Genomic DNA, 115,343 nt, shown 5'->3' on the forward strand with positions numbered 1-115,343 from the left:
CCTTAACTACCCTATACAGAAAGATTACCGAATACGGTTTAGAATAAACTACCCTTTCAAAACGCTATGCTGCACCCTGTCGAAACGATAGGGTTTTTTAATTTAAATTTTATTGTAAAAACTTCAAACCCACGCTAAGTAAGGGTTTTGGCGGATGTGCATTTTGCGGAACAAGAATTGAAACATCTGTTTCGAAATCAAAATATTTTTTATGGATATGTTGTTTTTTATTGGATTGGGCATATTGATTTATGCCGTTTTCTACAAATTTATTAATTGGTTCGAAAAAATTTGATGTTATGATCATATTATTAATTATTGCGATTTGCGTATTTGGATATATGTGCTATGTGCTTATTAAACCTGAAAAATTTTAATGCTATGAACTCTGAACTTATAGGCGTAATTAGTATGTATGGTATTGCCATTATTTTGGCGATACTGCTAGGAAAATATATCGGCAAGATTTTCAACTATGAAAAAACTTGGTTGGATAAACTGTTTAATCCACTTGATAAATTGTTTTTCAAACTCAGTGGCATTGATCCATTAAATCCAATGAACTGGAAGCAACACCTTTCAGCATTACTTACAATCAACCTGATTTGGTTTATTATATGTATGCTCGTTTTAACCAATATGCATTGGTTGCCACTAAATCCGGATCAAAATCCAAGTATGAAAGCTGATTTGGCGTTTAACACTGCTGTCAGTTTTGTTACAAATACAAATCTTCAACATTATTCCGGAGAAACCGGCTTGTCGTATTTCGGCCAATTAATTTTAATGTTATGGCAATTTATCAGCGCTGCAACGGGAATTGCAATTTGTGCAGTTGTTTTTCATGCCATGAAAGAAAGAACCGCCGCTAACCTCGGCAACTTTTATTCTTTTTTTGTAAGGAGTGCTACGCGTATTTTATTTCCTATTGCATTTGTAGTAGCTGTTTTATTAATATTAAACGGCACACCAATGACCTTTAACGGAAAGGATACAATTACCACTGTGGAAGGCAACGAGCAACAAATTAGTCAGGGACCTGTTGCTGCTTTTGTTGCTATAAAACAAATAGGAACAAATGGAGGAGGTTTTTATGGACCAAATTCTGCAAACCCGATGGAGAACCCGAATTACCTGACCAATTTCATCGAAAATGTGTCAATTATTTTAATTCCGATAGCTATGATATTTGCTATGGGCCATGTTTTACGCAGGAAAAAATTGGCATGGACAATTATGGGTGTAATGACATTCGGATTTTTAATGCTGGCAATACCTACAATCAATTTTGAAATGCATGGTAACCCGGAAATAACAGAAATGGGAATAAATCAGTCGTTGGGTAGTATGGAGGGAAAAGAAGTGCGATTTGGTTCGGCGGCTTCTGCTTTTTGGGCAACAAGTACCACCGCAACCAGTAATGGATCAGTAAATTCGATGCACGATAGTATGACACCACTAACCGGATTAACCACTTTATTAGGTATGATGATTAATTGTTTTTATGGTGGGGTAGGCGTTGGGTTTTTAAACTTTTACATTTTTATAATTCTTGCAGTATTTATCAGTGGTTTAATGGTTGGCAGAACACCCGAATTTTTAGGTAAAAAAATCGAAGCGCGGGAAATGAAAATAGCAATGATAATTGCGCTGTTACATCCGTTTTTAATATTGGTTGCAACTGCAATTTCAAGCTTTTTATATATGTCGGATCCCGTTGCATATGCCGGATGGTTAAACAACCCCGGATTTCACGGGTTTAGCGAAATGTTGTATGAATTTACATCCTCAAGCGCTAATAATGGCAGTGGTTTTGAAGGCTTGGGCGACAACACACCGTTTTGGAATATTGCCTGTGGAATTGTCATGTTACTGGCAAGGTATTTACCTATTATCGGACCTGTAGCCATTGCAGGAATTTTGTATCAAAAAAAATATATCCCGGAAAGCAACGGTACCTTAAAAACCGATACCACTACATTCGGTCTTTTAGTTTTTGCTATTATTTCAATAGTTGCAGCACTTGCATTTTTTCCGGTGCTCACACTTGGACCAATAGCAGAATATTTTTCAATGATTAAATAATTATAGATATGAAAAAGAATAATTCATTATTTCAAAAAGAAATTATTGCATCTGCTTTTAAACAGGCATTTGTAAAATTGAATCCCAAGATGATGTTGCGAAATCCTGTAATGTTTACTGTAGAAATAGGAACAGCAATCATGTTTGGTGTTTGTTTGTGGATTATTTCAGGCGAACAATCACAGGGAAGTTTAATATATAATTGCATTGTATTTTTAGTATTATTCTTAACCTTATTGTTTGCCAATTTTGCAGAAGCAATTGCAGAAGCAAGAGGCAAAGCCCAAGCAGACAGTTTGAGGAAAACACGCGAAGAAACACCCGCACGAAAAATGCCCGGTATTGGTAAAATATTTTCTGATGAAGTGGAAATTATTCCCTCTTCTCAATTAAAAAAGGTGATTTGTTTTATTGTGAAGCCGGAGATATTATCCAATAGACGGTGAAATTGTTGTGGGTCTCGCTACAATAGATGAAAGTGCTATTACAGGTGAAAGTGCTCCTGTTATTCGTGAAGCCGGTGGTGATAAAAGTTCTGTTACCGGCGGAACTAAAGTTTTATCTGACAGTATTCAGGTTCGTGTTACAACGGATCCGGGTGAAAGTTTTTTAGATAAAATGATTGCCCTCGTTGAAGGTGCCAGCCGCCAGAAAACACCAAACGAAATTGCATTAACTATTTTACTAGCCGGATTTACATTAGTATTTATTATAGTAACAGTAACATTAAAACCTTTTGCCGATTACGCAAACACACCAATTACTATTGCTGCATTTATTTCATTGTTTGTCTGCCTTATTCCAACTACCATAGGAGGTTTACTTTCAGCCATTGGTATTGCAGGAATGGACCGTGCATTGCGGGCTAACGTAATTACAAAAAGCGGAAAAGCTGTTGAAACTGCAGGTGATATTGATGTGTTATTGCTGGATAAAACCGGAACAATAACCATTGGTAACCGAAAAGCTACACATTTATATCCGGCAAAAGGTATAGATGAAAAACACTTTATTAAATCGGTTGTGCTCAGTTCGTTAAGTGATGATACACCTGAAGGTAAATCAATAATTGAGTTGGCTGGATTAAAAACAACTGATTTAAATCCGGAAAATCCGCGATTTATAAAATTTACGGCAGAAACAAGAAGTTCAGGAGTTGATTTTGGAAATACCAGAATCAGAAAAGGTGCATTTGATGCAATTAAAAAATTAACTGAAAGTGCAGGCAATATTTTTCCTGAAGATATTCATGCTATCGTTACTACAATTTCCAGTAATGGCGGCACACCATTAGTTGTTGCAGAAAATGAAAAAATTATTGGTGTAATAGAATTACAGGATATCATTAAAACAGGTATTAAAGAACGTTTTGAGCGCCTGCATAAAATGGGTATCAAAACTGTAATGGTAACAGGCGACAATCCCTTAACCGCAAAGTACATTGCTGAAAAAGCCGGTGTTGATGATTTTATTGCAGAGGCAAAACCTGAAGATAAAATGAATTACATTCGCGCCGAACAGGCAAATGGCCGTTTGGTTGCCATGATGGGCGATGGTACAAATGATGCACCCGCTTTAGCACAGGCCGATGTTGGTGTTGCCATGAACAGCGGAACACAAGCCGCAAAGAAGCAGGCAATATGGTTGATTTGGATAATGATCCAACCAAATTAATTGAGGTTGTAGAAATTGGAAAACAATTGTTAATGACCAGAGTACTCACTACATTTAGTATTGCAAACGATGTGGCAAAATATTTTGCAATTATTCCGGCTTTATTTATTGTGGCTATACCTTCTTTGCAAAGCCTAAATATCATGCAATTATATAGCCCCGAAAGTGCAATTTTATCAGCAATAATATTTAATGCAATTATTATCCCATTACTTATTCCGTTGGCACTAAAAGGCGTTGCATATAAACCGATTGGCGCAAGTGCACTACTGCGTAGAAATTTATTAATATATGGATTAGGAGGAGTGTTGGTGCCTTTTATCGGTATTAAATTAATTGATATGGTAGTTGCTTTAATCATATAAAATAAAAAAAATGAAAAATAATTTAATTCCTGCTATTCGATTAACACTTGTTTGTCTGGTGTTTTTCTGCGGCTTTTATACACTTTCTTTATTGGGAATTGCAAAAATTGCTCCCGACAATTTAACCTTTTCGAAAAATGAAAACGGTTATTATCAAAACGTAGGACAAAGTTTTACGGATGATAAATATTTTTATTCACGCCCATCAGCTGTAAATTATAATGCTGCCGGTTCCGGTGGTAGTAATAAAGGCCAACCAATCCTGATTATTTGGCTTTGGTTGAAGCCAGAATAGACATTTTTTTAGTGCATAATCCGGATGTAAAAAAAGAAGACATACCTGCTGACCTAGTAACTGCAAGTGGAAGCGGAATTGATCCGCATATTTCGGTACAAGCAGCACAAGTCCAAATAAAAAGAATTGCTAAGATTCGAAATGTAGATGAGGCAACTTTACATACTTTAGTAAACGATGCTATTGAACGCCCTTTATTAGGGTTATTTGGCCCGGAGAAAATTAATGTGACTAAATTAAATTTAACATTAGATAATTTAAAATAATTAATATGAAACGATTAGTAACTTTAAAAGTTGTGTTTATAAGTTGTTTAATAATATGTAATTTTTACTGAAGTGCACAGGACCAGGGCGCGGAATTAGTTTCAAATAATTTTAATCAACAACCGGACAGTCTCAACGTTGATTCTATAAATGCTATTCAAACAGAGGTTATTCCAAATAAAGGTAATTTATCGGGCTATTTGGAGGTTTATTATGGTTATGACTTTAGTAACCCTGAGAATCATACAAGGCCTTCTTTTGTTTATTCTCATAACAGACATAATGAAGTAAATTTGAATTTGGGATTAATTAAATATAATTACACGAGTAATTTAGTTCGGTCAAATTTTGCCCTGATGGCTGGGACATATGCTAATGCAAACCTTGCAGCGGAACCTGGTGTACTCAAAAATATTTATGAAGCTAATGTGGGTGTAAAAATTAGTAAAAAAAATGAAATTTGGGTTGATGCCGGTATTATGCCTTCACATATTGGGTTTGAAAGTGCCATAAGTAAAGATTGTTGGAATCTTACCCGTAGTTTACTGGCAGAAAATTCTCCATATTATGAAAGTGGTGTAAAAATTTCTTACACGAACAAAAGCCAAAAATTGTTCTTAAGTGGATTATTGCTTAACGGATGGCAACGTATGCAACGTGTTAATGGTTACAATGTACCTGCGTTTGGTCATCAGTTAACCTATAAACCTAATGATAAAATAACATTAAACAGCAGTTCATTTATTGGCAGTGATTTGCCCGACAGTTTAAAAACAATACGTTATTTTCATAATTTTTACGGATGGTTTAAGTTGAATCCTAAATTGGAGCTTATGGTGGGTTTCGACATTGGTGCAAATCACAAAAATTCGGACACTATGTTTACTCAAATTTGGTATTCACCGGTGCTGATTGCTAAAATTCCGGTTACAAAAAATATGACTATAGCAGCAAGAGCTGAATATTATAGTGATAAAAACGAAGTGATTATTGCAACAGGAACAGCAAATGGATTTCAAACATTTGGGTATTCGGTAAATTTGGATTACCTTATTGCAGACTTAATGTTATGGCGAATGGAAGTAAGAGGTTTGCAAAGTAAGGACAGTATATTTTATGCAGAAGATAAATTGGTAAATACTAATTATTTTATAACAAGCTCACTGGCTATTTCATTTTAAATGGCAGATAAAGAAAACACCGTTCAGCATTTTCTCGACCTGATTAAAAAATCGAGGCGCGGGAAATTTAAAATCTATATCGGCATGAGCGCCGGTGTAGGTAAAACATATCGTATGTTGCAGGAGGCGCATACTTTACTGAAAAGTGGTATCGATGTAAAAATCGGTTACATTGAAACACATTCCAGAAAAGAAACACACGACTTATTGCTCGGACTGCCCTTAGTGCCCAGAAGAAAAATATTTTACAAGGGTAAAGAACTCGAAGAAATGGATGTGCAGGCAATTATTAATCTGCGACCTGAAGTTGTTATTGTTGATGAACTGGCGCATACCAATGTAGAAGGCAGTAAAAATGAAAAACGCTGGCAAGATGTAATGGATATTCTTGCAGCTGGAATAAACGTAATTTCGGCCTTAAATATTCAGCATATAGAAAGTTTGAATGAAGAAGTTAAAGGCATTACCGGTATTGAGATAAAAGAAAGAGTCCCTGATAGTGTTTTGGCTCAGGCCGATGAAGTGGTTAACATTGATTTAACTGCCGACGAATTAATTACAAGACTTAAAGAAGGAAAAATTTACCAGGCGGAAAAAATTGAACTGGCCTTACAAAATTTTTTTAAAAGTGACCATATCCTTCAATTAAGAGAATTAGCTTTGAAAGAGGTTGCCTCGCAGGTTGAACGCAAAGTGGAAACCGAAGTAACCCGATCAAATGTATTAAAACATGAACGGTTTATGGCTTGTATCAGCAGTAATGAACTCACAGCAAAAACGGTAATTCGGAAAACAGCAAGGCTGGCGAATTATTATAATAGTAAATGGTATACGCTATATGTTCAAACGCCTAAGGAAAAAGCGGATAAAATTCCACTCGACAAACAGCGACACCTGATTAATAATTTTAAATTAGCTACAGAACTGGGGGCGGAAATTATTAAAGTGGAAAATATTTCCATATCGAGAGCCATTATAGAACAGGCTGTAGAACGAAATATCACCACAATTTGTATCGGGAAACCACATTTAAATTTGTTAAAAATAATTTTGGCGACAAATGTGTTTAATGAACTTATTAAGAAGTTGTCGTCTAATGATATTGATATTGTAATTCTTTCATAACATGAAAATTAAAACTAAATTAAATTTAGGAGTCGGTGCCTTGTTTATGCTCATTTTATTATTGGGTATAGTTGGCGCTTTTAATATCAACGCTTTAAAAAATGATACTGAAAAAATATTAACTGCTAATTATAACAGTTTGCAATATTGTCGAAACATGCTTGATTTGCTGGATGAACAAACTGATGCAGGTTTTATGCTTTTTGAGTTTAATTTAAATAACCAGGAAGCGAATATTACTGAAACTGGTGAAGCAGAAGTAACCAAAAAATTGCGGACTGAATTTGAAAAACTGAAATCGAATCATACAGACAGTATTTCTGTATTGTTAATCCGGCAAAGTTTGTTTGAGATTATGGATATGAATATGCATGCCATTCAGTATAAAAGTGAAGTGGCAGCTAATACTGCCGGCAATGCGGTGCTGTGGATTGCAATTAGTGGCACATTGTGTTTTATTATTAGTTTTATTTTGCTGATTAACCTGCCTTCAAATATTGCTAATCCAATTCGGGAACTTACTGATAGTATAAAACAAATTGCCTCGGAAAATTATAAAGAACGTGTTCATTTTGAAAGTCATAACGAATTTGGGCAGTTGGCCAAATCGTTTAATACTATGGCTATGAAGCTGGAAGAATACAACAATAGTAATCTGGCTAAATTAATGATGGAAAAAACGCGTATTGAAACACTCATTAACAATATGCATGACCCTGTTATTGGTTTGGATGAAAATTTGGTGATTCTGTTTGCAAATGAAGAAGCCATAAAAATTTCAGGATTAAGTTCAAACGATTTACTCGGTAAACGAAGAGTTGACCTGGCCGTTAAAAACGACCTTATAAGAACCCTGATTCAGGATTTAATGCAGGAAGACACACTTCGAAAAATCGAAACAAGCACCTATAAAAATTTATGCTCAAAACAAAGAAAGTTATTTTGAAAAAGAAAACCTTGCATATTAACATAACGCCAACAGGTGAGCAAGTTCCGCGGTTGGTTGGGCATGTAATATTTTAAGAAACGTGACCAATTATAAGGAAATGGATTATGCGAAAACCAATTTTATTGCCACTGTTTCACATGAATTTAAAACACCGATTTCATCAATAAAAATGAGTTTACAATTATTGGAAAACGAAAAAACCGGTAAACTCAATGATGACCAGATTAATTTGCTCGACAGTATCAGAGATGATGCCGACAGATTATTAAAATTACAGGTGAACTACTAAATATGTCGCAGGTTGAAAGTGGAAATATACAATTAGCAATAATTCCGGCCGGCCCGAAAGAAATTTTGATGTATGCAATTAATGCAACTAAAATACAGGCAGATCAAAAACATATTACCATTAAAATTGATTGTGATGAAGTGATAGATAAAGTGCAGGCAGATCAGGATAAAACTGCCTGGGTATTAACCAATTTAATTTCCAATGCCATACGTTATTCGTATGAGCAATCAAGCATTTTTTATTTATTAAACAAACACAATCGCATATTATTTTTACGGTAAAAGATACAGGCCAGGAATTGCCCTCAATATTTAAATAAAATATTTGATCGCTACTTCCGTGTTCCGGAACAAAAAAAGGGCACCGGCCTAGGTTTAGCAATCAGCAAAGAATTTATAGAAGCCCAAGGGGGTGGGATTTCGGTTGAAAGTGATTTTGGTTCTGGGAGCACTTTTACAGTGGTATTGAATAAAGCAAATTAATGTGCTGATGTGCTAATGTGCGGATGTACTAATTGCACTGCGGTTCGGTATGATTCTCATTCAGAGCTCCGTTGGTAACAAATTATGTGCTTATGTGCTATGTTGGTGCTGATTAGCTGCAGATAGTTGCTTTTCAGTGAAGCCCTTAGGAAGTTAAAGACAGTTGGTGATGGTGGTTATAAATGCTAACATTTTTCGAGTCGATTAAAAATCAATAATGTTAAAATAGTTCATCAGATGTTGCCTAATCATGCCTGATATTGTAGAATAAGCCCAATGCTTATTTCCTGTTTGGTTAACTGTTTTTTGTATTATTCTCACTAATAAATCACATATCAAAGTTGCCCATATTTGTATTTCTATTGCATTGGGATTATCGCCTAAAAAATATTTTAATGGATAACGTTGTTTTATGCGCTTGAATAATGTTTCAATTTGCCATCTGCGCTTATACAAGTCTGCAATGACTTCCGGATCGCTAGTAATCATTACAAACAAATTGAAACATGCGTTGCTTTTCCTCATCCCAAAATTCAACTACTCGGGCTTTAATTAAGGATTTTTTCGATTACTTGGCCGACCTAATTCCACATAATTATCAGAGCGGACACCTGAGTCATAGGCTGCTTCCGACACAGGGCGGCACCAGCACTTTTACAGAAGCATCCTTTTAAGTCGGCTTACCCATCTAATACCGTGATTACCCCATTCAGCGAACTGCTTGTAATTGGTGTAGGCTTTATCAAACAACACAGTAGAGTTATCAGGCACTTTAAGTTGGTGTAAGAAAGTTAAATCATGTTCTTTGGCTTCACTAAAAAACAAATGCAGGTAAATCATGTTTGGCATTTATCATCACAGTGCGCTTTAACACCACCTCTTTTTCCATTTTTGTTTAGCGGACGGCACCGCGCATCACTGAATTAAAGAGACTAAATGTTGTTGAATCGATGAAAATAAGTCATCATCGATATTTAATGGACGGCGGCTGTCCGGTAAACCGAAATAGGTATCATAAAGCATGTGATACACACTTTCGAAGAATTTGGCAGGACGGCGTTGATTTGCTTCTGATAACGCAATTTTTGTGTATCAGCAACCCTAAATGATTGGAGTTTATTTAGGCCGTAACCCCATTCCTGTAGTGATTTCACGCAAATTGGTGGCATTGAAAAAGCCATAACATCGTGATCAAATGGTCATATGCCATAAATTTCTTGCAATATCGATTTGCATTATGCTAGACAAACGCTCGATTTGTGCCCGGGTATTAGAAGTAGTTGATTGAATACCGGCTGTCCGGTAAAAAAAGTACCTTTGCGCATAAGTTTAGTTTTTGGTCGCAAATCAAAACTAACACTTATTGGGAGTTCTTCGGAGCTCCCTTTTTATTTATTATTATTTTTTACCGGACAACAGTGATGTACCAATGTGCAAATGGAACAGCCGGATTTAGAGTAAGATTTTCATACGAAGCTCCGTTGGGAGCTATAAAAAATTAATTGCTGCTGTGCAAATTGAGCAGCCGGAGAATGCCCAATGTGCGGATACCAATGGAACAGCCGATTTTGAGTAATCATTTCATACGAAGCTCCGTAGGGGCTGACCCATGTGTCTGCCCAATGTGCTTCAAACCTGATAATTTGCTAATGTGGCAACCTCGTTGACTGCTGTTCGAACAGCCGATTTTGAGCACGATTGTCCTCTAACCTCCGAACCCCATCAGCTAATTTGCTAATCGGCTAATTTGCTAATTAACTAATGTGTCTCCACGTCAACTAATTGGCAAGCAGCCAATTATAAGCATGATTGTCCTCTAACCTCTGAACCCCATCAGCTAATTTGCTAATCAACTAATTTGCTAATTAAAAGTATTAATCTTTCTTCTTGATCTCAATCTCAGTAGTCCCGTCTTTAATCTCGATGCTGGTTTTGTTGTCACCATTTTTGTTTCCACTTTCGCACCTTTTTCGCCAATAATGATTTCGGTAGATTTTTTGAGGGTCTTTTGTTTCTACTTCAACTGTTTTAGTTTCTGTAGTTGTTGTGGTTTCAGGCAGGGTTTCGGTTTCATCTACTTTCTTTTCAGAGCAAGACGCTAACACACCGGTAATTATTACTATAATGAATATTTTGATTTTTCTCATTTACCAAAGTTACTCTATTTAAGGCAGCATTTGCGTTTTGCGGTGCATTGTTTGATTATTTATTAGAAAGTAACCATTGAGGGATGTCTTATAAGTGGTTTTGTTGCAAAAATTTATTATACTTCACAAAACTTGGCGAAAAATGAGATTCGAATTTTATTTGTTAAGCAACGGTAGTCTTATTTCTAGCCACATACAAAAGCATCTTCTTTTATATGCATTTTTGCATTGTATTTGTAGGTTTGAAATCTAAGATTAATCCGATTATTTAATGCATATGATGATGCTTTAGTTGGCAATATACTTCAATAACATAATATGGAACAACATATAATAAATGGTCTTCATAATGATGTGGCATTAATTCATCACTTCCAATACCAACATCCTTTGTTAAATCAATCCCTAATTCTTTATCAAGTCCTTTAAATTCATTTATGATGCTTTTTTAGTTGACCTAAATAATTTTGACAATCATTACAATTACATATAAAAGCCGGCTTATCCATATAATAATCTACTGTGGATTGACATCAACATTTAAAATTATATTTCCGATTGCGATTTGTGTCATGGTTATTGGTTATGACGGTTTCGGGCTTTGCTATGGTCGACTTTTGAAACCAAAAACTGTCTCCCAGCACCATCATTAATTAATTAATCAAATTTTTTTTTTATACTGCCTGCTAACAAAGGCAAACCAATATTAGCAGGCATTATTTCTATCCTTTTATAAATTTGTCGATTTTTCTTTTGTAAACATACCGATTGTTGTAAAACCTTTGCATTTTCTTCAATATCTCCGTTTTCTTGTCAAAGTGTGCATGCGCATTTGGTCATTTACAAAAATATTTATTTCGTCTATGCTGTCTGAAACATAAAAGTCAAATATGTTTCTGTTACCACCAAAAGGATAAAGCGATAGATGCTTACTAGTCAATTCGTTTTTTGGGATTTTTTACAAATCCAATTAAAAAGTCCGCATGGTAAATATTTTATTACTGATTGTGTCCTGAAACCGTATACTGAACCATTCTTGCTGTTCACCCCTCCAGTCAAACCATTTGATATAAAGTGTGTCACTGTGACCTGTTGAAGAAATTGTCTCAACACGGTTGTGATTATTAGTTGTGTCGAAAGTCAAAAAATATTTTTGATTTGTTTCAGTAAATACACCTTCTCCATACCAATATTGCATATCATCAGTACCACTATATTGTATGAAAGTCCCAAAGTTGTCAGATTTGTTTTTTTAAATAAAAATATAATTGTTTGAAAACATTGATGCGTTCTCCTGTAGGTAAATAGTTGTGTCTTGCGCGAATAATTGCCCAATGACAGCCATGAATAATATTGTAAATATGATATTAAGTCGTTTCATTTATTAATGACTGCTGACGGTTTAACACTTTGCGTTTTGAAAGCACTTCACTATCTTCCTCACAAACTTAATAAAAATTTCTACACTTGCTGTGCGGTTAGAATTTTTATCACTTCCATATTTTTTAATGAGTTTTAATAATGGAAATACTTTTCTCTCAATTGGTTTATCCAACGTTTTTCTTTATTGTCAGACTGCGCATTTGCGATATCATTTTGATCGTCTGCATGATTATTCAATTCTAAATCAAAACTTTCGTTTTCGTCTGGTGGTTGTTTCAAGTCTGCACCACCTTTGTGTGCAAATTGAATATAGTTTTTTGGTGGTGTAGGTAATTTACTTTCACATTCTTTGAACAGAGATTTACCAGTAGAGGTAGAATGTCAGTACTACTGTTAACGAAATCCAAAGTTGATTTGTTTGCTCATAAGTCATGGACTTGTCACAAACACAACATTTTACAGTGTCGCTAAAATACCTAACTGGATTGTCTTTTAATGAGGGAAATTCCATTCTGTTTTCCAATTACCAACCAAAGCTCTAGTGCTTACTCTGCTGTGTTTAAGATTTTTACACCTTGTAATTTCATAAGGAAACCAATTTTAATTCATATGAAGTATATGGATCGAAATATTCAAGTAATTCCATTTCACCAATTTCCGGTGGAATACGTTTTAACTTACTGCCATAAAGCCAAACCTTTTTAACTTTTTTTAGTTTTGATATTGTCTCCGGTAATATGTTTATTTGGGCAAACAATTTTTCTCCAGGCTCTTCTACGGGGAAAATTCGTCACTGTTTTCTGCCGCAACCTTTTCAACATAATCGCAAAGTTTTTTCCAGGCAACAGAATTTCTGTCTTGAATATCATGCTCTATTTTGGACATATTTTTAACCATTGTTTGTTTTTGCTTGGCAATGCGTCTATCCTTGTTACTAAAGTTTTGGCGCTTGGCGAAGAATCGTATTTCAAAGCTATAATTCGTTTGCTTTTTTTTATTGTTACCTGTCAATTATTTTTATGTCCATTGATTCACAATAACTTCGAATATATTCTTCTGTCCATCTATTTCCGTATTTTTGTCCAAGGCTTTGTGACACTTTTATATTATTGTCTTCAATTTCTTTTGTCATATTACAACCCACACATTCTATTTTAAAACCATATTTTGTCTCAGGATGGTCAAGATTACAAAATGGACAACCGTCGCCCACATAAAATATATCAATGCAATATTTTCGAGCGAATCCTTATTGTTTTATGCACTGTACTATCCGTCTGCCCATAACTACTTTGGCTAAGTGACAGCAATGTTGCGGTCAAGAATATTGTTGTCCACTTTGTCATTGTCGTTTTTGAATTGGTGCTAACGGTTTCAGGCTTAGCGTTCGTGTGCTTTTAAAAGCGAAAATTTTCTGAATTACCAAAGTTAATTAATTGCACAAATGTTTCTATGTGCACTGTTTACCCAATAACGCAAACCCCATATTAGGCGCAGTTAATTCCTTTTGTCTCCGCATGCAGCACAGAATGTCGCTTGTTTTGTCCTATATGGTTTGCCACAGCTTTCGCATGGTGGTCCATACTTTTCTATTCTGTGGTGCATTATTGCATTTGGCTCAGTTTCCTGAAAACCTGTTACTTCAAAATAGTATTTCAAAAGTTCTTTAAATCGTTCTGGTTTATTGCTTAGACTGACCCCACTATTATTCATTCCTTTTCTATAAAGTAGATAGGCCTTTTGAAATTCATCTTCGTCAAGCATAGGAATTTCCATTTTACAACGCCAACACCAAAGTTTTTCATTCTTCAATTTCCATTTTAGGTGCAGTAATTCTCATATTTCAAGTATTATATCCAACACACCCTGTAAGGCGAAGTTAATGTCTTTCCCAGTTTTTTATGTTGGCTACTAAAATTTCAAATTCGATAATTTTCGTATGGTCTACTGAATAGTCTTTTTGGAAAATTATTTTGCCATTAGCGAACAATATTGGATTTACAAAACCTTTTCTGCAATAGATATTTTGCATGTTTCCTGTTTATTAAATGAACTAAAGTCAGTGCAGTCTTTGTTCAGCGCCTTCGCTAAGGTATTTGTCGAAGTCAACCTTTTTCCAAAGGTCATTTTCGGAGATAAAGAATTCTAATTTCTCTGCTTCTTGCTTTTTGACAAGCTCAAAGTCTTTAATTTCTTCGCTTGTTGACGAGCCTTTCGCAAGGTAGTTGGTGATTGTTTGGATAGTTGCTCCAAACCTAACTTCGCCCTTTCCTGAAAAGAGATTTTGTAAATCATTTTTGATGCTTTTATGCAAGACTCAAAGTAAGCACATTTTTTAATAAGTGCAAATGCCGATAGGTGGCGGTGAAATAACCGGTAACGTATTGCAGCTACAAGTTGTGCCGCCATCCGTGAAGTTAAATGGTATAAGTCCACCAAAACTTACAATACCGAAATGCGCGGCATAACTTGTCGGTGCTGTTAGGCGTAGTTTATTTAAATACGGGTTCAATGTCGTCGATCGTCCAATGTTGTCCGAGCTTACTTAATTGATATTTGTAATGATAGTCCGAAGGGAAATTAACTAATATTTCAGCAGAATTGGCGTCCTTTTTAAGAACGTCAAAATTAATTTTGTCCAACTCAGAAAGTCCGGGGTCTTCTTGACTGAATAAGATAAAATCGTATTCGAATCCTTCAGGCGGTCCGTCATTTGCTGGATGATCTTTAAACTGCTTGTCACACTTTTTAAAGTAGTCACGCCATTTGTCCGAATATTTATTTGAAAGCATGCCTGTCTCGGTTAGCGTCTTAAGATATTTTCTGTTGCAGGAAAGTTTAGCGTAAAATTTAGTTGAGTCCCATTCAGCGCCTGAATTACCGAAACTAAGTCACTGGCTAAATTAGTCCCATTGTCCTTGTACCATTTGAGGAAATTTAAAATTGTAGTCTCAGGGCTTGATTCGGCCTCAGATGTCACAAGTCGTCGACGCAGAATTTGTATTGTCTGCAGTCCTTGAACAAGAAAAAAATGTCCAGATTAATAATATGAAAATTGATGTCCTCTTAATTACGCCTAACGTTATGCAGATTTGCGACGGCGGGTCAGGCAACCGAAAATCTTTAATAAAATACGAAGTTTTAGGTTATCGAAAATTAATCTGAGGATGGCGTCGCCCCGCTGGCGCAAATGTGCTTGTTAGCGGTTGTTTTTCTTGATTAAAATTCTTGCAAAATGCACCGCCATTATTATTAAGATTTGTATAGGTAAAGCAATAAAAAACACAGGCCCAGCAAATATAAAGGGAGAATTTTCATTATCAAAAATAAAGAGAGCCAAAGGATAACCAATATTCCAAACAAAATGATTTGGATCAGAGCCTGTATACCTAAATTGCGGCACATTAAATTCAGGATAAAAGTCTATAATCGCAAAAAATAATTGCAAAAATGATTAACCATTTTAACCAGGGCTTCCTTTTGCTTTTCACTATCATATTTTTAATTCTGCTTCTCTATACAAAATTGGATTTAATTTATGTTTATTTGGTTAATAAAATAAATCTCCAATCGTCTCATTCGATTTGCCGTATTAGTTGAAGGATTCATTTCATAGTACCCATATTGTTCTGAATTACCGCTAACGTTTTGCAGCTACAAGAAGTTGGCGATTTCGGAGACGAAAACTGTCTGCCAGCACTGAACTTGATACGAAGCACAAAGCTTCATTTAACCACTGAACCGCCAATTTCTTGTAGGTGCTGTTACAGGCTGGCGTTTTTTCTGTCGTGGTTTTTCTGTCCATTGTTATTGTCGTTTTTTGTGCGTTGGTTAGAAAGCTCTTTTGCAATTTTAGGTTTGCGAGTCGCTTGTGCGAATTGCAAATGTGCTTTTGGAGCGAAGGACCTTCCAAAATATAATGGTTAGTTAATTTCTTTTGCAATATCATTCAGCCAACCAGAAGAAATGGCATAGCGTCTAAGGCCAAGAATTCAATTTCAGAATTTTTAGAGTCAATTACAAAATTTCTTATTGTCGTTTCAATAGCTATTTTTTTATCTTGGTCATTGTCATAAGAAAGAGCAACGTCTCTTAAATGTTCTCTAAATCTATCTAAAAGACTCCGTCTATTGTCGTTTAAGTCCTTTCTATCAATTTTGCACTTTTCGATTGTATAAGCAAATCTCACATTATCAGATTCAATAATTCCATTAACTTGAAATCTAATTTCACCAGAAGAATCGGTTATTTCAGGATTCACCATTTTTGGCAACTCAACTAAATCATAACTAGCAGAACTATTATTAATACTTCGCAAATTAGCTTCAGTGTTATTAAAAGTAACTGCGGTACCTTCTAATTCAAAATTCACACCTTTGTTTTGGTTACATGTCGGACAAGATAACATTAAGTTGTCCCAAGAGAATGCAAGCCAATAGTAAGTAGCTTTAGGTCTATAATGTTCAACGTGATATTGCTCAACTTTTTGCTCACAAAAAGCACATGTACCTTTATAGATTGAAGTTAATCCGCTGCGGATTTCGGCCAACTTATATCTATCATTAAAAGGGGAAGTATCATTGTATGCTCCCGCATTAATAACAGACATCCTTTTTTCATGGGTTGTTCTGGATTTTATTGGGACTCTTACTTGTCCTGGAAATAGATCAATAAACGCAGGTATTAGAGAAGCGGGAATTGCTGTCAGGTCTTTTTCTAGCTTGATCATTTTTTTCCTAATTCATCATTAATAATTCGTTGAATTAATTCATCTATTTCATCGTCTTTGATGAATCCCTTGCCAGCCGCTTTTTGCTTTTCAAGTTCAACTTCCAGTTTTTTATTAATCCTGTATAACAAATAAGTTTCACTTGTATCAGAATTATTATCCTCAGTATTCATTCTAGAATCATCTAATCCAAATAGCGGAGATGTTAGAAGTGAGTTAATCATCAAATGATCTAAATTTTTGCGTAAATAAGGATCACTCACTCTCGTTTTACCGTCTTCTTTGTTTCGATAAACTCTAAACATAATTGCATCTTCAGATGCTCCTTGAATGATTGTTGGGCTATGAGTAGTGAAAATAAACTGAACATTTGGAAATAGTTTTCTCAATTTGCCAATTATTACTCTTTGCCATTTTGGATGTAAGTGTAAATCAATTTCGTCTAATAAAACTATACCCTTTAAATCTGTAGGCGTATTTCCTTCGCCAGCATTTTTATTCAATCTATATAACAAGTCAGACACAAAAATTAAGATACTTTTGTAACCTTCCGATAGTTGATCAAATGTCAGAATCGTTCCTTTCTCCTTAAAAGTTACACCGCTTCCTTCGATCTTTATTTCAACATTTTTTTCCAATAAATCGAAAAACATTTTTTCAAGTAGTTCGACAGGGAATGAATTTGGTAGTTCTTTAATTTCACCAATTGAATTATTTGCATCAAGATTTTTTTCTAGTTCTAATAATTTTTGGTCTTTTAACCATGAAACGGGATTCACTAGTGTTTGCTCGCTATCGAAAAGCGACATAAAACCATATTCTTCTGGTTTATCAGTAGAATATCTTCCCGATGAGTTCCATAAGCAAAGAAATTATTCAAAATATTCCCTTTTTTGGGATTGTATTCTTGGCCTTTATCATCAACACCAGACAGTCTGATGTTTTTATTATTTCTTATAATATCTGCGGCTTTTCCCGTTCCTTCAAGATCTGTCTTTTCGGTGATAGAGTTTCCGTTAAAGGCAAGATAAATTCCCATCAGTATTAAAGATTTCCCATCTCCATTTTCTCCTAAGAAATAAATCTCCTTTGCTTTGTTGAAATTCAGATTTGTTTCTTCAACCGAAAAGAAGTCAGCAATCTCGACTTTTTCTATATAATTACTTTCATTGTCAATTACACCCTCCAGCCAAGACCTAAATTGATCTTCAGAAATACTTAGGGCTTTATGGAAATTATTTGAAAAACATATTCTATAAAAATCATCGTCTCCGATTGCAACATTTGTAAACCTTGAGATGCGCTCAAGTAAAACTTGTTTAAAAAGTTTACCGACATTCGTGTTCTGTAATATTGGAGTAAAATCGTATGGAACATCTTGTGTACGCCTGTAAATAGGTTTAGCTGCCCCAGATTCTATTAATGCACTTCTAATATTTGTATATTGTTTCCCTGACTCGATTTTAAAAACACCTTTCATATCCCCAGTAGAATACTTCGAGGCGAATTCATCAACGATTTCCCCATGTGTAAAAAGTGTTGCGAATAAAGCAAAGAGTTTTTTTTCGTTAGGGTAATTCTGAATTTCAATCCAATAGCTTGGAATAGGATCTTCAAGTGAATTAATTCCAAGAAAAGATTTAAGAATAGCTTCGTTAATAATAGCTTTTTTGCTTTTGAAATCTTCTATTATTTGCAAGCTTTCTATCACTTCCATAACTTGGACAATATCATACTTTGTCCAAGATGTTCTTTGTCTTTTGAAATCAACTTCAATACTCATGACTTATTTGCGTTTTGCGATTATAAGATACTCTTGAACACTTCTACTTTTATCATCTTTTCTACCCATTATGTGTGTTTATATGCAACTTCTTTATAGTCTACATCATAATTATTACCCAGATTCTTTTTAGCAATATCAATAATTTCATCTAAACTAATCATCCCCGTATTGCTATAGCTTAAAATTAAACTTGAGTTCTTAATTTTAATTTTTGCAAACATTTTTGCAAAAGCAGGTTTCACTTCTGTTCTCTTGCAGAAAGGGGATTGATGTCGATCTGATACCGACCTTTAAAATCAACTTCTGGATAATCATATTTTACTAATGTTTCCAACGCATGATAAAATCTTGAATAGTGGACGAAAGCATATGGCGGATCAGCATATACCAAAGAATTGGGTTCAATTTGGTCGAGACATTCAAGATAATCTAACGATGTAACCTTATGATTTAAATTGTTCTTATCAAGATAGCCATGCAATATTTTGAACTTATTTATGAAATAAGGCAACATTTCCTTTTGTCTATAAATTAGAATGTCTGTCTTTGATGACAAGTTTGTCGCATCACGATATTGTGCATAATGACCCGTACTTTGAGAATTATATGACATCGCAAACATTAGACTAGAGGATAACATAATGTAAAGGTGTATTTTTATATTCGTCAGCGACTTTACGAAGTGCATCTATCCATAAGCATTGCTGATACGACCAGTAAGTTCCAGAATAATATTTAATGAAAAGATGGTGTGATAAATTACCAAAATTAAATTCCATTAAATCTTGCTGTTGTTTTTCCAGTTCTACAAATTCTTTTATCGTTTTCTTTTCTGAATAGGAAAAAACAAAATCGGGATATTTTTTTTTGACGGATTTTACATATTTAGTAGCCTTTTCAACAATTTCATCTAATATATTTGATGGATATTTATCCCACTCGTAATTCGATAAATATGTATTTGCAGTATTGCCGAATATTCTTGAATGTCGTTGGAATGAATAGGAATTAACTTTCCTAATGCCCCTGATAAAATACTTGTTCCACCAAATAAGTCACACAACTTACCTTCTCGATATGTATCATTAATTGATTCTATAACAAAATCTAAGATATTTCTTTTTGATCCCATATATTTTATAATATGAGGAACACTCCTGTCGTATTTAGAAAGTAAATCAGGTTTCAAATTTCCTTCTAGAATTATAATGTCTAATGTTGCTGCTCTGCTCATTGTTTTTATTGAGTGTATTCTAATCTTTGTAGGAAAAGTGGTTCCCTCACATCAACATCTAGAACTTCTGCGATTTCAAAAAGTGTTTCCATTGTCGGTTGCATTTGGTTTGTACACCACTTAGAAACTGTAGTCCTGTTTTTGCCTAATTCTTCAGCAAGCCAGTTATTGGTTTTTCCCTGTTCCGCTAAAACAGCTTTAATCCGATTACACGCCTTTTTCTTCATAAAAGAAGTCTTTTACATTAATTATTCTGCAAAATAAGCAGAATCTGACAACTCTATTTTGTTCACATTCAGTCTAAAAGCTAAATAATATGCTTAATTAGTATCATAATTCGTCTATTGAGCATAAAATGAATATTTTGAAAAAAATAAAGACTTGTTTAAAAGTCTATCGCAACAAAAAAATGCTCTTTATGAAAGCTAAGAACAAGAAAAAACTTATTCTATCTCTGATCAAAGATGATTTAATAAATGCCAAGCTAGTAAATGGTTTGAATGAGATCGGTCTGAATGCAGATAATTATTCTCTGCACCTGAGCGATACAATTTTTAACCTCATGAGATTTGAGGATAACGAGGAAACGGAAACAACTTTCGAACGATATATGGAGTTGGCTAAAGAGATCAATGTTCATAGATATTTCACAGTCTCATAAGCCTATGGATGATTTAGCTTTACAAATTTATACTGAAATATTGTCTCGAAAGCCCAATGATTAATATTATTGCGGGTGGGTGATTTGGCTCTTTTGATTTTGCCTTTTGTGTCGGCTCGTGCGTTGGGGGCAAAAGCAAATGTGCCAAATGTGTGTCGGCAAAGTCGAAATGTGTCGGGTTGCAATAAATTGTCTACGGAGATAAAATAAACATTTTTGTCGGAATGTAAGTCGCCCGATTTTTAGTAGGAATTGTCAAGGTTGCACTGTCGTCCGACGCTTGCCCTATAACTTGATTATTTGAGAAGTGTTCCCCAAAAAACCTCTCCAAATCCTACTTCAGTGCTTGAATCAGTAGGTTTAACTTTTTAAAACTACCTCTTATTTTTTTATTCAACCATTTAATAGCTACAAATTAATTTGACCTTAATCCGAAATGTTTTACCACCTCAACGCATTCAACCCTACCACATCTTTCAATCTCTAATCCTGGAGCTAAATGCTTTATCAGTATTTTAAAAAATTACCGCTCCAAATTCACGGAAAACCGTTAATCTTAAAATGTCACATTTTTAAAATTACGAACGCAATAAAATCAATACTTTTGGGCAAATGGGATTCATTTTCGCCACTTTACCATGTCACACTGAAGTAGAAGCTGTTTTTTGCACCGCAAAAAATCCACTTCACTTAAAATAGAACATTTATCCTTCCAACTTTACTTAAGTGGCAGCAAAAAACAGCTTCACTTTAGTGCAAGCACTCAACCCTTTTCATTCCAATAATATTCCCGATTTCTATTTATTTCCATGCATCTTCATCTTTCTTTATATTTTAAAGAAACTTTCGAAGACTCCGTCGAAGTTTATGGGTTCAAGATGCTCATCATTAAACTCGGTAATGTCATCAATTTTATTTGTCGTGTTAAATAATACAATGTCCCAGCTCATATTACTGTAATTTTTGAATTTGTTAAAAATGGCACAGTCGTTTTTTTATTTGTCACTTGAAATTTCTTCTCTATCTATTAATCCTTCTTTATTCGTTGGCTCTTCTTCGTTAGCAGATCTATCAAATAAATTTCTTAGTCTTCTAATTTGCCTTTGCCTATTAAAAGTTTCATCACAGCTAAGTTGGTAAAAAAGCTAATATCCAAATTCCGATTGTTGATAAAGTTGACAAGCCATAAGCTGCAGAAATCATGCTAATCAACATAAATGAAATAAATCCGAGCCATGAATAATAACTTGCTTGTTTAGATTTTAAAACATAACCGTCATCTCTAAAATTTTGCCTTACAGCAAAGGAAACCAAATAAAAAAGAATAGATTTTTTTGAAGGAAATTCAAGTCATCAACAATGTTATATCTAATGCGTTTGACTGCTTTCTCAATTTGGTCGTTTTTATAATTTTTAATATCGTCCTCTGAAACATTTCTTTTTGATATTTCTTCTAAAGCAACAGTTACTGCTGTTTCGGTATAGCTAAATTTTTCATCAAGAATTTCTAATAACTCTTGAGTTGAAAGTTTTGAATAAGTTTCTTGTAATTCTTCTCGTGTCATAATAAAATGGTTAACTTTTGGAGCTAAAGAAAGTGCATAATAAAAACTTCCTAACTGTCTAATTGAACTAAAGGTATAAAATGTTCCAAGTTCATCGCAAGTGCAAACAGTGTCTTACCGCTGAAAATTTGCGCATGCAATTTACACTTACCTCCGCATTTTTTTAGCCTGCGTTACCAGCTAACGTTTATTTTTTCTAGCGTCTGCTCGCATTCCTAATTCCATTTCAAGTTGTGCTTGCCAAAATCCGTCTTCGGATGTTGTTCGGTTGTCAGCAAGTTTCAACCTTTGTTTTAGTGTTTCAAATTGTTCGTCAGTAAAGTTGGAGTTTATGAAAGCGTCTTCGCCATTTTCTTTTTGAACAGTTAAAACAAAGTCTCGGTAAATTATTAAACAATTTGTCAACGTCTTGATAGAACAATTAAAAAACCGAGATGAAAAATAATCTTCGTGGTCAAGCCATTCTATTTCGTCATTTTGTCTGTATTAATAACTATCGCGTCACCGTCAGCGCATGAACCAATTACTACATACTTTTCGTATTCAGATTCAAGAAAGTCGTATTGGGTAGTCAGTTTATTTATACCTTCATAAAGATCATTGGTGTTTTTGCAAACGATAAAAACGGTGCTGCCTCAACCGGTAGTCCAATGTTGGTTAAAAAGTCTATTGTGTCAGGCTTGAGATTTAAGTTTCTAAGACTGTCTTTGTCGATTGGAGAAAGCTTGTCGCCTGTTGATGTCCAAATATTTTTAAATTGGTCTGAAGTCATTTTACGCTTGCTGTTAACGTTTGCGTTTCTGCAGCGGTGACTTTCGAAGCCGCGGCCTGTCCCACGAAACAAAAGTGTTGAACGAAGATAAAACTTTAAATCAACAGGTCACAGCACCAATGCAGAAACATACTGTTATACGCAGTTAATTTATACGTCCCACTTGTTTTGAAACTTGTATATACTTGTCAGACATTATAAAATCTACACAGTCGTTAATCATTTGTCTTAGAGTCCTTTTTCATTTTCAATTATTTTTGTCCCCAGTCCGCACCATTTATTGCAGAAATAATTTTTGATTCTAACGCTGACCGAATTCCTATTTCTTTTTTTGTCTAGTAGCAAACTTCAGGGTAAGGCAAATTGTCGCGTTTCTCTAAGTATGCTTTTTGCACAAATTCTATTTCAAAAATTTTAGATTCTTTGTCCATCATTAACAATGTCACTGAACCACCGTCCATCCAAGCATGAACCTCCTCAATAGTCAATTGTCCTGTAGGGTTGAATAATCTATCCATATATTAATCAAGCACGACGTTTTGGCGCTTGACGAAAAAGCGGATTTCGAATCACTAAATTGTCTGGCAGCCCTATTTGATACGAAGCACAAAGCTACATTTAAGTAAAGAACCCACTTTTTTGCCAAATGCAGGATATGTGCCTCTATTCGTTGCATATGTCAATTATTTTATGACTTTTTTGTTTCCAAGTATTTGTCCTTATGTTAAGTTGGTAAATGTGTTCACCTAAACCACAAACGCCTGCAGGCACGTACGTAATCAAAGTGTTGCTCTTATTTTTTATTTTTGACGGAAAATAAGTCATTGAGTCCGTCAAGAATTTATTTAAAGTGAATTTATTGTCTATGCCTTGCAAGTAATAGCTATAAAATGTCCCACCATTTCCACCAGAATCATTGATTACTGCTATGTCGTCTTTATTATCAAAGTTTAGGTCAGCAACTATTAGGTCGCCATAATAATTATCAACTACTTCTTTGTCGAGATTAATTTTGGTAGAGTATGAAATAACATTTTTACAGTTCATAAAAACGTCCCTGAAATAAAAGTGCGAGCTTACTGATATATTATCAATCACTTTCTTTGTGGTCTTGTCTGTAAGGAACAATTTAACAATACAGGAGTCATGATGCTCTTTGGAATTTGTGTGTCGCTCAAAATTAACTTTAATGTCAAACTGTTCAGATAGGTTCAAGTGCTCACACGCTGTACTTGTAAAGGAATCGTATATTGACATAGGTTTAGTCATAGAAATTATTGAATCAGTATTTTCAAACTGTTTAGATTGTTTTGTTGAACAACTGTAAATTAATATTGTTAATATGAATAGTGTTTGTTTCATTTTAGTGGCACATAACGTTTTGGCACTTAGCACAAAAGCGGATTTAGAAGCACTGAATAGTCTGCCGGCACTTACCTTACTAACAAGCACAAAGCTTCATTTAACCGCTGATCCCGCTTTTTGCTAAGCGCCTGTTAGGGTAGGTTTTATAAATACAAAATTTATATTAGAAAATAAGGCTGGGTCTTGAATTGCAATCATTACAACTCAGATTTTTCCCAGAAAATTTCTAATTCATTATTAGCGCAAAATGCTCTTTCAAGTATGTTCACCAACTCATTATCTGCTCCGTTCTCACGGAATGTTCAATATGCTTAGGTCTAACCAATATTCCTGATCATCTTTACTTTCTTCCTCAAGTTGATCAATTAGAAATTGTAACTGCATTTCATTAATTAAGCCAATTTCCTGGTTTGTCTCTTTGTTTTTTAATTTGTACATCATTAAATTAGATTTTAAAATTATTGTTTGTTTCGTTTTTTAGAGTGGTCTCTGGACTCCACTATTATTGTTTGTGGAAAATTAAATTCATGAATTGTCGATCTGAATTGTTAGTCGAATATTTCTTGCCTCAATATGTCTTTTAAATTTGCACTTAACGTTTGTGTTTATGACGGCAGGTTTTCGAAGAGCGTCACTGCCCCATTTTGCTGAACGAAATTAAGAAAACAAAACTTAAAACCTACACATCACCCCAAGCTGGCATAAACATTTTGTTACCTGCTGTTTCTAGCACTACCAAAATTTCCAAAAAGGTCTTTTGTCGTCCTTTATTTCCGATAATATTTGAACAACTCTTTCTTCCCCCCAATCCTGGTCATCAGGTATCTTCTTCCAGTCAATATCTTTTATTTCTATCCGTTCATCGGCTGACCCCGACCAATCAACTTTGAATCCATTCTTCCTTAGTTTTCAATAATTTTTTGCTATCAGAATCGCTTCATTGTTCTCCTCAGCTGTTAAAGCCAAGATACAAGCTCCTTGATTCTGGATCAACCGCTCTTCCCAAATCTTGAGAATGATAATAGCAAAAACCTACTGCTTTAATTCCAAGCTCATCAAGTCTCTCTATTGTCTCCATACAATCTTCCTCACCGTCTGATCTTGTAAAACCCCACATTGTGCAAACAAACAATTCTTTCAGATATAAGCTCATCGAATATTTTAGCAAGCCGTTCGAAGTCGGTAGGATGTGTCCAGTGAAGACTTTCACTTTGATGTTTTGAATACCTATCCGATATTTTATCTTAAACCAAACCCTCGTCAAAATCACTTTCGTCATAAAACATTTCTCGAATACTTTCAAAAGTTCGTCTTCATTCTCAAAGCCAAACTTTATGTCGAGCTCTAATTGGTCAATGGCTTCTTTCTTTATTTCACTCTGTCATATCTAGTGGCTAATCAATGAAATAGCTGGTAACGTTATAGATTTGCGATAGACGGGCGGTTTTCCATTACAAATGTTCATTCTAAGATACAAACTTTCTGTAACCACAAAACCGTTCAGGAGCGGTAAGCCCCGCCTACGTTAAAATGTGCTGTTATGCGTAGTAGTCCTCAGTCCCGATTGGCGTCAATTATTTTTTTAACGAATTCTCTTCCATTAGTCAAACTTTCATCACCTCGAAATTCACTTGTTTCGATTGTTCCGTCATTAAAGACTTCTATTTCGAGTCTTGCCCCAACAATTGTTACACAAATCATTACGGAATTGTCTCTGGTACGTTCTAATTGATAGTAAATTTTGGCGCTGTCAAGTTCTTCCAATATCTAATAGAGTGGGTGATTGCTTTTGATGGTTTTCAGTTTCTTTATTATAAAACCAATCACATAGTCTGGCTGAGTAGTAATGGAAAGGTCTTTGTTTTTGACAAGCTCTTTCAAAGCCTTCTCAACAGTTTTCCACTCTTTCAAAGATTTATATTCAACGTATGGTGACTTCATGATTTACAATTTATTCGGATACGGATGGTCTTCCTTTACGCGCTAACGGTTTGCGGCTACCCGAAGGGCGGGACATTTACCACAAAACTTGATTTTGAAAACTAATGTTTGATTAACCACAAAACTGTCCTTGGAACACAAAACCCCGCCTTTTGGGTAGGTGCTGTTATGCGTATGGCGTTTCTGTTCTGTCATAGTAAGTTTGTTCTATCATTGCTGTCCTTAATTTCTCATATTTTTCTTTAAGTTCTTTTGGTGGTTCTTGACCACAACAATATCTCATTTTTCTTGTCGTAATTTGTCAAACTCTACTTTTAGGTCGCTACGTTGTGGAAATAAATAATTCTTGAATTTGTATTAATGTGTCCGCCAAATTCTGTGCAGAGTAATAAACTGTCACGTTAGCTAAACTGTATTCTTTTGCTTTTCAAGTTCTTGCAACTGAATTTTTAATTGTCCGATTATATTATAGAAGTCGTAAATTAAGTTTATTGAGTCAGAGGAAAGGTAAAGCATATTGTCTGCAATGTCTGTGTGGCATTTGCTTACAGAATTGTCAAACTTTTTCAATGCGTCATTTATACAAGAAGTGTCAACACACGTTCCTGATAATGAAACGTGCAATTGTTGAACATCAAAAAGTATTTTGGATAAAGAAGCATAAACTTTTTTCTCCTGTTCACGAATATCGTCTTTGGATTTATACTGCAAATCGAGATTTTTTTCGATTCTCTTTAATTGTCGGTTATTGCGATTTGTTAACCACAATATTCCCAATGGCAGAAATACGCCAGTCAAAATAATATTTACAAGGCCAGGGTTATTGTCAAGAATGTGTTTGAGTGTTTCGTTCATTGGTTTAAATATTTTTTCTGCGAATTACTGACCACCTCGGTTCAGGCACCATTTCAAAATCTTTGCTATGCGTTAAAAAGTAAAATGTCATTTCCGTTGAGCCAATATTTGTTATTCGTATTAAAGTCATTCCGTTTAATAAATGGTCGTGACAATTTTGACTTGATACTTTTAATTTATTCCAAGAAATACTATTGTCGGCTGTACCTTTTATTTCATAATTCTCAACAACACCATTTATTGAAGTTGAAAGGTCAATTCCGTTTCGATTTGTAATAAAAGTGGTCGTGCCATTTATTGAAAAGAAATACAACTTTGCTATTTCAACTGCCAATTTACCAACGCCGCTTTTTTTTTCCAGTGTTTGATAAAGTGTCACAAGCCGTTAAGTTGGTCTTGAGTTATTGAAAAAATTATGTGTCGTCATTTTGTTCTGTTGTCTTTACGCTTACGCATAACAATATATTTGCGAATATACAAAATTCCAAAATACGAATCTGAAATACAACTCATTGATTATCAATAATAAAAATTGTAGTTTTTTGGATATACAAATTGAAGTAAGTTGCGCAAAGCCGTTTTGGCAAGTTGTAATAGGGCCTCAAAAGTTTAACCTAGCCGGGCCGCAAAAGAAAAGCCCGCAGACCTGAGGAACGAAGGGACGAGGACTTGGAGCGGAGGGCCGGCAGCGATGTTGTGGGTGTGGGGGATGTTGATGCTTCAAATTCAGGATATTACCATATTGTCGAGCAGTCGCACGCCGTCTACTATTACGGCGGTTATGATGACAATTCGGTTTGTTGGGGTTTCGGGGTTATGGGTTTTAGGTTGTCGGCGTTGAGTAATAAAAAATAATCGACGTTGAAGCCTTCGAGTGTGTTGAGGGCTGCTGTTGCAGCGTGTTGAATTTCGTGCGGGGTAAGTATGTTGACCATGGTAGCTGCATATTGTAAGCTGGCGTAAATGGCACCTGCTTTTTGGAGAATTTTGGGGTTGAGGCGGACATTGCGGGAACTCATTGCCAAGCCGTGGGGCTCGCGGTAAATGGGGCACATGACCAATTCTACCGGCATTTTGAGGCTATTGATGAGTTGCGTTAGGATGAGGCATTGCTGAAAATCTTTTTGTCCGAGAAACAAAATATCGGGACGGGTTATCTCCAGTAATATCTTAACCACCTGGGCTACACCGGCGAAATGCCCCGGCCGGCTTGCACCTTCCAGCTCCAGGTCGAGGCCGGCGAGATCAAATTTATCGGTCACTTGGGTAACCGGACCATAAATATCACTCGCTTCGGGCAGATATAAGATGTCGCAACCCGCAGCTTCCAGCATTTGGATATCCTGCTCGATTGGACGCGGATACTTTTCTAAATCTTTGGGGTCGTTGAACTGTGTCGGGTTCACAAATATGCTTACAATGGTGATATTGGAGCGTTTTTTGCTTGTTTCCACCAGCGAAATATGCCCCTGATGCAGGGCTCCCATAGTGGGGAACGAAGCCTATTTTGGCCCCTTCAGCCTTTAATCGGGTGCTCAAAGGGGTGAGTTGGTCGCGTTGTTTGATTATCTGCATGCTTAGTGGTTTAAGGGTTTTAGGCGAATTTACCGTGGTTTTAACAAAGTTTGACTTTGGGTTGCATAAGTAAATTCTAAACTATATTTTGTAATTTTGCAGCTTCAAAATTAAACTTCTGAGCAGACTTAAGAAGTAAACACTTCGCAAAATAACCTAACAGTCAAGTAACTAGTTATATATGGACAAGAAAAGAGTGTTGATCATCACCCAGGAAATGCAGCCTTACTTAAATGGGACCGATATCGGGAATATAGCAAGGGAATTACCACAATACGTTCAGGATAAAGGAAATGAAATCAGGGTTTTGATGCCGCGTTACGGTGTAATCAACGAACGCCGTCACCGCCTGCACGAGGTTGTGCGCCTGAGTGGAATGAATATTATTTTGAATGATGATGATTATCCGCTGATCATTAAAGTTGCTTCTGTGCCCGGCGCCAGAATGCAGGTTTATTTTTTAGATAACGATGACCTGTTTAAGCCAAAATACGTTTTTCACGATGACAATGAAAAATCTTATGAAGATAACGCCGAACGTATGGTGTTTTTCTGCAAAGCAGCGCTTGAAACGGTAAAAAAATTCCAGTGGGCACCGGATATTATTCACTGCCACGGCTGGATGACCAGTTTGATTCCGCTATACATTAAAACAGCTTATAAAAATGAGCCGGTATTCCAAAATTCAAAAGTGGTTTACTCGATGTATAAAGGTGCATTTGAAGGTCATTTAGATAAAGCGAAATTTTTAGAAAAAGCACCTATTAATACCATGGTTGAACCTGAACACTTAAATGCGTTTAAAGATTACGACCATCTTGGATTAAGCAAAGGTGCTGCCGCATATGCCGATGGTGTTATTATTGGTAGTGCAGTTATTGAAAAAGAAATCAGCAAATATCTTAAAGCGCAAGGTAAACCGTGCTGAATTTACTGAAGAAGAATACCTCGATAAATACGCTGAATTTTATGACAATTTAGCTCCAATAATTTCAAAATAAATCCGTTATAGGCAGGATGAACAAGGTTGTGTATTTATTGATTGGCGGTTTGATTGTGTTAGCAGCATCGTGCCGAAAAGATAATTTTATTGGTGAAGAATTACTACCCGAAGAAGACTTCTTAAATTCAACAAGGGTTGATACGTTTAAAATGATAACGTATACCGATTATGATGATTCGGTAGTTACCAGTCAAAATCCGTTTTATGCACTCGGCAGTATGACCAGCGAATTTTATGGTAAAGCAACTGCAGGCATTTTTGCACAGGTGGTTTTACCGGCCAACAATTTATTTTTTGGTGATAATCCGCATGTTGACTCTGTAGTGCTAACTTTAGATTATGCTAGCTATTACGGCGATACCACTGCCACACATTGTGTTTCTGTTTATCGTTTAACAGAACCGATGCGCAATAACAGAAATTATTATTCGAATCAGCAATTTCATCACCTCAATATTCCTGTCGGCAAAAAAAATGAATTCTTGGCAAAAACACGCGATAGCGTAACACTTGCTGATGGTTCACTTTGGGAGCCACATTTACGTATTAATTTATTTGATGCGTTCGGACAAAATATTGCTGATTTAGATTCCAGTGTGTTGGAAAATGACACTACCTTTTTACAATATTTACAAGGTTTATATATTGCAGCAGATACACTTACCGATGGTTATTCACGTGGTATGATGTATTTTGATATGTCGTCTGTAATTTCCGGTGTGCGTGTTTATTACAGCAATTCGGAAGCGGATTCATTAAGTGTATTATTTCCGTTTGCAGGTGTAAAAACAAATTATTTTACCAATAATTTTCCGGTTGAAACACCGGCTTATCAGGCGCTTGCAAATCAGGATACCACCAATGGCAATGCTGCAACTTATGTAAAAGGATTTACCGGTTTGCGTACCATAATAAAATTACCTACGCTTACCGATTTACAGGATGTTTCGATTAATAAAGCAGAATTAACTTTTACTGCAGTGTATGATGATGGCAGATTATTTAATCCGCCACCGAAATTATTATTAATTCCGCAAGATTCACTTGGTCATAATACTTACATTGTTGCATTTTACAGTGAAGAATATTTTTCTACGATAATTGATGATAATTTAGGTCAAACCAGTATTGGTGGTACTTTATTAAAATCGATATCACCGGAAACAGGAAGAACAATTTATCAATATAAATTTATCATAACACGTCACGTTCAGGAAATTTTGGAAGGTTCGCTCGATAATAATGGATTTGCATTATCGGTTGTTCCCGGAAACAGAATTCCGAATGCAGTAACTTTAGGTGGAGTGAATTCACTTAGAGATACTTTTAAACCTTATCTCACAATTACATACACTACGATAAACAAATAACATCATGTGTGGTATAGTTGGTTACATCGGGCATCGTCAGGCTTATCCGGTAATTATCAAGGGTTTGCACAGACTGGAATATCGCGGTTACGACAGTGCCGGGGTAGCATTAATTAACGGTGATTTACGCGTTTATAAAATCGCGGGAAAAGTTACCGAACTCGAAAAAGAAACGGCAGGTAAAAATGTGGAAGGCACCTGCGGAATCGGACATACACGATGGGCAACACATGGTGAGCCAAATACAAAAAATGCGCACCCGCATGTTAGTGAAAGTAAAAATCTCGCCATTATTCACAATGGTATTATCGAAAATTATGCTTCACTAAAAACGGAATTGATAAAACGTGGTCACCAGTTTTTATCGGATACCGATACAGAAGTTTTAATACATTTAATAGAAGATATTCAGCTCAACGAAAAAACAGATTTAGTTGAAGCGGTTCGTATTGCATTAAATCAGGTAATTGGTGCTTATGCAATTGTTATTGCATCGAAAGATGAACCGGATATGCTGATTGCTGCACGCAAATCGTCACCAATGGTAGTTGGTATTGGTGAAGGTGAATTTTTTCTTGCTTCAGATGCTACTCCATTAATTGAATACACCAGAAATGTGGTTTATTTAAATGATGAAGAAATTGCAGTTGTTCGTCGCAATGAAGAACTGGTAATTAAAACAATTCATAATGAAGCTATAACACCTTACATGCAAAAATTGCAAATGCAATTAGACATGATTGAAAAAGGTGGTTACGATCATTATATGCTCAAAGAAATTTATGAGCAGCCTAATTCAATAATGGATAGTATGCGCGGCCGTTTAATTGGCAGTAAAAATGCCATTGTTTTGGGGGGGATAAAAGAATACGAAAAAAAATTAATTAATGCCAAACGCATCATCATTGTTGGTTGCGGAACTTCATGGCATGCCGGATTGGTTGGCGAATATTTATTTGAAGATTTAGCGCGTATACCAACTGAAGTTGAATATGCAAGTGAATTCAGATATCGCAATCCTGTTATTAATGAAGATGATATTATAATTGCCATTTCACAAAGTGGTGAAACTGCAGATACTTTAGCAGCAGTTGAATTAGCAAAAGCAAAAGGTGCAACCATATTTGGAATTTGTAATGTGGTTGGTTCATCCATTGCACGTGCATCGCATGCAGGTTCATATACACATGCGGGACCGGAAATTGGTGTTGCTTCTACTAAAGCATTTACTGCTCAGGTTACGGTATTAACGATGATGGCTTTAAGTATTGCACGCAAACGTGGTGTATTACCGGAAAGTAAATATCAGAGTATTGCAATTGAGTTAAGTAAAATTCCTGAAAAAGTTGCGCAGGTATTAAAATCGAACGACCATATTAAAGAAATTGCGGAAGAGTACATGGATGTAAAAAACTTTTTATATCTGGGTCGCGGATTTAATTTTCCGGTTGCTTTGGAAGGTGCACTAAAATTAAAAGAGATTTCTTACATACATGCTGAGGGTTATCCTGCAGCAGAAATGAAACATGGTCCTATTGCATTGATAGATGAAAATATGCCTGTTGTTGTTGTTGCAAATAATATGAGTGCGCACGATAAAATTGTGAGCAATATCCAGGAAATAAAAGCGCGCAAGGGTCGTATTATTTCTATCATCTCTGAACACGATACGGTAATAGAAGGTATGTCGGAACACGTAATTCGTATACCCGAAACCGAAGAAGTTTTAACGCCGTTATTAAGTGTAATTCCACTCCAATTATTAGCCTACCACATTGCAGTCCTCCTAAACCGCAACGTTGACCAACCGCGGAATTTAGCGAAAAGTGTTACTGTAGAGTAAATTGCTAATTGAACAGCCGATTGATGTACCAATGTACCGATGTGCGAATGTACCAATGGAACAGCCGGGTTTTGAGTGAGAATTTAATTCGGAGCTCCCGTTGGGGTCAATCAATATTGACCCGTGATGAAGTATAATTGGAACGACCCAATTTTGAGTAAGATTTTAATTCGTAGCTCCCGTTGGGGTCAATCAATATTGACCCATGATGAAGTATAATTGGAACAACCCAATTTTGGGCAAGATTTTAATTCGTAGCTCCCGTTGGGGTCAATCAATATTGACCCGTGATGAAGTATAATTTGAACAGCCGGATTTTGAGCGAGATTTTAATTCGTAGCTCACGTTGGGGTCAATCAATATTGACCCATGATGAAGTATAATTGGAACAGCCGGATTTTGAGCAAGATTTTCATTCGGAGCTCCTGTTGGGGTTAATCAAAATTAATTTATTCTCGTTATGGGAACCACAAAGGACACAGAGAAACAGCACACGGAGTTCACAGAGAATTATTCGTTAATTTAAATTTTACACATAAAAATTAAATTAATTACTATAAATAAAATTTTTGTTCAAAATCCTCCGTGCCCTTTGTGTGCTGTTTCTCTGTGTCCTTTGTGGTTAAAAATAACGAACAAGTAAAATTTTACTCATCATTTCCCTTCAATCGAAAAACCCCATCAGCTAATTTGCTAATCGGCTAATTTGCTAATTAAGAGCGAGATTTTTATTTAGAGCTCCGGTTGGGGTTAATCAAAATTAATTTATACTCGTTAGGGGAACCACAAAGGACACGGAGAAACAGCACACGGAGGTCGCAGAGAATGATTCGTTAATTTAAATTTTACACATAAAAATTAAATTAATTACTATAAATAAAATTTTTGTTCAAAATCCTCCGTGCCCTTTGTGTGCTGTTTCTCTGTGTCCTTTGTGGTTAAAAAAATAACGAACAAGTAAAATTTTACTCATCATTTCCCTTCAATCGAAAAACCCCATCAGCTAATTTGCTAATCAGCTAATTAGCTAATTAAAAAGTCTCACTTCGCAGCAGCAAATTTCCCTGCTACCACATCCCAGTTAATTACATTAAAAAATGCAGCTATATAATCGGGGCGACGATTTTGGTAGTGGAGGTAGTAGGCGTGTTCCCATACATCCATTCCTAAAATTGGTGTGCCTTTTACTTCTGATACATCCATCAAGGTATTATCCTGATTTGGTGAAGAGGTTACTGCTAATTTTTTTTCAGGTGTAACAATGAGCCAAGCCCAACCGGAACCAAAACGTGTTGCTCCTGCAGCGGCGAATAATTCTTTGAATTTATCGAAACCACCTAAATCGCGGTCGATGGCTGCTGCTAAATCACCTGTTGGTGTTCCACCTGCATTTGGGCCCATTACTTCCCAAAATAAGTTGTGATTATAAAATCCGCCACCATTGTTGCGAACAGCAGGAGATATTTTAGAAACATTAGCAAGAATTTCTTCTATACTTTTATTTTCCCATTCAGTACCGGCAATCGCATTATTCAGATTAGTTGTATAAGCTGCATGGTGTTTGTCGTGATGAATTTCCATTGTTCTCGCATCGATATGCGGTTCCAGCGCGTCGAAAGCGTATGGAAGAGGTTGTAATTGAAATGCCATAGTTTATTGAGTTTTAGAATTTAGAAATTTGTTAATCTTCGTTGCATTTACAACAGAAGCGATAAAGATAAAACAGCAATTAAAAAATCAGGTTCGTTTAAAGAAAAATTAATTTACTTCAGCGTTTGCCAATAAAAAATTTCTTGAGCAAACTTTGTGCATGTTCGGCCCCAATACCTTGTTGCACTATTGTTTTGGGGTGAAGAATATGTTCATGTCGCGTAAAACCCATTTTCGGGTCGGAGGCGCCATAAACGATGCGACCTACCTGAGCCCAATAACTGGCTGCAGCGCACATGGGGCAAGGCTCCAGCGTTACATAAAGGGTGCAGTCGGGTAGGTATTTTGCGTTAAAATGGTTACAAGCGGAGGTTATTGCCTGCATTTCAGCATGTGCAGTGGGATCTGACAGCCTTTCCACTAAATTGTGGGCTTTGGCAATTATCTGATGCCCCGCCACTATAACTGCCCCAATCGGCACCTCGTCTTCCTGCAGGGCCTTTTCCGCCATTTTTAGGGCCTCTTCCATAAAAAATGCATCCGGATCCTTAATTATTCCCATGGCATAAAGGTAAGGGCTTGTGCTAAAACAGCCATAATTTTCGTTAACTTTTCATTTTTATCGCTAAATCGATATCTAAACCCAATTTTCATAAACCCTAAACGTCCTGTAACTTTTAACTCATTTCCTTCATTCATCCTTAAAAAGTCTTAATTTATCTAAAACTTTAAAAGGCTCGTCTTTTTTGAATTAATTTTAACCCGTCATGAGAAAATTTTCCATCATTGCCATTTTAGTTGCAGTTTCAACCGGTGTTTTTGCTCAAACTACCATTTCGCTACAGGACGCTATCAACAGGGCAACCGACTATAACCTTCAACTCAAACAAGGTGCTGCCGGTGTTGAATTTTCTGAAAAAGCTGCCAATCAAAGTCGTTTGTTATTGTTGCCTAATCTTAACCTCGGAAGTTCGTATTTCTGGAATTTTGGATATACGGTTGATCCGGTAACCAACTTACCGCTTGCCAACAGTTTTCAGAACAATGGTTTTCAGGCTTCGTCATCAATGAATTTATTCAGCGGCGGCAGCATCAGCAATACCATTAAAAAAAGTAAAACCGATTTACAGGTTGCAGGAATGAATTATAAAGAAGCTGTAGAAAATGTGCAGTTTCAGGTAATTGTTGCTTACCTCGCAGTAATGTTTGCAGAAGAACAATTAAAAATTGCAGACCAAAAAATAAGTACTACACAACTGCAATTAAACAATTCAAAAAAACTTGCTCAGGCAGGCAGTATTCCCGAAGGCAATTTACTTACTATTGAAGCACAATTAGCGCAGGATGAATTAAATCAGATTCAAGCGCAAAATCAGGTGGATAAAACTTATCTCGATTTAAAATTATTGTTGCAGATGGATGTAACTGAAAATATCCGCATCGCTTATCCTGATGTTGCTAAACTGGAATATATTTTAAATGCTCCGGTGCCTGATGCATTAACCGTTGCTAATTATGCTATTGCAAATAAAGCAAGTATAAAAAAATATGAGTATCAGTTAATGAGTGATGAACTCAATAAAAAAATTGCCGGCGCAGGTGCTATGCCAACATTGAGTTTAGTTGGTCAGGTTGGAACTAATTATTCCAGTGCAACTTATCCGCCAATAATTAATGAAGCCGACCCTTACGGAACACAAATAAATAATAACCTGAGTGAGGTGGTAGGTATTTCATTACAAATTCCGATTTTCAATAATGGTCAGGTGATGTTGAACAAACAAAATGCCGACCTTACTTTAATTAATACCCAATTGAATCAGCAAATTGCCGTTAATACCATGCGTCAAAACGTAACGCAGGCAATTAATGATTTAAAAGCAGCCATTGCAAGTTATGCAGCAGCAGAAAAAAATATGGCTGCAGCAGTGAGCGCATTTGAATTTGCTGAAAAAAAATTCAATATGGGCACTGCTTCTTCATTTGAATATACCAATGCAATAAATATGAAAGCCCAAGCAGAATCATCTTTAGTGCAGGCAAAATATGATTTGATTTTCAAGGCAAAAATTATTGATTATTACCTTGATAAACCTTTAGACTTTTAAATAAACAAATATGCGCTCGTTAAAAATTTTAGGAATAATTGTAGTTCTATTGATCATCGTGTTAGTACTCGGCTCTAAACAGGGTTGGTTTAATGGCGGAGCAAAAACAATGGTAACCTCTGATGTTGTTGAAAAAAGGAATATTGTAGAAACTGTTACTGCAAGTGGTAAAATTTATCCGGTAACACAAGTGAGTATTTCTGCCGAAATTTCTGGAGAAATTGTGGAGTTGCCGGTAAAAGAAGGTGACAAGGTGAAAGAAGGTGATTTATTAATGCGCATAAATCCCGATTTATATGAAAGTCAGGTTGAGCAGGCACAAGCAGGTTTAGATAATACAAAAGCACAATTATCAAGCGCAAGAGCTCGTGTATTACAATCTAAATTACAATTCGACAACGCAAAAATTTCATTCGACCGCAATACACAATTATTAAAAGATAAAGTGATTTCTCAAATGGAATACGAGCAATCGCAATTGGCTTATGAAACGGCGAGAGCAGAATATGGTATTGCACAGGAAAGTGTAACTGCAATGGAGTATACTGTAAAAAGTAGTGAAGCGATGTTGCGTGAAATGCGTAATAATTATAAACGTACATCGATATATGCTCCTGCTAATGGAACTGTGGTGGGATTAAATAAAAAGAAAGGCGAAAAAGTATTGGGGACTATTCAAATGACCGGTGACCAGTTAATGAGTATTGCCGATTTAACACAAATGGAAATTCAGGTAGATGTTAGTGAAAATGATGTATTAAGAATTGATGTAGGTGACACTGCAGATATTGAAGTTGATGCTTATTTAAATCGCAAATTTAAAGGTGTGGTATTTCAAATCGCCAACTCTGCAGGAAGTGGAAGTATTTTAAGTGCTGTGTCTGACCAGGCTACTAATTTTAAAGTAAAAATTTATTTATTACCTGAATCGTATGCCGATTTAATGAAAGAAAGTGCCGGTAAATATCCATTTTACCCGGGTATGAGTGCAACGGTTGAAATTAAAACCGATGTTGCAAGAAATGTATTATCTATTCCTATTCAGGCAATCACAACGAGAGAAGATACCACCGATACCAATAAGGATAAAAAAATAAATGAAATTGTTTATATCGCCGATGGTGATAAAGCAAAAGAAGTAATTGTAACTTCCGGTTTGCAGGACGATAATTTTATTGAAATTAAATCAGGACTTAACGACGGTGATAAAATTATTTCCGGTCCTTACAATACCATTACCAATGTGTTGAAGGATGGTGATTTAATTAAAGTTGAAGAGAAAGAAGCGGCAGTGAAGGAATAAACCGCTGCCCCACAATCGTCATGCTAATCTCATATTTACGGTTTCCATAAAACCATTTATGGAAACCGCCGTAAAACAGTACCATAACAGTAAAACTCATTGTTATGGCACATGTAGAAACTTCCCGTTCAGCCGCAGTTGGTAAACACAACAGCCGCACAACACGCAAACCAATTTTTGTCGACATGACTCCCATGGTGGACTTAGCATTTTTGCTGATTTCATTTTTTATGCTCACCACGGTTTTGGAAAAAAATTATGCAATGGATTTGAATATGCCGGCAATTCCGGAAAATCCAATGCCAATTTCAAAAAGCAGAACGATGACCATTATTGCTGATAAAAATAATCAGCTCTATTATTATAATGGTGAAAAGCCTGACAATTTGGTGTCCATAAATTACAATCAAAATAGTTTGCGTTCATTATTAATACAACGTATAGCGCAACAACAGGCAGCGGATCCGGATAAAGGATTAATATGTTTAATAAAATTAAGTGATGCAGCAGATTATGACGATATGGTGCAATTGCTTGATGAAATGACCACCACTAAAGTGCCAACCTATGCCATTCAGGAATTAACTGAGGAAGAAAAAGCCGCCTTAGCAGGAATCCAAAAATAATTTTAATGATGATTATGGAAAAACGGCTACACTTTCATCACAATTCTAAATTCACTGCTATGAACACTTTAAAAAATTATTCTAATGCCAGTATCGATGATATGGTATTTGAAAACAGAAACCAGGCTTACGGTGCATATCAATTACGCCGCGATTCATCATCCCGCCACCTTGCTATTGCTTTGTTTGTGGGTATTTTATTAACCTCAGTTGTAACAGCTTTTAGTTTGAATAATAAAAAAGTTGTAGCAAATGATTTGGATGATATAATAGACTGCCCTATGGTACCGCTAGATATCACTAAAGTTGAATTACCAAAATTAGAATTGCCAAAACCGATTCCACAAGAAGTAATTCCGATGGCCACTCAAAAAATTTCTTGAATTTAAACCGGTGGTTGACGATAAAGTTATTGTTGACGATGTGCCTACAATTGATGATTTAAAAGGAAAAATAATCGACAAAGTTACCACTGAAGGTCCGAAAGTGGATGTGCCTATTATTAAAGAAAAAGTAATTGTGAGCGAACCTGTTGTAAAGCCTAAAGAGGTATTAAAATTCGCAGAACAAATGCCGGAATACAATGGTGGATTTTTGGCTATGCAGAAGTACTTACAAAAAAATATACGCTATCCGCAAGCAGCATTACACATGGGAACTACAGGAATAGTATATGTAGAATTTGTGATTGAAACCGATGGCGCTATAACAGATGCAAAAGTTATTCGCGGTATTGGTGATGGTTGTGATGAAGAAGCGTTGCGTGCTGTAACCAATATGCCAAAATGGGTTCCGGGAAAACAAAATGGTCAGGAAGTTCGTGTAAGAACTACCGTTCCGATAAAATTTGAATTAGAAAATTAAGTTGAATATTTTAATTGAGTTAACAAATCAGGTAAGCCTTCCGTTACTTTTCGCGGGAGGCTTTTTTATGTAAAGATGTTAATGGTTGAGATAAATTACACTTCATGGATACCTAATTTTCGGCATCCTATTTCGCTGGCTTTTTGTTCAGCGCGTTTTTTACTGTAGTCGATATCTTCAGCAATGAGTTCGGTATCTAAAAATAAACCCATTTTATACATGCGTTTACCTTTTAGTTCGTGTTCTTCTATGAGGTCGAATTTAATATCGCGGCCATTTTTCTGGGCCCATTCAATTATTTTGCTTTTAAAATTGATCACAACACTTTCCAATTCAGCGATTTCATAGTGTGGAATCAGGATTTTATGCATAAAAAACTTACTTGCCTTGAGATACCCCGCATCAACATAAATTGCTCCAACCAAGGCTTCGAGGGCATTTCCCAGTACATTGCTTTTAGTAAGATCGGTTCCGCCTTTACGAATTTGCATCATCTCACCTAAACCAATTTTCATGGCAACGCGGTTTAACTGTTCGCGGCTGACAATCTTACTCCGCATTTCGGTAAGGAAACCTTCTGTTTTGTACGGATATTTTTTAAAAAGGAAGTCTGCAATCACCAAATCAATCACTGCATCGCCTAATAATTCGAGGCGTTCGTTGTTGGTATGTACTGAATTATGGATAGAACTATGCTGAAAAGCGAGTTTGTATACATTGTGATTAATGGGAGCTAATCCGGTAATACTTTTCAGTTTTCGGCAAAAGACCTGTTCGGGCCCCAAATTACAGTTGTAAAATTTACGGATATTCGACAGCAAGCAATTAGCTACTTAACTTTTTAAATATAACAGAAGCATTGTGACCACCGAATCCGAAGGTATTGCTCAGAACGGCATTTAATTCACGGGTTTGTGCTTTATTGAATGTTAAGTTAAGTCTCGGATCGAATACAGGGTCATCATTAAAATGGTTAATTGTTGGAGGAATTATACCATTGTTGAGTGCAAGTACGCTGGCAATAGCCTCAATAGCGCCTGCAGCACCCAGTAAGTGACCTGTCATGGATTTGGTTGAGCTGATGTTCATTTTGTAAGCATGCTCACCAAAAACAGTTTGTATCGCTTTAATTTCCTGTGGGTCGCCAATAGGGGTAGATGTTCCGTGTACGTTGATATAATCGAGTTCTTCGAGTTGCATTCCTGCATCGCGAAGGGCGTCTTTCATAACCAACTGAGCACCGAGCCCGTCAGGATGTGGGGCTGTCATATGATAAGCATCGGCACTCATACCGCCGCCCATATATTCAGCATAAATTTTTGCGCCTCGTTTAATAGCGTGGTCGTAATCTTCAAGAATTAGCGCACCGGCACCTTCACCCAATACAAATCCGTCGCGATCAACATCGAATGGACGGGAGGCGGTTTGAGGCGAATCGTTGCGTTCACTCAGGGCTTTCATGGCATTAAATCCACCCACACCCGGCGCTGTAACAGAAGCTTCAGAACCACCGGAAATGATGATATCGGCGCGTCCCAAACGAATACAGTCGGCGGCGATAATAATGGAATGTGTAGAGGAAGCACAGGCAGACACCGTAGCGAAGTTTACGCCGCGGAAGCCATATCTGATGGAAATCATACCCGCTGCGATATCACTAATCATTTTCGGAATGAAGAACGGGTTGAATCGTGGCGTGCCATCACCTTTGGCAAAGGCGAAAACCTCTTCTTCAAAGGTTTTGATACCACCAATACCACTGGCCCAGATAACACCTACACGGTCAACATTAACTTCATCCGATTTGATTCCTGAATCCTGCACGGCTTCTTCAACTGCTGCAATAGCATAATGAAGAAACGGGTCCATACGGCGCACTTCTTTTTTCTCTATAACGCTCGTAGGGTCGAAGTTTTTAACTTCACATGCAAAGCGGGTTTTGAAGTTGGTAGCGTCAAAACGGGTGATAAAATCAGCTCCGCTCTTGCCTGCTACCAACCCCTCCCAATACTCACGTACAGAGTTGCCCAGGGGGGTCAATGCCCCTAAACCGGTTACTACAACTCTTCTTGATGCCATAAGAAGGATAAGAATTACTTAACGTGTTCTTCGAGGTAAGCAATAGCGTCACCAACTGTGGTAATGCCTTCAGCCTGTTCATCAGGAATAGAGATATTGAATTCTTTTTCAAATTCCATAATTAACTCTACTGTGTCTAATGAATCAGCGCCTAAATCATTGGTAAAGCTGGCTTCCGGAACTACTTCGCTCTCGTCAACACCAAGCTTGTCGATAATGATCTTTTTTACTTTTTCTGCAATTTCTGACATTGTTTTAGGTTTTAATACTCCCCTCAAAGGGAGGAATTGTTTGAAAATAAAGTGCAAAGATAAAGGAATGTATATGGATTGTGCAAGTGTGCAGTAATATAATAGTTGTATCTTACCTTTGAGGCATCATTTTTTTTCAAATTGGCGAAGCGAAAACTTAAAATAGACCCGGAATTCAATTTTATCCTCATTGGCATCGCAACACCCCTGCTGGACTACCGTATGGCCTGGTTTATCAACCATGTTTTATTCAAACAACTGGCTAAAACCGACGATTTGACCATCACCGACCCCCAAAACAGGGTGCAAACAGCCTACGGGCGTTTTGACTATCAGGAGGAGCTTACCAAGTCGGTTTTTCATCTTGTACAAAACAAACAAGGGGCATTTTGCCTCATTCCGGAGCTTAAGGAGCTCGATTACCTGCTTTTAGTGAAAGGAGAATATTATCGCCCCAGAAAAAATGAAATGGTAAAAAAAATACGTGCTATTGAACAAATTCAGGCCGTAGTTATTATTGATGTTGAATCACTTAAGTCGAAAAACAACCTCATATTTGAGGAAAATTTGAAAAAAAATTAAAAAGGCATATTCTTAATAAATAATTACAATAGATGAAACGAGGAGGAAACAAAACAAAAATTATTGCCACTTTAGGCCCGGCCAGCAATAATTTTGAAATGATCGTAAAGTTGATCAGCACCGGTGTTGATGTGTTCAGATTAAATTTTTCGCATGGCACACACGAAATTCACAAACAAACCATCGACCTCATAAAACAGGCTAACCGCGAATTAAATACACATGTTAGTATTCTTGCCGATTTACAAGGCCCGAAAATTCGTTTGGGAGAGTACTTCCGCTTACAGTTTTAAAAGAAGGCGATACTTTCGAGTTTACCACTTCACCGATGATTGGCAACAATAAAATTGCCTACATCACGTATCCGAATTTCCCGAGTGATGTACGTGCTGGTGAAACTATTTTGATTGATGATGGTAAAATTGAATTGAAAGTACTGGAAACCAATCAGAAAAATCATGTTATTACGAAGGTGGTTTTTGGCGGACCAATTTCTTCAAAAAAAGGAGTGAATTTACCGGATACACAAGTTTCTATTCCTTCACTCACAGAAAAAGACCACGCTGATTTATTATTTGCACTCGATCATGGTGCAAACTGGATTGCGCTTTCTTTTGTGCGCAAAGCAGATGATATTATTCATTTAAAAAATATTATTCGTCATCATGGTAAACATGCCAAGGTAATTGCCAAAATTGAAAAACCGGAAGCATTAAAAAATATTGATGGCATTATTGATGCAACCGATGCAATAATGGTAGCACGTGGCGACCTTGGTGTTGAAATGCCGGTTGAATTAGTACCATTTACACAAAAAGACCTTTGTCGTAAATGTCTCGAAAAAACCACTCCGGTTATTATCGCGACACAAATGATGGAGAGTATGATTGAAAATGCACATCCTACACGTGCTGAAGTAACAGATGTTGCCAATGCAGTATTAGATGGTGCAGATGCAGTAATGTTAAGTGCGGAAACTGCTGCGGGAAAATATCCGGTAAAAGTTATTTCAACCATGGTGCGGATTATTGAACAAGCAGAAAAAGAAGAAATCGTTTTCAATCGCAGACATCAGCCGGATAAAAATTCAAAAACATATTTGAGTGATGCCATTTGTTTTAATGCATGTAATATCGCCGAAGAAGTGCATGCTGCTGCCATAATGGGGATGACCAAAACAGGTTACACCGCATTTATGGTTTCCAGTTGCAGACCGAAAGCAAAAATTTATGTGTTTACAAATAATGAAGAAGTAGTAAACATCTTAAATTTATTATGGGGCGTTACCGCATTTTATTACGATGGCATGCGCGGCACAAATAATACATTTAAAGAAGTGCAACAACATCTTGCACATATCGGCTATTTGAAAAAAGATGATGTGGTAATTAATTTAGGTACCATGCCTGTTAAGGAAATGGCAAGAACGAATACCTTGAAGATAAGTGTGATACAATGAGGGATGAGTGATGAGGGATGAGTGGTTTTTGTTATTGAGGGAATTATGTTTATTTATTTTACATTATTCGTAAATTAAAATTTTCATAACAGCCGGAACCGCAAAGGCTCAAAGGCCGCAAAGTTGCACTAAGATTTTAATACAATTTACTTAGCGTTACTTTGCGGCCTTCGTTTCTTCGTGGTTTTGGCTGTTCGTTTAGATGGGAGGTATTGTGGTTTAATTAATTAACCGCTTGTATAAAAATTATAATAGTATCGATACATTAACAGTTTAGCAGTCATCACTCATTATTCATTACTCATGTCCGCTTCGGCGGACAACTCATTTTATGAGGGATGAGGGATTCGAAAGGAGAAAATTATGTTTATAACTCCCCCTTTTTTCTCAAATAGGCATTTATTTAAACAGCCGGAACCACGGAGGCCCCAGAGAAAATGCACACAAAGTTCACTGAGAATTTCGGCTAAAAATGATATTTATAGTGATTAATTTTCAATAAATTTTGTAATTAAATTTTTTCGAAAAATTCCTCTGTGTTTCCTCTGTGGGCTGTTCCCTTGGTGTTCTCGGTGGTTTCGGCTGTTAAATAGGAATTAAATGAGTATTGTGTGGTTACTCGAAAAGAGGGAATTATATTTATTACTTCCCCTTTTTTCTAAAATAGGCATTTATTTAAACAGCCGGAACCACGGAGGCCACAGAGAAAATGCACACAAAGTTCACGGAGAATTTCGGCTAAAATTGATATTTATAGTGATTAATTTTCAATAAATTTTGCAATTAAATTTTTTCGAAAAATTCCTTTATGTTTCCTCTGTGGGCTGTTCCCTCGGTGTTCTCCGTGGTTTCGGCTGTTAAATAGGAATTAAATGAGTATTGTGTGGTTACTCGAAAAGAGGAAATTAATTTTATAATATTTCATTATTCCAAAATTGAACATGAATAATTCACGATTTCATTGTTTGTAGTTACCACTCATCACTCATCACTCATCCAACATCACTTTTCCGGCAAAAAAACCGTAACTTAGTAACTAATACTTAAATTATGTGGAAAGAAGCAAATAACACCCTCTCAAAAACATTCAAATTCGCCAATTTTATTGACGCATTTGCATTTATGACACGTGTAGCGTTATTGGCAGAAAAACAGGATCATCATCCTAACTGGAGTAATGTGTACAATACTGTTACTATAAATTTAAATACACATGATGCGGGAGACGTAGTTACCGAAAAGGACAGGAAACTGGCGGCGGCGATTGACAAGCTTTTGGCGTAATATAATACCCTAATTATTTTTATTACTTCCAAAATTGAATTAAAGTAATTCTATTTCAGAATAAAAATTAATTTAGATTCATGAAATAAATGCGTTTTTTAAATTAAACTGATTAAATTATTTAGCTTTTGCCAAGTAATCCTAGTTATTTTAATAACTGTCTTTTATATTAACTTTTAAAATATATTTCAACTTGGATTTGTGCAATTAATAAAAGTGAAACGTTCTTAAAAATTATTTATGGTTTGCTACATTTTAGAACTAGTATGTTTAATATTGAATCTAAGTTAAATTATTTTAATTTATGCTAAACTTAAGAATATCTTAAGAATTGTAGGGCTATTTTTGAGAAATATTTTATACGATGGATAAGAAAAATAAGATAGCTGAAATTACTCTACTGTTTTGGCTGATGAAGGTTGTTTCTACAACACTAGGAGAAACTTTAGGAGATTATTTGTCTATGACTCTAAACCTGGGTTATTTAAATAGTTTATTTATAACACTTATTATTTTTTTGGTAGTTGCAGCAGTCCAGGTTAGACTTAATCAATATATTCCGATAGTTTTTTGGTTTGTTATAATTTCAACAACGACACTTGGAACCGAAATTTCCGATTTTTTGGATCGCACATTACATCTTGGTTATACCTTAGGCAGTTTTTTGCTACTTTTATTATTGTTATTATCGTTATTAGGATGGTTTAAAAAGTATCAATCTCTTGCTGTTTTTCCAATTACAGATAAAATCAAAGAGTGCTATTTCTGGATTGTGGTTCTATTCTCAAATAGTTTAGGAACTGCTTTTGGGGATTTTCTGGGTGATTATTTAGGATTAAGTTATGTTCAAGGCGCGATAATAACTGCATGTATAATTTTATTTGTTTATATTTTACATAATTTTAGTAAAGTGAATCATATTTTACTTTTTTGGATTGCGTTTATTTTTACAAGGCCATTTGGCGCTACTTTTGGTGATTTATTAACAAAGCCTCAATCAAAAGGCGGGATGGCCTTAGGTACTTTGAATGCAACACTAGCTGCTGCCACAATCCTATTAGTTTTAATTGTAGTTGCTCATTTAAGAGTGAAGTGGAAACTACAAATAAAAGGTTAATTCGACTAAAATTTCTCTCAAAATATGAAAATCCTTATTGTTGAAGATGAAAAATTGTTAGCAAGCGCAATTCAAGCGTATCTAAAAAGTGAAGGCTATATTTGTGAAATAGTAAAGGAATTGTTTATTGCTCGCCAAAAGGTGGATATTTACCTGTATGATTGTATATTAATAGATATAGGTTTGCCCGATGGTAATGGACTGGAGCTCATTAAAGAAATAAAAAAAATACAACCAACTACAGGTATTATTATCATTTCTGCTAAAAATGCCATAGATGATAAGGTTTTGGGACTAGAATTAGGTGCTGATGATTATTTGTCCAAACCATTTCATTTGGCGGAAATGAACGCAAGAATTAAATCCCTAATACGACGACGCCAGTTTGATTCCCTTAATGAAATTGTGTTTAATGAAATTAAAATTTTTCCCGAACAATATGCGGTTAAGGTAAATAATAATGATTTAGTGCTTACGAAAAAAGAATATGCCTTGCTCATTTTCTTTATTGCCAATAAAAATAGGGTGCTTAAAAAAACTATTATTGCAGAACATTTATGGGGTGATAATATTGACATGGCTGATAATTTCGATTTTATTTACACGCATCTGAGTAACCTTAGGAAGAAAATTGTAGACGCTGGAGGGCTCGATTATATTACATCCGTTTATGGTGTAGGATATAAATTTACTGATGAAAATAAACCGGCATAAGTTATGAAACTATTACATGCCATTAACTTTCGGTTTCTGTTAATTTCATTTGGTGTTTTATTAGCAGGAGGGGTAATATTTTACTTTATTCTTGAAAACATTTTAGATAATCAACTAACAGAGCAACTCCAGCAGGAAAAACAACAACTCGAATCCAATTTACTCAACGGTAACTTAATTAGTACTGATGTTATACATCCTAATATTTTCATAAAACCTGCCCCAGCTTTGTTTCCCGAATATTTAACAGATACCTTACTTTACAATGATAGAGAAGAGGAATATGAACCACATCGTCAATTGTGTTTTGCCCTCCAAAACCAATTCGGCATTTACGCGATTACTATTTCCAAAACCTTATTTGAAAAAAAGGACCTCATTTTTACAATAGCATGGATAACAGTATTGATAGCCATTTTGCAGCTGCTTTTGCTTTATTTTGCTATGGGCTATTTTAATAAAAAACTATTTGCCCATTTCTTTTACACGCTCGAAGAAATGGATAAATACAAGCCCGGTTTTACCAAAGATATTCAATTGCATAGTAGTGATATACATGAGTTTGGAATGCTAAATCAGTCATTTTATGATATGCATACTAGACTAAGTAATGAGTTTGAAGCACTTCAAGCATTTACCCAAAATGCATCACATGAATTGCAAACCCCTTTAGCCGTTATCCAAAGCAAGATTGAAATTTTACTGCAATATAAAAACCTGCTACCAGAGCAGTTTAAAATGTTGGATGAAATGAGTAGCAGCATAATCAAGTTGAGTAAAATTAATAAACAATTATTACTGCTTACAAAAATTGAAAGTAATCAATTTTTGAAATCTGAGCAGGTAAATTTTGGAAAAATTATACAAGAAAAAATAAGTGAACTTACTGACTTCCTGCCGTCGCGAAATATTTCTATTCATTTCCCAGTGGAAGAAGCATGTATGGTATTTATGAACGTTGTATTGGCCAGTATACTGGTAAATAATTTACTTTCAAATGCAATTAAATACACTACAGCAGACTCGGTAATAGCTATAAAGTTATCGGCATCTGCACTTGAAATAACAAATCCTGGCCTGGTAAGATTGGAGGATAAAAGGATTTTTGACCGTTTCTACTCGAATAGCACAAATGAAGACGCCACGGGCTTAGGGTTGGCTATTGTTAAACAAATTTGCGAACTGTATTCCTTTAAACTAAATTATGCCTTTGAGCGTAACGTGCATAAATTTTCTATTGCATTTTTATGAAAATAACACACTTTAGTTGAAATTTATTTTTGCTCTTAAGTTTTTCTAAAGGTTCACTAGCGATGTTTGTATCATAAAAAATATTGATTATGAATAAAACATTTTGTTTAATTTTAGTGGGCGGAGTATTCATCGCTGACTTTGCAAGTTGTAAAAAATCTACAACTTGTGGTGTTGCAAGTGAAACTGCAAATGCAATAGATTCTACAACGGTGCCAATAGCTGTAAGAGACAGCTTCCACTTTCAGTATCCTGCCATTGACGCACAATGGTATTTGGAAGAACCTGACTATGAGGCATCCATTTTAATGGGAAGTGTTAAAGCTACTATAATTTATTCTGCTGGTGCGGAGCGGCTTCAAATCGAAACAGAAATTGGAATAGCTGACTTGCCGTCAAATGTTGCAAGTGTTATAGCGGCAAACTTTGGTAGTTACACCATAAAAAGTGCTGCTAAAATTGAAGACCTTAAGCTTGTTAGTACAAAATACGAAGCAGAAGTTGAAAAAACAGATGCGCACTACGATTTAATTTACGATGTAAATGCAAATTTAATTGATCAAATTGATTTGTGTGTTGAACTTCCAGACTAATTTAAATAAATTAACAATCAAAAAATAACTTTTATGAAAAAAATCATGTTTGTCGTGTTGTTAGGTGTTTTCAGCTCAACACTATTTGGTCAGAATGAAAAAAATAAAGATGAAAGTGACTCAGAAGAAGGGGTTGAAGTTCCTGAAGTTGTAGAAAATGCATTTAAAAAGGAGTTTCACGGAATTAAAAACGTAAGTTGGGATCAGGAAAATGGGGAATATGAAGCCGAATTTAAGCTAAATGGCAGTGATGCTAGTGCAACTTATGATAAAACAGGTCATAAAAAAGAAGTAGAAATTGCCATTGTTAAAAAGGAAATTCCCGCAAATATTTTAGTTTATATTGAAGAGAAATACCCGGATTACTTCTTTACCAATGCGGCAAAAATAACGAATGATAAGGGTGTAATAATTTACGAAGCTGAAATTGGTAAAGTAGATACATTTTATGATGTATTATTTGATTCAGCGGGAAATTTCATCAAAATGGTGGAGGGTGATTGATTATGACTAAAAAAAGTGGGCGGAGCTTAAGCTTTGCTCATTTTTTTAAAAACTAAAATTATATATGAAAAAAATAATTGCTGGTTTACTGATACATATGTGTTTTACTCAACCTTTAGCTGCTCAAACACTTGTTAGTAATAACTCAGAAAACACACCGTATTTACAAGTTTATTTGGATGGTATTCCAGATTGGCAGGACTACATGAAGGTGAAAGTGTGGTATGTCGATTATGTTCGCGACAGGCAATTGGCAGATATTCATGTTTTAATTACTACTCAATCAACAGCTTCCGGAGGTAACTTATACACGATATACTTTATTGGCTATGGTAAATTTATTGGCAAAACAGATACTTTACATTATACCTCAAGTATTGAAAATACAAATCGCAAATCAAGAGATGAATTAATAAATACGCTATCAATTGGATTACTGCCATACTTAGCTGAAAATGGGCAACAAGAATTTATTTCAATAAATTATCTGAATAATGAAAAAACTGCAATACAAAGTAAGGATAAATATAATTATTGGGTTTATACAACACAATTAAATGGAAATTTGACAGGCGACCAAACCACTGACATTTTTGATGGAAGTGCCAGCTTTAGTGCAGCCCGCATAACCGACACCTGGAAAGAACGTTTTACAGCTGATATAAGCGAAAGTAATAATAGATTTCAAACTCCAACTTATTCTTACAAGGGAAACACAATAATTAAAAATTTACATGCCTTGTTGGTTTATAGTTTAAATAACCATTGGTCATTAGGATTTGAGCCCGCTTACTATGCTTCAACATACAGTAATATTAAATCACAATTTTCAGCAGCTCCAGGTATTGAATATAATATTTTTCCATATAATGAGTCGGTGGAGCATTTGTTTACATTTAAATACCGGTTTCAACCACTTTTTAATTTTTATACTGATTCAACTTTGTATAATAAAACACAAGAATTATTATTGAATTCAATTTTTGATGTAACGCTCACCCAAATAAAACCATGGGGAAATATGTCGGGAACTTTTACAGCTGCTAACTTTTTAAATCACCCAAAAGCTTTTAGACTTGATTTTGTTGGGTCAATGAATATAAAATTGGCAACGGGACTTTTCTTTAATGTTTCTGGCAATGTTTCGCTAATAAATAATCAGTTATCTATTGCTAAAATTGCGCTAACACCTGAGCAAATTGTTTTACATCAAAAGGAAATTTTATCCAATTACAGTTATGGAGTAAATATTGGAATAACTTATGTATTTGGGGCTCGATTTAATAATGTAGTTAACCCTAGATACGAAGGTGGAGTTACAATTGATCCTGAAATAATTAATGCAACAGCCGGTGGGGAAGCACCGGATTGAAAAAAAAATTGATCATTCATTTAAAATTGATTTATGAAAAAAATAGCTATTACAACCGCCATTTTATTTACAATATGTATTTTGCAGTCATGCAGAACTGAAGTTCCTGAAGCAGTTTTGCTTTCATTTGAAGCTAAATATGGCAATGCTCAAAATGTAAGTTGGGGCAAAGAAAATAAATCGGAATATGAAGCGGAATTTTCAATTAATAACATAAATATGTCGGCAAATTTTGATAACCGCGGTGACTGGGTGGAAACTGAGGTTGTGATAGAGCCTAAAAACGCTCCAGCCGAAATAGTTAAGACAATAAATGTACAATATTCAGGATATCAAATTAAAAGTATAGAATCAATTGAAACAGCAGATAAAGGATTAAGTTATGAGGTGATAATTACCAAAAGAGCTAAGAAGCTGGAAATCATGTTTAACGAAACTGGAAACATATTAGAAAAAAGCGAGTAATTTTGTGATAAATAAATATCATTAATATGATTAAATATTTTACGGTATTGACTTTTACTTTTATTGGTTTATTACAATTTGGTTTCGCTCAAAACAATGTAAAGTTGAAGGTGGTTGACGGGACCTCAAAAGAAACATTAGTAGGTGCATCTGCCATGGATTTGAAAACAGGTGAAGGTGCCATTAGCGATGTAAATGGATTTATCCAATTAACTAATTTAATGAATGGCGATGTGGAAATTATAATTACTTTTATTAGTTATCAGGAGCAAATTATTGTTTTAAATTTACCTTTGACTGACACTACAACAATAATTATTAACCTTTTGCCTGAAGAAGAGTTACTTAATGAGGTAGTAATAACAACTTCAAAAACTGGCGCGCGAATAGAAGAAACTCCACTAAAAATTGAGGTAATTGGTACTGAAGAATTAAATGAAGAAAGCTCAATAAAACCTGATAATGTTGCCAGTATCCTTGGTGATGTTTCATCTGTTCAAATTCAAAATATCTCTCCGGTTACCAGTGAAGCCGTTATCAGAATGCAAGGACTGCCCGGTAGATATATGCTATTGCTTAAAGATGGAATGCCTGTATATTCTGACATTTCTTCAGGGTTTTCAATACTCAGTATTCCACCACTCGATTTAAAACAAATTGAAATTGTAAAAGGTCCTGCATCTACTTTAAATGGGGGTGGAGCGATTGCAGGTTTAGTAAATTTTGTCAGCAAGGAGCCGGTGGATTCTAGTGAAACAGTATTTATGATTAATGAAACAACGCTAAAGGAAACTAATTTAAACTCCTATTTTTCAGGTAAAAAAAATAAATTGGGCTTTACATTATTTTCAGGTTATAATTTGCAAAAAAGAATAGATTTAAATAATGATTTCTTATCTGACCTGCCGGATGAAACTTCATTTTTAATACACCCTCAAATATTTTATTATCCAAAGCCCGGGACAAAAATTAAATTGAGCATAGCAGCCAATTCAAGTGATAGATTTGGAGGTGATATGCGCGTATTGGACAACAAAGAGGATGCTATACACAAATATTTTACACATGTTAAAACGAATGCTCAGGCGGCAGATTTTTTATTTGAGTACAAAAATAAGCAGGCGAATATTTTGTCATTAAAAGGTAACGTTAACAATTTTGCAATCAATGATACTTCCTCAAATTTTCATTTTGAAGGTGTTACATTAAAAGCCTATTCGGAAATATATTATGCTATCTATAAGGGGCCTCAAACTTTTATAATCGGGGCCAATTTTAGCTACACTGATTTTAAAAATCTACTATTCGACTCATTGCAGGTAATAGAAAATGAACAAAACAGCACAGTAAGTTCATTTGCACAATATAGCTTGCATTTTAAAAACAAATTCAGCATGGAAACCGGGTTACGTATAGATAAGCCCCACAATGAAACCCCGCTTTTATTACCTTCAATTGCATTACTTTATTATCTGAACAACAACTTTTCAATCCGTGTAAATGCAGTACCGGCTATAATCAGCCAAATGCTTTTACTTTTGGTGAAATTGAAAATGATTCTATTTATAACTTAATTAACCAATTTGCAATTGAAAAATCGACTGGTGGCACGTTGGAATGGAATTTTCATAAACTTTATAGCAACAATTTATCTATTTTTATTAACCAATCGTATTTTTACACACGCATAAACAACCCCGTGATTGACTATGTAGGACCTTTACATGATATATTAGTGCAAAATGATAATTCACAAATTACTACCCAGGGGTTAGATAATTATTTGAGAATAAACAAGGAGCCCGTAGAATTTTATTTTGGATATACTTATACCTTGCCAACTCAAACGGTTGTGGATACCATACCAAGATTGCTTGCCTATACTCCGATTCACCGTATGGCAACTACAATTCTGTATTCACACCAAAATTTCACTTTTGGCGTTGAAGCAGCATATAATGGTAAGCAATATAGATCAGATAAATCATTAACACCAGCTTATACTTTTATTGCAGCTTCAATTAAGTACAAGGTGAGCAACTTAACCTTTGTGTTAAACGGTGAAAATTTATTGGATATAAAACAAACTGATTTTGAGCCAATATATACGGGTAGCCTATCTTCTCCAATCTTTAAAACCCTTTGGGCACCTGTGGAAGGTCGTGTATTGAATGTTTCTGTTTTGTTAAGTTTGTAATACCGTTATATGAGGTTCTCCCTCAAAATAGAAGCTTTGAATATGATATAATATAGTACAAATTTTTTTAAATATGCTCAAAAGCCAAATCCCAGATTACCTTTTGCTGAATTGATTCTTATTATATTATATATGTACTTAAGCAAAATTCCTTTAGAATTTTCATTTTAAACAAGGCAATAATATATTTGTGTGTTATTATGCCTTTTTATGAAATACAATACTGAAAACCAACAGGAATTACAACAACGCACAGCAACACTAATAAAAAATATTGCAGATGCGAATTATACTTCGGATGCTGCACGTGATGTGATAGATGATTTGAAACAGGTAATCAACTTTCACGACTGGAAATATTATGTTGAGGCGCAACCAACAATAAAAGATTACGACTACGATCAGTTATTTAAAAAACTGAAATCGCTGGAAACTACTTTTCCGGAATTGCTGACGCCCGATTCACCAACTGAACGTGTTGCAAGAACATTGACAAGTGATTTTCCTACTGTTGCACATTCAATTCCGATGTTAAGTCTGGAAAACAGTTATGACGAAAATGATTTAAATGATTTTGATAAACGCATAAAAGAATTAACAGGACGTACATCTATTGAATATTGTGTTGAACCAAAATTTGATGGTTCATCTATTGCGATTATTTATGAAAACGATTTATTAGTTCGTGCAGCAACCAGAGGTGATGGTATTCAGGGTGATGAAATTACCAATAATGCACGTCGTATGAAATCGGTGCCATTGAGTGCAAAATTTTCTGCTTTAGGTATTCATCGTGTAGAGCTCAGGGGAGAGGTTGTAATTAATAAAAAAACATTTGCAAAAATTAATGAAAAACGTGAAGAAGAAGGATTACAAATCCTCCAGAACCCGCGCAATTCGGCCGCCGGAGCTTTACGCGTGAAAGATTCCATTGAAGTAGAAAAACGTGGACTCGAAGCATTTATGTATCAAATGGCATATGCTGTAGATCGTGATGGAAATGATATGTTTAATACTGCTTTGCTTAATAAACATTTTAATAATATTAATCAGCTCGGGACACTCGGATTTAAAATTCCGAATCAGGAAAAAAAATTATGTAAATCAATTGCAGAAGTACATGCATTTATTCAGTCGTGGGAAGAAAAACGCGACGATTATGAATATGAAATAGATGGCATGGTAATTAAAGTAAATGATATTGATTTACAAAAAGAATGTGGTGCAACATCACATCATCCCCGCTGGGCAATTGCTTATAAATTTAAAGCAAGAGAAGTAGAAACCGAATTATTAGATGTAGAATATCAGGTTGGTCGCACAGGTGCAATTACACCTGTTGCAAAAGTGAAACCCGTATTTGTTGGTGGTGTAACTGTTTCATCTATTTCATTGCATAATGAAGATATTATTCGCGAAAAAGATATTCGTATTGGTGATATAGTTGTAGTGCAAAGAGCAGGTGATGTAATTCCATACATCGATCGTGTTGTTTTAGAAAAAAGAAAATCAGATAGCACACCATTTGTTTTTACCCGCGAATGTCCATCTTGCCACCAACCAATTGTTAAGCCTGCTGAAGAAGCCGTTTACCGTTGTGTAAATGCCGAATGTGAGGCTCAAGCTGAAGAACGATTAATACATTTTGTGAGTAAAGAGGCTATGGATATCGATGGTTTTGGTCGAGAAACGGTGAGCTCGTTTTATACTGAAGGTTTGTTGCGTTCCATTCCGGATATCTATAAACTGGATTTCGAAAGTGTTGGAAAACTGGAAGGGTGGAAAGAAAAAAGTATTAATAAGCTGCGCGATGGTATTTCCAAAAGTAAGGAACAGCCTCTCTGGCGTTTGGTAAACGGATTAGGTGTTCGGCACATCGGTACACAAACGGCCAAAGACCTCGTAAAAACGCTTAATAACCTCAAGGAGCTGTTTGGGGTAACACCTGAGCAGTTGCAGTCAATCGATGGCATTGGGCCCAAGGTAGCCTCCAGTGTGCTCGATTATTTTCACAATGCGGGCAATCAGCACATGATTCTCGAGCTGGAAGACAATGGTTTGAACCTGAAAAACCAGAAAGTAGAGGCGCAGTCCGCCAAACTCAATAGCCTTACCTTTTTATTTACCGGTTCCCTCACCCGTTTTACCCGCGATGAGGCTAAAGAACTGGTGGAAAGCAATGGTGGCAAGCTTATTAGCAGTGTCTCCAAAAACCTCAATTACCTGGTTGCAGGCGAAAATGCCGGCTCAAAACTGGACAAAGCCAAAGAAATTGCTTCGGTAAAAATTATAGATGAGGAAGCCTTTTTGAACATGATAAAGTAACGGAAGCCCTCTGTAGTAAAGGATTTTGAGGCGAAATTGAGCTAAAGAGCAGGTATCAGGCATGAAACAGGCAAAATATGTATAGTATTTCTTTGGTTTTTACGTAAGTCGCCGTATATTTGCACTCCAATTTAAAAACTAAGATAATTGTATGGCACATCATAAAGCCGCTAAAAAATCGATTCGTCAGGCAGAAAAACGTAATGAGTCTAACCGTTACTACGGAAAAACTACACGTAATGCAATCAGAAAACTCAGAGCAGCAGAACCTGCAGAAGCAGATAAAATGTTACCTGATGTACTTTCTATGATTGACAAATTGGCGAAAAGAAACATTATACATAAAAACAAAGCCGGCAATTTGAAATCAGCATTGATGAGAAAGCCTGTAGAAGCTGCGAAATAATATTTTTATTAAGATATTTTGAACCTGATAGTAAATACTGTCAGGTTTTTTTATTTTTGGGACTTGTGAGGAGGATTTGTGATGGAAGAAAATACTGGCTTTACCCTAAAGCAGCTTGCCGAAGAGGACCGTCCGCGTGAGAAGCTGCTACTTAAAGGACGACAAAGTTTAACCAATGCCGAGCTCATTGCCATTTTAATTGGCAGTGGCAATACTAAAGAAACGGCGGTTGAATTAGCACAACGCATTTTGGTGCATTATCGCAACAACCTGGATTTACTGGGCAGGTTAGGTATCGACGATTTTGTGAAATTTCCCGGCATCGGGCCTGCAAAAGCAATTACCATAATTGCGGCGCTGGAATTAGGCCGCCGGCGAAATCTTGCAGAAGCTGAACAAAAAGTGCAGATAAAATCGAGCAGAGATATTTTTGAAGTAATGTATCCGTTGATTTGTGATTTACCGAATGAAGAGTTTTGGGTGCTGCATCTCAATAAAGCAAATCGCATAATCGAAAAAGAAAAAATCAGTGTTGGCGGCATTGCAGGTACTGTGGTTGATTTAAAAATTATTTTAAAAAGTGCATTACAAAAATTAGCATCTGCTTTGATTTTGGTGCATAATCATCCATCCGGAAACCTTGCACCCAGCGATGCCGATTTATCGATTACTAAAAAATTAAAGGAAGCAGCACATATTTTAGAAATTGCTGTACTTGATCATGTGATTATTGGGGATAAGAATTATTTCAGTTTTGCTGATAACGGAAATATTTAATTTTACCTTTGATAAATGGATCAGGAATACAGAAAGGCATACCTGTTGTATCATGTCTGCGTTTTTTTATGGGGTTTCACTGCAGTTTTCGGTAAAATAATTGATTTACAGGAAACGGTTTTGGTTTGGTATCGGATGGGAATTACCTCTATGATTTTATTGTGTATTCCCGCATTATGGAAAACCATTCGCTCAATAAATAAAAAAACATTTTTGCAATTGGCAGGTATTGGCGTTTTGGTAACCTGCCACTGGATTACCTTTTACGGTTCAATTAAAGCGTCTAATATTTCTGTCGCATTAACCTGTTTGGCAACAACATCATTTTTTGTTTCTGTATTTGAACCGTTTATGTTCAACAAAAAATTTATTTGGCATGAATTAATATTAGCGTTATTGGTAATTCCTGCTATTTATTTAATTTTTCATTTTTCAGGTGAATATACCACAGGTATTATTCTCGGATTATTATCTACCGTATTTGCAACATTATTTTCATTGTTGAATAAAAAGATGATTAGCAAAACGGCACCACTCAATATTACTTTTATTGAAATTGCTACCGGTTTTATTTTATTGTCGGTAATTATGCCATTTTATATCAGCACGCAGGGGGATTTACAATTGGTGCCAAGTGGAGTTGATGTGATTAATCTGATATTATTTAGTGCATTGTGTACTGTTGTTCCTTTCACTTTATCCTTATACAGTATGCGCCATATCAGTGTCTTTACAGCCTCAATAACGTTAAATCTGGAGCCTGTTTATGGTATTATTATGGCCATTGTGTTTTTCAACGAAAATGAATATCTGGCCCCGGTTTTTATGTAGGTTCTATAATGATTTTGATGGTAGTTTTTATCAATCCCTTTATTCAGCGCCGGTTTGGTGACCAACCGAAAGCGCCTGTAACGATTGGCGAATAGCCCGTTTGACTAAATTATAGTACATTTACAAGACTGAATCCATAAAAGGAATCGTTTTTATAATTAAGTATGAGTAATAATCCTTTTCCAACAAATCAACCCAATAAACAATCTACTGATTTCGAATTATTTTTTCGGATATCAATTGATGCGATGATTATTGCTGATTTGGACGGAAAAATTGTCGATTTTAATCAGGCTTATGAAACCATTACCGGTTTTACACGCGCAGAATTATTTGAAAAAAACGGCGGTTGGGATTTAATTCTTCCTGAAGATGTTCCGGTTTTAGCTGCACAAATAGAACATATCAAATCCGGAAATGCCGTAATGAAAAATTACGAAGTCCGTTTGTTAAATAAAGCTGGCGAATTGCGCATTGTTTCATACGATATCAAGGTTGATATTATAAAACAACAGATTTATGCAATTGGTCGCGACATCACCAAAATAAAGGAGCAGGAACGTGAAATGCAAATTAGTGAAGCACGTTTACGTTTCTTTTTTGATAATGCCTTAGAAGGCATGTGCATCATCCTCGACCGGAAATATTCGATGGTGAATAAGGCCTTTCTGAATATTTTAGGTACGACTGATTCGAATTTAGTAGTTGGTAAAGATTTTATTGAATTTGTTGGTGATGAATATAAAGACCTGGTAAACAGAATTGTAAATGAAAATTCGGAAGCTCAATACCAGTCGCAGGTTGTGCGATTTGATGGCACAAGAAAAAATGTAGAGATTACCGGAAAATCGATTGAGTTTAACGGACAAAAAATGCGCATCTCTGTGGTGCGCGATTTAGATGAAAGTAAACGCTTACAGGAAATTGTCCGCGAAAATGAGGACAGGTTCAAAGCAATTTTTCAGAACTCTACGATGGGCATTTTGCTCACCGATTTTAATGGAACGATATTAGAATTGAATTCGGTAATAGCTGAACGTTTAGGCTATACAATTGATACACTAAAAGGAGGAAATCTGGTCGAATTAATTTTTGAAGAAGATCGTCCAAATGCATTAAACAGTGCAATGATGTTGTATGATGGTAGGGCAGAAGTTACTTACGGTGAACGGAGGTTAATTAAACAAACTGCTGATACCACTTGGGTAAAAATGACCTGCAGTATAATCAAAACCAGTGAAGATAAACGGTTGGTATTAGCAATTCTTGAAAATATCGATACGCAAAAAAATAATGAAAAGGCGCTCATAGAAAGTGAAGAAAAATTCAGAGCTGTTTATGAAAGTTCGCCAATGGGTATTCTTATAACCAAAAGCCCGGGAATTATTTTTGATGTAAATCCTGCTTTTGCCGAAATGATGGGTTATACAGATGAAGAATTACGCGGAAAAAACTTAGCTGAAATAACCCACCCTTCCGACCTTGAAATTTCTGAACAATGGTTGGAAAAAATATATTCGGGAGCAATTGAAAATTATGTTGCCGAAAAAAAATACATCCGTAAAGACGGTACAAATTTTTGGGCAAAAGCGGTTGTATCAACCATGAGTCATGTAGCAAATGAAGTTGTTACAGTTGCCATTATTGAAAATATTGAAAAGAAAAAAATAACGGAAGACGCATTAGAGCAAAAAAATAAGGAGCTGACTCAAATAAATCAGGAGTTGGAACATTTTGCCTACGTGGCTTCGCACGATTTACAGGAACCCCTGCGCACCATCACTAGTTTTATTCAGATATTGGAGCGCAGATATGCCTCTAAATTGGATGAGGATGCGCAACAGTTTATGGGATTTGTTGTAGATGGTGCAAAAAGAATGCAAACCCTTATTCACGATTTATTGGAATACAGTCGCATTAATCGTTTTAATACAGGCTATGAGAAAATAGATTTAAATGAAATATTTAATACCGTAAGTCGCGTATTAAAAGATAAAATTGAATCAAACGATGCGCTGGTGATTGCTGAAAATTTGCCTTATGTATATGGCAACCGAATTCAGCTTACACAAGTATTTCAAAATTTAATCGACAATGCAATTAAATTTAAAGCCAAAAAAAGAAAACCCGAAATTATTATTTCTGTTAACGACCTGAAAGATAAATGGGAATTGGTTTTTATGGATAATGGCATTGGTATTAGTCAGGAATATTTTCAAAGAATATTTGTTATTTTCCAACGTTTACATACTTTGGAAGAATACACCGGAACCGGAATTGGTTTAGCAATTTGTAAAAAAATTGTTGAGCGACACGGTGGCGAAATTTGGGTAGATTCAAAACCGGGAAAAGGAACAACTTTTCACCTTACCATATCTAAACATTTAATGCGCGCTTTAGGAAAATAATTATTGGTAAGCAGGACATTTTAACGGATCCTTTTTCTGTTTACTTCCAAAAATATATGCTGCTGCAATTTCAAAACCACCACGCGTGCTACTTGCGCTGCGCAATTTTGAAACGTTGAGATCATAACTGATAGACACGGTTACTTTATCCATTTGAGCGCCACCTACAAACCAAAAAGCATCGAGATAACGATACCAGGCACCAACAAAAATAGAATTGTAACTACTGTTTTCTGCATTCATTGGAATACTTACATTGGTGCCCGCAATAACTTCGAGCGAATTATATTGTGATGCTACTAATATTTGTGGTTGAAAAGATGCAATACCACCGGTAGCAAAAAATCCGCCTAATGTGCCGGTATATTTTACACCTACTTTATTATCGTTATCAAAAAAACTTTCCTGCGGTTCATTTATATGCATTGCAGATAAACCAATAATATATCGTTCACCTTCATATGGCATAATGGTGAGTTGTGCACCAATGCCTAAATCAACATAATCGATTGTTTCAAATGTTGGCGTTTCGTTTGTTGCCAAAGTTGGATCAAATTCGAAATCGTTCCATTGTGCATCAAAAGTAAGTTTAGTTATATCAACTGATTTTTGAACAAAACCACCGGTTAATCCCAATGCAAAGCGAACGTTTGAATATTGCGTATAACCAATATGATAAGCAGAGGATAAATAAATTTTATTGGTGCTTAAAATCCCATCGCCTGCCTGATCAGTGAAAGCTGAAACACCAATTCCAAAGCGGTTTACAGCTTTTTTAGGCTGAATACCCGCATCTGCATAAACTGAAAATGTACGATAAGGAACTGAAACAGAACCCCACTGGTCGCGGTAATTTAATCCCAAACGCATAGCACCGGTAAAATTTCCGGTATTCGCAGGATTTGTCAAAATGGGTGCAGCATAAAATTGAGAAAAATGTATATCCTGCCCAAAAATATTTTGAGTAAATAAAAAACTAAATAATATGAAAATAATTTTTTTCATCGCAATAAAGTAATATTTCCTTTGCGTTCAAATTTATTTCCATCAGCAAAATCGCCGATTAAAGAATATACATATACTTCCATTGGTTGCGCATTGCCTTTATAAGTGCCATCCCAACCTTCGTTAAAATTATCTGTTTGAAAAACTAATTCGCCCCAGCGGTTAAAAATTAATAACTGCATATCATCAACGCCAATGCCTTTAACAAAAAGAATATCGTTACTGCCATCACCATTTGGAGTAAACGCAGTAGGAATATCTACCACACCATATTCAACAGCTTCAACAGTACGACAATAAACATCGGAGCAACCATTATAATTATAGGCAGTTAAACATACATCATAAGTAGAAAGTGTTTCAAAATAATGTTTCCCGTCAACAGCAGTGGTTGAGCCGCCATCACTGAAATTCCATTCATAAGTAACTGCATGTTCACTTAAATTGGTAAATGCAACCCAGGTGCCTGCAATAATATAATAAGGTTCATCAGCAAAATAGGCAATCGGTAAATCATCGATAATTACCGGAATGGTAACAGTATCTAATACACCACAATTTTCTGCTATTAATGAAACATTATATATGCCCGCTGTATCATAAATATGTGAAGTAGTTTCTCCGGTTGCAGTAGTGCCATCACCAAAATCCCAGGTTAACGTACTGCCACCAACGTAGTTTGCGCTAAATGTGGCATTGATTGGTAAACATCCCAATGCTTCGAAAGTAAATCCATCATTAAAATCGACGAGGTAATTAATGGTTGTAAAAAATGTATCGATTCCATTACAACTTGCCGGGTCTTCAACGGTTAATGTTACATCATAAACACCCGGTTCGGTATAGGCATGTGTTGGATTTTCAATTGTAGAACCAGTGCCATCACCAAAATCCCAAACAAAAGTTGTTGTGGCAAACATGTCGTCAATAATATTAAATGTTGCAGTAAGGCTATCACAATTTTCGATGGTCGTATAATCAAATTCCGCATCAATTGAGTCGCTTAAAACTACAACTGATAAATAGGCAGTATCAGCAATATTACACGAATTAGAATCGATAGCAATGAGCATTACCGAATAATCGCCGGGCGCTAAAAAAGTATGTGATGGTTCAAAAGCAGTAGATGTTGGTGTGCCATCATCAAAATCCCAAACATAACTTACTGCACCCACACTGGTATTTGTAAAATCAACATCAAATGGCGCACATCCTATTAGTGAAGGTTCGGCAATTGCTGCAGCATAAATACCGGATAAATTAAATTCAATTTTAATTACGCCAAGATTACAATTAAATGCGCCATTGGTTTCGCTATAAGCACCATCGGTAGTTGGAAAAGCATCACTGCCACCGCAACCCGCGCATACTGCCTGATATATAGTACCTTCTTTATCGAAACGGCTTGTTCCGCCATCTACGTGCTCAGCAGTTGATAAACCTCCGAAATAACTCGCAAATAATAAACCAACGGCATTTTTTGATAATACAAAGAAATAAAAATCACTGCCATCGGTTGAAGCTTGTAAAGCATCCGGTGTAACAGTCATACCGTTTGTAAATCCTGTTGCAGGATTGTGTACCTGATTAACAGAACCACCCCATCCGGAAACATAAACATTTTCACATTCATCAACTAAAAATGCAGAAGGAGAAATATTAATAGCAGAAGCACCGGAACCAAAAATGGTAGAATATATCGGAATGGTTAATGCAGGATTAATTTTTGTAATAAATTGTTTACCACCTGTTTCTGAATAAACACCGGGCGTTACTGTGTAAGCACCTTTTGTTTGTCCGGTAAAATAAATATCATCTGCATCATCTATCTCCACAAAAAAAGCCTGATCGTATTGATTTGTGCCAACATAGGTACTTGCAATAATTGATGAACCATCTGCTTCTAAATGTGCAACCCATCCATCGGCAACACCACCAACATATGTGCTGTGCCATGTTCCTGGTGTTGTTGGAAAATCGTTACTTGCAGTACCGCCGGCAACAATCGGTTCGTTTACAGAATTTAATTTTATGGAATAAGCGCCATCTTCCTGGTTGCCACCAATAAATGAACTCCACACCAACGTGCTTAAATTTTCATTTAATTTAAACACCACGCCTTCCTGATCGCCTGAAATAGTTGGTTGAAATACACCGGGTGTTGTAGGGAAATTTGATGAATTGGTACAACTGGCAACATATACATTATCAGCAGCGTCAATCATAACTTCACCTCTTGCAAAATCGCCGTAATTATAAAATGTAGAAAATCCGGAAGCCATATTCATTCCATCTAATCCGGTACCGCCAATATAAGAACATGCGAGCATGCTTCCACCATCAGCAGATAATTTTGCTACAAAAATATCTGCGCCATCAAAAAAGTTGATATAACCATCAACTAAAGTATAAGGGCCGCCATTATAACTATTATCATATGTTCCTGCCGTGACAGGAAAATCTGCAGAGCCTGTAGTTCCCATTATAATTAATTCACCACCTGAAGTACAAATCATACTGTGTGGTAATTCGCTGTCGTTACCACCTAAAAATGTGCTGTAAATTAAACTGCTGCCATCTGCACTGAATTTTGAAATGCCTATATCTTCTTCACCACCCTGATACGAAATGGCAAATGCACCAACTGTATGCGGATAACCGGAACCAAATACAATGCCGCCACCAAACAAATTACCATCACTGTCGTTGGTAGCAGTATAGCCCCAGTTGTCGGATGTTGCGCCGGTATATGAAGCAAAAATTAATTCAGGGTCGATATATAATTCTAAATTTTTATTATAACCATCCGGGAAATTAAATGATACTTCATTTCCGTTTAAAACATATTCGCAGGCAATGGCGGTGAGTAAATTATTTCTGTATTGGTAGGCATAGGGTTTTGATTCAGTAATGGTATTAACAGTGTTATGAATAATCAGATTACCATTTTGAATTTCCAATCCATCAGTTCCTTCGTATTGAATTTTTATCTGATTAATATCTGCTCCGGGTTTTACGATAAAATCGTATTTCATATTTTCTCCCGAAGAATAAAATTTTAAATCGATGCCGGAGTAAATCTGACGATATTGTACTTCGCCAAAACCATATACATACGATGACCACGCAGCAGGGTTATTGCCATTTAAAAAATTATAATATTCAGCAGATTGTTTTGCGCTGGTAATTTTTGCATTTGGATTGCTACCAACAAAATGCATTTTATAGGCGTGGTGACGAATCGGATAATTTGATTTATCGGTGCCTGATTCGCCGGGATGTTCGATTGCTTCCAAATCGGCCGCATTCACCAAATCAAAAGTGACCGTATTTTGTTCGAGGTAAATTGAAGAACTTCCCAGTTGCACTTTATATAAAACCTGGGCTTCCCATTGTTTTTTGTTTTCAATAAACTTTATGGGCTGTGCTTTTTGTACAGATTGAACCTGGCCGGAAACTAACTTTGGCGTGGCAAACGACACGAATGCCATGAAGAGGAGCAATATGTACGGTAACCTATTGTTCACGTTTTTGGTTTTGTTTGGGGGTGTGCAGGGCAAAGAAACTGCTCAGTTGGTTACTAAAAAAAGACATTAAACAGCAGTTTTCGGCCTTTACGCAGCTAAAAATAGTGATTTATGTACAATTTTCAGCATAGAAAGGCAGTTCCGGGCAAATTTTAACGGCTGATAAGTGAGGATGAGCCAATTACGAAAGAGTTGACTTATTGTTTTTACATTAAAATGACCCTGAGGAGGGAAATGCCATGGTATTTGTTAGATATTTGAGCTGATTAAATCAGGGCAAAGATTGAGGCTACTACCACTAATAGTGATAAAGTAGCTAAGACCACGTTCCGGATTTTAGTTGAAATTTTAAATTGTGGGTAGATATCCTTTTTATTTAAAAATACGATTCCTGCTCCCGTTAAAGCTATCAGAATAAAAGATTTTACAGGATCAGGTTTTGGAATATACATTAGGGTTAATTGATTACTATACAAATAACTTTGCATAAAATCAATCACAATCGCAGAAAGCGAGATAAACAAAACAATATTCGCGCCAACCCAGCCAAGTATAGTTTGTTTTCGTAATTGTAAACTGATAATGATGAGTAAAATTGCAGGAATAATAACGGTCAATAAAAAATAACCCACCATGCCTGAATAACGAAATTGGTATTCACCGTAAACAAAAAATGATTTGACAATTGGTGTTATGGCATTGATGAATATAAGAATACTGATTCCATTTATAATTGTGAGCTGACTTCTTTGTTTGCTTTTGCCATGAAGTAGTATCAAAAAATAATGTACTACTTTTTCTGTTATGGAATTTGTTTGCTGTTGCAGATATTCTTTTTGAACAGCTTTATTTTGCTCAATTTGTTTATATTTTTCCTTTTCAGTTTGAATTACTTCTTGTGATAAATTTCGGTTGCTTAATTCTTCGTGAGCGGAGGTTACAGCAAGTGGTTCGTAATCCTGTGGATTATTGATGATATCCAGTAATTCGGTTGTGCTTAAATTTTTATGTATGTCTGAATAAGGATTCATGCAGGAAATTTGCCAATAAAAATATAAAAAAATATTTTATTCCATTTCATACACGCGCTTAACACGCTGTGAAATGCCCGTCATTACTTCATAAGGTATCGTTTCCTGCCATGCAGCATAAGTGGAAATTGAAATGTGTTCACCAAATATTTCTACAGTATCCCCAACTTTTATTTGTGGAATATTGGTAACATCTATCATGCTCATATCCATACAAACTCTGCCCACAACAGGCACCAAATTTCCATTAACCCAAACACTGCCATTACCATTACTCATGCGACGTGAAAAACCATCTGCGTAACCAATATTGATGGTCGCAATTTTTTTATTTGCATTAGCAATATATGTACGACTGTAACCTACACTTTCGCCTGTTTTTACATCGTGAATTTGTGCAATATTTGTCTGCAGAATACCAACCGGTAATAATTTATTTTGCATAATTGCAGCAGGGTCAACACCATATAAACCAATACCCAAACGAACCATATCGAATTGCGCATTGTTAAATCGGCTGATACCCGGTGAATTTAAAATATGTCGCAACGGGCGATATCCGATTGCAGCAATTATTTTATCCGATAAGGTTGTAAATAAATCAATTTGCTGTTGCGAAAAAGTATCATGCGTTTGTTCGTCGGCGCCTGCCAGGTGTGAAAATATGCTGGCAATAGTTAGTTGTTTGTTTTCGCGTAAAATGGAAATTAATGCGGTTATATCTTTTTCTTCAAACCCTAAACGATGCATGCCTGTATCCAGTTTAATATGAATAGTAGCAGCATTGTTATTAGTTGAATGGATAAAAGTTTGTAATAAATCGATACTGTATATTTCCGGCTCAAGATGATATTGTTTAAGCTGATCAAATGTTTCCGGTTCGGGATTCATAACCATAATCGGCAATCGTATTCCCTGTCGGCGCAAATCGGCCCCTTCATCGGCGTAGGCAACAGCAAGGTAATCGACACGCTGATTGGCCAGAAGCCTTGCCACCTCTGCTTGTCCGCTGCCATAACTAAATGCTTTCACCATAGCCATGGTTTTAACACCAGGCGATAGTGCAGCCCTGTAAGTATTTAAATTATGTGCCAGATTATTCAGGTTGATACGCAAAACAGTACCATGCGTTTTTAATGCAAGCTGATTGCTTATTTTTTCCAATTGAAAACGACGTGCGCCTTTTATTAAAATTATTTCATTTGCAAAATTAAATTCATGCAAATGGTTAAGCATATTTTCCGTATCTGGAAAAAACACAATATTAAGTGCAGCAAATGTATTTTTTTGTTGTGCTATTTTTGAACCAATAGCATATATTTTATCGATATGATTTGCTTTTAATAATGTTGCAATACGCGCATATAATTTTGCATCATTTTCACCACTTTCATCAAAATCGCTGATGATAATTGTTTTATTTAATCCCTCAGCATGGTGATGCATAAATTTTAATGCAATATCTAACGATGCAAAGTCGGCACTGTAAGCATCATTAATAATCAGGCAATTTTGTAATCCTTTTTTTAATTCGAGCCGCATCTGCACAGCCGGAAGGTCTTGTGCCTGTAACGTAATACGTTCAATGGTTTCAGGCTGCAGCTGATTGCTTTGTTTTAAAATATATAATGCAGTAATCAATGCGTGCACACTGTTTTCAAAGGCTGCTAAATCGGCAAAAGGAATTGCAAAATGATAATGTGTTGCATTAAAATGAATGGTAAATAATGTTTTATCTGCAAGACGTTCAATATCACTTATTAAAACTGTTGGGTCAGTTTCAATATTGGTGCTCCAGGAAATTGAATTAGAAAATTCGGACAGCGCATCGTGAATTAAGGTATGATCTTTTCTGTAAATTACCGTTTCAGCGTGTGTAAATAATTTAATTTTTTCTTGTGTTTTTTGTGTTTCACTTTCAAATCCTTCGTTATGTGCATTGGTAATATTTGTAATAATGCCAATATTCGGATGAATTATTTTTTCGAGCAATTCCATTTCACCGGGTTGTGAAATGCCTGCCTCAAAAATGCCCAGTTCATGTTGTTTGTCCATCTCCCAAACACTTAACGGAACCCCAAGCTGGGAGTTATAACTTTTAGGGCTGCGAACAATGTCGAAATCAATTTTTAACAAATGATACAACCATTCTTTTACGATGGTTTTGCCGTTGCTGCCGGTAATACCCACGACCGGAATTTCAAAACGGCTTCTGTGGAAGGCTGCTAATGCTTGTAAAGCGCTTAAAGTATGCTCAACCAAGAGATAATTGGCATCCGGTTTTGGCGCAGAGGGCATTTTTTCGACCAGAAATGAACGTACCCCCCCTGAGTAGGCATCTGAGAGGTATCGGTGACCGTCGTGCTGCTTGCCCGAAATGGCGATAAAAAGCGATTTTTCACCAAAAACGATATTCCTGGTATCTGTCAATAAATGTGTAATTGGCGCATCGGGGCTGACAATTTGTCCCGTGTTTCCCAATATGTCAACGATATCTTTAACAGTATACAGCATAGGTAAAAATCGATGTAAAGCTAATACAAATGAACATTCACGCACGTTTTCATCATTTCGTGCTTTAATAATACGTTAAAATAACGGGCAACCCGCTACAATACTTATCTTTGCGGCGAATGCGCGGAACGACTTTTGACAACCGCTATTCTTTCAATTGAGTAAATATATATATGAGTTTAATATCGAACGCGCTTTCGAAATTATTCGGAGGCAATAAATACGAAAAAGACGTTAAGGCTATTACGCCAATAGTTGAGCAGGTTAAAGCTGAATACGCGAAGTTATCAGGACTTACCAACGACCAGTTACGGAACAAAACTGTTGAGTTTAAACAACGTATTAAGGACTATCTTAAGGATATTGATACTGAAATCAGTGGCTTACGGGCTGAGGCCGATAATCCTGAGCTTACGGATGTTGACCGTAAAGACGATATCTACAAAGAAATTGATACCCTGCGTAAAGACAGGGACAAAAAAATTGAAGAGGTATTAAAACTCATTTTACCTGAAGCTTTTGCGGTTATGAAAGAAACAGCAAGGCGTTTTACGGAAAATGATAAAATTACTTCCACCGCCACACAACTGGACCGCGATTTATCTGTTAGCCGCGACTTTATTGAAATAAACGGGAATTACGCCATATATAGTAATGAATGGGAAGCAGCAGGTGTTCCAATTAAATGGAATATGATACACTATGATGTGCAGCTGATTGGTGGTTATGTTTTGCATTCCGGAAAAATTGCTGAGATGGCAACCGGTGAAGGTAAAACCCTCGTAGCAACATTACCTGCATATTTAAATGCACTTGCCGGTGAAGGTATTCATATTGTAACTGTAAATAATTACCTCGCACGACGCGATGCTGAATGGAATGCACCGATATTTAATTTTCTCGGTTTGCGCGTAGATTGTATCGATTTATATCAGCCAAACTCCGCAGAACGCAGAAATGCTTATTTAGCAGATATTACATATGGCACCAATAACGAATTCGGTTTCGATTATTTGCGCGATAATATGGTGCGTTCAGTTGAAGAAAAAGTACAACGTAAACACCATTTCGCAATGGTGGATGAGGTTGACTCTGTTTTAATTGATGATGCCAGAACACCGTTGATTATTTCCGGTCCAATTCCTAAAGGTGGAGATGCAGAAGTATATAATCAGTTAAAACCACGTATCAATAAATTAATTGAAGCACAAAAACGTGTGTTTACCAATAATTTAAATGATGCTAAAAAAATGATTGAGGCTAATAAAAATAAAGAAGCCGGAATTCATTTATTAAAAGCTCATCGTTCGCTGCCAAAAAATAATGCCTTAATTAAATTATTGAGTGAAGAAGGTGTTCGTAAATTATTAATGGACACAGAAGGTGTTTACATTGCCGAACATAATAAACGTATGCCTGAAATTGATCAGGATTTATATTTTGTTATTGACGAAAAAAGTAATAGCGTTGATTTAACGGATAAAGGAATTGAATTAATTACCGAAGGTGGAGAAGATCCGAATTTCTTTATTATTCCTGATGTTGGTGTTCAAATTGCAGATATTGAACGTAAAATTTTCAGCAAAGAAGAAAAAGTTGCTGCAAAAGACCAGTTGATGCAGGATTTCGCTGTAAAAAGTGATCGTATCCACTCAGTGCAACAATTATTAAAAGCATATACTTTATTTGAAAAAGATGTAGAGTATGTGGTAATGGAAAGTAAAGTTAAAATTGTTGATGAGCAAACCGGACGTATTCTGGATGGCCGTCGTTACAGTGATGGATTACATCAGGCAATTGAAGCGAAAGAAAATGTAAAAGTTGAAGCGCTTACACAAACATATGCAACAATTACTTTGCAGAATTATTTCAGGATGTTCCACAAGTTATGTGGTATGACCGGTACTGCAGAAACTGAAGCAGGTGAGTTTTGGGATATTTATAAATTGGATGTATCTGCAATTCCAACCAACAGATCAATAGTTAGAAAAGACTTAGAAGATTACGTTTATAAAACACGTAAAGAAAAATATTTAGCAGTAATTGAACGCATTCAGCAATTAGTAAAAGATGGCAGGCCGGTATTAGTTGGTACTACATCGGTAGAGGTGAGTGAGTTGTTGAGCAGAATGTTACAATTAAAAGGAATTAAACACAATGTATTAAATGCGAAACAACATCAGCGAGAAGCTGAAATTGTTGCGGAAGCAGGTAAAGCAGGAAGTGTAACCATTGCAACCAATATGGCCGGTCGTGGTACCGATATTAAATTAGGTATTGGTGTTGTTGATGCCGGTGGTTTGGCAATTATTGGTACAGAACGTCACGATTCACGTCGTGTAGACAGGCAGTTACGCGGTCGTGCAGGTCGTCAGGGAGATCCGGGTTCCAGCGAATTTTTTGTTTCGCTTGAAGATGGTTTAATGCGTTTATTTGGAAGCGAACGTATTGCCAAAGTAATGGATACCATGGGTTATAAAGAAGGTGAAGTTATTCAGCACCGCATGATTACCAAATCAATTGAACGCGCGCAGAAAAAAGTTGAAGAAAACAACTTTGGTATGCGTAAACGATTGCTTGAGTATGATGATGTTATGAATAATCAGCGTTCTTTAGTTTATCAGAAAAGAAATCACGCATTATCCGGTGAACGTTTAACCATCGATTTAAATAATACCATTTATGATTTATGTGATGAAATTGTAAATACACATCACGCAGCAAAAGATTTTGAAAATTTCACATTGGATGTAATTCGTTATTTCAGTATGGAACCTGAGGTAACGCAAAAAGAATTCGAAAATGAAAAACCGAATGCTATTGCAAATAAATTATATACCAATGCACAGGAATTTTATAAACGTAAATCTCAGGCATTATTAAAAAAAGTATATCCGCTTGTTCAGGATTTACATGCTTCACGCGGTGAAACACTTGAAAATGTGATTGTGCCGTTTACTGATGGCAGAAAAGGTTTAAATGTAATGGTGAACTTAACCAAAGCAATTGAAACCAACGGAACAGAAATTAATTACTCTATTGAACGTATGATTAGTTTGATTGTAATTGATGATCACTGGAAAGAACATTTACGTGAAATGGATGATTTGAAACAATCGGTTCAAGGTGCAGTTTACGAACAAAAAGATCCATTGCTGATTTATAAATTCGAAGCATTTGAAATGTTCAAAAAAATGCTCAGCGAATTGAATAAAGAAATTGTTTCATTTTTATTCCGAGGTAACGTTCCGATTCGCAGTTCAGAAGAAGTGCGCACAGCAGCTCCGCAAAAAAGAACTGACATGAGTCAGTTAAAAGAAAGTCGCGAAGACGGCACTGCAGCGGCACCTGAAGGCGGACAAAGAACTGCTGCTCAGCCTGAACGTAAAGCAATTGAACCTATTCGTGTTGAAAAGAAAGTGGGCCGAAATGATGCTTGCCCTTGCGGGTCCGGAAAAAAATTCAAAAATTGTCACGGTAAAGAAGAATAAAAATATAATCCCGGTTAATTGCCGGGATTTTTTTAATATAAAGTTTTATGCAATCAAAAATATTATTGAATACTTATCTGGAACACACCATTTTAAAACCGGATACTACTATTCAGGAAGTGGAGCAACTTTGTAAAGATGCAATTCAATATCAGTTTGCAGGTGTATGTGTGCCTTCCTATTTTTTAGAAACAGCAGTTGAATTATTACAGGATACCGGAATTGATATTGTTACCGTTATCGGTTTTCCTTATGGTTATAATTCGCTGATGAGCAAATTTGAAGAAGCAGAAGATGCAATTAACCGCGGCGCACATCATCTTGATATGGTAATTAATATTGCTGCTGTAAAAAATAATGATTGGGATACGGTAGAAAATGAAATTGATACCATCAACCGATTAGTAAAACGTGAAGGCAAAATATTTAAATTAATTGCCGAATCCGGACTGATGGAAGACATAGAATTGGAATTAATTTGTAAAATTGCCAACGACCTGAAAATTGATTATCTGAAAACATCTACAGGCATAAACGGCCCTGGAGCAAATGTTGAAACTGTGGCAAGTTTACGTGAAATGTTAGACCCTGCCATTAAAATTAAAGCTTCCGGTGGCATCAGAACAAAAGAAGCGGCATTGGAGCTTATAGCAGCCGGGGCAGACCGTATCGGAGCCAGCAAGAGCGTGGATATGATGTTATAATTGGCTGCCTGCAATGAACAGCTTTGTTTTTTCGTTAAATCTGTTTCAACATAAATGCGTACTTTAGAGCCATATAAGCATATGAGAACCTTATTTATAATTAGCACCCTATTTTGTGCAACTACTACATTTGCACAAACGGGTAATATTGTGGTTAACGATCAGGCCGGTGCCGGGGAACTTATCGAGCAACATGTTTTATTTAATAAAGAGCATGGTGAATTACCGGGATACCGTATTCAGATTCTTGCAACAAACAGCCTCGTATCTGCAAAAGATGCCAAGTCCGATTTTTTAAAACAATTTGATGGATACCACGCAACTATTGTTTTCGAAGCACCGAATTATAAATTGCGCATTGGTAATTACACCAACCGCTTTGATGCAAACCGCGATTTACAAATTTTACTCGAGCATTTTCCGAATGCACTTATTGTAAAAGACTTGATCAACATTACAGAATAATGACGATGGATATCGGTGAAAAAATTAAACAACTGGCGCAGGAAAATTTTGAAGAAATCCGCGCTTGTCGTCGTCATATTCATCAACATCCCGAATTATCATTTCAGGAATTTGAAACTGCTAAATTTATTCAGCAAAAATTAACTGAATATGGCATTCCTTTTACGGCGAATATTGCCAAAACAGGAATTGTTGCCATTGTTGAAGGAAAAAATCCATCATCTAAAACCATCGCCCTGCGCGCTGATATGGATGCATTACCGATTCTTGAACAAAATAATAACGAATATACATCGCAAAATAAAGGTGTTATGCATGCCTGTGGTCACGATGCGCATACAGCATGTTTATTGGGCGCGGGTAAAATTTTACAGACATTAAAAAATGAATTTGAAGGTTCTGTTAAATTAATTTTCCAGCCTTCAGAAGAAAAATTACCCGGTGGTGCATCTGAGATGATAAAAGCAGGTGTTCTCGAAAATCCTCAAGTAGAAGGTATTATTGGACAGCATGTATTCACTCCATTTAAAGTAGGTACAGTTGCATTTTGTTTTGGCAATATGATGGCCAGCACCGACGAAATTTATATTACCATAAAAGGCAAGGGTGGTCATGGCGCTTATCCTCAGGACACAAAAGACCCGGTTATGATGGCTGCACAAATGTTGGTTGCCATGCAACAGGTGGTTAGCAGAACAGTTTCTCCATTTCAACCTGCAGTGCTCACGTTCGGCAAAGTATTTGCAAACGGAGCTACGAATATTATTCCGGATGAAGTATATTTAGAAGGCACTTTCCGCGCTATGGATGAAACCGTTCGTTCAGCAGCACATCAACAAATAAAAAGAAATTGCTAAAAATACAGTTGCTGCATTTGGAGGCACCGTTGATGTAAATATTGCCATAGGATATCCCGTTTTAACAAATAACGATGCACTTACCCAACGCAGTTACGACAGGGCAGTAGCGTATCTCGGAAAAGAAAATGTAATTATCACCACACCGCGAATGGGAGCCGAGGATTTTGCATTTTATTCGCAAAAAGTACCTGCTTGTTTTTATCGCTTAGGAACAGGAAATCCGGATAAGGGCATTACATCCAATATTCATACACCAACCTTTAATATCGATGAAAATGCTCTGGTAACGGGCATGGGCTTAATGGCATTTCATGCTCTCGGCGAATTATCCGCTTAATAATTTATTCCGCCAATTCCATTATTGACCGAAAAACATTGAACTTTGTTGCGGCGCATATTGTAATACTCAAGGTTTGGCTAAAACAAAAAAACAAAAATTATTTACTACTTCTGATTATGCTATTTTCAGGAGACTGATGCGTTATGCCGGTCCGTTCAGAAAACAATTTTATATTTCAACGGCACTGGCAATAGCCCTTTCAGCGCTTACACCTATCAGGCCGTTATTGGTGGGTATTACGGTAGATAAATATATTATAGGCAACGACTTTCACGGGTTGGTTATAATTTCACTTATCTCACTTGGTGTTTTACTCGCTGAATCCATTGGCAGATATTATTTTTTATTTATTACCAACTGGCTGGGTCAAAATGTGGTAAAAAATTTACGCGTAAAAGTATTTAATCACCTGATTGGCTTGCGATTAACCTATTACAATAATACACCGGTTGGTATTTCTACAACAAGAACAATTAACGACCTGGAAACAATAAACAGTGTTTTTACAGAAGGTGCCATTCAGATTATTGCTGATTTATTAACCATCGTGTTTGTAATTACGTTTATGTTTATTGTAAACTGGCAACTTGCTTTATTGAGTTTGATTAGTTTACCAATGATCATATATGCAACTTATGTTTTTAAAGAAGGTATTAAATCTACATTCCAGGAAGTGCGCACTGCTGTAGCAAAATTAAATTCCTTTTTACAGGAAAGAATTACCGGAATGAAGGTTGTGCAAATATTTAATGCGGAAGCACAGGAATACGAAAATTTTAAATCTATAAATAAAGACCATCGTGGTGCACAGGTGCGTTCGGTGTGGTATTATTCCGTATTTTTTCCGGTGGTAGAAATTATTATTGCCTTTGCCACAGCATTAATGGTTTGGCGCGGCGCACATAGTGTATTGCAGGAACGTGCAACATTAGGTGATATCAACGCATTTATTTTATACCTCAGTATTTTATTCCGGCCATTGCGTATGCTTGCCGATAAATTTAACACCTTGCAAATGGGTGTAGTATCAAGCGACAGGATTTTTAAAATTCTGGATACCAATGAACATATTGAAAATAAGGGCACTTTTGCACCGGAACATGTTCAGGGACATATTGAATTTAAAAATGTTTGGTTTGCATATAAAGATGACAACTGGGTTTTAAAAAATGTAAGTTTTTCGATTAAACCCGGTGAAACCCTCGCCATTGTTGGTGCAACAGGAGCCGGAAAATCTTCAATTATAAATATATTAAATCGTTTTTACGAAATACAAAAAGGTGAAATTTTAGTTGACCATTCACCTGTTCAACATTTTGAATTATCATCACTGCGTAAACAAACCGGAATGGTATTGCAAGATGTATTTTTATTTTCAGGAAGTATTTTTGAAAATATTACGTTGCGCGATACCAATGTAACCCGCGAGCAGGTAGTTCATGCTGCAAAAATGTTAGGTGCACACGATTTTATTATGCGTTTGCCGGGTGGTTATGATTATAATGTAATGGAACGTGGTGCAACATTATCGCTTGGTCAGCGACAGCTTATTTCATTTATACGGGCATTGGTATTTAATCCCGATATATTAATTCTTGATGAAGCAACTTCATCTGTTGATACAGAAACGGAACAGGTAATTCAACATGCAATTGAAAATTTAATCACCGATCGTACATCTATTATCATCGCACACCGCTTAAGCACCATCCGCCGCGCTGATCAGATTTTGGTTTTAGATAAAGGTGAAGTAAAAGAAATTGGCACCCACGAAGAATTATTATTACACAACGGCTATTATAAAAAATTATACGATATGCAGTTTGTAAAAGAACTGGTGCAATAGGGCAAAAAAAAACATCCGCCGAAGCGAATGTTTTTCTCTAAGAGAAATGTTTTCTTAAACAGCTTCAGATAATTCTTTACCTGCTTTGAAACGTACCACATTTTTAGCAGCAATTTTGATTGCTTTACCAGTTTGTGGGTTACGGCCGGTACGAGCAGCACGTTTGCTTACAGAGTAAGTTCCGAAACCTACTAAAGTAACTTTGTCACCTTTTTTTAATGCTTTACGGATTGCAGTCATCATGCTGTCTAAACATGCAGTTGCTTGTGTTTTGGTTAAGCCTGTGTCGGCTGCCATTGCATCGATTAATTCGCCTTTGTTCATTGTAATTTGTTTTATTAGTTATTAAATAAGTTTTACAGCGCCAAAAATACAGTGTTTACGGGCATTTCAAAATATTAATTCGCCGGAACCCCTGTATTTTCAACACTTTATACACATTTAGCGGCTGAAATGCCCGTATTTGAAGGGTTTGGGCACTTTTTGGCACTTATTTCCGGTAAAAATTGAAGAATTGCGATATTTATTTTTTTCACGAAACCTTACCCCACTGTTTAATTTTCCATTTTTGCTCAGATAAATACTTCCTGAGCGACTGGTTTTCGGGTTTTTCGAGCTGTGCATCATCGGTTAAAAGCTCCTCTGCAGAACTTCTTGCCTCTCGCATAATATGTTCGTCGGTGGCAATATTGGCTATTTTAAAATTTGGTGCTCCGCTTTGTCTGGTGCCTTCAATTTCTCCCGGTCCGCGCAACTGCATATCTACTTCCGAAATTTTAAAACCATCATTAGTTTGTATCATCGTTTGTATGCGCGTGCGAGCATCGTTATTTAATTTATCTCCGGTCATTAATATACAAAACGATTGATGTGCACCACGCCCAACACGGCCTCTTAATTGATGTAATTGTGCTAATCCAAATCGCTCTGCATTTTCAATAATCATAACAGTTGCATTTGGCACATTTACACCAACTTCAATTACCGTTGTGCTCACCATTATTTGTGTATTATTTTTCAGGAAACGCTGCATTTCAAATTCTTTATCTGCAGGTTTCATTTTTCCGTGCATAATACTTAAATGATATTCCGGCCGCGGAAATGCGCGTTCAAATGCCTGAACACCTTCCATTAAATTATTTAAATCAAGTTTCTCACTTTCCTGTATCAACGGATAAATTACAAATACCTGTCGACCTTCTTTTATTTGTTCTTTTAAAAATCCAAAAACCTGTAAGCGCTCACTTTCTTTTCGGTGAACAGTTTTTATTTGTTTTCTTCCCGGTGGCAATTCATCAATAACACTCACATCCAAATCACCATAATACGTCATTGCCAGAGTGCGCGGAATCGGCGTGGCAGTCATTACCAAAATATGTGGTGAAATATTATTTTTTGCCCACAACTTCGCCCTTTGCTCAACACCAAAACGATGTTGTTCATCTATAACTACACATCCCAAATTATTAAATTTAACGGTATCTTCAATTAAAGCATGTGTGCCGATTAAAATATGAATTTTACCACTTTCTAAATCTTCGAAAATGGTTTTTCTTCTTTTTCCTTTTACACTGCCGGTAAGCAATTCAACACGCAAATTGAGTGGTTGCATTAATTCTTTAATACCGGTATAATGTTGTTGGGCTAAAATTTCGGTCGGCGCCATTAAACAACTCTGGAAATTGTTATCAATTGCCATCAACATGGTGAGCAACGCTACAACAGTTTTACCACTTCCTACATCACCTTGCAACAATCTGTTCATTTGCCTTCCACTCAAAACATCTTTCCTGATTTCCTTCACCACACGTTTTTGTGCATTGGTGAGTTCAAATGGTAAATGCTCGTTATAAAATGGTGTAAATAAATTATCAATATTTTTTAAAATAAATCCAATGCTGGTGCTGTGGCGATATTGTTTTACGCGCAACAATTTTATTTGATCAATAAATAACTCCTCATATTTTAAACGGCGAATAGCATGTTGAAGATGTGGTTCCGAATCAGGAAAATGAATTTGTTTATAGGCATCCCATCGCGCTAATAATTTATATTTATTGCGAATAGATTCCGGTAAAATTTCAAATAATTCTTTCGGGTCGAGTTGCTCCAGAACAAAATGCGTATATCTTGCAATGGCTTTACTGTTAATGCCGCGTGCTTTTAATTTTTCTGTTCCTGAATAAACAGGTTGAATTTTCCCGCTGAGTTGAAAATCTGCAGTAACCGTATCTTCAATTTCAGGATGGGTAATATTTAAATTACCATTAAAAAAATAAGGTTTCCCAAATACCTGATATTGTGTATCCGGCTTTAAAGTTTTTTGCAGCCAGGAAATACCGTTAAACCAAACCAATTCAATTGTTCCTGTGCCATCATCTAAAGTTGCCACCAAACGTTTTGCGCGTTTTAATCCGACAACATGAATATTTTTTAGTTTACCTTTTAATTGAATATCTTTTACATCTTCAGTTTGCATAGCGAGATGTAATGCCTCCTTAACCGTTTTAAAATCGGTTCTGTCAATATACCGGTAAGGAAAAAATTGAATTAAATCGAGGCAATTATCCAACAACAATTCTTTGCGCAACAATTCCGCCCTCGCTTCGCCAACGCCTTTCACATATATTAGAGGTGTATTTAAACTCAATATTGCCACGCCATAAAGATAGCAAGGCCGCGGTATTTTTTGAATGTTATTTTGAGAGTAGGATTAATTAGCAGATTAGCTAATGGGTTTCGGTGGTTGGATGACAATCTGACCTTTTAAATTCGATTGTTTAATTATTATAATAATCAATTGACAGCGTAATGGGCTGACACATGGGTCAGCCCCTACGGTTGCTCCGAATGAAATTCTTACGATGAATTAGCAAATTAGCTGATTAGCAAATTAGCAAATGGGGTTTTATCGATTTGATGAAAATGATTGCTCCGAATGAACAGCTTACTCAAAACCGGCTGTTCAATTGGTGATTTATATGGTTATAATTAGTAGTTCTATTGTACTTCATCACGGGCTAATATTGATTAGCCCCAACGTGAGCTCCGAATGAACACCTTACTCAAAACCGGCTGTTAATCAGCACATCAACACATTAGCACATTAGCACATTATTAATCCTTCCACTGCCAACTCGCCAACATCCCTTCAATATCATTAATCATATATTGAATTACGGGTTTCAGTGAATCGGCATTTGGGGCGGTGTTAAAGTAGAGGGCGCCGCGAACGAAATTGGTAGTGGTATCGGTTACAAAAAATTGAAAATTGCTGGCTGCATCTCCGCCAACATAATAAATTAATCCTCTTACACCATATTGATTTTCAATTTCCTGAGGTTCGATAAAATCGGCGCGGGAACTGTGTTTATAGGTAAGTTTATAGGCATCTTCAATTAATTGTTCAACAGAAGTTTCTTTCGATAATTCTTTATAACTAAAATAAATTGTTGCATTTAAATCTTTACAAATTAAATTCATCCAACACGGATTTTCAGGCGCCTGATTAAAAAATGTAACACGATCGTTTATTTCGTAATAATCGGGTAATAAAAATGTATAGGGACAATCAGGGTCGTTATATTGCACAGTATCTTTTGCAACCGGATAAATTATTTGTGGGTATCCACTTTCTCTTGGCGTAACATCAGTTTCGCATGAAACCAGAAATGCCAGCGGCAGTAAAACGAGTTGTAAAAAAAATAATTTTTTATTCATTACAGGTTAATAACGCTTAAAAATAAAAAAACTTGCAATAGGTATTGCAAGTTTTGTGGTTGATAAACTATTTAATGATTGTCGGTAAAACTCAAAATGGAAGTGAATCGTCCACAATCATATCCTTTTCATTTTCAGGATGTGTGTGCGACATCTCATAATCGGTAGAAGATTGTGTTCCACCATTACCACCGGGGCGTGGACCGAGCAGCGTGAAATTTTCAGCTACAATTTCGGTAATGTATCGTTTGTTGCCCTCACGGTCTTCCCAGGAGCGGTTTTTTATGCGGCCTTCAATATATACTTTGGCCCCTTTTCTTAAAATTTTGCCTGCAATTTCGGCTAATTTGCCCCACATGGCGATATTATGCCATTCGGTTTGTTCTACCTTATTGCCATTGCGATCGCGATAAACTTCGGTGGTAGCCAGTGTAAAATTTGCCACCACATTACCGCCCTCAAAATTTCTCAGGTCAGGGTCTTTACCCAGATTACCAATGAGAATTACTTTGTTTACTCCACTCATAATGTATTGTCTTTTTTATATGCTTTGAACGTTTTTACTACTCAAAAATACATGCAAAAATGAATTTATTACGCAGGTATTTTCATGTTAAAAATAATCATTTTTTTTCAAAAAATCACGAATTACACCCGGAAATGTAAAATCGGATAAATCTTTAAAACTTACCTGTATACTGTCTTTGCGCTGAATTTGTTTGAAATTTCCAATGTCGATGATATAAAATCTGCACCATAACGTTTGATGCGTTAATTGTTGTTTAAACACGTTACTTTCAACAATGTGAAAAGGTTTTTTTATGCTGAGTGCTTTATACTCAGGCAGTTGCATAATTTCCGTTAAATCGGCTTGTTTCGGTGTTTCAATTAATGGGAATTGAAATAGTGATTTCCAGATGTCATTTCCTGTTCTTTGTTCAAGCAACACTTTTTTCCCGTCGCGCAGTATCAGAAAATGGAAATACCGGTTTTTTTTCACTGTTTTTTTTGATTTAAAAGGGTAGCTGCCGGTCATATCTTCACTAAATGCCACACAACTTTTATTGAACGGACAATTTGGGCAATCGGGCTGACGTGGCTTGCAGACCAAAGAACCAAAATCCATCATCGCCTGATTAAAAGTGGCCGCATTTTTATGATCGAGCAAATCATTCGCTTTTTGTTGAATAATAGCTTTGCCCAGAGGGGTATCCACCGGCTCGCGGATACCAAAATACCTTGATAACACCCGAAGCACATTCCCATCTACCACCGCAAAGGGTTTTTTATAGGCATATGATAGTATGGCATGAGCCGTATAAGTGCCTATTCCTTTTAACTGAATTAGCCCTTCAAAGGTGTCAGGAAACTTCCCATCTAGTTCATTTACAATACTTTTAGCTGTGGAATGCATGTTCCTGGCACGGGAATAATACCCCAAACCCTCCCACATTTTCAACACTTCTTCCGATGGGGCTTTGGCCAAATGTTGGACCGTTGGATATTTTTTTTGGAATTTTAGAAAATAAGCCAATCCCTGCTCAACCCTAGTCTGTTGCAGTATTACCTCACTCAGCCACACTAAATACGGGTCATTAGAACCAATCCATGGTAAATTACGTTGATATAAATTATACCATCGGAACAGTTTTTGTGTGAATTGATTTCGCATTGAAGCACAATAATACAAACTGTTAAAAAATATAAGGCATATAAAATAAAAAGCCGAATTTTGTGGTTTAAAGTGCTGATTATCAAACTAAAACGAAAGTACCTATGAGAAAAGCTGATATCGTTAATCGTATTACGGAAAAAACCGGACTCGAAAAAGTTGATGTCATGGTTGTGGTTGAAGCCTTTTGCAAGGAGATACGCGAAAGCATGGCAGAGGGCAACAACGTTTATGTAAGAGGATTTGGAAGTTTTGTGGTGAAAACACGAAAGAAAAAAATCGGACGTATTATTAAGAAAAACATAGCAATAGAAATCCCTGAACAAAAAATACCTGCATTTAAACCGGCAAAAGTATTTATGGATAGAATTAAAACCGGTAAAAAGTCAAAAGCAAGTTTATAAGGTGAAGTCGTTGTATGTAGCAATTTTACTGGCTGTGATTGCAATAGCCGTATTGTTTTTCGGATTTAGTAATAAACCTCCTGTTCGCTCTGCCTTTGATGAGCAGCGGGAAAAACTGATAGATTCCTTAAATTACCCGAACAGTGCCCAACTGGAGGATATGCATAGCGATATGCTAAAATCTTCACAGGGTTCAAAAGGTGCACTTATTCAGCAACTTTCTGATGAATGGTTGCAGTTAGGTCAGCCTGCTATAGCGGCAGATTATCTTCGTCAAAAGGCTGATAATGATCCCTCGTATGAAAATTTTATGCGCGCAGGTTCTGCATTAAGCAGTTTAATAGATTTTGTTCAGGAAGAAAATTTACGCGCCAGTGTAGTGTATGGGGCAAGATATTGTTTTGAGGAAGCCACACAATTACAACCAGATGATTTAGATGCAAAGATAGGCCTGGCAACGGTTTTGGTAAGTGGAACCAATGCGCCTATGGAAGGAATTATGATGCTCAGAGAGATAGATGCAGCCCATCCGGACAACCCAAAGGTGAACCTGGAATTGGGGCGTTTTTCGGTTATGAGCGGACAAATGGATAAAGCTTTGGAACGATTTGACAAAGTTTTACAAAAAGATTCCCTAAATTTGCAGGCTCGTTACATGAAGGCGCAAACGTATTTAGGGTTAAAAGATACGTCGGCAGCCATTTTGGAACTGGAAAGACTGAAATCAATGACCACCGATTCGATGATTGTCAATCAGGTGCAAGCTGAGATACATAATTTAAATCATTAAAAAATCACTTAGTATGCCATCAGGTAAGAAACGTAAAAGACATAAAATGGCCACTCACAAGCGTAAAAAACGCCTGAGAAAGAATCGCCATAAAAAGAAATAAGAACTGGCATCTTTTCCGCCCTTTATATTTTCCGACCTCAACCGTTTTATTAATTCCATAAAGGGAGAAAATCCGTATTTATTTTGGAAAGGGAACTTATTATTAATTCAACTCCAACCGGAGCTGAAATTGCATTATTAGAAGATAAACAACTCGTAGAGATTCATCGCGACTCTCAGAGCAGCCGCTTCAATGTGGGCGATTTGTATCTCGGAAGGGTTAAAAAAATTACGCCCGGTTTGAACGCCTGCTTCGTAGATGTAGGCTTCGAGCGCGACGCGTTTTTGCATTATTCGGACCTCAACCCGAATTTTCGCTCTATATATAAATATACCAAAGCCGCTCAGGAAGGTAATCCGTTCAGAATGGATGCTTTTCAAAAGGAACCTGAAATTATCAAAACAGGCAAGGTAAATAATGTAGTTGCGAAAAATCAGCATATTCTGGTGCAAATCATCAAAGAGCCTATTCAAACGAAAGGCCCGCGATTAAGCTGTGAAATTTCACTGGCCGGTCGTTATTTGGTGCTTACTCCGTTTAATGAAGTTGTTGGTGTTTCTCGTAAAATTGCTTCCGCCAACGAAAGAAAACGTTTGCAGGCATTAATCGAACAATTACGTCCGAAAGGTTTTGGTGTTATTATTCGCACCGTTGCCGATGGTGTAAGCACTCAACAGCTGCACGAAGATTTAAACGACCTGATTGCACAATGGGCTGAAATAACCAAACGTTTACAACATTTACAGGCGCCTCAAATAGTTTACAGCGAAACACGCAAAACAAATACCTTATTACGCGATGTACTCAACGATTCATTTAACAATGTGGTGGTAAACGAACCATCTATTGCCAATGAAATAAAAGATTATATCAAAAAAATAAGTCCGGGCTCCGAAAAAATGGTCAACCTGCATAATACAGGTAAATCGGTGTTCGATCAATTTGGCGTTACGAAACAAATAAAATCTTTATTTGGTCGCACGGTAAATATGGACAGCGGTGCCTATTTAATTGTTGAACATACGGAAGCCTTACACGTAATCGACGTGAATAGCGGAAATAAAACTGCAGTTAAAGGTGATCAGGAACAAAATGCCGTTTCTGTAAATGTAGAAGCAGCAAAAGAAATTGCACGTCAATTGCGTTTGCGCGATTTGGGTGGAATTATTATTGTCGATTTTATCGATATGAAACATCCTGATAATAAAAAGGCTGTTTACAATGCATTAAAAGAGGCAATGGCGAACGACAGAGCCAAACATACCATATTGCCTATTTCTAAATTTGGTGTTGCTCAAATTACCCGCCAACGTGTTCGGCCTGAAGTAAATATTACAACAACCGAAGTTTGTCCTACTTGCACAGGAACCGGTAAAATTGAAGCCAGCGTATTATTAATTGATGATATTGAACGTAAAATTAAATACCTGGTAAAAAATCAAAATCAGCAATACATTAAATTAGTTGTACATCCTTACGTTGAAGCCTTTATTAAAAAAGGAAGATTTTTTAACAGTATACAATGGAAATGGTACTGGGAATACAAACGTAAAATTCATATCATGGGCAGCAACGAATTTCAATATATGGAATATCGCTTTTTCGATAAAGGTGATGAAGAGATACATGTGGAGTGATGTGAAAACAATCCGTTATTTTAATAATTTATTATTGCTGATTATTTGGAGCAGCTACATCCACCTTTAAAGTTACATCCCTTCCCGCTCTTCGTTTCAACAAACTCATTACATTTCATAGCCGGGTAGCATATTTATTATTTCATCAAATTAATATTTTTAGAATACCCAAACACAAGGTTTGTTTCCACTTCGATCGGGGCTAGGTCAACTGCAGTGCTTCGTATTTAATTTTTTTGTGAAATCCTTAAAACTTAAACACCCATTCCATATTCCCTGTATCTGTATTAATTGATACGCAGGTAAAATTATCATCGAGATTAGGATGTGTTTTAAATATAATTACCAAGCTCGATTTGCGGTTGTAAACGCGTGTAATTTCGCCATCAATGCCAAGCAATGCCGTTACATCAAATTGCCATAAATTATTTTCTGTGTTGTAATTATATTTACTGATTATTCGATGTGCATCTTCCGCAATTTTATTTTTATGCCAGATGTAAAGCACAGGCTCTTTATTTGTTGTTCCTACAGGACTGTAGTTTCTATCGGTATAATAAACATCTTTATTTAAACTGATACCATTAACTAAAAATTGTCCTTCAATAAATTGATTACCGGAAATTACAGTGGTTGGGTTATTTTCTTTTTTTGCCGCTACTCGCGTTATTGAAGAAATATTATTTTGATTGCTGATTTTTAGCAAATCGCCTCCGGGAAGTAACATGGTGTTTTGTGTAGAATAACCGGCAGCTCTATAAAAGTTGCTGAGATAGGGATTACTCATACGCAATTGCATATAAAATTCATCTTCAGGGGCTTTTATTTCAGTAATTTTATTATTGTTTAAATCATAACTGTAATGTAATCCGTTTTCAGTTGTGAAATAAAATTGTTTTTTACCGATATCCATCCCGATATATTTATCTTCAATTGCACGATCGTATCCTGTAGTTTTTACGAGTGGTGATGTAATGCCCGCAGTTTTTAATGCCGCTGCAAAATTGTTTTCAGCTATGGTTAAGCCGGGCAAAGTGCGTGTATGCAATCCATTGGTGTAATCGTAATACCAGTTTTTATCATGCACATTGCCTAAATAATATGGAATAAGCTCCGGAGCTGAATTTTTAAAATCCTGTTGTTTTACAATCTTACCTGTAATCACATCAATCACCAATTGCTGATAGTCGGTGCGGCCATTTACAAAAATACCTTGTTGACTTAATACGGTATAATAACTGCTCACCACCTGAATATATTTTTTATTGTTTTGGCTGCTTAGCGCTGTGGAATAAATTTGCGAGTAATAATCATTTTTCGCAATTATCTTTTTCCAGATGAGCTTACCGGTTTTGATATTGATATTAAATAATTGATTGTCGATACCTAACAACAAAGTATCTCCACTGCCAAATACTGAATTTACTTTATAACTCGCACGGTGGTTGCTTAAAATAATTCCTGTTGGTAAGGTAAATTGTTTTTGAATTGTTTTGTTATTAATACTGCTGAGTAATAATTCTGATTTATCACCTAAGGTTTTTGCGTGCAGAATTAAACTTTGTTCCGGATTTAGAAAAGGCGGATTAATTACGGTTTTGGTTTCTGCATTATAGGCAGCAATTAAAGCCGGCTCAATAAATGGACTATTTTCTGTTGTGGTATTTTTAACGACAGGCTGAGGGCATAAGGTTTTTTTAATGGTACGCAATGTAGTTCCTTCAAAGGTATACGTGCAACTGTCGAAACCAACTACAGTGTTTGATGTGTGATTTAAATTAAATGAAGCAGTAGCATTGGTTGTTGCCTGTAAAATTTCCTGTGTTAACTGGTTTACATCAATAGGCTGACCTGAAATAGCCTGCTCAATGGTTTTATCTATTATTGAATTGTAATCGTTTTTAGGATGTATTTCAATTGGTGCAATTGTTTTAAATGAACTCCCGTCTAACCAAATATTTTTACCTGAAACTGTTGTAACCATTAATGCATTTTGTTCTTTGTCAAATGCATATAATTCATTTAAATTTCCGAGGTTATCGTTTACCTTAGCCAACCCTTCCTTCAATAAATCGTTTTTAGCAATTAAATTTTCTTGCGATAGAATAATATTTAAATCTGTTACACTGCGTCCATGTATGCCGTCTTTTGCATTGTACATCCAAAACACCGTATCCCGTGTTCCGATAATACTGGAATTCATATCACTTAAATTGCCTAATACCTCCCGTTTTATCAATTCTCCTTTATTTAGGGTATGCAGACTTAAACGTATTTCGGTTGAACCGCTGCGCATGGTAAATCCACCTTTTTGTTCATATATGGAAGTTTTAAATACACCTTCAACACTGATAAAATATTCGACACCTTTTGCCGAAGCAGGATAAACCTGATAAACATAATTGGCATCGCTGCTTTTTGCAGAGCGGAAAAAACCGGTGCCTTGGCAGGAACGTATTGAAAAAAACAATACGGTTATAACCAGTCCGAATACTACGAGCAGGACTAACCCTATTAAGGGTTTTTTGTTGGAGGTTTGATAAAATGTCATAAATAAATTTATTTATCAGGATAAATATTTTCCTTCAATAGGCATACGTCGGCCCACACCAAATGCTTTAGGTGAAACACGCAACACAGGAGGAAACTGGAATCGTTTCCATTCATTATTATTCACCATTTTTAATGTTCTGCGCACCGTAAATTCATCAAAACCAAGATCTAAAATATCTTGCGGACTTTGTGATAACTCAATATATTGATATAATATTTTGTCCAATATTTCATAAGGTGGCAGGGTGTCCTGGTCTTTTTGGCCGGGTCGTAATTCTGCACTCGGTGCTTTTATAATGATATGTTGTGGTATTATTTCTTTCTCGCGGTTTATGTAAGCAACTAGCTCATATACTTCTGTTTTGTAAACATCGGCGAGCACGGCTAATCCGCCGCATAAATCGCCATACAATGTGCCATAACCAACTGCAGCCTCACTTTTATTTGTAGTATTCAATAAAATATAGCCGTGTTTATTACACATCGCCATCAGTGTCATGCCTCTTAGTCGTGCCTGAATATTTTCTTCTGTTACATCAAAAGGTTTATTATCAAATAACGGCGTTAATTCATTTACCACCTGATCATACATATTTTTAATGGCAATAGTATCGTGTTTTATGCCGATATTTTTTGCAAGATCGAGCGCGTCAGTTACGGAGTGTCCCGTTGAATATTGTGAAGGCATTAATAATCCCCAAACATTTTCTGCACCAAGTGCATCTGCAGCAAGCACAGCAGTTAATGCAGAATCAACACCACCACTTAATCCGAGAATGGCTTTCTTGAAACCTAATTTTTCGAAATAATTTTTAATGCCGGTTACTAATGCGCGATAAATTAATTCGATTTTTTCTTTTGGTTGGACATTGTCCAAGGTTTGCGTTTTTGCAGAAGCAATAACTTCATCTAAATCATAAACACTTAACTGTTCTTCAAAATAACGCATTTCATCGTACACCACCGAATTAGCATTAACAACAATACTTCCTCCATCAAAAATTAAATCGGTTTGAGCCCCGCAGTGATTTACATAAAATACAGGAATTTTATATTTAGCGGTATTCGCTTTTAAGGTTGTAATTCTTCCGGCAGCATGGTCATAATCGAATGGTGATGCAGAAATGTTTAACATTACTTCAGGTTGTACTTTATCTTTTATGAGTACATCCATCGGGCAGGCTTTGTACATCGGATTGTCATTTCCAACGTTCCACAAATCTTCACAAACGGTTAATGCTATTTTGCGACCTTTAAATGTGATATTTTGAAATTCAGTAGCCGGCTCAAAGTAGCGATATTCATCAAAAATATCATACGTAGGCAGCAATGCTTTATTTACGATATGTTTTATCTCCCCCTCAAAAATAAAAAAAGCTGAATTGAATAAATCTTTACCTTCAATTTTCGGATTGCGACTTGGTGAACCAACTACCACAGCAATATCTTGTGTAAGTGGTTTAATTTTATCAATTACTTCGTAACATTTATCTACAAAATCATCAAAATCTAAAAAATCGCGTGGCGGGTAACCACACACACTTAATTCAGGAAATAAAATAATATCAGCCTGTAATTTTTTTGCATCTTGAATAAACTGTTCAATTTTATTGAAATTTGATTCAAAGTTGCCAATGTGGACATTAATTTGAGCTAGAGCAATTTTCATAAAAAAAGTCACGCCTTTTGAGCGTGACAAATTTAAAGGTTTTTATCTGCTTGTTACTTAAAACAATACGCCTATACGGATACCTAGTTGTTTCAGGAAGGCATTGTTGTCGTCAATATCATCATCAAGAATATTGGCAAAGCCGTTTTGGAAGAAAATACCGGCCATGATATTGGTATTTTCTGCAATTGAATATTCAGTTCCGATGCCAAGCGTAAGGCTCATATTAAACAATTGATTTTGAGCGCCTGTGAGGTTGTCTTTGTCTCTCAGGTTTACATCTTCAACAACAGCAATATCATTTACCAATAAATCGCCACGGCTTTTAATACAAATACCCGGTGTAATACCAAACTGACCATAATAGCTGAAATAATTAATTTCATTGGTGCGCAGCCTGATGGTAAGTGGAACTTCTATGTATTGTGAGCGGGCATCCCATTCTGCTGTGATATCAAAAGCAGTATCGGTTGAAGTAATTCCAACTCTTACATAATTGATGATTACTCCGGTTGAAAATGCATACCGTTCAACACTACCAATTGTTTGATCGAATAATAAACCATATTGGAAGCCTGCTTTGGTTCCAACACTTTCATATAATTCACCGTCAACTTTTACCCAGTCAAAAACCGGGCTTGCCGTTAAGCCGAAACGGAATTGTTGCGCTTGCACTGCAGAGAGTATTGCGCAAAAAAACAGGGTGGATAATATAATTTTCTTCATACCTTATTAGTTTTACATTTTAAATTAAGAGATACATGGTGCACAAACATAGGTTATTTTTTGTAATTCTCAGCATAAGCATACTAGGATTGACATTGGCGACGGGTTGTGGGAAAAAAAATAACAATCCGCATCCTGATATTTCTAATGTGCCGGAGCAACAAGTTTCCATTATCCGATTGGAAAAATTAATAGGTGCTGCTAATCCAGATAATTATACAAGTGTTTTTGAAGGTATTGAAAAGCAATATCCCGAAATTTTTAATTCCTATAATGCCAACTTTTGGGGTTTAGTTAAAGATGATACCACACAACATTACAATTTGTATGATTCACTGTATCAGAATACTGCGGGCAATGAATGGATGGGCAGGCTGGAAGACAGTGTGGCATTGATTTACAACGATATTTCCGATATTGAAAAGAACTTAGCCAGGCTTTTCGGTATTACAAATATTATTTCCCGGACAGCAGCTTGCCCCAAGTTTACACCTATTTAGGCCCATTTGTTTACCAAACATTATTTAATGAAACCACGGTTGGTATTGAGTTAGACATGTATATGGGTCAGCATTTCGGTTATTATGGCAGTTTTGAAAATAACATGCCGCTGTATATCACATTCCGTTTCGACAGACCATATATTCCGTTAAATGTGATGCGGAGTTTAATGGATGGTTATATACCTGCACCGCCGGCTCCGGAAATGTCGCTGCTGGATGCTATGGTTTTGGAGGGAAAAATGATGTATTACCTCGATTGTGTGCTGCCCGACATGGAAGATTCTGTTAAAATGGGTTATACCGAAGCCCAATTGGAGTGGTGTTATGATAATGAGGCAGAAATTTGGAAGTTTTTAGCAGGTGAGGAATTGTTATTTTCTAAGCGCACTGATGATATGCGACGCTATATGGATGATGCACCTACATCGCAGGGAATGCCCGAAGATGCGCCCGGAAGGGTTGCTGCATGGACAGGTTGGCAAATAATAAGAGCCTTTATGCAGGAAAATCCGGATACGAATTTATATGAATTGTTTTATGAAACAGATGCGCTGAAGATTCTAAAACTGTCAGGATACGGACCTGAAGATTAATTGAGCATAAATGGCGCTATCATCTGGAATTCAGGAATAATAACATCAAAGTATTGGCCGTCCATAGTTCTCACCATCAGGTAAGTGCCTTTCATTTTTCCCATTGGGGCAATTAAATGGCATCCTGAAACATATTGATGCATGTGGCCGGGTTCAATAACCGGTGTTTCGCCTATAACACCTTCACCTTCTACTTCGCGCCAAATGCCCATTCCGTCGTAAATATGCCAATGTCTGCGCAGCAACTGAACGGTATTTTCACTTTTATTTTCGATGGTAATACGGTAGGCAAACACAAACTCGCCTCTACGGGAGTGATCCGGTTGAAAAAAGGTTTCAACGCTTACTTTTACACCTTGTGTTATGGATGTTACCATGTCCACGTAAAAGTAGTTAAAAATCAAATTTGTTCGCCTAAGCGCTTAAAAAATTATGCACAAGGCTCAAAGCCTCTGCCTGAGCGCGTTCCAGCTCGTCGTTTACAATCACATGGTCGAATTGCCCCGAAAAAGTAAGCTCATATTTTACCCGCTCAATGCGCGTTTTGAGTGTTTCCGGCGTTTCTGTATTTCGTTTGGTAAGTCGGTCGATTAAAACTTCCAGTGAAGGCGGCTGAATAAAAAGCGAAATAGTTTGTTCGGGGTATTTATTTTTTAGCGATAATGCACCTTTTACATCTACATCAAAAATAATATGCTGATTGGCATTCCAAATACGTTCAACTTCACTTTTTAAGGTGCCATATAATTTGCCCGGATACACTTCTTCCCACTCAACAAATGCATCCTGATTTATTTTTTCTTTGAATTGTTCTACACTCAAAAAATAATAATCTTTTCCATCGGTTTCCATATTGCGAATGGTTCGCGTTGTGGCTGAAACCGAAAAGGCAAGTTTTGGTTCGCTGGCAAGTAAATGTTTAACAATAGTTGTTTTTCCTGCTCCTGATGGTGCTGTAACAATTACTATTTTGCCCTGCATTATAACACGTTATTTAATTGTTCTTTTATTTTTTCAAGTTCATCTTTCATAACAACAACTTTGCGTTGCATTTCTGCGTGATATGATTTTGAACCGATGGTATTAATTTCTCTGTTCATTTCCTGACAAATAAATCCGAGTTTTTTTCCTTTTTCACTGAGTGATTCATTAATGGTATCAATAAAGTAATCGCAATGTGAACGGAGGCGTGTAACTTCTTCTGTGATATCCATTTTTTCCAGATAAAAAATTAATTCCTGCTCAAACCTGTTTTTATCAATATCTTCATCACCCATATAACTTTGCAAATCGCTGAACATTTTTGTGCGCTGTTGCTCCATTCTTGATGGGTCGAGACCTTCAACTTCTTTTAATGCTTCACGCATCAGTTGCACTCTTAATACCAGATCTTTTTCAAGATTTGCCCCTTCATCGGTTCTAAATTTATTTAATTGTTTGCAGGCATTTTCTAATTGTTTATTTACTTCCGCCCACTGTTCTTCCGACAAACTTTCGTTTGAAGTTGTAGTTACATTCGGCAGGCGAAACACAAGATCAAACACTCGTGAATCATCCACATTTAATTCGTTGGCAATTGCTTTAAGCTGACGATAATATTCTTTAACGGCAACGGGATTTACTTCACCACCTTTATCATCAGCCATTTCGTAACCGAGTGTGCAATCGGTTTTACCGCGCATAATCGATTTATTCAGCAGATTGCGAATTTCAATTTCATATTCTTTAAAAAGCGGAGCGATGCGCAGGTTCAGATCAAACGATTTACTGTTTAATGTTTTGATTTCGAGCACAATATTTTTACCACCAAGGCTAAAAGTACTTCGTCCATAACCCGTCATTGATATAATCATACAGTCAATTTGAACACAAAAATACGATTATACGGTTGGATTCAAAGATTTTTTACCGAAGCATGCTAACCAAAGCAGGGTGGGGGAGATTAATTCAGTGCATTTTGTTTCTTCACAGATGTAAAACTCACCAGTGCAACACCGGTAAATACCAGTAATGCAGATATTATTTTTTCGAGGGTGAGATGGTCATTTCCATAAACAACGGCAATGATACTCGCAATTACAGGCTGTGTATAAATGTAAATACTCACTAAGGCAGGAGACCCATAGTTTAATCCTAAAATATTAAATAAATAAGCCAATACGGTGGCACCAAGGATAACATAAACCAGTGCCCAAATGGCAACAGATGGAACAGTTTCCCAATTAACGGCAGCAGCTTCTTTCCAGCCAAATGGAATAATAAATAAAATACCGTAAGTAAAAATCCAGCGCGCTAAAGTATATGGCGAATATTTTACCATTAGTGGTTTGGCAATAATGAGAAAAATAGCATAAGAGGTTGCGTTTATGGTAATACAAATATCACCGGCAATACTGGAAGGGGAAGATTTATCCGCGGCGCCTGAAGAAATTAATAAGGCTACACCAATTGCACCGATAATTATACCTATTGTTTTTATCCACGTTATTTTTTCTTTTAAAATTACCCAGGCCATGATAAGCACAATCAGCGGTGTTGCAATCATGATCATGGCTGAATGAATTTCGGATGTAAGACTTAATCCCTTAAAAAAGAATAATTGATTGATAACTACGCCAAACAATGAGGCAACAAATAATTTTTTATGATCACCCGGTTCAATTTTTTCGTGTTTGGTGATAAATGCAAGTATGGTGAAAATTATAACAGCACCGGTTACACGAAAAAGTACAATGCCAAATGGTTCAATATGTTGTAAAGCAATTTTACCGATTGCATAATTAATTCCGTAAATAATATTTGCACCAAGAATAAAAAAATGTGCTTTGAGCGCCGGTTTCACGGTGCAAAATTACAATTACTCCTGAACTTATTAATTAGAAATCAAGGCTGAGCGAAAAATACCATCTTGGATCGCCTAAACCATTAGCATCGAGCGGTTGAGCACGATCAACGCGAACAAAATATCCAAACAACGTAGTGCGCACGCCTAAGCCGGTTCCCATAACAAGCGGGTCGCGATAATAATTTACGTTTACAGTAATTGGAATTTGTTCAATTTCATTATTGGTGTATGGATTATCTTCTTCGAAAGGTGATTTACCTTCCCATGCAGAACCAATATCATAAAAACCAACTATTTGTAAATTGCGTAATAATTCAGAACGCAATGGTTTATTAAAGAAATAAGAAAAAATAGGGAAACGCAATTCCGAATTAAATACAACATAGCCGTTTCCATTGCGTGCATTTTGATCGTAACCTCTCAGGTTAGTTGCTAATGTTTGATAAGCGTAGCCGGCTTCCTGATTTATTTCCACATCGGTATTAAATACAGGTGCTATCCAGCTATCAACACCACCCAAATAATAAATTAATTTCTGCGGACCGAATGATGAACCTCCTGCAATACGATTAGCCCAAGTGAGCTGACGATGAATTTTTTGGTAATGACGGAAATCAAAACCAAATACACCCATGTAGCCATCATTTAAACTGATTTTTAATCCCTGGTCAGCATTTACTTCAAATTGTTTATGTATTTCTAACCATACTTTGTAACGCATGCCATGTAAAATGTTTGTCATTACAGGATAAGTATTATCATGTACATATTCCAGTTTAAATGACAGCCAGTCTTCTTTATAATTCGGCAGATTTAAGCTGAATGTATCGTTGGCTAGAAATATAATTTTTTCACCACGATAAGATACACTGCCTCGTAAACTGCGAATTACATCAATTGGATATTTTAAACTGCCTTCAATAACATTGGTTTTAACACCGGCATCAACTACCGGATACCAAAGTGGCTGGAAGGTATATTGTGCTTTGTCAGTTTGATAATACCAGGTAAGTTTTTTATCGATGCGATGTTTTAAATCGTCATATGATAAATAATATTCACCGCCTGAAAACGAAGTTGGAAAACGCATGCCACCTGTAAAGCGATAATCTTCAAATAAATCGCTGATGCTTACAGTAAACAAGGCACCTAAATTTGGTGTAGAATAAACGCCACCTGATGTATTAAAACTTTCGTATTTATTTATAAATAAACTATTATCGAGCTGACTGGTTACAAATTCGTTGCTGAATTTTAAACGATAAGGAATGATGCGGGACGAACGGAATTTTTTTCCGGTATTAATATTTTCCTGCTCCGGATTTTTTGACTGACCAAGTGCAACTTCATCTGTTGCAACGGCTGTTGTTTCCTCATCCGAAAAATCGGTTTGGAAAAACATGCCTTCATCAATTTTCTTTTTAATTGTATCGGTACTGGTGATTATTGTTTGTGTTTTAATCATAGTAGATGAATCCGTTTCACTTATTGTGGTTACAACATCATCATCTTTCTTTTTAAGATTAATAAAATTCCGGAAGGTGGTATTATTGAGCGTATTATTTTTTATTTCGCTCATGTCACCCGGTGCGTTAGTTATAAAGAACACATTATTTTTCCCCTGCTGAAATACTTCTGCCACTTTCCCTGTTTTCCAGTTGATATCATGTTCAAGAATATTGCCTGAATAATTTGTAACCGGAAAAACATAAGCGGTATCGCGATAAATATCGGCCAGCAACATGGAATCGAATTTTGGCCAAACGGTTAAATCTTTATAATCGTAAAGTGGGTTCGTTACGGTTGAATCCGGATAAAACACCAATGTATCAGTATGGTCATATAAGCTATCTAAATATCCGCCAAAACGATTAATAATACCATTTTGATCACTCAGATAAGCAAAATGTTTTTCGTCGAATTGTAATGGTGCTGTTTCACTTATTTTTTTGGTGTGTGTAATTTTTACCAGTTTTTTTGATTTGTGGATGTAATCGTAGAAATATAAATCCATGTTACCTACCGGCAAAATAGAATCAACTGTTCTGGTTGTATACAATGAATCGCGGTCGCGGTTAGATGCGAAAATAATACCTTCGTAACCATTGTTTAATTCAACATAACCCGGATTTAAATCGTCGAAATAATCGTTTGTTAATTGTTCAACCCTGTCGTTAAGTAAATGATACATGTAGATATCACTTTGCCCGTTATTCATAACACTCATAATGAGTCGGTTATTTGTTTTGGCAAAATGTGCATCCAATATTTTCTGAAAACGGGTTAACTCTTTTGTTTCTTTATCTTTTTTATCGGTATCGTAGGTGGTGATAAAATTTTTATATCGTTTTTCGTAAATAATCGCAAGTTTTTTCCCGTCAGGACTCCAGGTGATAAGCGGATTACTTAAATCGGTAGCTAAGGTTCTGGTTTTTAAACAGCCTTTTTTAACTTTTTTGGTTTCTTTCGACCCGATTTCCTGAATGTACACTTTAAATTTCCCATGGTCATCAACTGCATAAGCAATATTTTTTCCATCAGGACTTAATGACAATTCATGGTATTGCACATTTTTTTTAGTTTTTCTTGGGATAATATTTTCAGTCGCCGGTTTATTTTTATCTACCGACTCTTTTTGATATTTAGCTAAAAAATATTTGTACCAATCATCAATGGTACTGTTAACACCTGCACCTAAAACAAACAAAAATCCATTTTCGAGTGAGCGGTTTATTCTTATTAAATATAATAAATTCGGGATAGTTGCTTCGCCATAACTTTCAGCGATATAGTACCATAAAGCATGCCCTGCAAATCGCGCATCCTCACCGGTAAGTTTATTGAATTTCTGATAACGACCTGATAATACACCTTCGCGCAACTGGTTGTCGAGTTCGGTATTCCATTCTTCACCGATATAAGAAACCAAACCTTCTGTAAACCATTCTGGTAAATTTAAAAGCACGGCATTTTGAACAATTTCCTGCAGGTTACCTCCAAAAATCATAGCGTTAATTAAAACTTTTCCAACACCTTCACGAATTTGTTTTCTTAAATGCTGATGATTGCCATCGAAATAAATAAATATTTTATTGCCGATTATTTTTGTTTGCCCACCAATATTGTATTGTTCTTCTTTGCCTACAGCGAAATTACTTTGATTGTAGTCGGAGATATTATTGTATACAATAATTTCCGGTTTTGAATTGAGTTTATAATCGAGCAGGTCTTCAATTTGTATTAAATCGGCTTCAGCAATTTGTGCGGCAAATTTTCCAAGGTTTTGACCGCCCTGGTTGAAATACACTAAAAAGTGTTCACCTTCATAAAATTGCCAGGTAAAATCTTTGTATTGCACTCGGTTTTGGCCAAACTGCACCTGAGTGCCCTGACTAAAGGCAGAATTGGTTGCCATCAACAGCAGGGTGACAGCAACAAAATATATGTAACGTAAACCTGTTTTCTTCATACCGGGAGCCCCCTTCACCATTGCAAAATACGTAGTTTTGCCGTAAAGTTCAATTATTCAACAAAATTTTACAAAATAACGATATTCTGATGGCCCATATTGTGAGTTTTACGTTTAACCCCTTCTACGAAAACACCTATGTTATATACGATGAAACCGGCGAATGCGTTGTGGTTGACCCCGGTTGTTACACAAAAGAAGAGATGGAAGAATTGGGCGATTTTATAACCAGACAGCGTTTGACGCCAAAATACCTGATCAACACCCATTGCCATATTGACCATGTGCTGGGAAATAAGTTCGTTTCCGACACCTGGCGTGTGCCTTTAATGATGCATAAAGGGGAGCTCCCGGTTTTGCATGAGGTGGTAAATTATGCGCCAACCATGGGTATTTACTACAAAGGTTCACCTGAACCCGAAATTTTTGTTGATGAAGGCGATGAGGTGAAATTTGGCAATACCACCTTTAAGGTTTTTTTTACACCCGGACATTCACCGGCTTCGGTTTGTTTTTACAACGTTGCTGATAAATTTATTGTGAGTGGAGATGTTTTATTTAAAAGGTCCATCGGCCGCACCGATTTACCCGGAGGTAATTATGAAACACTAATTCAATCCATTAATGAAAAATTAATGACCCTGCCTGACGAAACTAAAGTTTACGCCGGGCATATGCAGCCAACTACAATCGGAGAAGAACGGAAGGAAAATCCGTTTTTAAATGAATAATTAGGTCGAAGCAGATTTTCTGATTGCTTTTGTTGCGCAATGGAACAGCTTAATTTTATTTTTTTAATTGCAATCTGGCCATTACAACCTCTTTATAAACTTCACCAATAGGTAAAAAAGTGTTGTGAATAAGGATACGGTTATTTTCGATGGCATCAATTTTATCGATGGCAATAAGGTGTGATTTATGGATGCGGATAAATTTTTCACGGGGTAAAGTTTCTTCAAAACTGCGCAAACTTTGAAGTGTTAAAATTTTATCGCTGCTTGTGTGAACAGTGATGTAATCTCGAAAACTTTCTAAGTAATAAATTTCATCGTAATTTAATTTTATTAAACGATGGTCAGATTTTACAAACAGGTAATTGGTGACTGTTGCTGCGGGTTTCGGATGAATACGTTGTGTTGCTTTTTGAATGGATGCATAAAAATTTTCGTAGGGAATTGGTTTTAGCAGATAGTCAATCACATCGAATTCAAAACCCTGTAAAGCATAATCTTTATAAGCAGTTGTAATAATAACCCCACATTTATTTTCAATAATTTTCATAAACTGAATCCCGGTTAATTCCGGCATTTGTATGTCGAGTAAAACCAGATCGATCATATTGTTTTGCACCATTTCAATTGCCTGAAACGGGTTCGTAGTAGCTAAAATTAATTCGAGTTGAGGTGTTTTTGCTACATAGCCCGACAATAATTTTATTGCCAGAGGTTCATCATCAATTATACAACACCTAAGCGCCATCAATTTAATATCTTATGGTTAAATGCAAGGTAAATATATTATTTTCTAAACTATTACTCATGGAATAACTTCCGGGAAAAACCAAATCTAAACGTTTGCGAATATTGGCAAGCCCAACTCCACTAGTGTTATCTTTATTGTGTTTGCCGATTTTATTACTCACTTGTATGTTTAACTCAGTATCACTGGCTTGTATCGTTATTTGCAGTGGCTGATCTTTGTCTTTAAAATCACCGTGTTTGAATGCGTTCTCAATTAATGTAACCAAAGTAAAAGGTGGAATCTTTTTATCCTCATAAGCACCGGTATAGGTTTTTAAAATTGGGAGTGGATAATCAAAACGCAATTGTTGTAAAGTGATATAATTTTCTGTTTGAATGAGTTCGTCCTTTATGGGACAAGTAATTTCTTTCTCATAAATTAAATATCGAGTGAGGTCTGAAAGGCGCATCACAGCTTCAGCTGCAAGGTCCGATTTTTCTGAAACCAGGCTGTAAATATTATTTAAAGAATTAAACAAAAAATGTGGGTTAAACTGAGCGCGTAAATAATTTAATTCAGCTTCCCGATGTTTAGCTTCCAGTAGATGCACCTTTTTTTGGTGTGTGATGGTATAATCTAAAAAATATAACAATACCCCAATTAAAATGTAATACAATGCATAACTGATATTATCAGCTATATAATAACCAATGGTGATTTCATCATTATAATTGCTTTGATGGATAATTAATGGAGCAAGAAATTCTTCCAGGAAATAGCGAAAGCCCATGAATATGGGAAACATGCCAATTAGGGAAAGGAAAATAAAAAAATACCTTTTTTGGGGGAAGAATTTTTTCAAGAGAAAGCGGACAAGCAGCAGTGTAAACATTACATATATTACATATGTAATATCAAAAGGACTAAAATGGTATAATCCTGATTTACCGTCCTGATATATACTGGTGTGAATTACTTCCAAACCAATTACCAGCATAAAAATGGTAATGCCGTAAACCAGCCACAATTGGCGTTTTGTCATGTTGTAAAAGTAATAAAATCCGTCAGCAGCCTAGCCATTTGTCTGCAAACACCTTATTTCTATCTGCAAACACGAAAAACCATTTTGCAGATAGATTTCCCATGTTGAGCGATAACATTTTAAGTGAAAAAAGTGACGGACTACTTTTGAAAAAAAAGATTATGCATAAACTATTTATTTTATCAATCGCCTTATTGTTATTTTCTGTTAACACATACGGACAATCGCAAATTACTGTAGCTGAAGCACAGGAACAAATGGATTCTATTTTATTGGGTCAACGGCAATTGCCATCTATGTTAATAGTGGGGAGTTTCCATTTTGCTTATTATAATTTCGATGCACACAAAACAGATGAAACCGAGCAGGTAAATGTATTATCACCTGAACGTCAAAAAGAAATGGAAGCTTTGGTTGAATACATTAAATTGTATAAACCAACAAAAATTGCTGTTGAGTCCGGACCAATTACCGGTTATTTACTTCGACGTTATGATGAATGGCAGGCAGGAACAAAACCATTGGGCCCGGATGAGATTGAACAAATTGGATTCAGACTAATGCGCGATTTACAGTTAGATACTATTTATGGGGTAAACGCAAGGCCAATTGTTATGGATTGGTACGATTCAAATGATTCGCTTTGTTTACGCCCGATATTAGACAGTGTTTATAATGAATGGGATTTTATTAGCGATGATACCATTTCCAATTTGTATAAACAATTTTATGATTTTGATGATGCATTGGCATTAAAAATGACTTTGTTAGATTATTTTTTATACCTCAACAGCGATCATGTTTTAGATAAAGGCTATGGTTCCTATCTAACCGGTGATTTTGATTTAGGCACATACGAAGGAGCTGATGCACTCGCTATGCACTGGTATAGCCGCAACCTGCGTATATACAGGAATCTGCAGGAAATTACAACTGCTCCTGATGATAGAATTTTAGTAATAATAGGACAGGGGCACGCACAAATATTGACACATTTATTTGAATGTTCCAATGAATTTAATTTGGTAAAATTTGGTGCAATTGGACAGGAATAACAATAAAAAACTCCGCCTAAAAAGCGGAGTCTTTTATGATTTTTTGGGATGAATTAATTCATCATCGTAACACTGCGTTTTACAAATTCGCTCAGGTCGGTGCCTTTTAACATGCCTTGCGATAATAATGCAAGGTCGTGTAATTGTTTTACCGATAAAGCTTGTTCTTCAGCTTCCTGTTTTAATATTTTTTGGATTACAGGATGATTGGTGTTTACCACTAAATTATACTGATCAGGCATACTTGCAGCAAAGTCCATTCCATTGAGGTGGCTCATCTCTTTCATCCTGCGCATAAATTCCGGTTTGGTAATTGAAACAGGACTATCTTCAGGTGATTGCGGTGTTAAAACAATAGTTGCAGCATTGGCATCTGAAATTTGTTCAAATAATGTTTTAACTGATTGTTCTTCTGTTTCATTTAATACAGAGGCAGTTTTTTCATCTTTATCTATAAGCTGGTCTACAGTGTCAGCATCCACACGTTTAAACTGAACACCGGTCATTTTTTGTTCTAAAAATGAAATAAAATGATTGTCGATTACATTATCTGTTTCCAACACATCATAACCACGGTTTTTAGCTGCATCTACGTAAGTGTGATGATCAGTCGTATTATTGGTATATAATGCAATAATGGAATTGTTTTTATCTGTTTGTCCGGCTTTAATATGCTCTTTGTATTCTTCAAAAGTGAAGTATTTTTTATCGGTATTTTGCAATAAACAGAATTTTTCGGCGCGTTCAGCAAATTTCTCATCACTTAACATACCATATTTAATGATAACATTAATGTTATCCCATTTATTTTCAAATTCAGCACGGTCTTTTTTAAATGTTTCTTCTAATTTTTCTGCTACTTTTTTAGTGATGTAGTTGTTTATTTTTTTAACATTCTGATCACTCTGTAAATAACTTCTGGAAACGTTTAACGGAATATCCGGTGAGTCAATAACACCATGTAACAGGGTTAACCATTCAGGGACAATTTCTTTTACCTCATCGGTAACAAATACCTGATTGCTGTAAAGTTGAATTTTATTTTTTTGGATTTCATAACTTTTTTTGATGCGCGGGAAGTATAATATCCCCGTTAAGTTAAATGGATAGTCTACATTTAAATGAATCCAAAATAATGGTGCTTCGGTATATGGATAAAGCTCGTTATAAAAGTTTTTATAATCCTCGTCTGTTAAATCTGATGGTTTTTTAGTCCATGCCGGCGCCGGATTATTAATAATATTTGGCGTGGTAACAGTAGTGTCTTCCCCTTCATTTTCACCTTTAACTGTTTCAGTTTTTTCACCGAATTGAATTTCAACTGGTAAAAACTTACAATACTTAGTTAAAAGGCCTTCAATTTTTGATTCCTCTAAAAAGGATTTATTCTCTTCATTTATAAATAAAACCACATCGGTTCCGCGTTCGGCTTTTTCCCATGGTTCGAGGGTAAATTCTGTGCTGCCATCACAAATCCAGCGAACAGGTTCAGCATCGGCGCGTCCTGAACGGGTTATAATCATCACCTTATCTGCCACCATAAACGCGCTGTAGAAACCTAACCCGAAATGGCCAATTATACTTTTACCGTCATCTAACCCCTTATACTTTTCAAGAAACTCACTGGCACTGGAAAAGGCAACCTGGTTAATATACTTTTTAACCTCATCGGCAGTCATACCGATACCTTTATCTGAAATTGTCAGGGTGCCGGCTTCTTTATCTATGTGTACACTGATATTGGTAGCACCAATTTCACCGGTTATTTCACCTAAGGATGAAAGTTTTTTAAGTTTTTGGGTGGCATCTACAGCATTGGAAACCAATTCTCTCAAAAAGATTTCATGGTCGCTGTAAAGAAACTTTTTAATAATGGGGAAAATGTTTTCCGTTTGAACGGCTATGGTTCCTTTTTCTAATGACATACGTATCGTAATTTTAGGTAAACCCCGCATTTCAAACGCTGTGCCATTGCATTTTGGCTGACAATTTGTCGCTGAAAGTGTCGGTTTTTTGCAGGAATTGGCTACATTTGCCCTCTCAGCAGCAGGCATAAATGGGCAGTATCAACAGGACATACATTCAAAACACCAAAGCAGAAATCGAATCGCTTTTGCATACATCCTGGGATTTGGTATCAAAACGCAATTCTGAAATCGAAAATTTATCGCAAAAGGCGCTCGAATTAGCCAATTCCATTGATAGTAATAATTATCGTGGATTGGCCATAATTGAATCAGCTTTGTTTGAATGTTTAGTTAAAAATAATTACTACCAGTCCATAAAATTATGCACCGAAGGGTTTAACCTGATGAAGGGTGAGTTCAAAAAAAGATATGCCGCCTATTATCATTTGAACCTTGGCAGAAATTATCATTTTCTCGGCGACAATGTGCTCACTCAAAAACATTATCTCGAATGTATTAAATTACTAGAACACCGGCCGGATAAAAATTATTATGAAAAGCGCTGGCTGGCACATACTTATTACAATATTTTTATCTTATTCAATTTTACCGGTGCTGAGTTTGCACAAAGTGAATATCTCGAAAAAGCGCTAAAGGTTTATGAAGAAATTGAAGATTCGGGTGGTGTAGCAAATTGTTATAATTCATATGCAGTTTATTATTTCAAACAAAACGAATTAAAATCTTCGCTTGAATATTTATTAAAAGCAAGAGATTTAGCTTTAAAAGAAAACGCAACTTCTTTTTTGTCTATTTATTGTTCTAACATCGGCTTGGTTTACACCAAAATGGGTATGATAGAAACCGGTGAAAAGTTTTTTGCCGATGCACAGGATTATGATTTAATAATCAACAGCACTTATCATTCGGCCCATACGCACAACCAAATGGGTGAAGCAAGTGCAATGCAAAAAAAGTTTGATAAGGCGATTGAACATTTTAAAATTGCTGAACAATATTTTGAATCCGTTGGCGTAAAAAAGGCGCTCTCAACTTTATATGATAATCTTTCACAAAGTTATATCGGCATAAATAATTTTGAAGAAGCTTATCGGTACCAAAAAAAATATGCTGATTCACTGAAAGATTTATTTAACGACGAAAAAACATTCGCTATTGCAAGAGCAAGAAATGAATATGAATTAGAAATTAAGGATCAAGAAGCTCAATTGTTGCGCTCCAAGAATGAACAAATTGCTAAATATGCAAATCAACTGGAATTTTCGAACAACGAATTGCGACAATTTGCACATGTAGCCAGTCACGATTTACGCGAACCGTTGCGCATGGTTTCTTCTTATGTGCAATTGTTGGAAAGGGGCTTACGCGACAAGCTGGATGATGACCAGAAGGAATTTATGCAATTTATTATCCATGGTACACATACCATGCAAAACCTCATCAGCGATTTACTTACGTTATCGGGAATCAGCTTTGTACGTTCACTGGAGGCTGTCGATTTAAATAAAGTGCTTAAAATAGTTTCAGGCACTTTAAAAAGTCAGATTGCAGAAAGAAATGTAATTATCAATTCGCCGGTTTTACCGGTTTTGCAAGCCGATGAAACCCATATGGTTCAGTTGTTCCAGAATTTAATCTCCAATGCCATTAAATATAATAAAAGCGCACAACCGATAATTGATATCACCTATAATTTAACTGCAAAAAAATACCATTTTGCGGTTGCTGATAACGGTATCGGTATTCCTGAAGAATACAAAGAAAAAATATTTCTCATTTTTCAGCGTTTACATTCAAGAGATGAATATTCAGGAACCGGAATCGGGTTGGCCATTTGTAAAAAAATAATCGACCAGGCCGGTGGAAAAATAAGGGTGGAGGCAAATAATAACCATGGCTGTATATTTAAATTTACCCTGCCCGTTACAGCCAGTTGATATTGATTGGTAATTGTATCATTAGTTAATCGGCATACTTGTTGTAATATAAGAATTATGAAAATTAGATTTTCACTACTGCTTGCAGTTTTCAGCACCTTATTTTTGTCGTCTTGTGTATCTTCAAAAGATATGCAGTATCAGGGTTTCACGAATTTTAAAGTGAATAATATTACTGATGAACCTAAGGTGAATGTTGATATAAAATTATATAATCCCAATTTTTTCGGCGGGAAATTAAAAGCAATGGAATTTAATGTTTTGGTAGATGATAAAATAATCGGAAGTGCGGGAATCCCCGATCCTGTGCGTATTAAAGGCAAATCGGAATTTATTTTACCGGTTGAATGTACTACTTCGCTAGATAAAATGGGCGGATTGCTGGCACTTGGATTACAATCTTATTTCAGTAGCAGTGAAGTGCCTGTTGGTATTGAAGGCACTATGACGATACAAAAGTTTATCTTTTTTAGAAGAACCTTTGCTTTTAAATATGGTGATGAAATTGACATTAAAAAAATAATGGGCAATTAAACTTTTTCGAGATATGATTTCGGGACTGATATTTTAAGCACCTGATTAATTACTTCTATTCGTATAATAAAATGTTTTTCGTTTTCAATTTCAATTAATTCGCCGGTACAACCTTTTAGCGGACCAAAATTAATTACAACCTGTTCGCCTTTTGAAAAAGTATCTTGTTGCGCCTCAACGGGTAATCCTGTTTCCAAGAAAATGCGAATGTCATCAATTTGTTTTTGCGGTATTACAGCGATTTTTTTCTCCTGATAAATAAAATTTACAACGCCTTCTACCATTCTCACTCTTGTGAGGTTTTCAGGAGTCACAAAAACAAAAATATAACCGTTAAACAAAGGCGCTTGAACCGTTTTTTTTCTATCACTCCACTGCCGCACCGTTTTCATCAAAGGCAAAAAGGCCTCCAATTGCATTTTATCCAATCGCTCTTTTACTTTTTTTTCACTCCGCGATTTTACGTAGGCTACATGCCATTGTGGTAAGCTGGTTTTTTTATCTGCAGTAGGTTCCATTAATTGCAGCTTACTTTTTTAATAATGCAGGCGGGCGCTGTGCGCAAATACGTTCAATTACATCAACAACCAATTTGCCTTCATATGCCGTTGTGGCAATATTGGCTTTATCTTGTAATACATCAATTATATTATCAATAATAAAATGATGATTTGCTGCAGAACCAATATACGGGCCGTAATTGTTAGGCGCCGCGGTTGGAGCCAATTCCGGCATAGTATAATTTTTTATATCGCAATATTTTACTTCATTCATATATTGACCACCAATTTCGATGGTTCCGTTTTCGGCAATAATACGAATACTGCTTTCAAAATTTTTATTGTAAACCGAAGATGAATAATTGATACTGCCAATGCCACCATTAACAAAATTAAATGCTACAATTCCGGAATCTTCAAAGTCGGTTAATTGTTGATGATTAAAATCGGCAAATGTGGAACGAATATTTTCAATATCGCCAAATAACCACAACATGGTATCAATAAAATGCGAAAATTGTGTGAACAAAGTGCCGCCATCTAACTGTTGTTTACCATGCCACGTGTTTTCATGATAATATCGTTCATCTCTGTTCCAAAAACAATTTATTTGCACCATAAAAGTTTTGCCTAAAATTCCGCTGCTAACAACTTCTTTTAACCAAACAGATGGAGGCGAAAACCTGTTTTGCATTACACAAAATATTTTTTTTCCGCGTTTAACTGATTCATTAATTACGGCATCGCAATCATCTGCCGACAAGGCCATCGGCTTTTCAATTACCACATGTTTATTTTGTTGCAACACTTTAATTGCGTGTTCAGCATGTAATCCGTTTGGTGTACAAATATTTACTACATCAATAGCTAAATCTGATGCCAGTAATGTATCAATTGAATTATAAAAAAGGGATTCGTAATGGCTGATATTTAATTGTTCAGATGATTTTATATCACACAACGCACTTAATTTCGCCTGGGCATTACGCGTAATCATCTCCGCATGTCGTTTACCAATATGTCCGCATCCTACAACAGCAAAATGAATTTTATCCATACCGTTTTCTTATTTTATTTTGCGCACTATATTGCTTGTTAATTGATAACGGTCACCTGAAGTTGTGCAAGTTGCATAACCATCTTTATCAAATAATAATTTTGTTCCATGTTCACTCATCCATCCTGTTTGGTGTGCAGGATTTCCGGTTAGTAAAGCATAATCTCCAACATCTTTTGTTACCACTGCGCCTGCGCCGATAAAAGCATAATTGCCAATGGTAATTCCACAAATTATTGTTGCATTTGCTCCAATTGTTGCGCCTTTTTTTACCAGGGTTTTTTTGTATTCGTTTTTTCTTTCAATTGCGCTGCGCGGATTAATTACATTTGTAAACACCATACTCGGCCCAAGAAAAACTTCATCTTCAATAACAACTCCTGTATATACAGATACATTATTCTGCACTTTCACTTTATTGCCAAGATGTACACCCGAAGCTATAAATACATTCTGGCCAAGAATGCAATCTGCCCCAATAATACTACCGCTCATTACATGCGAAAAATGCCAAATTTTGGTATTGTTCCCGATTTGTGCGCCTGCATCCACAATGGCGCTTTCATGTATGAAATAATTGTTATGTTGCATATTCCGGTATCGCGACAAAGATAAGGGTTTAAGCAGAAGCATTATCTTCGCAGCCGGATGATCAAGGTTAATAGGGATATTGTTGTTTTGTGTTTGCTGCTATTATCTGTGCTGGCTTCCTGTAAAAAGGGTTTTGAGGGCACTGAACTCGGCAACCTGAATCCTGATACCTATTTGGTTACAGATACAATTATTCGCTTTGGCCCCGACCGACTCGAAAGTGAGGTTGTATTAAAATGGTGGAGCGACGATCCCGATGGGTTTGTGATTGGCTATGAATTTACATTTGACGCTGAAATCACTGAATCTACTATTTGGACCTATACTGAACGTCAGGACAGCACGTTTATTCTTGCCCCGCCTGCCGGAGCTGATTCTGCAGATTTTGTTTTTCAAATCCGTGCTATCGATAATTATGGCCTAAAGGACCCAACACCGGCTCGTTTAGTAATTCCGGTTAAAAATTCGCCACCGACCGCTCAGTTTGTTCCAGGTTTAATAACCCCGCAAAAGTCGTTTCCGGTGTTAAAATATTTCTGGACCGGTAGCGACCCGGATGGAACCGATAACCTATTGCGCTACGAGCTCTGTTTTAACGATACTACTGCAACACCATACGTTTTAGACAAAACCGTTAGCAGTGCCATATTTGAGGCTACCGAACCGGGGCTCGACAATATGGTTTGTAAGGTTTACCAAAATGCGGCAACCTTACCTAACGGTGAAACCATAAGCGGGATGCTCGGAAATGCCTGGAATACGCTCTACATAAGAGCTGTAGACCAAAGTTTAGCCACAAGCGCCTATGTTGCTGCCGATTCTGTTTTTGTAAAAAAGGTAAATAGTAATGTGTTAATGGTAAATGGCTACTCCACTATCACGAATGAAAGTTTTTATGCTACACGGCTCATTAATAATGGTATTGCCGTTTTTGATACCATTCAAATTTTTGCCCAAACCGCAGGTGCTTACACCCAGCAATCTGCAGATAATATTACACAGGCAAAAGTGTTCGATTTGTTCGATTTAATTATCTGGTTCAGCAACAATGCCGATAACTCGTTTTCACTAGCTCAAAAAACAACGGAAAGTTTTTTTAATTCAGGGGGCAAGATGTTAATGAGCGTTTATATTTCCAGCTCTTTTGACCCATTGAGCAATTTTCTTGACTTCACACCTATTGCTTCATTAGTGAATCCTGTTGATACGACATTAATATTAGATAACGGAGCCTCATTATTGCCTGTTGATGGGGGATGGCCTGGGTTGCAGTCAACTGCCATTGTTGGAACCGTAAAACCAATAAATCTTCAAATTGGTGCAACACCTTTATATAATGCTGCATTAACCGCAAAAGATAATATTTCATTGAGTTTAACTCCATGGACCGGTGTGTCAACCGTTATGGCTAAAAAAACGGATATAAGTGGCAATACTAATTTTGTAATTGCAACATTAGAGTTAAATAAACTAGATGGGTTATTGAATATGGATTTGTTGTTTGAAAAAGTGTTGAATGATGAATTCGGATTCTGATAAAAAAATACGCCTAGCCATTTTTGCCTCTGGAGCCGGTTCTAATGCGGAAAACTGTTTGCGTTATTTTCAAAACCATGATGACATAAGTATCCCGCTTATTGTTACCAATCGCAGTGATGCCGGTGTTTTGGCCGTTGCAAAAAAATATCATGTACATGCTGAAATTATCACAAATGCCGAATGGAAACATCCGGAACAGGGTTTGAAGCTGCTACAACAATATCAAATTGACTTTATTTTACTGGCAGGATATCTGGCTTTGGTTCCTCAATTATTGATTAATACCTACCGACATCGAATTTTTAATACCCACCCGGCCTTATTGCCTGATTTTGGGGGGAAAGGCATGTACGGCAAACATGTGCATGAGGCAGTTTTTCAATCAGGTGAGCGTGAAACGGGCATCACCGTGCATGAAGTTGATGAAGTTTATGATGAGGGTCGTATCTTATTTCAGGTGAGTATCGATATTACAGAAAATGATACTCCGGCAACCATTGAACAAAAAGTAAGGGAATTAGAATATGCCTATTTACCCGGTTTCGTGGAAAAACTGTTGTTAAGTAAAGCATAATACCTAATATACCTTATTACTTTCCGAATTCACTGATAACTATTGATGCCGGAAGGGTAACTTTGCGGCAGAATTAAAAATTACCTTATGCACCTGCCTGTTAAGATTAAATCAGCCCTTATTTCAGTATTTTACAAAGATCAGCTCGATCCTGTTATTCATAAATTGAATGCCTTGGGTGTGACAATTTACTCAACAGGTGGTACGCGTGAATTTATCGAAAAACTGGGTGTTCCGGTTGTTGCTGTTGAAGATTTAACCAGCTATCCGAGTATATTGGGCGGAAGGGTTAAAACCCTACACCCTAAAGTGTTTGGCGGCATCTTGGCTCGTCGTGAATTGAAGGAAGATATGGCCCAATTGGCCCAATACGAAATTCCGGAAATTGACCTCGTTATAGTTGATTTATATCCATTTGAAGAAACAGTACGCAACACTGATGTTGAGGCAGATATCATTGAAAAAATTGATATTGGTGGCGTGTCGTTAATTCGTGCAGCAGCAAAAAATTGTAAAGATGTAACCATTGTTGCTTCAAAAGATGAATATGCACCATTGCTAGAAATGTTGAATGAAAAAAATGGTGAAACAACATATGGTCAACGAAAATATTTTGCAAAACGTGCCTTTGAAATTACGTCGGGGTATGACAATGCTATTTATACCTGGTTCAACCACAACGAAAATTTTGGTATCAATTATTCACCAAAAATTCCGATGCGTTATGGAGAAAACCCACATCAAAGTGCAGCTTTTTATGGTAAACTGCATGATGTATTTGAAAAATTACATGGTAAAGATATTTCATATAACAATCTTGTAGACATTGAAAGCTGTGTTTATCTGATTGAAGAATTTCAGGCCACTGCCAAAGCGGGATTAAGCACATTTGCAATAATTAAACATACCAATGCTTGTGGTTTAGCAACATCAAAAAGTACAGAAGAGGCTTGGGATAAGGCTTTGGCGGCTGATCCGGTTTCGGCTTTTGGTGGTGTTCTCATCTGCAATCAAAAAATAGATTTAGCTACAGCTTACAAAATAAATGAACTGTTTTTTGAAGTATTAATAGCACCTGACTTTGAAAGAGATGCACTTACTGTTTTGCAAACTAAGAAGAACAGAATTTTATTACAACAAAAAATGTTCGATTTTCCTGCTCAACAATATAAGAGCATGTTAAACGGCGTATTAGTTCAGGACCGCAATAATAAGTCGACAGCGATACATGAACTCAAATATGTAACTGAAGTTCGACCAACAGAAATTCAATTACAGGACTTATTGTTTGCAGAAATAGCTGTTAAACATTTGAAATCGAATGGTATTGCGCTGGTAAAAAATGGTCAGCTAATTGGATGTGGAACAGGACAAACTTCAAGGGTTGATGCATTAAATCAGGCCATAGCAAAAGCAAGGGCATTTGGGTTTGATGTTGCCGGTTCAGTGATGGCCAGCGAGGCGTTTTTCCCATTCCCTGATTGTGTGCAAATTGCTTATGAGGCGGGCATTACAGCCGTTATTCAGCCGGGTGGAAGTATACGCGATAAAGACTCAATCGACTATTGTAATGCCAACGGAATGGCTATGGTTTTAAGTGGCACACGACACTTTAAACATTGATAAAATTCATAATAAATAATTGCCGGTAAGCAGATATGTTTACCGGCTTTTTTTTAGCATAAAATTCAGTTACATACATTTGAAATAATAAGCTCAATTAATGAGTTATTGTATACAACTGTTTCATGGTTATTGCTTAAATAAATTTGATAAGCAATGATGAAAAAAAATATTTTAAAAATAATGCACTCAGTATTTTTAGTATTGAAAAAAAATATTGAAGTTTGTATAACAATTTATTAGTTTTTCCCGCGCATATCCTTAACAAACTTTAATTTTGCACCTTTAGGTATAATCTATAAACAACGATGGGTATTTTTAACTTTCTAACTCAGGAAATAGCAATTGATCTTGGTACGGCAAACACGCTTATCATTGCACATGATAAAGTTATGGTTGATGAACCTTCAATCGTAGCTATTGACCGCAAAACCGAAAAGGTAATTGCAGTTGGCAAACGTGCTATGCAAATGCACGAAAAAACCCACGAAAATATCAAAACCATCAGACCGCTGCGAGATGGCGTTATTGCTGACTTCCAGGCTGCTGAATCCATGATTCGCGGTATGATCAGCATGATTTTCCCTAAAAACAAGTTGTTTAAACCATCATTGGTAATGGTTATCTGTATACCATCCGGTATTACTGAAGTTGAAAAAAGAGCGGTTAGAGACAGTGCTGAACAGGCCGGTGCCCGCGAAGCTTATCTTATACACGAACCAATGGCAGCTGCTCTAGGTATTGGTTTAGATGTTCAGGAACCTGTAGGTAACATGATTATTGATATTGGCGGTGGAACCACTGAAATTGCCGTTGTTGCCTTATCCGGTATTGTTTGTGACCAGTCTATTCGTGTTGCCGGAGATGAATTTACGGCTGATATTGTAGATTATATGCGCCGTCAGCACAATCTGCTCATTGGTGAACGTACAGCAGAGGCAATTAAAATCAACGTTGGTTCAGCTTTAACCGAGTTGGATGAAGCACCGGAAGATTATCAGGTAAGTGGTCGCGATTTAATGACTGGTATACCAAAGCAGTTAGTAGTTACTTATTCTGAAATCGCCCATTCTTTAGACAAATCTATCTCTAAAATAGAAGAAGCTATTCTTAAAGCGCTGGAAACAACGCCTCCCGAATTAGCCAGTGATATTCAACGCAACGGTATTTACCTGACAGGCGGCGGCGCCTTATTGCGTGGTCTCGACAAACGTATTAGTCAAAAAACCAAATTAATGGTGCATGTGGCTGATGACCCGCTGAAAGCCGTTGTGCGTGGAACCGGTATCGCATTGAAAAATCGCGAACAATATGCAGCTTTACTCATGAGTTAATTTTATGGATGAATAATGCGCAGTTTCTTTTTATTCATCATACGACATTACGCAGTATTTCTTTTCCTGCTTTTAGAATTCATTTCGCTGTACTTCGTTTTTACCTATAATAGTTTCCACAATACCCTATTTATTAATTCAGCAAATTCAGCAACAGGAAATGTGTTAAATACCTATGGCAATTTTCAGGATTATTTCGCACTGCGTGAAGTGAACGATAGTTTGATGAAAGAAAATGCTTTACTGCGTCAACAATTATTTTTAGATGATTTACCCGATACCAGTGCTTCACTTAACCGTGACACCAGTGGGAAGCCGCTGTTTACCTATATTCCTGCTGAGGTAATTGGAAATTCATTTACGGAGCCTAATAATTACATCACCCTCAATAAAGGCAGCCTCGATGGTATTGAAATAAATCGCGGTGTTATCACTTCAAGTGGTATAGTTGGTAAGGTTGTGAAAGTTTCTCCCAATTATAGTGTAGTGATGAGCGTGTTGCATAGTCAGTTTGGTGCTCCTGTTATAATTAAGGGTAATAACGTGTTAGGGCGTGTTGCCTGGGAAGGAAAATCGCCCACCCATATTAATGTGATTGAAGTTTCTGAACCGGGTAAACTCGAAAAAGGAGATACAATTGAAACAGCAGCAACATCTAAAATATTTCCTCCGGGAATAATGGTTGGAACAATAGAGGAGTTCGGTAAAAAACCGGGCAGTAATTATTATACATTAGATGTAAAGCTGGCGACCAGTTTTAGTTCATTAAAATTTGTTTACGTAGTGGTTGACCCAATGTGGACAGAAAAGGAAACATTGGAAAACTCAGTTATAGATGCAGGCAATTAATTGGATATTAAGGTTTGTGGGACTGATCTTTTTGATTCTGTTTCAGGTACTTGTGCTCAACAAGCTCAATGTAAGTGTGTATATACATCCTTATGTATATCCGATGTTTCTCATTTTATTGCCATTTGAAACGCCAAAATGGATTATGCTGCCCTTGGCCTTTGCCGTTGGTATCACTATCGATATGTTTAATAATACAGCCGGTATGCACGCTGCAGCCTGCGTATTTATTGCCTATGCACGACCATGGCTCATTAAGGCATATACACCTATTACCGGCTATGAAAATGTAAGTAATCCTTCTATTTCACAACTTGGTGTGGTGTGGTTCGCTTTATTTACACTTACCGTAATTTTTATTCATCACACCATTTATTATTTATTGCAAATTTTTGTGTTGAATGATTTAGGATTTTTATTTTTAAAAATAGTATTGAGTACTTTAGTGTCAACTTTGTTGATTGTGATATTTGCATTTTTATTTGCAAAGCGGAAGGCTAATCGTTAATTAAAATTAATTCCTTCGATTAGGTTACTATTTGTTAAAACATTTTCGAACTTTGTAATATATTTTCTTCAGTTTTTTTTCAGGCAATCAAATGGCAGTAATAGATAATTCACAATCTCGTAATAGGGTCATTCAGGGAGTGATCATTGGCATTTTTGTGATTTTTTTTATTCGCTTATTTTATTTGCAGGTAATTGATGATACCTATAAACAAATTGCCGATGACCGCGGATTGCGTAAACAACAGGTTGACCCCGATCGTGGTCAGATTCTGGACCGCAATGGCAAACTGATTGTTTATAATGAGCCGAGTTATAAGTTAATGGTGGTGCCGGCTCAAGTTGGCGTTATAGATACAGCGCGGTTTTGCGAAATTTTGGGAATAGATAAAGCCTATTTTATCCGAAAAATGAAAGATGCCATTTTCCTAAATTCAAGAGTGAAGGAAAGTGTATTTATGTCGCAAATTTCAGCAGAAGACTTTGGTCGCATTGAAGAATATTTATATGAATTTAAAGGGTTTTATCCTGCCATCAGTCCCGTAAGAAAATATACTTATCCCTGTGCCGCGCATTTATTAGGATACGTTGCAGAGGTAGATTCAAATGATATTAAAAAATCGAACGGCTATTACCGCAATGCCGATATGATTGGTAAAAGTGGCGTTGAAAAAAGTTATGAATATTTATTGCGTGGCCAAAAAGGGTATCGCAATGTTGTAATCGACCGTTTTGGCAGGGAAGTAGGACCATTAAATAATGGTGAAGAAGATGTTGCCCCAATTGCCGGTAAAAATTTAACGCTAACTATTGATATTGAATTACAACAGTACGCCGAACAATTATTGGCGAATAAACGCGGCGCGCTTGTAGCAATCGAACCTTCAACAGGCGAAATTTTAGCCTTGGTGAGCACACCTTCCTATGACCCTAATATGCTGGTTGGTAGTGCCAGAACAAAAAACTTTGCAAAACTTGCCTTAAATAAAGAAAATCCATTAAATAATCGTGCTTTAAGCGGTTATTACCCTCCGGGGTCCACATTTAAACCGGTTATGGCGGCAATCGGAATGGATATTGGCTCTCTTACTGCCGATCAGGGTTACAATTGTCCGGGCGGATATGTTATGTCTGGCCACAAAGTGGATTGTCACAACCACCCTTATGCATCAAATGTAGAATTGGGTATTGGACATTCCTGCAATGCATATTTCTGTTATGCATTTAAATATTTTATGGAGGCGCATGATACACCCGTAGAAGGCATGCAGGATTTTAAAGACCATTTAGGCATGTGGGGAATTGGTACCAGAACAGGGGTGGATTTACCAAACGAAAGAAATGGTAATGTGCCGGATCCTGAAGATTATGATAAAGTATACGGCAAAGGTCGATGGAAGGCTTCAAATTGTGTTACTTTAGGAATAGGGCAAGATAAACTTATCGTTACACCGCTGCAATCGGCAAATTCAATGGCAATTATTGCCAACGGCGGCTATTTTTATACGCCTCACGTATTAAAATATGCTGATGATGCGGATACTGTTTTAGCAAAATTTTTGGTGCGTCGCGAAACTGGAATTGCAGATAGTATTTTTCCTTATGTGCAACACGGTATGGCCGGCGCAGTAAATTTTGGTACGGCAAGAATAGCACAGGTAGATTCAATTCAGGTGTGTGGTAAAACAGGAACTGCTGAAAATCCACACGGAAAAAGTCACAGTTGGTTTAGTTGTTTTGCTCCGGAAAAAAATCCGCAGATTGCAGTTGCCATTATTGTTGAAAATGCGGGTTGGGGTGCCAGTTATGCTGCACCAATTGCAAGTTTGGTGGTAGAAAAATACGTGAACGGAAAAATCAGCGAAAAAAGAAAAGCACTTGAAGAAAGAATGATGAAAGCTGTGTTGATTGATACGCCTCTGGATTTACCTCCCGTTCAACCAATTCAGAATTTACCGGTCGACAGCAATAAAAATAAACAAGAACAACAACCTGTTCAGGCAGCAGTATTACCTAAAAAAGAATGAGAGAAAAAAATCCATTATGCAAAATGTTGATCAGTTCGCACTCGGACTGTATTTTGCATTATTGGTAATTGGTTTATTTACTGTTTTTGCTGTGAGTTACGATTCGGATACCAGCCGCTTCTTTAATTTCTCTCAAACACATGGCCGACAAATGGTTTGGATGTTTATTTCGTTGATTGTCGGGTTTAGTATTCTCACATTTGATAGTA

Annotated in this window: 104 protein-coding genes and 6 pseudogenes (2 of these 110 running past the window's edge); 56 read left to right on the forward strand and 54 right to left on the reverse strand. The window is 36.2% G+C overall.

Going from position 1 to position 115,343, the window contains the following annotated elements; all coding sequences use genetic code 11:
* A protein-coding gene (locus tag IPI65_10880) for a sigma-54-dependent Fis family transcriptional regulator (GenBank protein ID MBK7442019.1) crosses the window boundary here: on the forward strand, positions 1–47 show its 3' portion. The gene continues 1,300 nt to the left of window position 1, outside the view; 47 of the gene's 1,347 nt are visible here — the last part of the coding sequence; the start codon falls outside the window, past its left edge; its stop codon occupies positions 45–47.
* Positions 48–109: 62 nt separating this feature from the next.
* Here the strand turns inward: IPI65_10880 and IPI65_10885 are convergent, their stop codons facing one another.
* Positions 110–307, reverse strand: a complete 198-nt coding sequence (locus tag IPI65_10885) for a hypothetical protein (protein MBK7442020.1) — start codon at positions 305–307, stop codon at positions 110–112.
* On the opposite strand from IPI65_10885, the gene kdpF reads away from it, so the two are divergent.
* The 7 genes and pseudogenes from kdpF (at position 252) to IPI65_10920 (ending at position 8,714) form a co-directional block, all read left to right on the forward strand.
* Entirely contained in the window at positions 252–377 is a 126-nt protein-coding gene (kdpF, locus tag IPI65_10890) for a K(+)-transporting ATPase subunit F (GenBank protein ID MBK7442021.1), read from the forward strand. The two genes, IPI65_10885 and kdpF, sit on opposite strands and share 56 nt — an antisense overlap.
* A 4-nt stretch (positions 378–381) precedes the next feature.
* Complete coding sequence (gene kdpA / locus IPI65_10895; GenBank protein MBK7442022.1) at positions 382–2,085, forward strand: potassium-transporting ATPase subunit KdpA; 1,704 nt, start codon at positions 382–384, stop codon at positions 2,083–2,085.
* 8 nt (positions 2,086–2,093) lie between these two features.
* Positions 2,094–4,124, forward strand: a pseudogene (kdpB, locus tag IPI65_10900) (potassium-transporting ATPase subunit KdpB).
* 10 nt (positions 4,125–4,134) lie between these two features.
* Positions 4,135–4,685 (forward strand): annotated as a pseudogene (locus tag IPI65_10905) (K(+)-transporting ATPase subunit C).
* A 146-nt stretch (positions 4,686–4,831) separates the two neighbouring features.
* Positions 4,832–5,866, forward strand: a complete 1,035-nt coding sequence (locus tag IPI65_10910; GenBank protein ID MBK7442023.1) for a porin — start codon at positions 4,832–4,834, stop codon at positions 5,864–5,866.
* A complete protein-coding gene (locus IPI65_10915; GenBank protein MBK7442024.1) occupies positions 5,867–6,991 on the forward strand; it encodes a sensor protein KdpD in 1,125 nt (374 codons plus the stop codon).
* Position 6,992: 1 nt separating this feature from the next.
* Positions 6,993–8,714, forward strand: a pseudogene (locus IPI65_10920) (HAMP domain-containing protein).
* Positions 8,715–8,918: 204 nt separating this feature from the next.
* Here the strand turns inward: IPI65_10920 and IPI65_10925 are convergent.
* The 16 genes and pseudogenes from IPI65_10925 to IPI65_11000 form a co-directional block, all read right to left on the reverse strand.
* Positions 8,919–9,203, reverse strand: a complete 285-nt coding sequence (locus IPI65_10925) for a transposase (GenBank protein MBK7442025.1) — start codon at positions 9,201–9,203, stop codon at positions 8,919–8,921.
* 165 nt (positions 9,204–9,368) lie between these two features.
* Positions 9,369–9,554 carry a hypothetical protein gene (locus IPI65_10930; protein MBK7442026.1) on the reverse strand — a complete coding sequence of 62 codons (186 nt, stop codon included), beginning with the start codon at positions 9,552–9,554 and terminating at the stop codon, positions 9,369–9,371.
* Positions 9,555–10,588: 1,034 nt separating this feature from the next.
* The gene (locus IPI65_10935) at positions 10,589–10,861 is read right to left on the reverse strand and encodes a hypothetical protein (GenBank protein ID MBK7442027.1); all 273 of its coding nucleotides are present in this window, start codon (positions 10,859–10,861) and stop codon (positions 10,589–10,591) included.
* A gap of 970 nt (positions 10,862–11,831) precedes the next feature.
* Positions 11,832–12,059 carry a hypothetical protein gene (locus IPI65_10940; GenBank protein MBK7442028.1) on the reverse strand — a complete coding sequence of 76 codons (228 nt, stop codon included), beginning with the start codon at positions 12,057–12,059 and terminating at the stop codon, positions 11,832–11,834.
* A gap of 317 nt (positions 12,060–12,376) precedes the next feature.
* Positions 12,377–12,523 (reverse strand): hypothetical protein, encoded by a 147-nt coding sequence (locus tag IPI65_10945; GenBank protein MBK7442029.1) that lies wholly within the window; start codon positions 12,521–12,523, stop codon positions 12,377–12,379.
* A gap of 495 nt (positions 12,524–13,018) precedes the next feature.
* On the reverse strand, positions 13,019–13,255 hold the full coding sequence (locus IPI65_10950) for a hypothetical protein (GenBank protein MBK7442030.1): 237 nt from the start codon (positions 13,253–13,255) through the stop codon (positions 13,019–13,021).
* A complete protein-coding gene (locus IPI65_10955) occupies positions 13,245–13,457 on the reverse strand; it encodes a hypothetical protein (GenBank protein ID MBK7442031.1) in 213 nt (70 codons plus the stop codon). Before IPI65_10955 ends, IPI65_10950 begins: the two co-directional genes overlap by 11 nt.
* 284 nt (positions 13,458–13,741) lie before the next feature.
* Positions 13,742–14,020 (reverse strand): hypothetical protein, encoded by a 279-nt coding sequence (locus IPI65_10960; GenBank protein MBK7442032.1) that lies wholly within the window; start codon positions 14,018–14,020, stop codon positions 13,742–13,744.
* A 283-nt stretch (positions 14,021–14,303) separates the two neighbouring features.
* Positions 14,304–14,558, reverse strand: coding sequence for a hypothetical protein (locus tag IPI65_10965; protein MBK7442033.1), 255 nt, complete (start codon positions 14,556–14,558; stop codon positions 14,304–14,306).
* 178 nt (positions 14,559–14,736) lie between these two features.
* Complete coding sequence (locus tag IPI65_10970) at positions 14,737–15,036, reverse strand: hypothetical protein (GenBank protein MBK7442034.1); 300 nt, start codon at positions 15,034–15,036, stop codon at positions 14,737–14,739.
* 407 nt (positions 15,037–15,443) lie between these two features.
* Positions 15,444–15,692 carry a hypothetical protein gene (locus IPI65_10975; GenBank protein ID MBK7442035.1) on the reverse strand — a complete coding sequence of 83 codons (249 nt, stop codon included), beginning with the start codon at positions 15,690–15,692 and terminating at the stop codon, positions 15,444–15,446.
* Positions 15,693–16,193: 501 nt separating this feature from the next.
* Positions 16,194–16,973: a TIGR02646 family protein gene (locus IPI65_10980; GenBank protein ID MBK7442036.1), complete on the reverse strand. Its 780-nt coding sequence runs from the start codon at positions 16,971–16,973 to the stop codon at positions 16,194–16,196.
* Positions 16,970–17,782 (reverse strand): AAA family ATPase, encoded by an 813-nt coding sequence (locus IPI65_10985; GenBank protein MBK7442037.1) that lies wholly within the window; start codon positions 17,780–17,782, stop codon positions 16,970–16,972. The genes IPI65_10980 and IPI65_10985 overlap by 4 nt, the downstream gene beginning before the upstream one ends.
* Positions 17,752–18,756, reverse strand: coding sequence for a hypothetical protein (locus IPI65_10990; GenBank protein MBK7442038.1), 1,005 nt, complete (start codon positions 18,754–18,756; stop codon positions 17,752–17,754). Before IPI65_10990 ends, IPI65_10985 begins: the two co-directional genes overlap by 31 nt.
* 3 nt (positions 18,757–18,759) lie before the next feature.
* Positions 18,760–19,891, reverse strand: a pseudogene (locus tag IPI65_10995) (DNA adenine methylase).
* Positions 19,892–19,998: 107 nt separating this feature from the next.
* Positions 19,999–20,220: a helix-turn-helix transcriptional regulator gene (locus tag IPI65_11000; GenBank protein MBK7442039.1), complete on the reverse strand. Its 222-nt coding sequence runs from the start codon at positions 20,218–20,220 to the stop codon at positions 19,999–20,001.
* A gap of 137 nt (positions 20,221–20,357) precedes the next feature.
* Here IPI65_11000 and IPI65_11005 point away from each other — a divergent pair, with 137 nt between their 5' ends.
* Positions 20,358–20,654, forward strand: coding sequence for a hypothetical protein (locus IPI65_11005; protein MBK7442040.1), 297 nt, complete (start codon positions 20,358–20,360; stop codon positions 20,652–20,654).
* A gap of 1,295 nt (positions 20,655–21,949) precedes the next feature.
* Here IPI65_11005 and IPI65_11010 read toward each other — a convergent pair.
* The 8 genes from IPI65_11010 to panC all read right to left on the reverse strand — a co-directional run bounded on the left by IPI65_11010 (position 21,950) and on the right by panC (position 28,639).
* The gene (locus tag IPI65_11010) at positions 21,950–22,219 is read right to left on the reverse strand and encodes a hypothetical protein (protein ID MBK7442041.1); all 270 of its coding nucleotides are present in this window, start codon (positions 22,217–22,219) and stop codon (positions 21,950–21,952) included.
* Between the two features lie 1,107 nt (positions 22,220–23,326).
* A complete protein-coding gene (locus tag IPI65_11015; GenBank protein ID MBK7442042.1) occupies positions 23,327–23,509 on the reverse strand; it encodes a hypothetical protein in 183 nt (60 codons plus the stop codon).
* Between the two features lie 145 nt (positions 23,510–23,654).
* Positions 23,655–24,443, reverse strand: a complete 789-nt coding sequence (locus tag IPI65_11020; GenBank protein ID MBK7442043.1) for a hypothetical protein — start codon at positions 24,441–24,443, stop codon at positions 23,655–23,657.
* 204 nt (positions 24,444–24,647) lie between these two features.
* Positions 24,648–24,797, reverse strand: coding sequence for a hypothetical protein (locus tag IPI65_11025; GenBank protein ID MBK7442044.1), 150 nt, complete (start codon positions 24,795–24,797; stop codon positions 24,648–24,650).
* Positions 24,798–26,123: 1,326 nt separating this feature from the next.
* Positions 26,124–26,297 (reverse strand): hypothetical protein, encoded by a 174-nt coding sequence (locus tag IPI65_11030; GenBank protein ID MBK7442045.1) that lies wholly within the window; start codon positions 26,295–26,297, stop codon positions 26,124–26,126.
* A gap of 405 nt (positions 26,298–26,702) precedes the next feature.
* Complete coding sequence (locus IPI65_11035) at positions 26,703–27,152, reverse strand: hypothetical protein (GenBank protein MBK7442046.1); 450 nt, start codon at positions 27,150–27,152, stop codon at positions 26,703–26,705.
* 4 nt (positions 27,153–27,156) lie between these two features.
* Positions 27,157–27,531: a hypothetical protein gene (locus IPI65_11040; GenBank protein ID MBK7442047.1), complete on the reverse strand. Its 375-nt coding sequence runs from the start codon at positions 27,529–27,531 to the stop codon at positions 27,157–27,159.
* A gap of 400 nt (positions 27,532–27,931) precedes the next feature.
* On the reverse strand, positions 27,932–28,639 hold the full coding sequence (gene panC / locus IPI65_11045) for a pantoate--beta-alanine ligase (protein ID MBK7442048.1): 708 nt from the start codon (positions 28,637–28,639) through the stop codon (positions 27,932–27,934).
* A gap of 269 nt (positions 28,640–28,908) precedes the next feature.
* Between panC and IPI65_11050 the strand changes: the two genes are divergently transcribed.
* The 3 genes from IPI65_11050 to glmS all read left to right on the forward strand — a co-directional run bounded on the left by IPI65_11050 (position 28,909) and on the right by glmS (position 32,943).
* Entirely contained in the window at positions 28,909–29,655 is a 747-nt protein-coding gene (locus IPI65_11050; protein ID MBK7442049.1) for a glycogen/starch synthase, read from the forward strand.
* 89 nt (positions 29,656–29,744) lie between these two features.
* Positions 29,745–31,100, forward strand: coding sequence for a DUF4270 domain-containing protein (locus tag IPI65_11055; protein ID MBK7442050.1), 1,356 nt, complete (start codon positions 29,745–29,747; stop codon positions 31,098–31,100).
* Between the two features lie 4 nt (positions 31,101–31,104).
* Entirely contained in the window at positions 31,105–32,943 is a 1,839-nt protein-coding gene (gene glmS, locus IPI65_11060; protein MBK7442051.1) for a glutamine--fructose-6-phosphate transaminase (isomerizing), read from the forward strand.
* Between the two features lie 1,041 nt (positions 32,944–33,984).
* Here glmS and IPI65_11065 read toward each other — a convergent pair.
* From IPI65_11065 to IPI65_11075, 3 genes are all read right to left on the reverse strand, one after another.
* Positions 33,985–34,593: a superoxide dismutase gene (locus IPI65_11065; protein MBK7442052.1), complete on the reverse strand. Its 609-nt coding sequence runs from the start codon at positions 34,591–34,593 to the stop codon at positions 33,985–33,987.
* A gap of 118 nt (positions 34,594–34,711) precedes the next feature.
* Complete coding sequence (locus IPI65_11070; protein MBK7442053.1) at positions 34,712–35,155, reverse strand: nucleoside deaminase; 444 nt, start codon at positions 35,153–35,155, stop codon at positions 34,712–34,714.
* On the reverse strand, positions 35,146–35,292 hold the full coding sequence (locus tag IPI65_11075) for a hypothetical protein (GenBank protein ID MBK7442054.1): 147 nt from the start codon (positions 35,290–35,292) through the stop codon (positions 35,146–35,148). Before IPI65_11075 ends, IPI65_11070 begins: the two co-directional genes overlap by 10 nt.
* Positions 35,293–35,360: 68 nt before the next feature.
* Here IPI65_11075 and IPI65_11080 point away from each other — a divergent pair, with 68 nt between their 5' ends.
* The 5 genes from IPI65_11080 (at position 35,361) to IPI65_11100 (ending at position 39,494) form a co-directional block, all read left to right on the forward strand.
* A complete protein-coding gene (locus tag IPI65_11080) occupies positions 35,361–36,701 on the forward strand; it encodes a TolC family protein (GenBank protein ID MBK7442055.1) in 1,341 nt (446 codons plus the stop codon).
* 10 nt (positions 36,702–36,711) lie between these two features.
* A complete protein-coding gene (locus tag IPI65_11085) occupies positions 36,712–38,004 on the forward strand; it encodes an efflux RND transporter periplasmic adaptor subunit (GenBank protein MBK7442056.1) in 1,293 nt (430 codons plus the stop codon).
* Positions 38,005–38,108: 104 nt separating this feature from the next.
* Positions 38,109–38,630, forward strand: coding sequence for a biopolymer transporter ExbD (locus IPI65_11090; protein ID MBK7442057.1), 522 nt, complete (start codon positions 38,109–38,111; stop codon positions 38,628–38,630).
* Between the two features lie 5 nt (positions 38,631–38,635).
* On the forward strand, positions 38,636–39,013 hold the full coding sequence (locus IPI65_11095; GenBank protein ID MBK7442058.1) for a hypothetical protein: 378 nt from the start codon (positions 38,636–38,638) through the stop codon (positions 39,011–39,013).
* Between the two features lie 10 nt (positions 39,014–39,023).
* Positions 39,024–39,494 (forward strand): energy transducer TonB, encoded by a 471-nt coding sequence (locus tag IPI65_11100; GenBank protein MBK7442059.1) that lies wholly within the window; start codon positions 39,024–39,026, stop codon positions 39,492–39,494.
* A 95-nt stretch (positions 39,495–39,589) separates the two neighbouring features.
* On the opposite strand, the gene rnc is transcribed toward IPI65_11100, so the two are convergent.
* The 3 genes from rnc to IPI65_11115 are packed head-to-tail and all read right to left on the reverse strand — an operon-like array spanning position 39,590 to position 41,824.
* The gene (rnc, locus tag IPI65_11105) at positions 39,590–40,315 is read right to left on the reverse strand and encodes a ribonuclease III (protein ID MBK7442060.1); all 726 of its coding nucleotides are present in this window, start codon (positions 40,313–40,315) and stop codon (positions 39,590–39,592) included.
* Between the two features lie 4 nt (positions 40,316–40,319).
* Positions 40,320–41,573, reverse strand: a complete 1,254-nt coding sequence (gene fabF, locus IPI65_11110; protein ID MBK7442061.1) for a beta-ketoacyl-ACP synthase II — start codon at positions 41,571–41,573, stop codon at positions 40,320–40,322.
* Between the two features lie 14 nt (positions 41,574–41,587).
* Entirely contained in the window at positions 41,588–41,824 is a 237-nt protein-coding gene (locus tag IPI65_11115) for an acyl carrier protein (GenBank protein MBK7442062.1), read from the reverse strand.
* Positions 41,825–41,965: 141 nt separating this feature from the next.
* Between IPI65_11115 and IPI65_11120 the strand changes: the two genes are divergently transcribed.
* The 17 genes and pseudogenes from IPI65_11120 (at position 41,966) to IPI65_11200 (ending at position 60,109) form a co-directional block, all read left to right on the forward strand.
* Positions 41,966–42,406: an IPExxxVDY family protein gene (locus IPI65_11120; protein MBK7442063.1), complete on the forward strand. Its 441-nt coding sequence runs from the start codon at positions 41,966–41,968 to the stop codon at positions 42,404–42,406.
* Between the two features lie 32 nt (positions 42,407–42,438).
* Positions 42,439–43,865, forward strand: a pseudogene (pyk, locus tag IPI65_11125) (pyruvate kinase).
* Between the two features lie 1,050 nt (positions 43,866–44,915).
* Positions 44,916–45,149, forward strand: coding sequence for a 4a-hydroxytetrahydrobiopterin dehydratase (locus IPI65_11130; GenBank protein MBK7442064.1), 234 nt, complete (start codon positions 44,916–44,918; stop codon positions 45,147–45,149).
* 364 nt (positions 45,150–45,513) lie between these two features.
* Positions 45,514–46,266: a hypothetical protein gene (locus IPI65_11135; protein ID MBK7442065.1), complete on the forward strand. Its 753-nt coding sequence runs from the start codon at positions 45,514–45,516 to the stop codon at positions 46,264–46,266.
* Between the two features lie 24 nt (positions 46,267–46,290).
* Complete coding sequence (locus IPI65_11140; GenBank protein ID MBK7442066.1) at positions 46,291–46,980, forward strand: response regulator transcription factor; 690 nt, start codon at positions 46,291–46,293, stop codon at positions 46,978–46,980.
* 3 nt (positions 46,981–46,983) lie between these two features.
* Positions 46,984–48,231, forward strand: coding sequence for a HAMP domain-containing histidine kinase (locus IPI65_11145; GenBank protein ID MBK7442067.1), 1,248 nt, complete (start codon positions 46,984–46,986; stop codon positions 48,229–48,231).
* 89 nt (positions 48,232–48,320) lie between these two features.
* The gene (locus IPI65_11150) at positions 48,321–48,824 is read left to right on the forward strand and encodes a PepSY-like domain-containing protein (GenBank protein ID MBK7442068.1); all 504 of its coding nucleotides are present in this window, start codon (positions 48,321–48,323) and stop codon (positions 48,822–48,824) included.
* Positions 48,825–48,857: 33 nt separating this feature from the next.
* Positions 48,858–49,328 (forward strand): PepSY-like domain-containing protein, encoded by a 471-nt coding sequence (locus IPI65_11155; protein MBK7442069.1) that lies wholly within the window; start codon positions 48,858–48,860, stop codon positions 49,326–49,328.
* Between the two features lie 64 nt (positions 49,329–49,392).
* Complete coding sequence (locus tag IPI65_11160; GenBank protein MBK7442070.1) at positions 49,393–50,700, forward strand: hypothetical protein; 1,308 nt, start codon at positions 49,393–49,395, stop codon at positions 50,698–50,700.
* 33 nt (positions 50,701–50,733) lie between these two features.
* Complete coding sequence (locus IPI65_11165; GenBank protein ID MBK7442071.1) at positions 50,734–51,165, forward strand: PepSY-like domain-containing protein; 432 nt, start codon at positions 50,734–50,736, stop codon at positions 51,163–51,165.
* Between the two features lie 26 nt (positions 51,166–51,191).
* Complete coding sequence (locus IPI65_11170) at positions 51,192–52,739, forward strand: TonB-dependent receptor plug domain-containing protein (GenBank protein ID MBK7442072.1); 1,548 nt, start codon at positions 51,192–51,194, stop codon at positions 52,737–52,739.
* Positions 52,740–52,864: 125 nt separating this feature from the next.
* Complete coding sequence (locus IPI65_11175; GenBank protein ID MBK7442073.1) at positions 52,865–53,362, forward strand: hypothetical protein; 498 nt, start codon at positions 52,865–52,867, stop codon at positions 53,360–53,362.
* Between the two features lie 210 nt (positions 53,363–53,572).
* Positions 53,573–55,687, forward strand: a complete 2,115-nt coding sequence (gene ligA / locus IPI65_11180) for an NAD-dependent DNA ligase LigA (GenBank protein MBK7442074.1) — start codon at positions 53,573–53,575, stop codon at positions 55,685–55,687.
* Between the two features lie 151 nt (positions 55,688–55,838).
* Positions 55,839–56,093 (forward strand): 30S ribosomal protein S20, encoded by a 255-nt coding sequence (locus IPI65_11185; protein MBK7442075.1) that lies wholly within the window; start codon positions 55,839–55,841, stop codon positions 56,091–56,093.
* Positions 56,094–56,174: 81 nt separating this feature from the next.
* Positions 56,175–56,870: a DNA repair protein RadC gene (radC, locus tag IPI65_11190; protein ID MBK7442076.1), complete on the forward strand. Its 696-nt coding sequence runs from the start codon at positions 56,175–56,177 to the stop codon at positions 56,868–56,870.
* 15 nt (positions 56,871–56,885) lie between these two features.
* A complete protein-coding gene (locus tag IPI65_11195; protein ID MBK7442077.1) occupies positions 56,886–57,701 on the forward strand; it encodes an EamA family transporter in 816 nt (271 codons plus the stop codon).
* Positions 57,702–57,865: 164 nt separating this feature from the next.
* Complete coding sequence (locus IPI65_11200) at positions 57,866–60,109, forward strand: PAS domain S-box protein (GenBank protein ID MBK7442078.1); 2,244 nt, start codon at positions 57,866–57,868, stop codon at positions 60,107–60,109.
* On the opposite strand, the gene IPI65_11205 is transcribed toward IPI65_11200, so the two are convergent.
* The 4 genes from IPI65_11205 to IPI65_11220 form a co-directional block, all read right to left on the reverse strand.
* A complete protein-coding gene (locus IPI65_11205) occupies positions 60,110–61,114 on the reverse strand; it encodes a PorP/SprF family type IX secretion system membrane protein (GenBank protein MBK7442079.1) in 1,005 nt (334 codons plus the stop codon).
* Complete coding sequence (locus tag IPI65_11210) at positions 61,111–64,641, reverse strand: PKD domain-containing protein (protein ID MBK7442080.1); 3,531 nt, start codon at positions 64,639–64,641, stop codon at positions 61,111–61,113. The genes IPI65_11205 and IPI65_11210 overlap by 4 nt, the downstream gene beginning before the upstream one ends.
* Positions 64,642–64,907: 266 nt before the next feature.
* On the reverse strand, positions 64,908–65,672 hold the full coding sequence (locus IPI65_11215; protein MBK7442081.1) for a hypothetical protein: 765 nt from the start codon (positions 65,670–65,672) through the stop codon (positions 64,908–64,910).
* Between the two features lie 36 nt (positions 65,673–65,708).
* A complete protein-coding gene (locus IPI65_11220) occupies positions 65,709–68,186 on the reverse strand; it encodes a bifunctional UDP-N-acetylmuramoyl-tripeptide:D-alanyl-D-alanine ligase/alanine racemase (protein MBK7442082.1) in 2,478 nt (825 codons plus the stop codon).
* 173 nt (positions 68,187–68,359) lie between these two features.
* Between IPI65_11220 and secA the strand changes: the two genes are divergently transcribed.
* The 5 genes and pseudogenes from secA (at position 68,360) to IPI65_11245 (ending at position 75,892) form a co-directional block, all read left to right on the forward strand.
* Positions 68,360–71,677 (forward strand): preprotein translocase subunit SecA, encoded by a 3,318-nt coding sequence (gene secA, locus IPI65_11225; protein MBK7442083.1) that lies wholly within the window; start codon positions 68,360–68,362, stop codon positions 71,675–71,677.
* Between the two features lie 47 nt (positions 71,678–71,724).
* Entirely contained in the window at positions 71,725–72,381 is a 657-nt protein-coding gene (gene deoC, locus IPI65_11230) for a deoxyribose-phosphate aldolase (protein MBK7442084.1), read from the forward strand.
* Positions 72,382–72,435: 54 nt separating this feature from the next.
* The gene (locus IPI65_11235) at positions 72,436–72,846 is read left to right on the forward strand and encodes an SPOR domain-containing protein (protein ID MBK7442085.1); all 411 of its coding nucleotides are present in this window, start codon (positions 72,436–72,438) and stop codon (positions 72,844–72,846) included.
* A 5-nt stretch (positions 72,847–72,851) separates the two neighbouring features.
* Positions 72,852–74,043: pseudogene (locus tag IPI65_11240) on the forward strand (amidohydrolase).
* A gap of 139 nt (positions 74,044–74,182) precedes the next feature.
* Positions 74,183–75,892, forward strand: coding sequence for an ABC transporter ATP-binding protein (locus IPI65_11245; protein ID MBK7442086.1), 1,710 nt, complete (start codon positions 74,183–74,185; stop codon positions 75,890–75,892).
* Positions 75,893–75,946: 54 nt separating this feature from the next.
* On the opposite strand, the gene IPI65_11250 is transcribed toward IPI65_11245, so the two are convergent.
* The 5 genes from IPI65_11250 to mutY form a co-directional block, all read right to left on the reverse strand.
* A complete protein-coding gene (locus tag IPI65_11250) occupies positions 75,947–76,216 on the reverse strand; it encodes an HU family DNA-binding protein (protein MBK7442087.1) in 270 nt (89 codons plus the stop codon).
* A gap of 208 nt (positions 76,217–76,424) precedes the next feature.
* Positions 76,425–78,545 carry an ATP-dependent DNA helicase RecG gene (recG, locus tag IPI65_11255; GenBank protein ID MBK7442088.1) on the reverse strand — a complete coding sequence of 707 codons (2,121 nt, stop codon included), beginning with the start codon at positions 78,543–78,545 and terminating at the stop codon, positions 76,425–76,427.
* 464 nt (positions 78,546–79,009) lie between these two features.
* A complete protein-coding gene (locus IPI65_11260; protein MBK7442089.1) occupies positions 79,010–79,612 on the reverse strand; it encodes a hypothetical protein in 603 nt (200 codons plus the stop codon).
* A gap of 91 nt (positions 79,613–79,703) precedes the next feature.
* Complete coding sequence (locus IPI65_11265) at positions 79,704–80,138, reverse strand: single-stranded DNA-binding protein (GenBank protein ID MBK7442090.1); 435 nt, start codon at positions 80,136–80,138, stop codon at positions 79,704–79,706.
* Between the two features lie 87 nt (positions 80,139–80,225).
* On the reverse strand, positions 80,226–81,284 hold the full coding sequence (gene mutY / locus IPI65_11270; protein MBK7442091.1) for an A/G-specific adenine glycosylase: 1,059 nt from the start codon (positions 81,282–81,284) through the stop codon (positions 80,226–80,228).
* Between the two features lie 104 nt (positions 81,285–81,388).
* On the opposite strand from mutY, the gene IPI65_11275 reads away from it, so the two are divergent.
* From IPI65_11275 to IPI65_11285, 3 genes are all read left to right on the forward strand, one after another.
* Complete coding sequence (locus tag IPI65_11275) at positions 81,389–81,688, forward strand: HU family DNA-binding protein (GenBank protein MBK7442092.1); 300 nt, start codon at positions 81,389–81,391, stop codon at positions 81,686–81,688.
* Between the two features lies 1 nt (position 81,689).
* On the forward strand, positions 81,690–82,478 hold the full coding sequence (locus IPI65_11280; GenBank protein ID MBK7442093.1) for a tetratricopeptide repeat protein: 789 nt from the start codon (positions 81,690–81,692) through the stop codon (positions 82,476–82,478).
* A 186-nt stretch (positions 82,479–82,664) separates the two neighbouring features.
* Positions 82,665–84,218, forward strand: coding sequence for an Rne/Rng family ribonuclease (locus tag IPI65_11285; protein MBK7442094.1), 1,554 nt, complete (start codon positions 82,665–82,667; stop codon positions 84,216–84,218).
* A 247-nt stretch (positions 84,219–84,465) separates the two neighbouring features.
* On the opposite strand, the gene IPI65_11290 is transcribed toward IPI65_11285, so the two are convergent.
* From IPI65_11290 to IPI65_11300, 3 genes are read right to left on the reverse strand one after another with little or no spacing between them, the layout of a single operon-like run.
* Positions 84,466–86,769, reverse strand: a complete 2,304-nt coding sequence (locus IPI65_11290; protein MBK7442095.1) for a hypothetical protein — start codon at positions 86,767–86,769, stop codon at positions 84,466–84,468.
* A 15-nt stretch (positions 86,770–86,784) separates the two neighbouring features.
* The gene (locus tag IPI65_11295) at positions 86,785–88,440 is read right to left on the reverse strand and encodes an NAD+ synthase (GenBank protein ID MBK7442096.1); all 1,656 of its coding nucleotides are present in this window, start codon (positions 88,438–88,440) and stop codon (positions 86,785–86,787) included.
* 57 nt (positions 88,441–88,497) lie between these two features.
* Complete coding sequence (locus IPI65_11300; protein ID MBK7442097.1) at positions 88,498–89,166, reverse strand: outer membrane beta-barrel protein; 669 nt, start codon at positions 89,164–89,166, stop codon at positions 88,498–88,500.
* Positions 89,167–89,201: 35 nt separating this feature from the next.
* Here IPI65_11300 and IPI65_11305 point away from each other — a divergent pair, with 35 nt between their 5' ends.
* Both IPI65_11305 and IPI65_11310 read left to right on the forward strand, forming a co-directional pair.
* Positions 89,202–89,666: a hypothetical protein gene (locus IPI65_11305; protein ID MBK7442098.1), complete on the forward strand. Its 465-nt coding sequence runs from the start codon at positions 89,202–89,204 to the stop codon at positions 89,664–89,666.
* Positions 89,642–90,262 carry a hypothetical protein gene (locus tag IPI65_11310; protein MBK7442099.1) on the forward strand — a complete coding sequence of 207 codons (621 nt, stop codon included), beginning with the start codon at positions 89,642–89,644 and terminating at the stop codon, positions 90,260–90,262. The genes IPI65_11305 and IPI65_11310 overlap by 25 nt, the downstream gene beginning before the upstream one ends.
* On the opposite strand, the gene apaG is transcribed toward IPI65_11310, so the two are convergent.
* From apaG to IPI65_11335, 5 genes are all read right to left on the reverse strand, one after another.
* Positions 90,259–90,639, reverse strand: coding sequence for a Co2+/Mg2+ efflux protein ApaG (gene apaG / locus IPI65_11315; protein MBK7442100.1), 381 nt, complete (start codon positions 90,637–90,639; stop codon positions 90,259–90,261). The two genes, IPI65_11310 and apaG, sit on opposite strands and share 4 nt — an antisense overlap.
* Positions 90,640–90,676: 37 nt before the next feature.
* Positions 90,677–91,243 carry a guanylate kinase gene (gene gmk, locus IPI65_11320; GenBank protein MBK7442101.1) on the reverse strand — a complete coding sequence of 189 codons (567 nt, stop codon included), beginning with the start codon at positions 91,241–91,243 and terminating at the stop codon, positions 90,677–90,679.
* Positions 91,243–92,115 (reverse strand): YicC family protein, encoded by an 873-nt coding sequence (locus tag IPI65_11325; GenBank protein MBK7442102.1) that lies wholly within the window; start codon positions 92,113–92,115, stop codon positions 91,243–91,245. The genes gmk and IPI65_11325 overlap by 1 nt, the downstream gene beginning before the upstream one ends.
* An 89-nt stretch (positions 92,116–92,204) precedes the next feature.
* A complete protein-coding gene (locus tag IPI65_11330) occupies positions 92,205–93,104 on the reverse strand; it encodes an EamA family transporter (protein ID MBK7442103.1) in 900 nt (299 codons plus the stop codon).
* A 34-nt stretch (positions 93,105–93,138) separates the two neighbouring features.
* The gene (locus IPI65_11335; protein MBK7442104.1) at positions 93,139–96,597 is read right to left on the reverse strand and encodes a PD40 domain-containing protein; all 3,459 of its coding nucleotides are present in this window, start codon (positions 96,595–96,597) and stop codon (positions 93,139–93,141) included.
* A 68-nt stretch (positions 96,598–96,665) separates the two neighbouring features.
* On the opposite strand from IPI65_11335, the gene IPI65_11340 reads away from it, so the two are divergent.
* The gene (locus IPI65_11340) at positions 96,666–97,307 is read left to right on the forward strand and encodes an MBL fold metallo-hydrolase (protein MBK7442105.1); all 642 of its coding nucleotides are present in this window, start codon (positions 96,666–96,668) and stop codon (positions 97,305–97,307) included.
* Positions 97,308–97,362: 55 nt separating this feature from the next.
* Here the strand turns inward: IPI65_11340 and IPI65_11345 are convergent, their stop codons facing one another.
* Positions 97,363–98,055 carry a response regulator transcription factor gene (locus IPI65_11345; protein ID MBK7442106.1) on the reverse strand — a complete coding sequence of 231 codons (693 nt, stop codon included), beginning with the start codon at positions 98,053–98,055 and terminating at the stop codon, positions 97,363–97,365.
* 4 nt (positions 98,056–98,059) lie between these two features.
* Positions 98,060–99,079, reverse strand: coding sequence for a histidine kinase (locus IPI65_11350; protein MBK7442107.1), 1,020 nt, complete (start codon positions 99,077–99,079; stop codon positions 98,060–98,062).
* Positions 99,080–99,240: 161 nt separating this feature from the next.
* Here IPI65_11350 and IPI65_11355 point away from each other — a divergent pair, with 161 nt between their 5' ends.
* Complete coding sequence (locus tag IPI65_11355) at positions 99,241–100,134, forward strand: hypothetical protein (GenBank protein ID MBK7442108.1); 894 nt, start codon at positions 99,241–99,243, stop codon at positions 100,132–100,134.
* A gap of 53 nt (positions 100,135–100,187) precedes the next feature.
* On the opposite strand, the gene htpG is transcribed toward IPI65_11355, so the two are convergent.
* Complete coding sequence (htpG, locus tag IPI65_11360) at positions 100,188–102,059, reverse strand: molecular chaperone HtpG (protein MBK7442109.1); 1,872 nt, start codon at positions 102,057–102,059, stop codon at positions 100,188–100,190.
* Positions 102,060–102,247: 188 nt separating this feature from the next.
* On the opposite strand from htpG, the gene IPI65_11365 reads away from it, so the two are divergent.
* Entirely contained in the window at positions 102,248–103,999 is a 1,752-nt protein-coding gene (locus IPI65_11365; GenBank protein ID MBK7442110.1) for a GHKL domain-containing protein, read from the forward strand.
* A gap of 57 nt (positions 104,000–104,056) precedes the next feature.
* Positions 104,057–104,533, forward strand: coding sequence for an LEA type 2 family protein (locus IPI65_11370; protein ID MBK7442111.1), 477 nt, complete (start codon positions 104,057–104,059; stop codon positions 104,531–104,533).
* Here the strand turns inward: IPI65_11370 and IPI65_11375 are convergent.
* From IPI65_11375 to IPI65_11385, 3 genes are read right to left on the reverse strand one after another with little or no spacing between them, the layout of a single operon-like run.
* Entirely contained in the window at positions 104,530–105,051 is a 522-nt protein-coding gene (locus tag IPI65_11375) for a UpxY family transcription antiterminator (GenBank protein ID MBK7442112.1), read from the reverse strand. The two genes, IPI65_11370 and IPI65_11375, sit on opposite strands and share 4 nt — an antisense overlap.
* Positions 105,052–105,061: 10 nt before the next feature.
* A complete protein-coding gene (locus IPI65_11380; protein MBK7442113.1) occupies positions 105,062–106,090 on the reverse strand; it encodes a Gfo/Idh/MocA family oxidoreductase in 1,029 nt (342 codons plus the stop codon).
* A 9-nt stretch (positions 106,091–106,099) separates the two neighbouring features.
* A complete protein-coding gene (locus tag IPI65_11385) occupies positions 106,100–106,681 on the reverse strand; it encodes an N-acetyltransferase (protein MBK7442114.1) in 582 nt (193 codons plus the stop codon).
* Between the two features lie 57 nt (positions 106,682–106,738).
* On the opposite strand from IPI65_11385, the gene IPI65_11390 reads away from it, so the two are divergent.
* From IPI65_11390 to rodA, 8 genes are all read left to right on the forward strand, one after another.
* Entirely contained in the window at positions 106,739–108,217 is a 1,479-nt protein-coding gene (locus IPI65_11390; GenBank protein MBK7442115.1) for a hypothetical protein, read from the forward strand.
* Positions 108,201–108,794 (forward strand): phosphoribosylglycinamide formyltransferase, encoded by a 594-nt coding sequence (locus IPI65_11395; protein MBK7442116.1) that lies wholly within the window; start codon positions 108,201–108,203, stop codon positions 108,792–108,794. The genes IPI65_11390 and IPI65_11395 overlap by 17 nt, the downstream gene beginning before the upstream one ends.
* Positions 108,795–108,881: 87 nt before the next feature.
* A complete protein-coding gene (gene purH / locus IPI65_11400) occupies positions 108,882–110,417 on the forward strand; it encodes a bifunctional phosphoribosylaminoimidazolecarboxamide formyltransferase/IMP cyclohydrolase (GenBank protein MBK7442117.1) in 1,536 nt (511 codons plus the stop codon).
* 308 nt (positions 110,418–110,725) lie between these two features.
* Positions 110,726–111,751, forward strand: coding sequence for a rod shape-determining protein (locus tag IPI65_11405; protein MBK7442118.1), 1,026 nt, complete (start codon positions 110,726–110,728; stop codon positions 111,749–111,751).
* Positions 111,752–111,766: 15 nt separating this feature from the next.
* Positions 111,767–112,600: a rod shape-determining protein MreC gene (gene mreC, locus IPI65_11410; GenBank protein MBK7442119.1), complete on the forward strand. Its 834-nt coding sequence runs from the start codon at positions 111,767–111,769 to the stop codon at positions 112,598–112,600.
* Positions 112,587–113,108, forward strand: a complete 522-nt coding sequence (locus IPI65_11415; protein ID MBK7442120.1) for a rod shape-determining protein MreD — start codon at positions 112,587–112,589, stop codon at positions 113,106–113,108. The genes mreC and IPI65_11415 overlap by 14 nt, the downstream gene beginning before the upstream one ends.
* Before the next feature lie 157 nt (positions 113,109–113,265).
* Positions 113,266–115,134, forward strand: a complete 1,869-nt coding sequence (mrdA, locus tag IPI65_11420) for a penicillin-binding protein 2 (protein MBK7442121.1) — start codon at positions 113,266–113,268, stop codon at positions 115,132–115,134.
* A gap of 16 nt (positions 115,135–115,150) precedes the next feature.
* Positions 115,151–115,343, forward strand: the beginning of a protein-coding gene (gene rodA / locus IPI65_11425; GenBank protein ID MBK7442122.1) for a rod shape-determining protein RodA. The gene runs 1,217 nt beyond the window's last position; the window shows 193 of its 1,410 coding nt (coding positions 1–193); it begins with the start codon at positions 115,151–115,153; its stop codon lies beyond the right edge, outside the window.

The organism is Bacteroidota bacterium, from assembly GCA_016706255.1.
Classification (GTDB): domain Bacteria; phylum Bacteroidota; class Bacteroidia; order Chitinophagales; family BACL12; genus UBA7236.

Excerpts from the sequence above, each read along its gene's own strand:
- kdpF (MBK7442021.1), top strand. The coding sequence starts at position 252 with ATGCCGTTTTCTACAAATTTATTAATTGGTTCGAAAAAATTTGATGTT.
- IPI65_10885 (MBK7442020.1), bottom strand. The coding sequence starts at position 307 with ATGATCATAACATCAAATTTTTTCGAACCAATTAATAAATTTGTAGAA.
- kdpA (MBK7442022.1), top strand. The coding sequence starts at position 382 with ATGAACTCTGAACTTATAGGCGTAATTAGTATGTATGGTATTGCCATT.
- IPI65_10915 (MBK7442024.1), top strand. The coding sequence starts at position 5,867 with ATGGCAGATAAAGAAAACACCGTTCAGCATTTTCTCGACCTGATTAAA.
- IPI65_10925 (MBK7442025.1), bottom strand. The coding sequence starts at position 9,203 with ATGATTACTAGCGATCCGGAAGTCATTGCAGACTTGTATAAGCGCAGA.
- IPI65_10930 (MBK7442026.1), bottom strand. The coding sequence starts at position 9,554 with ATGATTTACCTGCATTTGTTTTTTAGTGAAGCCAAAGAACATGATTTA.
- IPI65_10935 (MBK7442027.1), bottom strand. The coding sequence starts at position 10,861 with ATGAGAAAAATCAAAATATTCATTATAGTAATAATTACCGGTGTGTTA.
- IPI65_10940 (MBK7442028.1), bottom strand. The coding sequence starts at position 12,059 with ATGCAATATTGGTATGGAGAAGGTGTATTTACTGAAACAAATCAAAAA.
- IPI65_10960 (MBK7442032.1), bottom strand. The coding sequence starts at position 14,020 with ATGGAAATTCCTATGCTTGACGAAGATGAATTTCAAAAGGCCTATCTA.
- IPI65_10970 (MBK7442034.1), bottom strand. The coding sequence starts at position 15,036 with ATGCTTTCAAATAAATATTCGGACAAATGGCGTGACTACTTTAAAAAG.
- IPI65_10980 (MBK7442036.1), bottom strand. The coding sequence starts at position 16,973 with ATGATCAAGCTAGAAAAAGACCTGACAGCAATTCCCGCTTCTCTAATA.
- IPI65_10985 (MBK7442037.1), bottom strand. The coding sequence starts at position 17,782 with ATGTCGCTTTTCGATAGCGAGCAAACACTAGTGAATCCCGTTTCATGG.
- IPI65_10990 (MBK7442038.1), bottom strand. The coding sequence starts at position 18,756 with ATGAGTATTGAAGTTGATTTCAAAAGACAAAGAACATCTTGGACAAAG.
- IPI65_11000 (MBK7442039.1), bottom strand. The coding sequence starts at position 20,220 with ATGAAGAAAAAGGCGTGTAATCGGATTAAAGCTGTTTTAGCGGAACAG.
- IPI65_11010 (MBK7442041.1), bottom strand. The coding sequence starts at position 22,219 with ATGACACGAGAAGAATTACAAGAAACTTATTCAAAACTTTCAACTCAA.
- IPI65_11015 (MBK7442042.1), bottom strand. The coding sequence starts at position 23,509 with ATGGATAGATTATTCAACCCTACAGGACAATTGACTATTGAGGAGGTT.
- IPI65_11025 (MBK7442044.1), bottom strand. The coding sequence starts at position 24,797 with ATGATGTACAAATTAAAAAACAAAGAGACAAACCAGGAAATTGGCTTA.
- IPI65_11030 (MBK7442045.1), bottom strand. The coding sequence starts at position 26,297 with ATGAAGTCACCATACGTTGAATATAAATCTTTGAAAGAGTGGAAAACT.
- IPI65_11035 (MBK7442046.1), bottom strand. The coding sequence starts at position 27,152 with ATGAACGAAACACTCAAACACATTCTTGACAATAACCCTGGCCTTGTA.
- panC (MBK7442048.1), bottom strand. The coding sequence starts at position 28,639 with ATGGGAGCCCTGCATCAGGGGCATATTTCGCTGGTGGAAACAAGCAAA.
- IPI65_11050 (MBK7442049.1), top strand. The coding sequence starts at position 28,909 with ATGGACAAGAAAAGAGTGTTGATCATCACCCAGGAAATGCAGCCTTAC.
- IPI65_11055 (MBK7442050.1), top strand. The coding sequence starts at position 29,745 with ATGAACAAGGTTGTGTATTTATTGATTGGCGGTTTGATTGTGTTAGCA.
- glmS (MBK7442051.1), top strand. The coding sequence starts at position 31,105 with ATGTGTGGTATAGTTGGTTACATCGGGCATCGTCAGGCTTATCCGGTA.
- IPI65_11065 (MBK7442052.1), bottom strand. The coding sequence starts at position 34,593 with ATGGCATTTCAATTACAACCTCTTCCATACGCTTTCGACGCGCTGGAA.
- IPI65_11070 (MBK7442053.1), bottom strand. The coding sequence starts at position 35,155 with ATGGGAATAATTAAGGATCCGGATGCATTTTTTATGGAAGAGGCCCTA.
- IPI65_11075 (MBK7442054.1), bottom strand. The coding sequence starts at position 35,292 with ATGAATGAAGGAAATGAGTTAAAAGTTACAGGACGTTTAGGGTTTATG.
- IPI65_11080 (MBK7442055.1), top strand. The coding sequence starts at position 35,361 with ATGAGAAAATTTTCCATCATTGCCATTTTAGTTGCAGTTTCAACCGGT.
- IPI65_11085 (MBK7442056.1), top strand. The coding sequence starts at position 36,712 with ATGCGCTCGTTAAAAATTTTAGGAATAATTGTAGTTCTATTGATCATC.
- IPI65_11090 (MBK7442057.1), top strand. The coding sequence starts at position 38,109 with ATGGCACATGTAGAAACTTCCCGTTCAGCCGCAGTTGGTAAACACAAC.
- IPI65_11095 (MBK7442058.1), top strand. The coding sequence starts at position 38,636 with ATGATGATTATGGAAAAACGGCTACACTTTCATCACAATTCTAAATTC.
- fabF (MBK7442061.1), bottom strand. The coding sequence starts at position 41,573 with ATGGCATCAAGAAGAGTTGTAGTAACCGGTTTAGGGGCATTGACCCCC.
- IPI65_11115 (MBK7442062.1), bottom strand. The coding sequence starts at position 41,824 with ATGTCAGAAATTGCAGAAAAAGTAAAAAAGATCATTATCGACAAGCTT.
- IPI65_11130 (MBK7442064.1), top strand. The coding sequence starts at position 44,916 with ATGTGGAAAGAAGCAAATAACACCCTCTCAAAAACATTCAAATTCGCC.
- IPI65_11135 (MBK7442065.1), top strand. The coding sequence starts at position 45,514 with ATGGATAAGAAAAATAAGATAGCTGAAATTACTCTACTGTTTTGGCTG.
- IPI65_11140 (MBK7442066.1), top strand. The coding sequence starts at position 46,291 with ATGAAAATCCTTATTGTTGAAGATGAAAAATTGTTAGCAAGCGCAATT.
- IPI65_11145 (MBK7442067.1), top strand. The coding sequence starts at position 46,984 with ATGAAACTATTACATGCCATTAACTTTCGGTTTCTGTTAATTTCATTT.
- IPI65_11150 (MBK7442068.1), top strand. The coding sequence starts at position 48,321 with ATGAATAAAACATTTTGTTTAATTTTAGTGGGCGGAGTATTCATCGCT.
- IPI65_11155 (MBK7442069.1), top strand. The coding sequence starts at position 48,858 with ATGAAAAAAATCATGTTTGTCGTGTTGTTAGGTGTTTTCAGCTCAACA.
- IPI65_11160 (MBK7442070.1), top strand. The coding sequence starts at position 49,393 with ATGAAAAAAATAATTGCTGGTTTACTGATACATATGTGTTTTACTCAA.
- IPI65_11165 (MBK7442071.1), top strand. The coding sequence starts at position 50,734 with ATGAAAAAAATAGCTATTACAACCGCCATTTTATTTACAATATGTATT.
- IPI65_11170 (MBK7442072.1), top strand. The coding sequence starts at position 51,192 with ATGATTAAATATTTTACGGTATTGACTTTTACTTTTATTGGTTTATTA.
- ligA (MBK7442074.1), top strand. The coding sequence starts at position 53,573 with ATGAAATACAATACTGAAAACCAACAGGAATTACAACAACGCACAGCA.
- IPI65_11185 (MBK7442075.1), top strand. The coding sequence starts at position 55,839 with ATGGCACATCATAAAGCCGCTAAAAAATCGATTCGTCAGGCAGAAAAA.
- radC (MBK7442076.1), top strand. The coding sequence starts at position 56,175 with ATGGAAGAAAATACTGGCTTTACCCTAAAGCAGCTTGCCGAAGAGGAC.
- IPI65_11195 (MBK7442077.1), top strand. The coding sequence starts at position 56,886 with ATGGATCAGGAATACAGAAAGGCATACCTGTTGTATCATGTCTGCGTT.
- IPI65_11200 (MBK7442078.1), top strand. The coding sequence starts at position 57,866 with ATGAGTAATAATCCTTTTCCAACAAATCAACCCAATAAACAATCTACT.
- IPI65_11205 (MBK7442079.1), bottom strand. The coding sequence starts at position 61,114 with ATGAAAAAAATTATTTTCATATTATTTAGTTTTTTATTTACTCAAAAT.
- IPI65_11215 (MBK7442081.1), bottom strand. The coding sequence starts at position 65,672 with ATGAATCCTTATTCAGACATACATAAAAATTTAAGCACAACCGAATTA.
- IPI65_11220 (MBK7442082.1), bottom strand. The coding sequence starts at position 68,186 with ATGCTGTATACTGTTAAAGATATCGTTGACATATTGGGAAACACGGGA.
- secA (MBK7442083.1), top strand. The coding sequence starts at position 68,360 with ATGAGTTTAATATCGAACGCGCTTTCGAAATTATTCGGAGGCAATAAA.
- deoC (MBK7442084.1), top strand. The coding sequence starts at position 71,725 with ATGCAATCAAAAATATTATTGAATACTTATCTGGAACACACCATTTTA.
- IPI65_11235 (MBK7442085.1), top strand. The coding sequence starts at position 72,436 with ATGCGTACTTTAGAGCCATATAAGCATATGAGAACCTTATTTATAATT.
- IPI65_11245 (MBK7442086.1), top strand. The coding sequence starts at position 74,183 with ATGCGTTATGCCGGTCCGTTCAGAAAACAATTTTATATTTCAACGGCA.
- IPI65_11250 (MBK7442087.1), bottom strand. The coding sequence starts at position 76,216 with ATGAACAAAGGCGAATTAATCGATGCAATGGCAGCCGACACAGGCTTA.
- IPI65_11260 (MBK7442089.1), bottom strand. The coding sequence starts at position 79,612 with ATGAATAAAAAATTATTTTTTTTACAACTCGTTTTACTGCCGCTGGCA.
- IPI65_11265 (MBK7442090.1), bottom strand. The coding sequence starts at position 80,138 with ATGAGTGGAGTAAACAAAGTAATTCTCATTGGTAATCTGGGTAAAGAC.
- mutY (MBK7442091.1), bottom strand. The coding sequence starts at position 81,284 with ATGCGAAATCAATTCACACAAAAACTGTTCCGATGGTATAATTTATAT.
- IPI65_11275 (MBK7442092.1), top strand. The coding sequence starts at position 81,389 with ATGAGAAAAGCTGATATCGTTAATCGTATTACGGAAAAAACCGGACTC.
- IPI65_11290 (MBK7442095.1), bottom strand. The coding sequence starts at position 86,769 with ATGACATTTTATCAAACCTCCAACAAAAAACCCTTAATAGGGTTAGTC.
- IPI65_11295 (MBK7442096.1), bottom strand. The coding sequence starts at position 88,440 with ATGAAAATTGCTCTAGCTCAAATTAATGTCCACATTGGCAACTTTGAA.
- IPI65_11300 (MBK7442097.1), bottom strand. The coding sequence starts at position 89,166 with ATGAAGAAAATTATATTATCCACCCTGTTTTTTTGCGCAATACTCTCT.
- IPI65_11305 (MBK7442098.1), top strand. The coding sequence starts at position 89,202 with ATGGTGCACAAACATAGGTTATTTTTTGTAATTCTCAGCATAAGCATA.
- apaG (MBK7442100.1), bottom strand. The coding sequence starts at position 90,639 with ATGGTAACATCCATAACACAAGGTGTAAAAGTAAGCGTTGAAACCTTT.
- gmk (MBK7442101.1), bottom strand. The coding sequence starts at position 91,243 with ATGCAGGGCAAAATAGTAATTGTTACAGCACCATCAGGAGCAGGAAAA.
- IPI65_11325 (MBK7442102.1), bottom strand. The coding sequence starts at position 92,115 with ATGATTATATCAATGACGGGTTATGGACGAAGTACTTTTAGCCTTGGT.
- IPI65_11335 (MBK7442104.1), bottom strand. The coding sequence starts at position 96,597 with ATGGTGAAGGGGGCTCCCGGTATGAAGAAAACAGGTTTACGTTACATA.
- IPI65_11340 (MBK7442105.1), top strand. The coding sequence starts at position 96,666 with ATGGCCCATATTGTGAGTTTTACGTTTAACCCCTTCTACGAAAACACC.
- IPI65_11345 (MBK7442106.1), bottom strand. The coding sequence starts at position 98,055 with ATGGCGCTTAGGTGTTGTATAATTGATGATGAACCTCTGGCAATAAAA.
- IPI65_11350 (MBK7442107.1), bottom strand. The coding sequence starts at position 99,079 with ATGACAAAACGCCAATTGTGGCTGGTTTACGGCATTACCATTTTTATG.
- IPI65_11355 (MBK7442108.1), top strand. The coding sequence starts at position 99,241 with ATGCATAAACTATTTATTTTATCAATCGCCTTATTGTTATTTTCTGTT.
- htpG (MBK7442109.1), bottom strand. The coding sequence starts at position 102,059 with ATGTCATTAGAAAAAGGAACCATAGCCGTTCAAACGGAAAACATTTTC.
- IPI65_11370 (MBK7442111.1), top strand. The coding sequence starts at position 104,057 with ATGAAAATTAGATTTTCACTACTGCTTGCAGTTTTCAGCACCTTATTT.
- IPI65_11375 (MBK7442112.1), bottom strand. The coding sequence starts at position 105,051 with ATGGAACCTACTGCAGATAAAAAAACCAGCTTACCACAATGGCATGTA.
- IPI65_11380 (MBK7442113.1), bottom strand. The coding sequence starts at position 106,090 with ATGGATAAAATTCATTTTGCTGTTGTAGGATGCGGACATATTGGTAAA.
- IPI65_11385 (MBK7442114.1), bottom strand. The coding sequence starts at position 106,681 with ATGCAACATAACAATTATTTCATACATGAAAGCGCCATTGTGGATGCA.
- IPI65_11390 (MBK7442115.1), top strand. The coding sequence starts at position 106,739 with ATGATCAAGGTTAATAGGGATATTGTTGTTTTGTGTTTGCTGCTATTA.
- IPI65_11395 (MBK7442116.1), top strand. The coding sequence starts at position 108,201 with ATGAATTCGGATTCTGATAAAAAAATACGCCTAGCCATTTTTGCCTCT.
- purH (MBK7442117.1), top strand. The coding sequence starts at position 108,882 with ATGCACCTGCCTGTTAAGATTAAATCAGCCCTTATTTCAGTATTTTAC.
- IPI65_11405 (MBK7442118.1), top strand. The coding sequence starts at position 110,726 with ATGGGTATTTTTAACTTTCTAACTCAGGAAATAGCAATTGATCTTGGT.
- mreC (MBK7442119.1), top strand. The coding sequence starts at position 111,767 with ATGCGCAGTTTCTTTTTATTCATCATACGACATTACGCAGTATTTCTT.
- IPI65_11415 (MBK7442120.1), top strand. The coding sequence starts at position 112,587 with ATGCAGGCAATTAATTGGATATTAAGGTTTGTGGGACTGATCTTTTTG.